Raw genomic sequence first — 115,343 nt, forward strand, 5'->3', positions numbered from 1 at the left:
GTGCTCCTTATCGTCAATACCGCCACGGGCTGTGGGTTCACACCTCAGTATGAGGAGTTGGAAGCTATCTACCATCGGCAGAGGGAGAGGGGCTTGGAGATTCTCGATGTGCCCTGCGACCAGTTCGGCCATCAGGCACCGGGTTCGGATGAGGAAATCCATGAGTTCTGTACGATGAAGTTCGGTACGGATTTCCCACAGTTCAAGAAGAGCAACGTCAACGGTGCCGACGAGCTGCCTCTCTATACTTGGCTAAAGAGTCAGAAGGGCTATGCAGGCGGTGCATACTCCGAAAAGCAGGCAGCCGTCATGGAAGACCTCTACAACAAGGCCAACACGGAGCCACGCAAGAAGGACGATATTCAGTGGAACTTTACCAAGTTCCTTATCAGCCGCGACGGTGAGGTGATTGCCCGCTTTGAGCCGACCACTGACCTCAAGGAAGTGGAGAAGGTTATAGAAGCACAGCTCTAAGAATAGATAACGACACATAAATGGAATGGGACAGCCGTGCGGAACATTTACCGACGGCTGTCCTTTTGCTGTTTTCGCAACAGCACGGCTAACGAAGAAATATACTATACGGATAATGGCATACGAACAACTGAAACTTGACAATCAACTTTGCTTTCGTCTCTACACGGCCTCGCGCCTCATCAATCAGGCCTATGAGCCTTTCCTGCGTCCACTGGGCATCACCTACACGCAGTATCTTGTGATGATGGTGTTGTGGGAACAGGACGAGCAGCCGGTCAACGATATAGGCAAGCGGCTGCTTCTCGGGGTCAACACCATCTCGCCCCTCATCAAGCGCATGGAGAAACTTGGACTTCTCTCGCGTCGGGAGGGCGAGACCGACAAGCGGCAGCAGATAGTTTTTCTCACCCCCAAGGGAAAGGAACTCAGGCGCAAGGCGGCCGATGTGCCCAGATGTATGGCTGACGGATTCCACTCGTGCAATATTGATGTAGGCCGTCTTGTCGCCATAGCTCCAGTTCTCGATGATTTGATAGGGAAGATGTCGGAGAGGGCTTAGTCTGTCAATCGCCGTAGTAGGCGGAGTGCATATTGACGAAAAGACGGCAGCCAAGCTCGGCGAGGGCAACACCGTCAGCATAGAGGCCGGGGGCGAAGGTGCGGAAATCATGCTGATGTCGTCGCGTCCGCTTAATGAGCCGATAGCTTGGTATGGTCCTGTGGTAATGAATACCGAGGGGGAAATCCGCACGGCTATCAGCGATATGAACGATGGTACGTTTATAAAGCAGGCGACCAAGTATTAAGTATGGATATATCCGGGGATTGTTCCGCTCCCTCTCCTGACGTCAGTCGGGAGACGGACAAATTCGGGATGAAACTTTTGTGATACTTTTTCTCCTCGGGTCTTGCATATCCTCTAATAAATTCCTATCTTTGCAATAGATTTTTTACCTAAATAATAATAACAAATGGACAATAACAATCAGAACCAGCAAGGTCAGCAGTTGCAAATCGACCTCAGCCCAGAAGTAGCAAAAGGCGTTTACACTAACTTCCAGATAATTTCCCATTCCAGTTCAGAGTTCGTTGTGGACTTTGCAACTCTTCTTCCGGGTGTTCCCAAGGCATCGGTTACGAGCCGTGTCATCCTCGCCCCGGAGCATGCCAAGCGTCTCCTCGCTGCATTGCAGGAGAACGTTGTGCGCTACGAGCAGGAGTTTGGCAAGATAGAAATGCCAAGCAAGCAGCCACGCACAATCTCTCCCTTCGGAAACGGTAAGGCTGAGGCATAATAGCCCTCATGCGAAAATATTTACGAGAACCATGTCCAACGGGTGTTGGCATGGTTCTTTTTCTTTTCTATAGTCTTTAATAATGGTGAGGTTCTGTGAATGATGATTGCACGGCAGGATGGAAAGTTAAAAAGTAACGGGGATTGTCTGCCGTAGAAAATAATTTTGTATCTTTGTCTTCGACACTTATTATATTTATATGGAAGGTACGGCAAAAGGATAGGCGACGCGTCAGTCAAATGATGAAGAAATGATAAAAGGATGATGTTTTGTTGCCTTCATGTTATGTAAGGACGACGCGTATTAGTTTTTTCTGATTATCTATTAAAATATTGTTGATGGAACAGGTTACGCAAATGATAACAGATGCTCTTCGGGAGCTGTCTTCCGCAGAGAAACGCAGGGTGTTTCCCCGTTTTTTTAAGACAGGGAAGGGAGAATATGGCGAGGGCGACCGCTTCTTGGGGGTTGTCGTCCCCAATGTACGGATAATCGCCAGACAGCATAAAGAACTCTCTCTTGAAAATATACGGGAGCTGATGCAGTCGGAATGGCACGAGGTCAGGCTATGTGCCCTTCTTATGATGGTAGAAAAAGCCAAACGGGCCGACGAGCCGGCTCGGAAAGCTCTCTTCGACCTTTATCTTTCCGTTACTGAACATATCAACAATTGGGACTTGGTAGACCTTTCCTGCCGTTTCGTTGTGGGCGAGTATTTGCTTGACAAGTCGCGTGAGGTACTTTACCGTTTGGCAGCCAGCCCTTTGTTGTGGGACAACCGTATTGCCATAGTCTCCACATACGCCTTCATTCGTAGAGGGCAGTTGGAGGATACCTATGCCCTGAGCGACCTGATGATGCGCCATCCTCATGACCTGATGCACAAGGCCATTGGCTGGATGCTCCGCGAAGCAGGCAAGCGCGATTCGCAGCGTCTTTACGACTACGTCATGGCGCATCGTGGCGAGATGCCCCGTACCATGCTCCGTTATGCCATAGAGAAGTTTAGTCCCGAAGAACGGGCAATGTTGATGATTCGTGTGTGATAATTCATTTTGGCTTGTTAAAGTATCTTTTGATAGTTATATTTTGTTAATCATCTTCCTTGAGAGAGCTTTTGCGTTTTATTATATTAGGTATTTTGGGAGAATGTTTGTACCTTTGCAGGCCGAAACGGCATGATGTGTAGATATGTCTGATAGATAATGCGTTTGTGTCGTAACCGATTGGAAATAAACAAAAATAATATATAATAATAAAAATTTAGAATCATGCCTACTATTTCACAATTAGTAAGAAAAGGCAGAAAGGTTGTCGTAGAGAAGAGCAAGTCTCCGGCTTTGGACAATTGTCCTCAGCGTCGTGGAGTTTGTGTCCGCGTCTATACGACGACCCCAAAGAAGCCTAATTCAGCAATGCGTAAGGTTGCCCGTGTCCGTCTGACAAATCAGAAGGAGGTCAACTCTTACATCCCGGGAGAAGGCCACAACTTGCAGGAGCACAGCATCGTGCTCGTTCGCGGTGGTCGTGTAAAGGATCTTCCCGGTGTGCGCTATCACATCGTTCGTGGTACTCTTGATACTGCAGGTGTTGCCAACCGCACACAGCGTCGTTCCAAGTACGGTGCCAAGCGTCCAAAGGCAAAGAAGTAAAAAACAATCGTTTCTTTCTCTCCCTTGAAAGGGTGGGGAAGAAACCTTGATTTTCTAACCTTGCTGCTAACAGTCGGTGATGGCTGATAGTCTAAGGTTTCCCAAGAAAGACTTAAACAAAATAGTTTTGCTGGAGATTTGTTTATCAACAGGTTGAGTAAAGGCCCAAGAGTGGGCGTTGAAGAACGAAAAGACGACAGCCTCCGCAGAATTAAAAGTTTTAATAAATAAAATGAGAAAAGCAAAACCAAAGAAGCGTGTGATCCTTCCGGATCCGAAGTTCAATGACCAAAAGGTCTCAAAGTTCGTGAATCATCTGATGTATGACGGTAAAAAGAACACGTCGTACGAAATCTTCTATGCAGCCCTTGATATTGTTGGCGGTAAGCTGAAGGATGAGGAGAAGTCTCCACTGGAAGTGTGGAAGCAGGCTCTTGACAACATTACTCCGCAGGTTGAGGTGAAGAGCCGCCGTATCGGTGGTGCTACTTTCCAAGTTCCTACTGAGATTCGTCCCGACCGCAAAGAGAGCGTTTCCATGAAGAATATGATTGCCTTTGCACGCAAGCGTGGCGGCAAGAGTATGGCAGACAAGCTTGCTGCTGAAATCATGGATGCTTTCAATAATCAGGGTGGTGCTTACAAGCGTAAGGAAGACATGCACCGCATGGCAGAGGCTAACCGTGCATTTGCTCATTTCAGATTCTAAGTTGGACATAAACAATAAGGTAAAAGAAAATGGCAAATCGCGATTTACATTTGACTCGTAACATCGGTATCATGCTCATATTGATGCCGGTAAGACAACAACTTCGGAACGTATCCTTTTCTACACGGGAAAAACCCACAAAATCGGTGAGGTGCACGATGGTGCGGCTACCATGGACTGGATGGCACAGGAACAGGAGCGTGGTATCACCATTACTTCTGCTGCAACAACCTGTAACTGGAACTATCTGAACAAGTCTTATAAAATTAACTTGATTGATACTCCGGGACACGTTGACTTTACTGCTGAGGTTGAGCGTTCGCTCCGTGTACTTGATGGTGCAGTTGCAACTTACTCTGCTGCCGATGGCGTTCAGCCACAGTCCGAGACTGTATGGCGTCAGGCAGACAAATATAACGTACCGCGTATAGGTTATGTTAATAAGATGGACCGCTCTGGTGCAGACTTCTACGAGACTGTGCGTCAGATGCGGGATGTTCTTGGGGCTAACCCTGTTCCTGTTCAGATTCCTATTGGTGCAGAGGAAAACTTCAAGGGTGTTGTAGACCTCATCAAGATGAAAGCTATCCTGTGGCATGACGAAACCATGGGTGCTGAGTATGACGTGGAGGATATTCCTGCTGAACTCGCCGATGAGGCTGCTGAATGGCGCGACAAGCTGCTTGAAAGTGCCGCTAACTTCGACGACGAGGTTATGGAACTTTATCTTGATGGTCAGGATATCCCTGAAGAAAAGCTGATAGCAGCTATCCGTAAGGGATGTATCTCTATGGAATGCTGCCCGATGGTTCTTGGCTCTTCCTATAAAAATAAGGGTGTTCAGCCACTGCTTGACTATGTATGTGCATTCTTGCCTTCACCACTTGACACGGTGGCTGTTACGGGTACTAATCCTGAAACGGAGGAGGAAGAAGAGCGTAAGCCTTCTGATACCGAGCCGACTGCCGCCCTTGCGTTCAAGATTGCTACCGACCATTCATGGGCCGTTTGGTATTCTTCCGCGTTTACTCCGGTAAGGTGGTTGCTGGTTCATACGTTTATAACCCACGTTCTCGTAAAAAGGAGCGTATCAGCCGCCTGTTCCAGATGAACTCCAATAAGGAAATCCCAATGGAGTCTATTGATGCAGGCGATATTGGTGCTGGTGTAGGATTCAAGGATATTCGTACAGGTGATACTCTTTGTGATGAGGGTTCACCTATCGTATTGGAATCCATGTCCTTCCCTGATACAGTGATTTCTATTGCAGTTGAGCCGAAGAGCCAGGCTGATATTACCAAGCTTGACAATGGTCTTGCTAAGTTGGCTGAAGAAGACCCGACTTTCACTGTTCGTACCGATGAGCAGAGTGGTCAGACCATCATTTCTGGTATGGGTGAGCTTCACCTTGACATTATTATTGACCGTCTGAAGCGTGAGTTCAAGGTTGAGTGTAATCAGGGTAAGCCTCAGGTTAACTATAAGGAGGCTATTACCAAGGCTGCTCAGAGCCGTGAGACTTACAAGAAGCAGTCTGGTGGCCGCGGTAAGTTCGCTTGTATTGATGTTACCATTGAGCCAAAGGACGAAGACTACACAGAGGGCGATATGCAGTTTGTCAATGTTGTCAAGGGCGGTAACGTGCCTAAGGAATTCATCCCTGCTGTTGAGAAGGGATTCAAGGATTGTATTGGCAATGGTGTTCTTGGCGGCTTCCCGCTGACTGGCATGAAGGTTACGCTTACCGATGGTTCTTTCCACCCGGTAGATTCTGACCAGTTGTCGTTTGAGTTGGTAGCTCATCAGGCTTTCAAGAAGCTCTGCCCACAGGCTGGTCCTGTTCTGATGGAGCCTATCATGCGTGTTGAGGTGGTTACGCCTGAAGAGAACATGGGTGATGTGATTGGAGACTTGAACAAGCGTCGTGGTCTTGTACAGGGAATGGAAGAAGCACGTAGTGGTGCACGTATTGTAAAGGCTATGGTACCGCTGTCAGAGATGTTTGGTTATGTAACAGCTCTCCGTACTATCACTTCTGGTCGTGCAACGTCTTCTATGGAATACGATCATCACTCTCCTGTTTCCAATAGTCTTGCCAAGACCATTCTTGATGAGCTGAACGGACATTCAGAGCTGTTGAAGTAAGAATAAAATACTATATGAGGTAGGGTGGCTCCTTATAGCGAATGACTCTTATAAGGAGCTTCCCTCTGCCTTTTAATTATTCATTTATAAATAAATTCAGACTATGAGTCAGAAAATTCGTATCAAGCTGAAGTCTTACGACCACCAGTTGGTTGACAAGTCAGCTGAGAAAATCGTGAAGGCAGTAAAGGCTACCGGTGCAATCGTCAGTGGCCCTATTCCATTGCCGACACACAAGCGTATTTACACTGTAAACCGCTCTACATTCGTAAACAAGAAGGCTCGTGAGCAGTTCCAGCTCTCCGACTTCAAGCGTCTTATTGACATTTACAGCTCTACTCCAAAGACCGTGGATGCTCTGATGAAGCTTGAATTGCCTTCAGGTGTTGAGGTGGAAATCAAGGTGTAGTTTTATTACGTTATCTAAAAGAATTTTCAATCATTAAAAATTTTAATTGAAATGCCAGGATTATTAGGAAAGAAAATCGGAATGACATCCGTTTTCAGTGCCGACGGTAAGAATGTACCGTGCACTGTTATCGAAGCTGGTCCTTGTGTTGTAACTCAGGTTAAGACCGTAGAGAAAGATGGTTACAAGGCTGTTCAGTTAGGTTTCGGCGAGGCTAAGGAGAAGAATACTACTAAGCCAGAGTTGGGACATTTCAAGAAGGCCGGCACAACGCCAAAGAAGCACTTGGTTGAGTTCAAGTTTGATGAGGAGTACAACCTCGGCGACACTATTACCGTAGAATTGTTCAACGGTGTCAAGTTCGTTGACGTAGTAGGTACATCGAAGGGTAAAGGTTTCCAAGGCGTTGTAAAGCGTCATGGGTTCGGTGGTGTAGGACAGTCCACCCACGGACAGGATGACCGTGCCCGTAAGCCGGGTTCCATCGGTGCTTGTTCTTACCCTGCAAAGGTATTCAAAGGCATGCGCATGGCTGGTCAGATGGGAGGCGACAGAGTTACGACTCAGAACCTTCAGGTGTTAAAGGTAATTCCAGAGCACAATCTCCTTCTCGTTAAGGGTAGTGTTGCCGGATGTAATGGTTCAACCCTCATAATTAACAAGTAATGGATATTAACGTATTAGATATCAAAGGTCAGGAGACCGGCCGTAAGGTAACTCTTAACGAGAATATCTTCGGAATTGAGCCTAACGATCATGTCCTCTACCTTGATGTAAAGCAGTATCTTGCCGACCAGCGTCAGGGAACAGCCAAGTCAAAGGAAAGAAGTGAACATGCAGGTTCTACTCGCAAGTTGGGCCGTCAGAAGGGCGGCGGCGGTGCACGTCGTGGTGATATTAACTCACCGGTTCTTGTAGGCGGTGGCCGTGTTTTCGGCCCCAAGCCTCGTGACTATAGTTTCAAGCTCAATAAAAAAGTAAAGGTTCTTGCTCGTAAGTCTGCTTTGGCTTACAAGGCACAGGAGAGTGCCATCGTTGTGGTTGAGGATTTTAATTTCGATGCACCGAAGACAAAAGATTTTATAAAGATTGCTAAAAATCTGAAAGTTGACGGTAAGAAAGTACTTCTCGTTTTGCCAGAATTGGAGAAAAATGTATATTTGTCAGCTCGCAATTTAGAGAAAGCAGAAGTGATGACCGCTGCACAGCTTAATTCGTATAAGGTTTTGCATGCAGACGTGATGGTTGTTACAGAAAATTCTCTGAAAGTCATTGACGAAATCTTAACCAAGTAATAATTAGGAGACAGTAGAATTATGGGATTTATCATTAAACCAGTGGTCACTGAGAAGATGACCAAGATGACAGACAAGTCTTCTGAGGATAAGGTTGTAAAGCACAAGGGTGAGAAAAGAACCATTCCGGCACAGCCTAAATATGGTTTTATCGTTAAGCCTGAGGCCAATAAACTTGAGATTAAGAAAGAAGTTGAGGCTCTGTACAACGTTACAGTAGTAGACGTGAATACGATTCGTTATGCCGGTAAGCGTCAGGCCCGTTATACAAAGGCAGGCCTTGTAAAGGGGCAAAAGAACGCATTCAAGAAGGCTATCGTCACTTTGAAGAATGGCGATTCAATCGATTTTTACAGCAATATTTAAATAAAAAATGGCAGTACGTAAATTAAACCCGGTTACACCGGGACAAAGACACAAGGTTATTGGCACGTTCGAGGATATTACTGCATCCGTGCCAGAGAAGTCTCTCGTTTACGGTAAGCGTTCTACCGGTGGTCGAAACAACACCGGTAAGATGACCGTCCGCTATATGGGTGGTGGTCATAAGAAGAAGTATCGTTTAATCGACTTCAAGCGAGAGAAAGATGGTGTTCCAGCTGTTGTAAAGACAATTGAGTATGATCCTAACAGGTCTGCTCGTATTGCCCTCTTATACTATGCTGATGGTGAAAAACGTTACATTATTGCTCCTAACGGATTGCAGGTTGGCAGAACTCTGATGTCGGGTGCTGAGGCAGCCCCTGAAGTTGGAAATGCACTTCCATTGGCTAACATTCCTGTCGGTACCGTAATTCATAATATTGAATTGCGTCCGGGGCAGGGTGCTTTGCTCGTTCGTTCGGCTGGTAACTTTGCTCAGCTTACTTCTCGTGAAGGCAGTTATTGTGTTATCAAGCTTCCTTCTGGCGAAACTCGTCAGATTCTTTCTGCTTGTAAAGCAACTATTGGTAGTGTGGGTAACTCCGATCATGCACTTGAGCAGTCTGGTAAGGCTGGTCGCTCTCGTTGGTTGGGCCGTCGTCCTCACAACCGTGGTGTTGTTATGAATCCTGTTGATCACCCGATGGGTGGTGGTGAAGGTCGCCAGTCTGGTGGACACCCACGTTCACGCAAGGGCTTGTATGCTAAGGGTCTTAAGACACGTGCACCTAAGAAGCTTTCAAACAAGTACATTATTGAAAGAGCTAACAAGAAGTAATCAACGTAACTAAGAGTAAATTATGAGTCGTTCATTAAAAAAGGGTCCATATATCAACGTATCACTCGAGAAGAAGATTCTCGCTATGAATGAGAGTGGTAAGAAGACTGTCGTTAAGACATGGGCCAGAGCATCAATGATTTCCCCTGATTTTGTGGGACACACTGTTGCAGTCCATAACGGAAACAAATTTATCCCTGTTTACATTACTGAGAACATGGTAGGCCATAAGCTCGGAGAGTTTAGCCCTACACGCCGTTTCGGTGGTCACTCTGGTAACAACAAGAGGTAAGCAGGTTCATAAATCCTTTAGAAAATAGATAAATATAATGGGAGCAAGAAAACATATAAAGGCAGAGGCTCGTAAGGAAGCCCTTAAAAGCCAATATTTTGCAAAGCTCAAGGGATGCCCTTCTTCTCCACGTAAGATGCGCTATGTTGTAGACATGGTTCGTGGTATGGAAGTGAATCGCGCCCTTGGCGTGCTGAGATTCTCAAAGAAGGCAGCTGCTCAGAATGTTGAGAAACTTCTTCGTTCTGCTATTGCCAACTGGGAGGCTAAGAATGATCGCAAAGCCGAAGACGGTGAGCTTTATATCTCTAAGATATTCGTTGATGAAGGTGTTACGATGAAGCGCATGCGTCCGGCACCACAGGGCCGTGGTTACAGAATCCGCAAACGTTCTAACCACGTTACGCTTTTCGTTGACTCGAAGGCTGATAATAATGATAAATAAGTAGTAGAATGGGACAGAAAGTTAATCCAATAAGCAACCGTTTGGGTATTATCCGCGGTTGGGAGTCTAATTGGTTCGGTGGCAAGAGCTTCGGAGACAACCTCGTTGAGGATCAGAAAATCCGTAAGTATCTGAACAAGCGTTTGGAGAAAGCCAGCGTTTCCCGTATTGTCATTGAGCGTACATTGAAGCTCGTTACTATTACTATCTGCACAGCCCGTCCGGGTATTGTTATCGGTAAGGGTGGTCAGGACGTTGACAAGCTCAAAGAAGAATTGAAGAACCTTTTCAAGAAGGAAATTCAAATCAACATCTTTGAGGTGAAGAAGCCTGAACTCGATGCTAACATTGTTGGTAACAATATTGCTCGCCAAGTAGAGGGTAAAATTGCTTATCGTCGCGCCATTAAGATGGCTGTTGCCAATACAATGCGTGCAGGAGCTGAAGGTATAAAGATTCAGATTACTGGCCGTTTGAACGGTGCCGAGATGGCACGTAAGGAAATGTTCAAGGAAGGCCGTACTCCTTTGCACACTTTCCGTGCAGACATTGATTATTGTCAGACAGAGGCTCTTACTAAGGTTGGTCTTTTGGGTATTAAGGTGTGGATTTGCCGTGGTGAAGTCTACAACAAGGTAGAACTCACTCCTAACTTTACTCAAGAAAAGAGCAATAGCCGTCAGAACAATGGTGGTTCTCGTTCTGGAAGAGGTAATCGCAGAAGAAACAATAACCGTTAAAAGTAGAAGCTATCATGTTACAGCCAAAAAGAGTAAAATATAGAAGACCTCAAGATGGACGCGGTAATAAGGGTAACGCCCATAGAGGTACACAATTGGCTTTTGGTTCGTTCGGTATCAAGACACTTGAGCCGAAGTGGATTGACAGCCGTCAGATTGAGGCCGCACGTGTAGCAGTAAACCGCTACATGAACCGTCAGGGGCAGGTCTGGATTCGTATCTTCCCGGATAAACCCATCACTCGCAAACCTGCTGATGTCCGAATGGGTAAAGGTAAGGGTGATCCTGCTGGTTGGGTTGCACCAGTTACTCCGGGTCGTATTCTCTTTGAAGTAGAAGGGGTTAGTTTTGATATAGCCAAGGAGGCTCTTCGTCTCGCGGCTCAGAAACTTCCTGTAAAGACTAAGTTTGTTGTAAGACGTGATTTCGATAAAAACGCTTAAGAAAGATGAAGATTAAAGAAGTAAAAGAACTCGAAACCAAGGACTTGGTTGAGAAGATAGAGAATGCTGTGGCAGCTTACGACAGAATGAAGCTGAACCATCAGGTTACTCCACTTGAGAATCCATCACAGATTAAGACTGCTCGTCGAGACATCGCGCGAATGAAGACCGAACTTCGTCAGAGAGAACTTAATAAATAACAATGGTCCAGATGGAAACAAGAAATTTAAGAAAAGTAAGACAGGGTGTCGTTATCAGTAACAAAATGGATAAAACCATTGTTATTGCTGCTAAGTTCAAGGAGAAGCACCCTATATATGGTAAGTTTGTTCAGAAGACAAAGAAGTACCATGCTCACGATGAGAAGAACGAGGCTAATGTAGGCGATACGGTTCTCATTATGGAAACTCGTCCTTTGAGCAAGACAAAGAGATGGAGATTAGTTCAAATTGTAGAAAAAGCTAAGTAATTATGATACAATCAGAATCAAGACTTACAGTATGTGATAACAGCGGTGCTCGTGAAGCGAAGTGCATCCGTGTGCTGGGTGGTACGGGCCGTCGTTATGCAAGTGTTGGTGACGTTATCGTAGTTGCTGTACAGAACGTCATCCCGTCAAGTGAATTGAAAAAGGGTGCAGTATCAAAGGCTTTGATCGTCCGCACTAAGAAGGAAATCCGTCGCGCTGATGGTTCTTACATCCGCTTCGACGACAACGCATGTGTATTGCTCAACAATGCTGGTGAAATCCGCGGTAGCCGTATCTTCGGTCCCGTAGCCCGTGAGTTGCGTGCAGTGAACATGAAGGTTGTTTCTTTGGCACCTGAGGTTCTTTAATTATTAATCAGAATAATAAAATGGCAAAATTCCATATAAAGAAAGACGATAAAGTTATCGTTCTTGCCGGTGCTGATAAGGGTAAGAGTGGTAAGGTGCTTAAGGTACTCGTTGACAAGGAGCGTGCTATTGTGGAAGGCATTAATATGGTTTCCAAAAGTACAAAGCCATCTGCAGCAAGTCCTCAGGGCGGCATTATCAAGCAGGAGGCTCCTATTCATATCTCAAATTTAAGTCTGGTCGATCCTAAGAGCGGTAAGGCCACTCGCATCAAGATTGAGCGTGAAGGTAAGACCGTTAAGCGTATCGCTAAAAAGTCTGGGGAGGAAATTAAGTAATGGATACAGCACAGTTAAAGAAACAGTATAAGGAGCAGATAGCTCCTGAACTTCAGAAGCAGTTCAACTATACTTCTGCAATGCAGATTCCTGTCCTGAAGAAGATTGTTATCAATCAGGGGCTCGGAGATGCTACCCAAGACAAGAAGATAATCGAAGTTGCTATTAACGAGATTTCTTCTATTACAGGCCAGAAGGCGGTTGCTACTTATTCTAGAAAGGATATAGCTAACTTCAAGCTTCGTAAGAAGATGCCTATCGGTGTGATGGTAACATTGCGTCGTGAGCGTATGTATGAGTTCCTTGAGAAACTTGTTCGTGTGTCTTTGCCACGTATTCGTGACTTCAAGGGTATTGAGAGCAAGTTTGATGGTCGTGGTAACTACACTTTGGGTATTACTGAGCAAATCATTTTCCCGGAAATAAACATCGATCAGGTTGACCGCATGCAGGGTATGAACATCACTTTTGTAACTTCGGCTCAGACTGATGAGGAAGGGTATGCTCTGCTCAAGGCTTTCGGCCTTCCATTCAAGAACGCTAAAAACGACTAAGAGATATGGCAAAAGAATCAATGAAAGCTCGCGAGGTAAAGCGCGCAAAGCTCGTTGCTCGTTATGCTGAGAAGCGTGCAGCTTTGAAGAAGATTATCGCAACTTCTAATGATTTAGCTGAGGCTTACGAGGCTGCTCGTAAGTTGCAGTCTATTCCAAAGAATGCGAATCCTATCCGTCTTCATAACCGTTGCAAGGTAACTGGTCGTCCAAAGGGATATATCCGTCAATTCGGTCTCTCTCGTATCCAGTTCCGCGAAATGGCTTCACAGGGTCTCATTCCCGGAGTGAGGAAGGCAAGCTGGTAAGTTTATCCTGCGGCATGCTTGGCATGTAAATGCCGAGTATGACGCTTGATTACAAAGCATTTTTTAATATTGTCGGGGTAGTCCCGATTAATTAAACATTTATATTTTATGACAGATCCAATAGCAGATTATCTGACAAGACTCAGAAATGCAATCATGGCTCATCACCGTGTAGTTGAGGTTCCTGCGTCTAACTTGAAGAAGTCTATCACAAAGATTCTCTTTGAGAAGGGTTACATCTTGAACTACAAGTTCGTTGAAGATGGGCCACAGGGTACAATCAAGGTCGCACTGAAGTACGACCCAGTGACCAAGCAGAATGCAATCAAGAAACTGAAGCGCGTTTCTACGCCGGGTCTTCGCCAGTATACTGGCTACAAAGACATGCCGAGAGTAATAAACGGACTTGGAATTGCCATCATTTCCACGTCAAAGGGTGTTATGACTAACAAGGAAGCAGCCGTCGAGAAAATTGGTGGTGAGGTTCTTTGCTACATTTATTAATTGGAGGATTGAATATGTCAAGAATAGGAAAATTGCCAATTAGTGTTCCTGCTGGCGTTACTATTACACAGAAGGATAATGTTGTAACCGTCAAGGGTCCCAAAGGAGAACTCTCACAATATGTTGATCCTTCTATCAAGATGAATGTTGAAGAGGGCCAGATAATTTTTGAGGTTGATGAGAATAGTCCGGTGAACTACAAGCAGAAGCAGGCTTTTCACGGTCTGTATCGTTCGTTGGTAAACAATATGGTTGTAGGTGTCAGCGAAGGTTATACCAAGACTTTGGAGTTGGTCGGTGTAGGTTACCGTGTTTCCAACCAAGGCAACTTGGTAGAGTTCTCTTTAGGTTATACACACCCCATTTTCATTCAGCTTCCGAAAGAAGTTAAGGTTGAAACAAAGAGTGAGCGTAATCAGAACCCTATTATCACTCTCGAATCGGCTGACAAGCAACTGCTTGGTCTCATCTGTGCTAAGATTCGTTCTTTCCGTATGCCTGAACCTTATAAGGGTAAGGGTATCCTGTTTAAGGGTGAGGTTATTCGCAGAAAGTCTGGTAAGACGGCTGCAGCTAAGTAACTTTAATAATTCATTACGATTATGACAACAAAGAAAGAACAAAGAAGACTTAAGATAAAGTTCCGCATTCGTAAGAGTGTGAACGGTACTGCTGAACGCCCACGCCTGAGCGTCTTCCGCAGCAATAAGCAGATTTATGCACAGGTTATTAATGATCTGACAGGAACAACTCTTGCTTCGGCTTCCTCACTTGGCCTTGAAAAGATGGCAAAGATAGAGCAGGCTAAGAAAGTTGGTGCGCTTGTAGCCGAAAAGGCTGTCGCCGTTGGTGTAGAGCAGGTTGTTTTTGACCGTAACGGTTATCTTTATCACGGCCGTGTTCAAGCTTTGGCTGACGGTGCACGTGAGGGAGGACTTAAATTCTAAACGATTATGGCAATGAATAAAGTAAAAGTAAATAGTGACGTTGAACTGAAGGACCGTCTGGTTGCTATTAACCGTGTAACCAAGGTTACTAAGGGTGGTCGTACTTTCACATTCGCAGCTATCGTCGTTGTAGGTGACGGTAAAGGCGTTATCGGTTGGGGACTTGGCAAGGCTGGAGAAGTTACTGCTGCTATACAGAAAGGTACAGATGCAGCCAAGAAGAACCTCGTAAAGGTTTCTGTTCTTAAGGGTACAGTTCCTCATGAGGTTGAAACACGCTTTGGTGGTGCTCAGGTGCTTCTTAAGCCGGCTGCTGCCGGTACTGGTCTGAAGGCGGGTGGTGCTATGCGTGCTGTACTTGAGAGTGCAGGTGTTACTGATGTGATAGCAAAGTCTAAGGGATCTTCCAATCCTCACAACCTTGTAAAGGCTACTATTGCTGCTCTCGCTTTGATGCGCGATGCCTATACGGTAGCCGGTGAGCGTGGTATCGGTATGGATAAAGTATTTAACGGTTAACTATAAGGAGATATAAAACTATGGCAACAATTAAGATAAAGCAGATAAAGAGCCGCATCAATGCTCCGAAGGATCAGAAAGCAACTCTTCTTGCCTTGGGTCTTCACAAGATAGCTCAGGTTGTTGAGGTAGAGGATACTCCAAGCAGCCGTGGTATGATCCGCAAGGTACATCATCTGGTATCAGTAATTGATTAATTAATCTTTATAAAGGAAACAATAATTATGAAATTAAATAATTTGAAACCAGCTGCTGGCTCTACACATTCGCGTCGTCGTATTGGCCGTGGTCCCGGTTCGGGACTTGGTGGTACTTCTACCCGTGGACACAAGGGTGCTAAGGCTCGCTCTGGCTATAAGAGAAAGATAGGTTTCGAAGGTGGTCAGATGCCGCTCCAGCGTCGTATACCGAAGGCTGGCTTCAAGAATATCAACCATAAGGAATACTATGCTGTAAACCTTTCTACTCTTCAGGAACTTGCAGAGAAGAAGAACCTTACCAAGATTGGCATTGCCGAGTTAGTGGCAGCTGGTCTGACTAATGGCAAGGAACTCGTCAAGATTCTTGGTAAGGGTGAACTGAAGGCAAAGGTTGATGTAGAAGCTAATGCTTTCTCAAAGACTGCCGAAGAAGCTATCAAGGCAGTAGGTGGTAACACAACTATAATCTAAGTTAATGAAAAAGTTTATTGAGACACTGAAGAACTGTTGGAAGATTGAGGATTTGCGTCAGCGACTCCTTATCACCATTCTGTTTACGGCTATTTACCGATTTGGCTCGTTCGTTGTACTTCCCGGTATAAATCCGAACCAGCTTGAGAAATTGCAGTCACAGACGGCTGGCGGCCTTATGTCGCTGTTGGACATGTTCTCCGGTGGTGCATTTTCCCATGCGTCTATTTTTGCATTAGGAATTATGCCATACATCTCAGCTTCAATCGTTATGCAGCTTCTCGCCATCGCTGTACCTTATTTCCAAAAGATGCAGCGAGAGGGTGAGAGCGGGCACAAGAAGATTAACTGGTATACGCGTAGCCTGACAGTATTTATTCTGTTCTTTCAGGCGCCGTCCTACTTGTTTAATCTGAAAGCAACGTCGGCTGCTGCCCTTGCTACGGGCATCAGCTGGACGGGCTTCATGATTCCAGCGGCAATTATACTTGCTGCTGGTTCAATGTTTATCTTGTGGCTCGGTGAGCGCATTACCGATAAGGGAGTAGGTAATGGTATATCTCTGATTATCATGATTGGCATTATTGCCCGTCTTCCACAGGCTTTCTTCCAAGAAATCAGCAGTAGATTTACTGCTATCTCTGGTGGTGGTATTGTGATGTTCATCATTGAGATTATCATCCTTTATGCAGTTGTATGTGCCTCTATTCTCCTGACGCAAGGTACTCGCAAGGTTCCTGTTCAGTATGCAAAGAGAGTTGTCGGCAATAAGCAATATGGTGGTGCACGTCAGTACATTCCGTTGAAGCTGTTTGCTGCTAACGTAATGCCTATTATCTTTGCTCAGGCATTGATGTTTATTCCGTTGGCCATCGTACAGTATTCTACCGACAATGCAAGTCCCGTTCTTCAGTCCCTGATGAATACAAAGAGCTTGCTGTATAATTCGGTTTATGTAATCCTTGTGATTGCGTTTACCTATTTCTATACAGCCATCACGCTCAATCCTACTCAGATGGCAGAAGATATGAAGCGTAATAATGGTTTCATTCCGGGTGTTAAGCCGGGTAAGGATACTGCTGAGTACATTGATACGGTTATGTCCCGTATTACTGGCCCGGGTTCTCTTTTTATAGCTTTTATTGCGATAATGCCGGCCTTGGTTGGTTGGCTCAATGTTCAGGATGCGTTTGGTCAGTTCTTCGGTGGAACCTCCTTGCTGATTCTCGTCGGTGTTGTCATTGACACGCTTCAGCAGATAGAGTCTCACATGATGATGCGCCATTACGACGGTCTCTTGAACTCTGGGCATACCCGTGGCGGTAACGGCGTTGCTGCTTATTAATCTTTTTCTTGAGAAATGAATATATTTCTGAAGACTGAAGATGAAATCGATTTAATGCGAAAGGCCAACCATCTTGTAGGCAGAACGCTTGCGGAGGTTGGCCGTCACATAAAACCGGGGGTATCAACTTTAGAGTTGGACAGAATTGCCGAGGAGTTTATTCGCGACAATGGAGCTGTCCCCACTTTCAAGGGATTCCCCAATCCGTATGGCGGTCCGTTTCCCGGTAGTATTTGTACTTCGGTTAACGATATTGTAGTTCATGGTGTCCCAAGCGACAAAGTCATTCTGAAAGAGGGCGATATTATCTCAGTTGACTGCGGCACATTACTGGATGGTTTCAATGGCGACAGCTGCTACACATTTTGTGTAGGCGAAGTTGCCCCAGAAGTAATGAAGTTGCTCCAGACGACGAAAGAGTCTCTCTATAAGGGTATTGAGGCAGCGCAAGCTGGTCATCACGTTGGCGACATCGGGTCGGCTGTCCAAGACTATTGTGAGGCTGAGGGCTATGGTGTTGTACGTGAACTTACAGGGCACGGGATAGGACGCGACATGCACGAGGATCCACAGATTCCCAATTATGGGCGACGTGGCAATGGCACCATGCTTAAAGCAGGTATGTGTATAGCCATAGAGCCTATGATTACGATGGGAGACCGTAAGATTGCGATGTTGCAAGACAGGTGGAGTATCATCACTTGCGACCGAAAGCCTGCAGCTCATTTTGAGCATACCATCGCCATCCGCAAGGGAAAGGCTGAGATTCTCTCTTCGTTTGAGGAAGTAGAACATTTAGAAGGACAAAATTTTTAAGACAATATGGCAAAGCAATCTGCAATAGAGCAGGACGGAATCATCATGGAGCACTTTCCAATGCCATGTTCCGTGTAGAGTTGGAGAATGGTGTGGACATTACCGCCCATATTTCTGGCAAGATGAGAATGCATTACATCAAGATACTTCCGGGAGACAAGGTTAAGGTCGAGATGAGTCCCTATGACTTGACAAAAGGCAGAATCGTTTTCAGATACAAATAAACAACATAGAGATATGAAGACAAGAACATCATTAAAGAAGCGTACAGCAGACTGCAAAATTGTTCGTCGCAAGGGTCGTCTGTTCGTTATCAACAAGAAGAATCCTAAGTTCAAATTACGTCAAGGCTAAAGTTAAAAAAGTGCAAATGGTAAGTGGAACGATAAATTATGCTTACCTTTGTGCGCTTTTAGGCACGAACGTAACATTTTAATCAATTTTTCAATCAATGGCAATAAGAATTGTTGGAGTAGATTTGCCCCAGAATAAGCGTGGCGAAATCGCATTGACCTATATCTATGGTATTGGTCGAAGTAGTTCAGCAAAGATATTGGATAAGGCCGGCATCAGCCGCGACTGAAGGTCAGCGAATGGTCTGACGATCAGGCTGCCAAAATCCGTGAAATTATCGGCGCTGAATTCAAAGTAGAAGGTGATCTCCGTTCAGAGATTCAGATGAACATCAAGCGTCTCATGGACATAGGTTGCTATCGTGGAGTTAGACATCGTAATGGTCTTCCTGTTCGCGGTCAGAGTACTAAGAACAATGCTCGTACCCGCAAGGGAAAGAAGAAGACTGTTGCTAATAAGAAAAAGGCTACTAAGTAAGATTTAGTTGAGAGTTGAGAGTTGGAGAGCGGGCACGAGTCCTTCCTCATTGACTTATAGACTTGATACTGTTAGACTAAAAAAGAATTATGGCAAAGAAAACAGCAACATCTAAGAAGAGAAATGTACGTGTTGACGCACTCGGTCAGCTTCACGTTCACAGTTCATTCAATAACATTATTGTATCTTTGGCTAACAACGAAGGTCAGGTTATTTCTTGGTCTTCAGCTGGTAAGATGGGATTCCGTGGATCAAAGAAGAACACTCCCTATGCTGCACAGATGGCAGCAGAGGATTGTGCTAAGGTAGCTTTCGATCTCGGTCTTCGCAAGGTTAAGGCATACGTAAAAGGTCCGGGTAACGGTCGTGAGAGCGCAATCCGTGCAGTGAACGCATCCGGTATTCAGGTTACTGAAATCGTTGACGTTACTCCGTTGCCACACAACGGCTGCCGTCCTCCTAAGCGTCGTCGTGTATAATCACATCTTATAACAATTAAAAGAATTCATATTAATTATGGCAAGATACATTGGTCCAAAATCACGAATCGCCCGCCGCTTCGGTGAGCCTATCTTCGGTGCAGATAAGGTATTAGCTAAGAGAAACTTCCCTCCGGGGCAGCATGGCAACAACCGTCGCCGCAAGGTGTCTGAGTATGGTGCTCAGCTCGCAGAGAAGCAGAAGGCTAAATATACTTACGGTGTATTGGAGCGTCAGTTCCGCAATATGTTCGACAAGGCTGCCAAGGCTGACGGTATCACTGGTGAGGTGCTCCTTCAGAACCTCGAAAGCCGTCTGGACAACGTTGTGTTCCGTCTTGGTCTCGCTCCTACGCGTGCAGCTGCCCGTCAGCTCGTCAGCCACAAGCACATTGTCGTTAACGGTCAGGTGGTAAATATTGCTTCCTATCATGTTAAGACTGGTGATGTTGTTGGTGTACGCGAGAAGGCTAAGTCTCTCGAAGTTATCGAGGCTGCTCTTGCAGGTTTCAATCACAGCAAGTATCCTTGGATAGAGTGGGACGAGAACAGCAAGAGTGGCAAGTTCCTTCACAAGCCAGACCGTGCTGACATCCCCGAGAACATTAAGGAGCAGTTAATCGTTGAGTTGTACTCTAAACAATAAATCATTAAATTAATGGCGATATTAGCATTTCAAAAACCTGATAAAGTTGTGATGCTGGAGGCTAATGACCAGTTCGGCAAGTTCGAATTCCGTCCTCTTGAGCCTGGCTTCGGCGTTACCATCGGTAATGCGTTGCGCCGCATCCTCCTTTCATCGCTGGAGGGCTATGCTATCAATACCATCCGTATAGCTGGTGTTGAGCATGAATTTTCTTCAGTACCGGGTGTTAAGGAAGATGTTACCAACATCATCTTGAATCTCAAGCAAGTTCGATTCAAGCAAGTAGTAGAAGAATTCGAGAATGAGAAAGTTAGTATCACCGTAGAGAATTCCACCGAATTCAAAGCAGGTGATATCGGTAAGTACCTGACTGGATTTGAAGTGTTAAACCCTGATTTGGTGATTTGTCATTTAGACTCCAAGGCTTCGATGCAGATAGACCTTACAATCAATAAGGGACGTGGTTATGTTCCTGCTGAGGAAAACCGTGAGTTCTGCACCGACGTGAATGTACTCCCAATCGATTCCATCTACACCCCAATACGTAACGTGAAGTATGCGGTTGAGCCGTATCGTGTCGAGCAAAAGACCGACTACGATAAACTCGTTCTTGAGGTTACGACCGATGGTTCCATCCACCCGAAAGATGCGCTGAAGGAAGCAGCAAAAATTCTTATCTATCACTTCATGTTGTTCTCCGACGAGAAGATTACGCTCGAGAATCCTGATCAGGAGGGCAACCAAGAGTTTGACGAGGAAGTGCTGCACATGCGCCAGTTGCTTAAGACTAAGCTCACTGATTCAAGTCTTAACCTTAGTGTCCGCGCTCTCAACTGCCTCAAGGCTGCTGATGTAGAGACACTTGGCGACTTGGTACAGTACAACAAGACTGACCTCCTGAAGTTCCGCAACTTCGGTAAGAAATCGCTCTCTGAGCTTGATGATTTGCTCGAGAGTCTGAATCTGTCGTTTGGAACCGACATTACAAAGTATAAACTGGACAAGGAATAAGAGTTGACAAGTCTGCAAGTCAGACGAGTTGACAGGTTTGTCCACAACAAGTTAAAAACAAAATGAGACATAATAAGAAATTCAACCATTTGGGTCGTACTGCCGATCATCGTGCAGCCATGCTCGCTAACATGGCCATATCGCTGATTCAGCACAAAAGAATCACTACGACCCTCGCAAAGGCCAAGGCTCTGAAGAAGTATGTAGAGCCGCTGATTACCAAGGCAAAGGAAGATACAACCAACTCTCGTCGTGTTGTTTTCCGCTATTTGCAGGATAAGAGAGCGGTTACTGAACTCTTCAAGGAGATTTCTGTCAAGGTAGCTGACCGTCCGGGTGGCTATACTCGCGTTATCAAGCTCGGAACCCGTCAGGGCGACGCTGCCCCTATCGCTTTCATCGAGTTGGTAGACTACGATGAGAACATGGCAAAGACTCCGAAGGCTGAAGCCAAGAAAACTCGCCGTAGCCGTCGTCCGGCTAAGAAGGCAGCAGAGACTGAAGCTCCAGCAGCTGAAGCACCTGTAGCTGAAGAGGCAAAGGCTGAATAATTCGCAAGTAATATCTCTATCAATAAGGAACTCCCGGCACTTTTGTGTCGGGAGTTTTTTAGTGCTCTAACCTTAGATGGTGAATCTTCATCTTATGACTATGAGAACTTGAAAGTGCATCAAGCCCCTTTTCTTATTATTAGTTTTCAAATACAAAGATAATAAAATTGGGGACTTATATACTTTTATAGGACAGAGCCTGAAGTTAGCCATATTCTCGTATGCGCAAATGAGGATAAATAATTATTTTCGCAAAATCTGCTAAGGTTAGGGTAATTATTTGTAATTTTGTAAATTCAAATGTCTTTACTAATTTACAGGCTATATTATCTAATGTGTGGTTATCATACATTGTGAAAATGGCTATAATGTAAGTGAAACTTTCAATAATGCATAATTTACCTCAACATCCCCAACTTAATGTATTCGAAGGCTTTGCTGGTTATGGGGGGGCTTCTTTTGGATTAATCCGGGCAGGAATAAACCATAATGTAGTTGGCTTTTCCGAAGTCGATGCTGATGCGGTTGAATTATATAGGTACAATTTCCCTAATGTGCATAATTTTGGAGATATAACCCAAATTGATGCAGAAAGTCCAGATTTTCCAGATTTTGATTTGTTTACCGGGGGATTTCCATGTCAACCTTTTTCTACTGTCGGCAAAAGACAAGGTCAAGACGATGAACGTGGACGAGGTACGCTATTTGGAGATATTGTAAGAGTCTGTGAAGCGAAACATCCAAGTTATGTCCTTCTTGAAAATGTAAAAGGCTTAAAGACTGGGAAGATGAAAGCCACATTTGAGGTCATATTGGACGAACTTCATAGAATAGGCTATGATACTCGTTATGCAGTTCTAAATTCAAAAGATTATGGTATTCCTCAAACGAGGGAGAGGTTGTGGATATTTGGATTCTTGGGACAACTTCCTGAAGATTTCGAGTTAGAGCCTCCTCATCAACCATTATATGGATATTTGGCAGACTTCCTTGACAGGCATCCTGCTGCTGATTTGTATAAAACGCAGGCACAAATAGATAGGATTCACGAAATACATCATAATGATACTTTTGATGTAGACGAACCCTTGTGCTATGACATTTACAATCGTAAAATCCGAACCGATAGGCTAAGTATGACAATAACTCCGCCTGAACATAATGTTATTAGGATTATTGAGCCTATGATTGATGGTAAAGAGCGGTTTAGAAAATTATCTCTTGATGAACATTTTCGACTGATGGGTTTTCGTTTGGATGACGAGGAACGGGAAATCCTATTCCCTCCAACGCAGAATTACACGAGATTAGGCCGGCGTGCAGGTAATGGATGGGATGTCAATCTTGTTGGAATATTATTAAATCACATCTTTTGGCAGTTGTTATGAGAATAGATATTACATCTTTGTGCTTTGGTTTTAAGATTACCAAAGAAAACGATAGTGGTACTCCTGCTTGGGCTACTTCGATAGGGCAGGCTCCTAAAGGAGTATGTTATATAGAAACATCACGCCCGGGGTTGGATAATCTTGTTTATGGCATGATGTATAATGCCCATTCGGATTTTTCAGAGCTAAAGGTTAGGGGGATTCCCGGTATTGAAAAGAAAGAAGAGCCTCGAGGAGACAGAGAACGTATGATGTTTTCTGTTTTCAAGCGTGTTTTTGTCAATGGCAAATTGGTTGATGGCTGGTACACCCTTACTTATGAACGAGAGAATACCGAAAGCCACAAGAACAGAATACATATTTGCTATGCAAAATATATTACCTATAAAGGACATTCTAATAAAGAAACCTTGCGTAATATGGCACAGGTTTTGGAATGTACAGAGGATGCTTGTTGGTTTGTTACAGATATATCAGTAGTAGACCAGACAGAATTACATTTTACTGCGATTGTCGTAAATCCGTATAAGAACGAAGTTTATAGTAGTTCGCAAGTAAGAAAACAGGTTTGGGAAGCATTAGTTCCTGATTTACATGTACCGAATGTAATCAATCCTACTTACCGCCCCTATATCACTGCAGCCAAGTCCAAGCCTTTCCTGTTGCTTGCCGGCATATCCGGCACGGGCAAGAGCCGTATAGTCAGGGAGTTGGCAAGGGCCTGCTGGGACATGGATTCGGAAGAGTATAGTGCGCAGAATCTGCGGAACTTCGAGATTGTGCAGGTGAAGCCGAACTGGCACGATTCCAGTGAGCTGATAGGATATGTAAGCAGGGTGGGTGTGAAGCCCTCCTTTGTGGCAGGCGACTTCCTGAAATTTGTTGCCAAGGCGTGGGAAAATCCTGATATTCCCCATTTCCTCTGCCTTGACGAGATGAACCTTGCGCCCGTAGAGCAATATTTTGCTGAATATCTCAGCGTAATAGAGTCGCGCCGGAGACATGAGGACGGAACGGTAAAGACCGACCCGATACTGAAGAAAAACAAGGAAGACTGGTACAGGGTGTTGACCGACGAACTGACAACAAGCGGAGAACTCCGTATGCAGTTCCTCAACGAGGGGATAACCCTGCCTGAAAACCTTATCGTTGTGGGAACGGTTAATATGGACGAAACCACTTTCTCGTTCTCGCGGAAAGTGCTCGACCGTGCCATGACCATCGAGATGAACAAGGTTGACCTGACCAGCGGACTTGCTAACCGTTTTGAGCCTATAGGTAAATTGTCATGTGCCGAGCTTGTAGGAACTAAAGTTGAGGGAGTAGATGTCTACGAGGAAAACAGAGAAGTCTGCGACACCGTCATCGCCTACCTGCAAGCCGTAAACGACTGTCTGGACGGTACGCCTTTCAAGATAGGCTACCGCACGCGCAACGAATCCCTGCTCTATGTTGTCAATAATCTGCCCTATCGGAACGATGGTGAGGAAGAGGGCGTGGTGATAGCCCGTGCGCTTGATGAGATAACCAACATGAAAATCCTCCCCCGTATTGAGGGCGACGAGACAAAGGTGAGCCGTGAGTTCCTCGCATCGCTTGGAGATACGATAGCCAACGGGTTGGAGAAGGTGTCGGGCAAGAAGTATGCCGACCATACTGCAAGTGATAATGATACGGTTCTGTCCATCTCGATGGCAAAGCTGACGGAGATGACCATCAGACTTGGCATGGGCTATACAAGCTTTTGGAGTTGACGCTATGGAGCTTCTGACGATACGACATAAAGACTTTACGATGAGCATCGAATGTAGTAAGTTTGATGCCATTTGGGGAAAGGCCGTGCAGAACATTGGTGCTGCGCGGCTGCTTTCTACCTATACGTGGACAGACGGAGTAGAGTCGGTGGTCAGGAGCGACGACAGTGGCGAGGTACAGCTCCAACAGGGGCAGGCGGCTCCTGCGGTCTTTTTCGACAATGCCGACTATCCTGTCTGGGTGGAGTTTGCCAATGGCGTAAGGGAAGCGAGTTTCGGCTCTATGCTGCAAAGTGAGAATGAAAGGTTTGGATTCCGTCGTGGCATACTGGCCGGATTCGTCAACTACGGCAATGAGGTGGGCCGGAGCGAAATAGCCATCTCTTACCGTGTCGGCACAGAGACCAGACGGTTTGTATTCGGTTTCGAGGTGCTGAGCACGAAACTCGACTATCACGACCACTGGCGGAAGATGGTGGAAGACATTGAAGCCGAATACCGCATGCTTTCGCTCGATTTCATGCGACGCACCTTCCACGGCTTTACGCCCGACACAAGGGAGAAACGCCCGAATTGGTTTGGTGGAGCATCTTTCAGGGCGAGCAGCGAAAGTTTCTGCAGGCCTGCCGCAACATTGTGGAACGTCCGCGTCGCCGTCTACATGGACATAAGGTCTATCTGCGTGCCGACCAGCTGAAGCATGTCCCGACAATGATAGAGAACGAACTGGCCGAGCATCGCATGGAGCATGCCCACCGTTATTGCGTGGAAGAACAGCTGCAGAGCAACGATACACAGGAGAACCGTTTCCTGAAATATGCACTCCGTCATATAGCCGGCAGATACGACGAATTGCGGCAGCGCATTGAGGCTGTCAAGAATATATCCGATGTCCTGAAGGCCGATATGCTGTCGACCCTCCACGCCATGCGGTGCCTTTGCCGACATCCTTTCTTCCGCACGGTCGGCAGTTTCAAGGGCCTTTCACAGGAGAGCCTTGTCCTTCAGAAAGCTACCGGGTATAGTCAGGTTTACCGCACGTGGCATTTGCTCCGGCGTGCCTATTCGCTCAACGATGGCATTTATCGCCTGCAATCGAAGGACATTGCCACACTCTACGAGATTTGGTGCTTCATAGAGGTCAGCCACATCGTGCGCCATCTGCTGGGACTGAACGCTGACGAGGTGGAGCACCGCAACCGGACGGAGCTGAGCGGCATGTTTACGTGGACACTCGGAAAAGGTGGGCACTCGCGCATCCTCTTCAGAAAAGACGATGTAGAACTGGCGGAACTTATCTACAACCCGAAGCATGTCGAGCGCGAGAACGACATTGTCAGCATTTCGTATCTGGTATCGCCAACCGTGGCACAAAAGCCCGACATTGTGCTTCAGCTCACCAAGAACGACCTTAGCCGGGGCATGAAGATGACCTATCTTTTCGACGCCAAGTACCGAATAGACGGGAAAGCCGGCAGCGTGGACATACCGCCCGAAGACGCCATCAACCAAATGCACCGCTACCGCGATGCCATCTACTATAGGGAATATGATGCCGCACCGCTGAAGAAAGAGGTGATAGGCGGCTATATCCTCTTCCCCGGCGGTGGAGAGCCTGCCGACGTGGAGGTCTCCAAATTCTACAAGACCATAGGAGAGGTGAATATCGGTGCCTTTCCCCTTCGTCCGAACGACGGGCGCAACCGTCGGTTGCTCGAGGATTTTATCCGAAGCCTGATAGAACGGAAGTCTACTGAGACCATCTCGCAGGTTATTCCACAGAAAGGAACGTTTGTCGAGGTGGGCGACCGCGTACTTGTCGGACTCGTAAAGCCCAACAGCCGCCGCGGCTATCTTGACGGATTCAAAGACGGAAAGGCCGTGCGCTACTATACCGGCTCGCACTTCCCCACTACGATAGCCCTGCAAGACCTTCACTTCTTCGTGCCTTACGTCAAGGGGCTGGGCATCCGCGACGTCTACGAGATAACGCGCATACGGACCATTGCCGCCAGCGAGGTGAAGCAGACAGAGGGCGACGGGGCTGCCGTAAACGACATCCGGCTGACCTTTGAGCTTAAGTTCAGTCGGAGACTGTCTGACGGATGGCAAAGGATAGACACCCACGGAATGATAGACTACACCTTCTTCGATACGACTTTTGAGGGCATAGGGCAGCTTATGGGGCTTTAGCGATGGTCTGTTCTGGCCTTATGTCGGAGGGAGTTTCCACGGCCTGATAGCAGAAGGGACAGAGGGACAAAATCGAAGTGCCGTTTTCGCCATGCGAAAACGGCACTTTCGTTGTATGAAAGCGGCACTTTCGTTCTGCGGGTCGGGCAGGATGGTGAATGGGGAAGTTTACTACGACCGGTTGGGAGCACCGGAATTGTAAATGCAGCAAATAAATATTGGTAGGAGGGTGTTAGTTTGGCATATATTTTGTAATTTTGTAGGATAAAGTGAAGAGTGGATGATGCTTCCCGGGCATTGGCTTCCCCGTGCTGCCCTTGTCTCACGTAAGTTCATGGAGAGGGGAGGATGGTTGGCATGCAGGGTGTCTGCTGCTGTGTGGAGGTTTTGTTTGGACAGGCTCTTCATCATCAGGAAACGAAACATTAAATACGCAATCAATGAATACAAAAGAAACTCCCGTCTTGCTGCTGACCGGCTATCTCGGCAGCGGAAAGACAACACTCGTCAACCGAATCCTCGCCAATGAGAAGGGAATCAGGTTTGCCGTTATCGTCAACGACATCGGCGAAGTGAACATCGACGCCAGTCTCATAGAGTCGGGTGGGGTAGTCGGTCAGAAAGACGACTCCCTCGTTGCCCTTCAGAACGGCTGCATCTGCTGCACTCTGAAGATGGATTTGGTACAGCAAATCAGCGAGATAGTAGGTCAGCAGAAGTTCGACTATATAGTCATTGAGCGAGCGGCATCTGCGAACCTGCACCTATTGCACAGACCATCTGTGCCTATCCGCAGATGTATCCCGACTTTGCCAAGAGCGGCAAGGCTGTGCTCGACTCTATCGTCACGGTGGTGGACGCTCGCCGCATGTGCGATGAGTTCTCGGCAGGCAACGACCTGTTGAAGAACGACCTCGGTGAGGACGATTTGGAGAACCTGCTCATTCAGCAGATAGAGTTCTGCAACATTATCCTCTTAAATAAGGTGGACGACGTAGACAAGGAGGAGTTGGGCATGGTGCGCAGTATCATCCGTTCGCTACAGCCCAAGGCCGAAATCATAGAGTGCAACTATGGCGACGTGGAACTCGACAAGATTCTCAATACCCGCTCGTTCGACTTCGACAAGGTGGCAACTTCGGCCTCGTGGATAGCCGCCATTGAGGGCGAAGCTGACGAAGATGAGGACGACGACCATCATGACGGGCATCATCATCACGCCCACGACGAAGCCGGAGAACACCATCATCACGGTCACCATCACCACCATCACCATGGTTTGGAGAACGAGGAGAGCGGAGAGGCACTGGAGTATAACATCCAGACTTTTGTCTACTACAACCGCCGCCCGTTCGACATTAACTTTTTCGACGACTTCGTGGCACGCAAATGGCCGAAGAGCATCATCCGCTGCAAGGGACTTTGCTATTTCGAGAGCGAGAAGGACATCTGCTATGTCTTTGAGCAGGCAGGCCGTCAGGTCAATCTCCGCAATGTCGGGCAGTGGTATGCGACAATGCCGCAGTTCGAGCTGAAGGAGTTTCTCAAGCAGAATCCGCAGGCGCTCAAGGATTGGGAAGAGCCTTACGGCGACCGCATGCAAAAACTGGTCTTCATTGGTCAGAATCTCGACAAGGAGGCTATTGCGAAAGCTCTCGACCTGTGCTTGGTGAAATAGGGAGGAATACGGCCGTCCCCTCGTGCAGTTTCTCTTCGGGGAAAGACTGCGTTAGGGGGTGGCTCTTGTTTTCCCCGTGCGGCAGTACCTGTGTGCTTTGCGTAGGTTTTGTTCCATTTCCGGAGGATTCGGGTTCTTGTTCGCAAATACTTTGTTTTCGACAAAAAAGCAAGGTATTTACTTCTCGCCCTCCCTTTTGGTTGCAAAAGCGATGTTTCTTAATGATTTTGCAATGTGCAGACTCGGAAAACGGTGCATTGCAGACTCCTCTCCGTTATGGCCGGATGTAAAAAAGACGGCATTTTCTTTGGTAGTTTGAATTTTTTGGGATATATTTGCGGTATCATTAGACAACTGATACTAATCAATAAATAATTAAAAATCAACTTTACTATGGAAGTCGTAAAAATTATGCAGGCTTTGGAGCAGAAGCATCCGGGCGAGTCAGAGTACTTACAGGCAGTTCAGGAAGTTCTCGAGTCTATCGAGGAAGTGTACAATCAGCACCCTGAGTTCGAGAAGGCAAAGATTGTTGAAAGAATGGTTGAGCCGGAGCGTATCTTCACTTTCCGTGTTACATGGATTGACGATAAGGGCGAAGTACAGACAAACCTCGGCTATCGCGTACAGTTCAACAGCGCAATTGGCCCGTATAAGGGTGGTCTCCGTTTCCACAAGGCTGTTACTCCTTCAATGCTGAAGTTCCTCGGCTTCGAGCAGACATTCAAGAATGCTTTGACAACACTCCCAATGGGCGGTGGCAAGGGTGGATCTGATTTCGACCCAGTAGGCAAGTCTGAAGCTGAGATTATGCGTTTCTGTCAGGCCTTCATGCTTGAGTTGAAGCACAATATCGGCCCGGATCAGGATATTCCTGCAGGCGACGTAGGCGTTGGTGGCCGCGAAATCGGTTACATGAACGGTATGTACCAGAAGCTCACACGTCAGTATCACACTGGTGTGCTCACAGGCAAGGGCCTGACATGGGGTGGTTCTTTCTTCCGTCCTGAGGCTACAGGTTACGGTGCACTCTACTTCACAGAGCACCTCCTCAAGAAGGCCGGCAAGGACATCAAGGGCAAGAAGGTTGCTCTCTCCGGCTTCGGTAACGTGGCTTGGGGTGCTGCTCAGAAGACCACCGAGTTGGGTGGTAAGGTTGTAGCTATCTCTGGTCCTGACGGTGTTTGCGAGATTCCTGAAGGCATCACCACAGAGATGATTGACTATATGCTCGAAATGCGTTCTTCTAACCGTAACAAGGTTGAAGACATGGCAACCAAGTTCCCGGGCAAGGCTAAGTTCACCGCAGGCAAGAAGGCTTGGAGCGTTCCTTGCGACATCGCTCTTCCTTGCGCATTCCAGAACGAGCTGAGCGAGGACGACGCCAAGGAGCTGAAGGCTAATGGCTGCTGGTGCTGCTGCGAAGTTTCCAACATGGGTTGCCAGCCGGGTGCTATCCACTTCTTCCAGAAGAACGGCATCCTCTTTGCTCCGGGCAAGGCTGTAAACGCCGGTGGTGTTGCTACCTCTGGTCTTGAAATGACACAGAACGCAGCTCACTTGAACTGGGCTCCTGCTGAGGTTGACGCTAAGCTCCACTGGATTATGGAAAGCATCCACGAGCAGTGCGTGAAGTTCGGCGAGCAGCCAGACGGCTCTGTTGACTACGTGAAGGGTGCTAACATCGCAGGCTTCATGAAGGTTGCACAGGCTATGCTTGAGCAGGGCGTAATCTAAAAAGTTTTCTCCGTTCCCCACTCGCCTCGCGTGAGTGGGAACGATATGCAACAGGGAGGAGACTGAGTTAAACACATAACGAATGAAGAATATCAGAATCCTCTTAACAGCATTAACAATATTCGTAGGCTTTACTATCTCGTCAGCGTGCTATGCGCAGATGGGGGGTAAAGCCTCTTATTATAGTAATGGGCTGCACGGAAGGCGCATGAGTAATGGCGAACGCTACAACCGGGACAGTCTGACCTGTGCGCACCGAACGTTGCCCTTCGGCACCCGGCTGCGCGTAACCAATCCGCAGAACGGGAAGTCGGTCGTTGTCCGCGTTACCGACCGTGGCCCGTTTGTCCGTGGACGTATCATTGACCTCTCATACGCTGCTGCACGGAAGTTGGGAACAATTTCCAAAGGTGTTGCCTATATAAAGATTGAGGTGCTGCCACGCAGTACGGAAGTTCCATACGCTTCGGAACCCGTGCGTGTCGAGATGCCGGAGGTGGAGTATGGTATGGCAGGTGTTTGCTATGAGTTTATCCCGGACTGGGAGAAGAGCACCGAAGAAGACCAGCCCAAGCAGATTGTCCGTAAGGTGGATACCCGCCGCAAAGCTGTCCCGGCAACTACTGGTAGCAAGCCGGCAACAGCTTCGGCCAATGCTCCTGCCGTTGCAGGCAAGTCTTCGCCTGTAGCTTCAAGAAAAGAGAGGGCAAGGGCTACCAAGCCTCAACAGCCTCAGCAGGCTCATTCCAGACCTCAGCAGCCGCACGCGAAGGCGCAGCAGCCGGCAAGGCCGCCGGAAGAGAAGAAGACAAATAGTTGGTCTGACTTTTTCAGACGTGTCAAGGATGGCGTTACCGGCCTTTTTGACTGACGATTTAATGGTATATAAGTGAGGCTTCATCTGGGTTTTCCGGCTCATGCGTTCATGCGTGTGAGCCGTTATTATTCTTTCCTGCTGATGATTTGGTGGCATGGCAAGTTGGATATCGTTGGGCTTGCCGGCCCGTGCCTGATATGTAGGTGCGGTTGTTGTTTCTCCAGCTAATGGTTTGGCAGTGCGGAAAGTTAAGGGCTGTTGCCTTTGGCGGCCAGTGGCTTGGATGATTACGGGCCGGGATTTGGCGTGGAAATACGTCGTGAGCTTGGACGAAAAGCAGGATAATGGTTGTGACGGGCTGTCTTTTCGCAGAAAATAGTTTGTTGTTTGGTCAAGATGCTGTACTTTTGCAGGCGCAAAAACATAGTTCGGAAAATAACAAACAAAAGCAATGAAGAAATTTATGACGATGGCTGCCGCGGCGGCCCTGACATTCACTTCGTGCGGCGGACCCGGGACGGGTCTGGGCAGCACTTCCTCCGGCGGGTCGGCAGTGGGCAATGTACTTGGCGACATACTTGGAGCGGCAACCAGTGGAGAAACCCTTGGCAATATCCTGACCTCGGTCATAGGGTTGGACAGGGTCTCGCAGGAGAATCTGTATGGTACTTGGCGGTACCGTGGGCCGGGTTGTGCGTTCACGTCGGAGAATACTCTGGCAAAGGCTGGTGGCGAAGTGGCGGCAACGGAAGTAAGGCAGAAACTTGCTGCACAGTATGAGAAAATAGGCTTCAGCAGCGGCAACACGTTTATAACCTTCAACGATAACCACAAGTTCTCTGCCAAGATAGACGGCAAGAGCTGGGGCGGAACGTGGAGTTTCGACAAGAGCGACCAGTCAGTCAGCTTTCAGGGGCTGTTGCTCAACCTCAAGGGCTATGTGAAGCGGAACGGAAACGGCAGCATCAGTATTCTTTTTGAATCGAAGAAGATACTTACCCTCTTCCAGACGATGGCGGCTTTGAGCGGCAACAGCACGCTGTCTGCGATTGGCGATATTTCCAAGAACTACGACGGGGTACGCATAGGTTTTGAGATGAAGAAGTAGCGGCTGCCGTGCGATACGGATGTCCCGGCTCCATGAGTATGGAGCCGGGACATTTCGTTTGGGCGGGTCAAAGAAAAAACTGCCTCAGGAACGGTTGTTCCATCGGCAGTCAGTAGTAAGTAAATAGTCTAATTGAATCAGTTATTTTTGTGTCTGTATATCGAATTCCGTTACTTTGCTTATGCTTTTGTTTCCCTGCAATACGGTCAGGGCAAACTTTGACGTTCCGTTCTTCAGCTTCTTGTCTGCCTTTATGACGGCAGTATAGCGTATTCCCTTTCCCGGGGCTATGCTTTCTACGTGGATGGACGGGCTGATGTAGATGTGGCGGTTGCCCGTTGACTCAATCACGGAGGCTGAACGTCGTAGATGGTCTGCTGTCCGCGGTTGTATATCTCGAAGATTACTTTTCCTATCTCATTTGCCGACAGCATGCCGTCCTGATTGTCGTCTACGAAGCGTGCGTTCTCTATTTCTATGTTGGGGGCGAAGCTGTACGGCTCGGCCAGATTCTCCATGCTCGACAGTGTGGGTATGGTCGTGGTAGGCTGTGCGGCACTGTAGTCGCCGGTATAGTCGCTGCTTTGGAAGTCGTAGATGCGGTCGTCGCCCTTTCCGCTGGCGTCGAATCCGCTGTTGTCTGTCCCGTCTACCAGCGTTGTGGTGTCGGTATCGCTGTACGAATTGCCGCGGCCGCGGTCCAGACCGTATGTGTCGTCGTTATAGGGGTTGACGCCCCGTGCCTTGTTTTCCTGCACCTGCTCGTAATGGTCGTGCACCTCCTGCCGCTCCCTTTGGTCGGCCTTTGTTCCTATTGCCGCCCCGACGGCTGCTCCGCCTGCCATTCCTATGATGCTGCCCCAGTCTGAACCGCGTGCTCCTCCCGTAATTCCGCCTATGGCACTTCCGAGGATGCTTCCGAGAGAGCCTCCGGTATATGCTCCGGAGCCGGCGTATGTACCGCAGCTGCCGAGCATGAGAACCGCGCAGAGGGGTAGTATGTTGTATTTCTTCATATTCGCTGCGTTTTGTTATTGCTGTGCAAAGGTAATGACTGTCTCCGGGTGTGGCAAGGATATTTCCCTACGGATGGTGGGGAAATCCCTACCGTGTCTTGTTCCCGTTGTCTTTCGGTGGTCGTGGCAGCCGTATGCGGCATGAGCAGGGAGGTTATACTTGGGTGCCGGCCACCGTTATACTTGGGAAGAGATGCTCGCCATACCTAAGCGGCTTTGGTTTTTCTTGGGCTTCTACGAGCGTCTCACTGCTTTGAGACGAACGTCTCACTATTATGAGACGAGTGTCTCACTATTATGAGACGATTGTCTCACTATTATGAGACATTTATAGAAGCCCAAGAAAAACCAAAGCCGCTTAGGTATGGCGAACATCATCGTGCTGCTCATACGGCGATGGCAGCAGCATGGGTGGTCTGCCCGTGCCGGTTAGGTCGGGCAGACGAGGTTATATAATGTAAAGATACGCTAAATAATGAGGCAAGAGCGGGCCGGGCGCATACTTTATTCGTATATTTGCGGGCATGAACAAGGAACTGAATACAATCTATCAGGCCCGGATAGCCGAGTTGGGGCTGGCTGTCGGCCGGCTCCGTGCGAAGAGCCGGGGATTTGTAGTGGCTGAAATCGCCTTCTTCGTGGCTGCTGTGGGCTTCGTGGTGCTCTATACGCTGTCAGGGAGCGGAGGCTGGCCGCTCTTCGTTGGGGCAGGCATGCTGATGCTCTATTTCCATATCCGCCATCTGGATGCGGCCAACGACAGGCAGATAGCCGGCAGCGAGGCGTTGCGGAAGGTCTATGAGCGCGAGGTCGGGTACCAGAACGGCGACTATGAGGCCTTCGGCGACGGCGAGAAGTACATCAGTCCTGCCCATCCCTACACGTTCGACTTGGATGTCTTCGGGCGCAGTTCGCTCTTTCAGCGGATGAACCGCACCATCTCTACGGGCGGAAGCGACGTGCTTGCGGAGTGGCTTTCGGCGGAGCGGACGACGGCATCTGCACAGGAATATGCAGACGCGGCAGGCAGGAGAAGGGAGGCCGTCGGAGAGCTTTCGGGCAACGAGTCTTTCGTGTCGGCCTTCAAGGCGCTGGGGGTGGAGGAGCAGATAGACACGGCGTCGGTGAGGCGTGCGCTTGCCGGCATACAGCAGCTTCGCCTGCCCGGCTATTTCGGCAGCCGCGCGTTCCGTTATCTTACTGCTGCCAACCTTGTAGGCTTCTATCTGTCGGTCTTCCTCTCCCTCGGCAGTATCGTCCCGGCCTCGCTGCCGACGGTATGGGGCATCTTCAATTTCTTTCTGTCGCTGACCTGCTGCCACAGCTGCATCCGGCAGATTTCGGAGCTGATAGCGCGGATGCAGCGTCAGGTGGAGGGCTATCTGAAGATAATGCAGCTCGTGGAGCGGCAGCCGTTCTCGGCCTCTGCGCTGCAGGGACTGAAACGGGAACTCCAAGGAGCCGTCGCGTCGTTCGGACAGCTCGACCGCATACTGCAAAAGATAGACAACCGCAGCAACGAGGTGGGCATCGTCCTGTTCAATTGTTTTGCCCTGTTGGATATTACCATCGTGCGCCACTTCCTCCGTTGGCAGCGCACCTACGAGCAGCGTGCCGACGAGTGGATATCCGCTGCCAGCCGGATGGATGCACTTGTGTCGATGGCGACGTTCCGGATGAACGAGGACAAGGCGGTCGAGGCCGAGGTGGTGGTGGCGGACAGAGTCGTCTACGAGGCCCGCGGCCTGTACCATCCTTTCCTTGGCGAGAAGGCGGTGTGCAACGATTTCGACATCCGCGACCACGAATACTATATCGTTACCGGCGCAAACATGGCCGGCAAGAGCACTTTCCTCCGTTCGCTCGGCATCAACTACCTGCTGGCCATGAACGGGCTGCCCGTCTTTGCCCGTTCGCTGCGGGTCTCTGTGTTCCATCTCTTTACGAGCATGCGTACCACCGACGACCTCGCACACGGCATTTCCTACTTCAATGCCGAGCTGTTGCGCCTGAAGCAGCTTCTTTCTTCGCTCCGCCCTTCGGTGCCGAGCCTGATTATCCTCGACGAGATACTGAAGGGAACCAATTCGCTCGACAAGCTCAACGGGTCGCGCCTGTTCCTTCAGTACATTGCCGAGCAGAATGTTACGGGCGTCATTGCCACCCACGACCTTGAACTCTCGAAGATGGAAGACGCGCAGCCCGGCCGCTTCCATAACTACTGCTTCGAGATTGAGCTGGGAGAGCGGATTACCTACTCCTACAAGATAACGCGTGGCGTGGCACGCAACCAGAATGCCACGTACCTGCTAAAGGGAATATTGGGGAAAGAGTAAACACCTTTTTCATACGTTTGCTGCCGGATTGTCCGTAGTAAGCATGCAGGCTGTACGCCAACAGTGGTAGGCTGACAGATAAACGAGTGTAACAGAATCTTTTTCTTTGGCCGGATAGTTTCGTTGCAGGCCTATTCCCGGAGGATAAACTTCTCCACCACATGCGCCACGCCGTCCTCCTCGTTGGAGTAGGTGATGTAGTCGGCCGTGTCCTGAATGTCGCGCGGTGCGTTGGCCATTGCCACGCCGAGTCCTGCAAAGCGTATCATGCTTTGGTCGTTGTAGCCGTCGCCGCATGCTATTATCTCCTCGCGGCTGATGCCGAGCGACGTGATGAGGCGGCTGAGCGAGTTGGCCTTGTCGATGCCGGGCGGAACACATTCGAGGAAGAATCCTGCCGAGCGGTAGACGTCCGCCCTGCCCCGTAGCGACACTTTCAGCCGTTCCTCAAGCGTGTGGAGCGGGGCAGGGTCGCCCACGATGAGGCATTTGTTGACGGGGTAGACCACTTGGCCGGGGAAGTCTGCATATTCCGTGACGGGCATCTTGTTGATGAAGGCCTCGTGCAGCACATACTTGTTCTCCTTCTTCGTAGCGGCAATGCCCTCTCCCTGATAGGTGAGAATCTCCATTCCTGCCTTCATGGCGGCATGGTAGAGCGCAGGCACAAGCCGGTCGTCAAGTTTCTGTTCAAATATCACGTTGCCGTTTCCGCAGTCGGTTATCTTTCCGCCGTTGAAGGCAAGGATGTAGCCTCCGTTCTCTGCCAGTTCCAGCTCGTCGGCCAGTGCCGTGATGCCGCAGGTCGGGCGGCCCGAGGCAAGCACCACCCTGACTCCTCTCTGCTGTGCCGCCATCAGGGCCTGCTTGGTCTTGGGTGTTATTTCCTTTCTTTCGTTGGTCAGTGTGCCGTCGAGGTCGAGCACAATCATCCTGTATCTCATGAGTGGGGTAACTTTTCGTTTAATGTATGTATAGGCTATCTGTCTTTCAGGCTGCGCCTTTGGTAACTGGCTGATAGCCAGTAATATTATGAAACGGGCACTTTCGTCTTGCGAAAGTGCCCGTTTCGTTGTGTCAAAGTGCCAGTTTCATGGTGCGAAAGTACCACTTTCATGTCGCGGATGGATGCTGGGAGAAGACGAAGCCGATACATTGGAAGTATTCTCTGCTCTTCCTTTCACTGCGTGGAGCGTCTGTCCGCATTTTGTGAGTGTATGTCCTTTCGCCTGAAAGTGCCGTCAGGCACAGGCTACTTGGCGGCAATGCACTCCATTTCTACGAGTGCGCCCTTGGGCAGCGTCTTTACGGCAAATGCCGAACGGGCCGGGAACGGCTCGCTGAAGAACTCGGCATAAACCTCGTTCATGGCTGCGAAGTTGTCCATGTCGGACAGGAAGACGGTTGTCTTGACTACGTGGCTGAGGTCGATTCCTGCGGCACGGAGCACGTTCTGCGCGTTGGTGATGGACTGGCGGGTCTGTTCCTTGATTCCGCCTACGGCAAACTCGTTGGTTGCCGGGTCGATGGGGAGCTGGCCGGATGCGAATACGAAACCATTGGCCTCAATGGCCTGACTGTAAGGTCCTACTGCCTTGGGGGCGTTGTCTGAATGTACTACTTTCATGTTGTTGAGTATTAAAGATGATTTTATTGTTGTCTGGTGTTTTCTAAGCCAGTGCGGGGGATGGTCGGAAACGCTTTTCAGGCTGTGTTTTCACACTTTTGCGATTCGACCGTAAAATTACTGCTTTTTCGGGAAACAGGCAAGATGTACGTGCAGAATTATTGTAAAAACAGGCGGAGAACCGCCTTATCCGATATTTTTTGCTTATCTTTGCATGCACATTTATACATATACCACGTAAGTTATATGAAAGAATTAGCTCTCAAGTACGGATGTAATCCGAACCAAAAGCCTTCGCGCATTTATATGGAAGAAGGCGAATTGCCTATCGAAGTGCTCAGTGGCCGTCCCGGCTACATCAACTTTCTCGACGCGCTCAACAGCTGGCAGCTCGTCAGGGAACTCAAGGCGGCAACGGGACTGCCTGCCGCTGCGTCGTTCAAGCATGTCAGCCCGGCAGGTGCCGCGGTGGGGCTGCCCTTGTCCGACACGCTGAAGAAGATATACTTTGTAGACGATGTAGACTTTGAACTCACTCCGCTTGCGGCGGCCTACGCCCGTGCACGCGGTGCCGACCGCATGTGCTCGTATGGCGATTTCTGTGCTCTCAGCGATACCTGCGACCGGGAAACGGCCCTGCTCATCAAGCGCGAGGTCAGCGACGGAGTGATTGCTCCCGGCTATACGCCCGAGGCACTCGAGATATTGAGGGATAAGCGCAAGGGCAGCTACAACGTTATCAGGATAGACCCCGACTATGTGCCACGTCCGATAGAGCGCAAGCAGGTGTTCGGTGTAACGTTCGAACAGGGACGAAACGAAGTGCGGTTGGACGACCCGGCTCTTTTCGGTAATATGCCGACACGCAACAAGACCTTCACCGAGGAGGCAAAGCGCGACCTCATAATCTCGCTCATCACGCTGAAGTACACCCAGAGCAATTCCGTCTGCTATGTAAAGGACGGGCAGGCTATCGGTATCGGAGCCGGACAGCAGAGCCGTATTCACTGCACGCGTCTTGCCGGTAGCAAGGCCGACGAATGGTGGCTGCGCCAGTGTCCGAAGGTGATGTTGCTGCCGTTCAGGGAAAACATCCGGCGGGCCGACCGCGACAATACCATCAACATATATATATCCGACGAATACGAGGATGTCCTACAGGAAGGTGTATGGCAGCAGTTCTTCACCGAGCGGCCCGAACCCCTTACGCGTGAGGAGCGCAGGGAGTGGATTGCCCGCAACAAGGGTGTCGCCCTCGGTTCGGATGCCTTCTTCCCCTTCGGCGACAATATAGAGCGTGCCCATAAGAGCGGTGTGGAATATATAGCACAGGCAGGCGGCAGCATCCGCGACGACCATGTCATAGATACCTGCGACAAGTACGGTATCGCCATGGCATTTACAGGGGTGAGACTTTTCCATCACTAATATTGAAAGATAAAAGGGTAAAAGAACAAAAAGGCAAAAGGCGGCAGGCTTCTTTGCGTGGACTGCTTGGTATCCTCTTGTGTTTTACCTTTTTACTCTTAAACTTTCTTACCTTTACACAATGGACGATTTTCAGAACATATTAGAGAACGGCATCAGCTTCAGAGGCTCTTCCGGGACAAAGAAAGACGACGGCAAGGTGAAGACTAAAGCCAAGAAAAAGAAGTACATAACCGGGGCGCATGGCTCTGGCAGTGCTAAGCAGAAGGCGAAATACCGCCAGCAGCGTGCCAACAGGCATAAGTAGGCGTTCCCCGTCCGTGATATGAGAAAAGAGCCGGCATCTGCCGTTTGTAATTCTTGCAAACGGCAGATGTTGGTCCTTTTACTAAAAGTCGAGGCCGAATCCTATTCCGAACGGATGGCAGGCAGGGCCGCTTTTCATCAGTTTTGTCAGGCTGTAGTGTGCGTACAGGCTGAAGTTCCCAAAGCCGATGTATGCTTCCAAGTTCACGCCCACGGTGTTGGCGTCCAGATTTCGGGTAATGGGGTAGCGTTTGTGTCCGATTCTGTACTTGCTTCTTACTTCCTCTCTCCATTCTATCGAGCATCCGAAACCGATAAACGCAGAGCTTCTTGAGAAGGTGTTCTTCCACTCAATCATAAGGGGAACTCTTAAAAAGCCGTATTTCAGGAAACTCGTCTTTACGCCTTCTGCCTCGTTCACTACCATATTCGGTGTTCCGTCTATGTCGGTCAGCATGTAGTGGGCGTCGAAGTGGTTGTGTATAAAACCTGCCTGTAGGCCTGAAACCAATCCTAAAGAGTTGGAATTGTTCAGTCCAAACCCCACTTGCAGGCATGATATGCCCCATTCCAGCGACTTGCTGTCGCGGCTGTGCATCTCCGGGCCTCCGTTTAATATGTTGGTTCCGATGAATATGTCGGGCAAATGACCATAGAAGTTGAGTCTGTTTCTTTTCTTGATGGGAACGAAAGGCGAGGAGACAAAGATGCGTTCCACCTCCTGACCGTCTACATAGCTGGTTTCCTTGGTCTTGACGAGTTCGTCGCCCTCCTTGTCGTAGATAGCCACGTTGGTTGCTACGCTGTCCGTACTCACCACTATCTGCCTGTCGGCATAGTGGATAATTGTGTCTTTCTCTTCGATGGCCATTGCCGGAATTGCCGCGACAAGGGCCAAGGTTAATAATAGCTGCTTCATAATGATGTATTTTTCTTGTTTTGTTGATTCCATAGTCTGTCTGTCTTTTGCAAGCTGTCTCTTGGCCTGTCAACGTTTGGAATAGCAGAGTTTCATGATGTCGTCAGGGCCGAGTGTCCCCTCTATGTAGATGATGGCACCACTCTCGTTAGGCCCATTGCTGAAAAGTATGTATCGGTTCATGCCCGACGGCAGTGGCTGTAGCATGTAATAGCCGCTCTCAACCTTTCCGCTCTCTACTATTTCCCGTATCTTCTTTGCCTTCTTCCTGTCTGCATTGAGGTATGGGGCTATGCTTGCACCTATTTTCTTATAGGTGAGCGACTTGTACACCTTGAGCCTGTAGCCGCGCAAGACAGCGTCGTTCAGCACCACCATCTTGCAGTATCTGGCCCTTCCGAACCGCTCAAAGGCGATGCCTATCTGAAGGTCGCCCTGTGCGTGTGCCGGTAGCAGAAACGCAAGAAAGCATAAAGCTAGAATCGTTCTCATCGTTTTATTTCTCATTGCCTGTTCCTCCTATCAATGAAAGTGCGCTGAAGTCCTCGCTGCCATCCGTCGAAACCATCTCCAAGGCAGCCTCTGCCTCGCGCTGCACGATTTCCCTGTCGGTTGTACGTTCGCCATTCAGCACGGCATAATCGTTGCTTCCGATTGCACCCCGGCGCACGGCGAGTATCAGAATCGTCAGTACGGCTGCTGCCGAAATCACTGCCATCAGCCAGTGGGGCGGTCTTTTTCTCGTCTGCGTAGGCATAGCTGCCGGCTGAACCGTCTTTTCCACGGTTTTTCCACTACATTCCTGCTTCTCCCAACGGAACAGAGCGCACATCGGTTTCAGCTTGTCGGGCAGTAGAAGGTGGTCTTGCGTGAAGAAGAAGCGCAGCTGTTCTTCCTCCGCCACGGTCGTGTTTCCGTCAAGATACTTCTGAACCAGTTTTTCAATTTCGTCTATTTGCATATCTTCATTCCTCCTGTTGTCAGTCTTATAAACTCCTTTTGGATACGTCGTCTTGCCCTTGACAGGTTCTGTCGCAGCGCGTCGGGTGTGCAGCCGCAAATCTTTGCAATCTCTTCGTTTTCGTATCCCTCCACGTCCTTGAGCCGGAAAATCTGCTGTTGCAAGGGAGGCAGATGGCCAACTATCAGTCCTATTAGTTCCATGTCGTCCTTTGCTGCCAGACTTTCCTGTTCTACAACGATTTCCCTCGTATGTTCCCGCTCCGCGCACTCGTGCTGCCGATGCCGCCAATGGTCTATTGCTATGCCCTTGATGGTCTTCACAGCCAGAGCCTCTATGTTCGGATGGGTGTCCAACTGATGGCGCATAGCCCACAGGCGGAGAAATGTTTCCTGCACGAAATCTTCGGCCTCCACATCTCCATCCTCCAGTGAGGCTGCCACCTTGAGCAGCCGTTCACGCAGGCTCACCACGGTCTGGTTGAATACTTCTATTTCCATCGTTGTTCAATGGGTAAACGGATGAGAAGCCGAAATGTGACATCGGTTCGTTATTTTTTTGTTTTTCGTACCGGCTTCTTTCCGTTGGGCTTCTTCCTTTATTGCTCGGATTTAGAGTGTTTGTTCGATGCTTGTTTTCCCTGAAAAATATTTTAGAGATTCTTCTGTCAAGTTTCACATTGGCTGCATCTGTCTTGTTGTCAGTTATATACAGCTTGAAAGACGCTGACGCCTTGACAGCAACTTCTTGTTATGGCGTAATGAAGCTGGCCGTTTAGTGCGAATCGTTATGCGCCTTTGTGTAGTTACGATAAAGGCGGTGATTTCTCAAAAAGAAGAAATCACCGCCTTGTATGTTTTGCAGCGTTAAACTGATTTTGTCTCTGACTTAGTCAAGGTTGATGAGCTTGTTGTCAGAGCCGAGCACGTCGGTAATCTTGTGCTTGTAGAGATTCTCCATGTTCTCGCGGGCCTTACCGCAGTACTGACGCGGGTCGAAGTATTCGGGATGCTCGTCGAATGTCTGGCGAACGCCGGCAGTGAAGGCAAGACGGGAGTCCGAGTCGATGTTAATCTTGCAAACGGCACTCTTGGACGCCTTGCGGAGCTGCTCCTCGGGGATACCTACGGCGTTTGGCATCTTGCCGCCATGCTCGTTGATGATGTCAACGTACTCCTGTGGAACAGAGGATGAGCCGTGGAGAACGATTGGGAAGCCGGGAAGCTGCTTCTCAATGGCCTCAAGCACGTCGAAAGCCAATGGAGGAGGAACAAGCCGGCCGGTCTTCGGGTCGCGCGTGCACTGCTCCGGGGTGAACTTGTAGGCACCGTGGGAAGTACCGATGGAGATAGCGAGGGAGTCGCAGCCTGTACGTGTGGCGAAGTCAACAACCTCCTCAGGCTTTGTATAGTGAGAAGCCTCGGCAACAACGTCGTCTTCAACGCCTGCGAGAACGCCAAGTTCAGCCTCTACGGTTACGTCGAACTGGTGGGCATACTCAACGACTTTCTTGGTCAGGGCGATGTTCTCCTCGTATGGGAGTGAAGAACCGTCTATCATTACAGAAGAGAAACCGAAGTCTACACAGCTCTTGCATGTCTCGAAGCTGTCTCCGTGGTCGAGGTGGAGAACGATTTCGGGATGGTTGCAGCCCAGTTCCTTTGCATATTCAACAGCTCCCTCGGCAAGGTAGCGGAGCAGAGTCTGATTGGCATACTTGCGGGCACCCTTGGATACCTGAAGAATAACCGGGGACTTCAGTTCGGAAGAAGCCTTGATAATAGCCTGAAGCTGCTCGAGGTTGTTGAAGTTGAATGCAGGGATAGCGTAACCGCCGTCAATGGCTCTCTTGAACATATCGCGCGTGTTCACGAGACCTAATTTCTTGTAATCTACTGCCATAATATTTATTATGTATTAAAATGAAAATAATCTAATTACAATTGCAAAAGTAGTGTTTTATTTTCTGAAATCCAAGAGCCAATGGTTATTAATGGCATACAATTGTTAAAAAGCGTGTTTTCTGCTGTTTTACAATTGTCCGGGCTGTCTTTTGCCAAGTGCGGCTGACAAATGGAGCGTCCTTCCTGCCAGTCCTGCTGTTGGCGGTAGGCTGATGACAGGGCGGAAGGGGGATGGCCGGTGGCAGGAACGGCTGCGTGGAGACTCCCCGGGTCAGTCTTCGTAATTGAGTTGGGCATCATTGTCGCCGTGCAGTGCCGCTTTCAGGTCTTTCCAGTTTTGGAATCCTGCAAAGAGTGCGAGCCGGTTGAGCGTCTTTGCAGACGGCTTCTCCTTGGCAGCGAGGTATCCTTTCAGCTTCTTCAGCGACTGGGCATCGAGGTGTATGTGATGTTTGGCCAGTCCGCTGGACAGCTTTTCCAAATCGGCTGCCAGTTCCTTGCGGACATGCGATTTCCGTCCCAAGTCTTCAATGATGGTTCTTAAATTCTTTTTCATCTCATTTCTACAATCTACTAACGTATGTGCAAAAGTACGAAAAGATTGGGTAATGGAGTAAGAAGAGGCTTCTTTTTTTCAGCCCGTTCGGTAAATGGCGGTTTGTGTATATAAGGACAAGTAATAGCGTTCTTGAAACTCCTGCTTTAATTAGTCCTGTTCTTTCCTTCCGTATTGGCTTTTTGATGTAATGCGCATGCTGTTCCGGCAAAACGAAAGTGCCCCTTTCGCAATGCGAAAGGGGCACTTTGACCACGCGAAAGGGGCACTTTCGTTTTGTCGCCGCGGCATGGCCGTATGGGCGGTGTCCGGGGCTTTATCTTTTCTTCTGCTTCAGGTTGAGAATCATCTTGCCGATGTAGATGCCGCTCTTGCCGTTCTGGTCGATGCCTACGGGCTTTCCGTCCAGATTGTTGACATACTCCAGTTGTTGCAGGAAGCTGTGCGAATGACCCCCGAGCACGAGGTCGATGCCGCGGGTGCCTGCCACCAGTTCCTCGTCGCTGATGCCCTCGACGTTCCATCCTAAGTGGGAGAGGCAGATGATGAGGTCGCACCGCTTGGCTTTCAGTTCGTCGACGGTTTTCTGTGCCACGGAGATGGGGTCGTTGTAGACGGTGGGCAGGTAGTTCTTGTGGTCTACGAGGCCGTCCAGCTTGGGCGATATGCCGAAGACGCCTATCCTTACCCCCTTGCGCTCGAGGATGGTGTAGGGCTTCACGATGGAAGCGAGGGGAGTGCCCGTAAAGTCGTAGTTGGCGCAGACGATGGGGAAGTTGAGTGAGCGGAAGATGCGTGCCATGTTGTCGAGACCGAAGTCGAACTCATGGTTGCCGACGGTTCCGGCATCGTAGTGCATCATATTCATCAGCGGTCTCCACCTCGCCTTTGTAGAGAGTGAAGTAGGGCGAGCCCTGACAGAAGTCGCCGCTGTCGAAAAGCAGCAGGTCGGGGTTCTTGGCACGTTCCTCTTTCAGCATCTCAATGCGGCGGAGGAAGCCTGCCCGCCCTGCCCGGAGCGTGTCGGCAAGGTTCTCGCTGAAGGGATATATCTGGCTGTGCGTGTCGTTGGTGTGCAGAATGGTCAGCTGTTTGTCCTGCGCGAAGGACAGGGTTGCCGTCAGCAGCAGTAGTGATAAGCATATATGTTTCTTCATATCGTTTGTTTTGTGCTTGTTGCTTTTTAACGTCTCTCTCTTCGGGATGTCTTTTCCCCGAAATCAGTTCGCCGAATGGCTGTCTCTTATTTTTCTATCTTGATTCTCCCCTCTACCCGGGCGTTTACTTTCTTGCCCTGTGCGGTCTGCTCCCTGAAGTAGTTGATGATGATGTAGCGGAAGTTGTTGCTCTCGTCCTGCGGTGAGTTGACGCGGCTTTTCTCCTTGAACGCCGTCATGCCGTCGTTGCCTTGGGCAACATAGTCGAGCGTGGCGATGCGGTAGTCGCGCTTCGGGTCTATCTCCTTTCCGTTGAGGCTCGCACTCTTCAGCCGTCCGTCGGAGGTGATGACAAGCTGTAGTCCGCGGCTGACGCCCTCGCCGCCGTTGTGTGCTATCTCGCGGAATAGTTTCAGTACCTTGTCGCCCGTCAGGGTGAGGAAGCATATTTTGTTCTCGAAGGGCGATACGTCGAGCACGTTGCCGTAGGTAATCTTTCCGGCAGGCAGGGCGGCCCGGATGCCTCCCATGTTGTAGATGCCGAAGTCGGGCTGCTCGTTGTACGCCTTCCCTTCCCATACCATGATGTCCGCCAACAGGTTAGAAAGCTCGCTCTCGGGCCGCGCAGCGGCCATATAGTGGTCGGTTTCGCCCACAACGGGTCCCATGATGCTGTCTACCTGCTGCTTGTAGGGCAAGATGAATGTCTCTGCCTGACGGTCGGGATGTGCATCGTAGCGTTGGTCGATGAGTATCCGCGAGCGCGAGACGCCTGTCAGTTCGTAGTGGGTGCCTCCCAAGGTCTGGCGGTGGCTGGCGCAGCCTGTTGTCAGAAGGGCAATGGAGAGGCCTCCGAGTAAAGTTAGTTTGTTGCGCATAGTTTTCTTATTGTATGTTTTCTTTTCCGCTTTTCCGGCTTGCCGGGCCTTCCGGCTGGCGGTGCGAGTTCTGCAAAGGTAAGGAAAAGTTGAGAGTTGTACGCGTCCCTGCCTTATAAAAAGGAGTTGTGTGCGTGAAAAGAAGTTAAAAGAAAAGTTCTTCCTTCGCCTTTGAGTGGTCGGTCGGTCAAAAAGTCGTACCTTTGCACGGATTTTCTGTGTAACCGCTGGCAGTGGACGAGTCATGGACTATGTTGCACGGAACAACAAACAATATTTAATTTATCAAGCAAAATGGATTTAATTAAAGTTGCTGAAGAAGCATTTGCAACCGGCAAGCAGTTCCCCGAGTTCAGAGCAGGTGATACCGTTACCGTAGCTTACAGAATTACTGAGGGTAACAAGCAGCGTATTCAGCTCTACCGTGGTGTTGTTATCAAGATTAGCGGTCATGGTGAGAAGAAGCGTTTCACTGTTCGCAAGATGTCCGGCACTGTAGGTGTAGAACGTATCTTCCCAATCGAATCACCGAACATTGACTCTATTGAGGTGAACAAGCGCGGTAAGGTTCGTCGTGCAAAACTCTACTATCTGCGCAAGCTCACTGGTAAGGCTGCACGTATCAAGGAGAAGAGGACTATCGTTAAGAGCGACAAGTAGGCCCTTTGTCCATTCAGAAAAATGAGAAGACTCGGAACATCTTGCGTGTTCCGGGTCTTCTTGTCTTTATGGCATGTCGGCAGGAAGGTGAAACCGTGTTTCCTGCATGGAGCATTGGTAGACACAAGACAGCGGAGACAGCTGATGGAAAATCCGCTTTGCAGGCCATGCTATGCCTTGCCCTGACGGCAAGTTGCTGTCAGCCTGTCAGCGGTTTTAACAATTTGGCGGTTGATACTCAACAGATTGCAAGGACTGACAGCATGACAGAAAAAAAGAAAAACAACAACCGGCGTTGTTTCTATGCCGTTCAAGGAGGGTGTCCGCAGGATGAGGCCCATCCGTCTTGGCAAGAGGGTAACACGGCTATGGTGATATTCTTTTTCGGTTCAAAAGTATGCTTATCTTATATTTTTGTATTAAATTTGCAGAAAATAAAGCTATGATGCCTGCATCTGCGACGACTGAACAGAGAGAAACAGGAGTGGGCGGTGCGGCTATGAGAATATTATCCCGCAACTAACAATCAACAACCAAAGGGCTATGAAATACCTGATTATTCCCGAACAGAAAGAAAACAAGCAGCTGCCCTTCTACTTTGCCGTGGAAGAGTACGTTGCGCGAACCTATACCGACGACGACTATTTCTTTGCATGGCAGGTGGAACCCACCGTGATGCTCGGACGGAATCAGCTGATAGACAACGAAGTGGACATAGACTATTGCCATAAGAACGGCGTACACATCTTCCGGCGCAAGAGCGGTGGCGGCTGTGTCTATGCCGACGCTGGCTGCATACAGTTCTCGTACATCTCCTTTGCCGACAATGTGAACCTTGCTTTCGGTGAGTATATGAATAAGGTGGCGCAGCTCCTGCAGAGCATCGGTATCGATGCACGGCTCTCAGGCCGCAACGACATACTTGTGGAAGAACGGAAAGTGTCGGGCAGTGCCTTTTACCGGCTTCAGGGGCGCAGTGTCCTCCACAATACGGTACTCTTCAACACCCAGCTCGAACATCTTTCGCGAGCACTTACACCCTCACACGACAAGTTGCAGAGCAAGGGGGTGGCGTCGGTCATACAGCGAGTGAACAATATCGGAAACTATACGGAGCTTTCGCTTGATGCCTTTCTCGCATACGTGCAGGACTATATGTGCGGTTCCGAGCAATTGGTGCTGACCGATAAGGACATGGAGAAGATTTCCGAGATAGAGAAGGAACTGGCATCGGATGCCTTTGTCTATGGGAAAAATCCTAAATTTACGGAAGTCAGGAAGAAGAGGTTTGCCAATGTCGGTACGCTGGAAGCCCATGTGGAGCTGAAGAACAACGTTATCAACAGCATCAACCTCGCAGGCGACTATTTCCTCATTGGCGACTTGGACCGCGAACTGCTCGACCTGCTTCGTGGCGTGGACTTTACAAGAGAGGCAGTTGCCGAAAGACTGAACGACGTTGACCTCTCTGCCGTAATCCGCGGACTGGAGCTGAAGCACTTCCTGCGTCTTCTCTTTGGTCGTCCTCCACACGTCCGGAAGCCCGACTGGCTGAAAATCAACCTGAAGTCGACCGCACAGACGAGCGAGACAGCCATATCCTTGCCAAGCACCACCTGAACACCATCTGTACGAGCGGACTCTGTCCGAACCAGACGGAGTGTTGGGCTGCGCGGACGGCTACGATGATGATTGGAGGCAATATCTGCACGCGCAGTTGTAAGTTCTGCAATACGCCGACGGGGCGGCCGGGGATGCTCGACCCGCAGGAACCGCAGAACGTGGCAGAGTCGGTCAAGGCTCTCGGACTCCGATATGCCGTCATCACCTCGGTAGACCGCGACGACCTGAAAGACTACGGAGCCGACCATTGGGCGAAGACCATTGCATGCGTGCGCAAGGAAAACCCGACGACACTGATAGAGGTGCTTATCCCCGACTTCATGGGGAATACCGAACTCATCGCGCAGGTAATGGCAGCACGTCCGAACGTGGCCGGGCACAATATGGAGACGGTTCGCCGTCTGACCCCGGGCGTGCGCAGCGTAGCCCGTTACGAGCGTAGCCTTGAGGTTCTTGCCGCCATTACCAAGTCGGGTGTCATGTCGAAGACGGGCTTTATGGTCGGACTGGGAGAGACGACAGAAGAGGTGGAGGAGCTGATGGACGACATTCTTGCCACGGGATGCCGACGCCTGACCATCGGGCAGTATCTGCAACCCACCTCCAAGCATCTGCCAGTAGCGGAATATATCACCCCCGAACAATTTGCCGCCTATAAGCAAACTGCCCTCCGAAAAGGCTTCAAGTTTGTTGAAAGTGGTCCGCTCGTCCGTTCGTCGTATCATGCCGAGCGCGCCTTTGCAGCAGAATAACAGCCTGAAGGCGAAGCGGCTGTGAGAGACCGCCCGGCCATCGGGAAAAGAAAAACGATAAAAAAATAGGAATTGTCGATTCCTTTGCCTATCTTTGTGGCAGATACATGGAAGGTATCTTGACTTTTGATAGTAGTTCGCAAGATTACGGCAAAGTGCTTCGACATTGTGGGGACGGGCGTCCCGTTTGTCCGACATGTGATAATCGAAGCGGATAGACGGGATGTCTGTCTTTACTTTGAGAGTGGAAAGTTGAGCCATCTTCAGAGGTCAGGATTATTTTGTACTTAAAATAAATAGGAGGAATGACAATGAAGAATTATTTTTCACTAAAAGGACAAGTAGCCCTTGTAACAGGGTGCTCTACCGGGTTGGGCGTACAGATGGCACGTGCTTTGGCCAGTCAGGGATGCAATATTGTTCCCGTAGCACGCCGCGAAGAGAAAATCAAGGAAGTGGCAAAGCAGCTTATCGAAGACTTCGGGGTAGAAACGCTTCCCCTTCGCTGCGACATCACCGATACAGGGCTTGTTGACGAGACGGTGGCAAAGGCGGTGGCACATTTCGGGCGTATCGACATCCTTGTCAATAATGCCGGAACGGGAGCCGTGGCACCGGCAGAGGACATTACCGACGAGCAGTTTTGGAACGAGCTTGACATCGACCTCTTTGGCTCGTTCCGTGTAGCCCGTGCCGTTGCAGGGCAGGCCATGATACCTGCAAGGTATGGCCGCATCATCAATATTGCCTCTATGTACGGACTGGTAGGCAACAAGACTGCTCCTGCCACGCCTTACCATGCCGCCAAGGGCGGTGTCGTCAACATGACGCGTGCCTTGGCTGCCGAGTGGGGAAAGCATGGCATCACTGTCAACGCCGTATGTCCGGGCTATTTCTGGACACCGCTGACCAAGGAAACCCTCGCTACCGAGTCGTTCCGGCAGTACGCCCACAATGCGATACCGTTGGAACGCTATGGTAAAGAAGGTGAGCTTGACACTGCCGCCCTCTTCCTCGCGTCTCCTTCCAGCAGCTATGTAACGGGCGTCGTGTTACCCGTGGATGGTGGCTACACCTGTATCTGACCATCGGCTGTTATGCCTGCTGACTTCATATTTCGGCAGTTGGACGGCCGATGTGCGAAAACAGAAATCCCGTCTATCCGATTCCATAACAAGAATTAGATAGACGGGATTTCTGTTGTTTTATTTTCACTTCCCCAAGAATGGGCTTCGGGTTTGAAAGAAGCAGGAGGCTATCTCCTAATCTTCGTCCACTGCCATGCCTCCCGTACCCAAAGCACGAGCGAGGAGCCGGCAATGATGATGAGCCAGTCGAGCGGACGCAGGCTGACGACGTTGAAGAAATCCTGTAGAATGGGAAGCTCGACCATCAGAATCTGGCCGGCAAAGATAACCGTAACGATGAACGCGAGTCCCTTGCAGCCCTTGAAGTGGAGTGCACTCCGCCCTGTATTGAAGGCACGGGCATTGAAGAGATAGAAGAAATGTGTCATGACGAAAATGGTGAAGAACAGCGTCAGTTCGTAGGGACTGAGTGCGTCGCGTGCCCCCAAGTGCAGATGGAGGAGGTCGGTGAGCTGCCGGATGTCGGCGTGCTCAAAGATATAGAGGAACACCAAGAGCAGGAGGAAGAAGAAACTGCCTACGCCTGTGATATTCCACAGCATCTCCCGGTTGAGGATAAACGCCTTGCGGTCGCGTGGCTTGTCGTTCATCACCCTTGACGAAGGCGGCAGCGAGGCCAGAGCCATGGCTGCGAAGGTGTCCATGATGAGGTTGACCCACAGCATCTGCGTTACCGTCAGGGGAGATTCCGTGCCCATCAGTGCGCCCGAGAGGACGATAAAGCAGGCGGCAACATTCACCGTCAGCTGGAAAAGCAGGAACCGCTGAATGTTCTGATAGAGCGAACGGCCCCATAGAACTGCCTTGCCGATGCTGCTGAAAGAGTTGTCTATAATCGTGATGTCTGACGCTTCCTTGGCCACCGACGTTCCGTCGCCCATCGATAGTCCTACATGGGCGGCATGAAGAGCCGGTGCGTCGTTCGTTCCGTCGCCCGTTACGGCTACGACTTGTCCGTTGCGCTGTAGCGACTCAACCAGCCGTTTCTTGTCCATCGGACGTGCACGTGCAATGATTTTCAGTTCCATCACCCGCCGGTCAAGCTCCTCGTCGCTGAGAGCGGCAAATTCCGGCCCTGTAATGATATTGCGTTCGCTGTCAGCAGCAGTCCAGAGACCTATCTGCCTGCCTATTTCCGTAGCAGTTCCCGGCGTGTCTCCCGTAACGATTTTCACCTCAATGCCTGCTCTCATGCACTCTTCCACCGCTTGTGGAACGTCTTCACGCACGGGATCGCTGATGGCTACGATGCCTTGAAAGGTCAGATTGTCTGCCTGAACGGCTCCATTATTTATAGCTCCTGCCCCGGTATCGAGTATCTGATAGGCAAACCCCAGTGTGCGCATAGCCTGTGCCTGATAGCTCTGCAATTGTTGTTGAATGGCTTCCTGCGTCATTCCTCCTTCTATGTTCCGGCATAGTCCGAGTACAATCTCGGGTGCTCCCTTCACGTAGAGGATGGTCTTCCCCTCCATTGCCGCCGACCTGACGACGGTTGCCATATATTTCCGTTCGGTAGAGAAAGGCAGCTCGTCTATTGTCGCGGCCTCTTCGCGCAGCGTCTGATAGTTTTCGCCTGCCGAGCGGAGCCACAGCAGGAGCGCGCCCTCGGTAGGATTGCCGATGGCGACAGGTGCGTCGGGGTGGGAGAGGTCGAGGGCGGCTGTGCTGTTTACGGCCATTCCTTCCTTCAGCAGGCGGCTCTCTGCATTGTCGGAAAGCTCCTGCCCTTCGCCCAGTCCGTAGAATTGCGTCTTGAAGACACGCATTTGGTTCTGTGTCAGCGTCCCCGTCTTGTCGGTGCAGATAACGGTTGTCGCGCCCATTGTCTCACAAGCGTGCATGCGCCGGACGAGGTTGTTGGTCTTCAGCATCCTCCGCATGCTGTAGGCAAGGCTCAGCGTAACGGCCATCGGGAGTCCTTCAGGTACGGCAACGACGATGAGGGTAACGGCAATCATCAGCGTGCCGAGCGTATATCCGAGCAGGCGCGATATGTCCTCGCCCGGCAGCAGGAAGCTGTGCAGTACGGTGATAGTGCTGATGAGGGTGAGGAAGTAGAGGGTGATAATGGATATACATACTTTCCCCGGCCATTGGTCAAACTTGCGGATGACCATCCAGAAAAAGAGAATGGTAGGCACGACGAGCGACCATGCCGGATAGGCCCAGTCGAAGAAGACGAGCATGCGGCAGATAATGACCCCGGCAGCAAACACATAGCTGATTTTGGTTATCAGCTTGCCCAGTCCGTCGAGTTGTTCGTTGAGCGGTGTGCGTACGCTGTTGTCTATCTGTGCTGCCTCAAACACCTTTCCGTTCTCGGTTTTGTCGCCTACTGCGAGCACGCGGAAGATACCGTGTCCTTCCATTACCTTCGTTCCGCGCATGACGTGATGGGTAGGGAAAGTAGCCTCCGGGTCGGAATCCTCCTCCGTGTGCTCTTCCTGCAAATAGGTTCGCCCGTCAGCGACGATTCGTCGACGCTCAGGCTGATGGCCTCAAGCAGCTCGCCGTCGGCAGGAATCTCTGCCCCTGTGTTGAGGATAACGATGTCCCCGACCACGATGTCGCGCTTCGGCACGGAGGTGGTGTTGCCGTTTCGTATCACCTCTACAGGTTCGTCGTCGTTCACCTGATTGAGGATGGCAAAGGCCTTGTCGGCTTTCAGCTCGAAGAAGAAGGCGATGCCCGTAGCCAGCAGGATGGCGATGAAGATGCCGACCGGCTCGAAGAAAGTGCGCAGCCCCTCGTTCAGCCCGAAGTATTCGTAGCAGGCAATGCCGATGGAGAGTGCTCCGGCAATGAGCAGAATGATGATGAGAGGGTCGGAGAACTTCTCCAAGAAACGTTGGAAGAGCGATTCGCGTTCGGGAGGCGTCAGTATGTTTGTCCCGTTCCGTTGGCGGCTCGCTGCCACCTCTGCATCGGAAAGCCCGGTGTAATGATGTCTCTGTTTCATAATGTCTTCTGTCTGTGATGCGGTTGCGCCTCTGTTGTACCTCTTGTTCTAACTTATGTTATCGGGCCGCAATCCGAATGAAGTTGCAAAGATAATGCTTTTTTTCCGATTAGTTATTCTTCCCCGGATATTGTTTGCCTTAGGCCGCAAAATGAAAGCGGCGTTTTCGCACCATCAAAGTGCCTGTTTCGCAAGGTGAAAACGCCACTTTCGTTTTGTTATTCGGGCTTGTCGGCAAACAGGCTGTGGCAGTATGGCCGGCAAAGCGGTTTACCCGTAAGGTGCGTGGACAGCCTTTGGGAGGCGGAGGCCTGTCGGACTGGCTGCGGGACCTGCCGGGAGGGTTAATATTTTCCAATACATATTAATCGGAAAGTAAATCTTTAAGATATTGTGGCTTTTCTACTTGCGTTCAGAAAAAAAATAGTATATTTGCAGTGCACTCGTCCGGTAGGACAAGGCAACTATGAAAGAAAATCTCAAAATATCAAAGACTATGATAAAGAAATATGTAGAAGAGAATGAGGCAAGAATGCTCGAAGAGTTGTTCAGCCTGATACGTATTCCAAGCGTAAGTGCACAGCCTGCCCATAAGGAAGACATGGTAAAATGCGCCAACCGCTGGAAGGAGTTGCTTTTGGAAGCTGGTGTAGACAAGGCAGAGGTGATGCCCTCAAAGGGCAACCCCATGGTCTATGCGGAAAGGATAGTAGACCCAAATGCCAAGACGGTCTTGGTTTACGGCCACTATGACGTGATGCCGGCTGAGCCGTTCGAGCTTTGGAAGACCGAACCGTTTGAGCCGGTAGTCAAGGACGGACACATCTGGGCACGTGGTGCTGACGACGATAAAGGCCAGTCGTTCATTCAGGCCAAGGCGTTCGAGTATATCAACAAGCACGACCTGTTGAAGCACAATATGAAGTTCATCTTTGAGGGGGAAGAGGAAATCGGCTCCGGCAGCCTTGCTCCGTTCATTGAGGAACACAAGGATTTGTTGAAGTGCGATGTCATTCTCGTTTCCGACACATCGCTTATCGGTGCCGACGTACCTTCTATCACGACTGGTCTGCGTGGCTTGGCTTACTGGCAGATTGAGGTTACAGGCCCTGACCACGACCTCCACTCCGGCACGTTCGGTGGAGCTGTAGCCAACCCTGCCAACGTTCTCTGCAAACTCATCGGCGATGTAACCGGCCCCGATGGCAAAATCCGCTTCCCGGGATTCTACGACGACGTTGAAGAGGCATCGAAGGAAGAACGAGAGCTTGTGGCTTCTATTCCTTTCAGTGAGGAAGAGTACAAGAAGTCGCTCGGCATCAAGAATATCTTCGGCGAAGAGGGTTACAGCACAATTGAGCGCACCGGCTATCGTCCGTCGTTCGATGTCTGCGGACTTTGGAGCGGCTATCAGGGCGAAGGCGCAAAGACCGTAATACCCTCAAAGGCGTACGCCAAGATTTCCTCGCGCCTCGTACCGCATCAGGACTATAAGAAGATAGGCCAGTTGGTCGTAGACTATTTCAATAAAGTTGCTCCCGACACCGTTACCGTGAAGGTAGAGACGCTTCATGGCGGTTACGGCTACGTTTGTCCTATCGACTTCCCTGCTTACAAGGCTGCCGAGCGTGGCTTTGAGAATGTATTTGGCAAGCGTCCGCTGCCAGTCCGCATTGGCGGCAGTATCCCCATCATCTCTACATTCGAGAAACTTCTCGGTACGAAGAGCGTCCTCATGGGATTCGGTCTGGAATCCAACGCAATCCACTCTCCTAACGAGAACATGCCCGTAGACCTTTGGAAGAAAGGCATTGAGGCGGTTGTCAACTTCCACTTGGAATACGACAAGGAAGCGTAAGCGCGGTTTTTCAGTGATAATATATAAAGAGGGTGTGGCTGTTGAGCCACACCCTCTTTGCTTTGTCGTGTTCTTGTCAAAGTCAGAACGGCATTACTGCCGTCTGACTATCTTTATGCTGCGGCTTGATGTCTCGCCGCTGAGCTTCATGATGTAGATTCCCGTATGCAGGGAGGCGATGTCAATATCGTGCCCGCTGCCTTTCTTCACCAATGCGCCCTTGAAGTCGAAGAGCTGCCAAGCCGTCACTGCCTCCGAGGTGCGGAGCCTGTCGCATGCGGCATCGGTATATACGGCGAGCCTGCTGTCTGCGTTGGCCTCGTTGATGCCCGATACCGGCTCGGTCGTGAACGTAATGGCCTTTGTCTTCGACCGTCCCGACTCATATACGGCCGTTACCTCTGCCGTGTGCTCTCCTGCCGCAAGTGCGTTGAGCATTACCTGTCGGCCCGTTTGGTCGATTCCGTCCACGATGCTTCCGTCGAGTTTCACTTCGTAGGTAGCACGGTCGGCAAGTGGCTTCTTCACGCTTCCGTCGGCGTATGGAGCTTCCTCGCCCACAAACATGTTGTCTATCATAAGGAAGTATCCTCTCGGAGTCTCGTTGAGCAGCACCATGCGTCTTGCGTTCTCCGGCACATCGAACGACATTTCCTGCCAGTTCTGGTCCGACACGTTTGTCGTCTCGCTTATCCAGCTGATGTCGCTGAGTGTCTTCGGATATTCCTTATCGGTGTATCCTACCCTTATGGCAGCCTTCCCTACAGAGTTGGTGAAGCTCTTTATGACAAACCTGAACGTGGCCTTGCCCGTGAAATTGACAATGGGCGAGAAGACAAAGTCGTTGTTTGCCTGCGTGCGGTTGCCGAAAGAGGCAAGGTATTGCTTTCCCGAATAGGGCTGGGAGCCTGCATCGAAGAAGGCGAGCGAGGGCGTTGTCTCGTATGGGTTGAAGGCCATATATGACATGGGGAGGCCCATGAACTTGAATGTGATGTTATCGAACTCCACCGTCTCTGCCTTGTCCATGTCCCAGTATATCCAGTTCACTTCCTTCGTTGCCGGCTCGACGGTGAACGGTTCGTAAGACTCGAAGTCGTCGAAGAAATAGTTATCGGTGTTCCACGACAGCATGCGGCTGTCTTCCGCACCGACTTCCTCCGCCTTGAGGTTATATGCCGGAAGAAGCCTTTCGGTAAAGTCAAGCTCGTGGCTGAACTCCGTCTCCTCGCCTTCTACTGCCAGTGTGGCGTCTATGTCGTCGAAGCCGTCAAGTCCGGCACGTACAGCATATTTCTTCTTTGCCAGTCCTTCGACCGTCCATGTAGTCTCGTCTTTCTTCGTTGCGGTGTATATCGTCTCTTTGTCGTCTTCAGCCTGCATCATTATCACGGGCGGAGTAGACGGCATTGCCGCGTTTGCCTTCACTTTGAAGCTGACATTGGCGAGAATGTTCCTTCCTATGCGGTCCGACAAAGCCTTGCCCGACTCGCCGGCAGCTTCGGTTACGCTCGTGACGGCATACCTGTAGTATCCCATCGGCAGCGTTCCGAACTGCGTGTCGCTGTATTCGCGCACGGCTGCATCCGTTGAGGCGAGATACTGCCAGTCCTCGCCCTCTTTCTCGAGTCTGCGATACACGTTGTACTGCTTCTGCCGCTGCAACGTGCCGGCAGCGGCTGTGGAGTCGGCGTTGAGAATGGCATGGTCGATGCCGATGAGCAGGTTCTTCTTCATGTCGTGGATGTCGAGATACTCGAATGGGGCATTTTGGTAGTCGCTGTTTATCACATGGACGTTGGGTTCAAAGTCAAGTCCCCCGTTGACGCCTGCATCTGCGAGCATGCTCAGGAATCCGTTGTAGCGGAACGCGACGAGCGCGCCGCCCCTTACAATCAGCGGCTGAGGCAGTTCGTAGCGGCACCATTGGTTGTCGGTGTTGGCAATGTCCTTCTGCTCGTAGATGATGTTGCTTGTGGGATTGCCCTCGGCGTCGAGTGCGAATACCACCAAGTCCACCTTCTTGTGCGGCCCCCTGAACTCGTCGGTCTGCCACTTCACGGCCGTTATTGCCATGTCCTTGCGGAATACCGTGCCGACGATGCTCCGGTCGGTGAACGAGAAGACGCCTATGTGGGCGACACCCGGACCCTTGCAGTACGACAAGGAGTCTGTGTCGACAGGCTGCCCCCACTTCACTACCTGACGGCTTCCGTCGCCCTTGGCGGTTACCATGCGCGGTGCCACGGCCTTGTCTTTCAGGTTCAGCGTGGGCAGCGATGCCGCATCCTTCGTTATCCGTACTTCCTGCCGTTCGGGGAAGAGGCCGGGATGTATGGCCGAGAGCAGGTATGCCCCTTCATATATATGGTCTACCGTATAATTCCCCTCGCTGTCGGTGTAGGCGACATGCTCGTCGGTGGCAGCGGTGCCGTCTATTGCCGTCATCATCACCCTTGCGCCTGCGAGCGGCGTGCCGCCGAGGTAGGTAACCCTGCCGGTCGCGCTGACCTTCTCTATCTTCCGCAGCTCTATGCCGATGGCCGTGTCCTGCTCCGATGATACCCGGACGGCCTGCGCATGCAGCGCGTAGCCCTCCTTGCGTGCCTCAAGGGTGTAGTCGGCTTCGGGGACGTGGGCCATGCTCCATTCGCCGCGTTCGTCGGTCTTGGCAGCAAAGCCGGTGTCCTTCAGTCTTATCTCCACACCTTCAAGCGGCGTGCCGGCGTGCTCCACGGTACCGTGCAGCGAGCCTTCGGAAGCCTCCTTCACGACGATGCCGAAGACCTCAAGCTGGAACTTGTTCGGGTCGGAGTTCATCTGGATTGCAATATTCTCCCCGCAGTCGGCAGCCGGGGTGTAGTATGCAACGTAGTCGGCGCGGCTGCCCTCTTCGTTCGCCACCTCGAACTTGGCTATCTGCCTGAACTGCGTCAGCTGCTCCTCCTTGTCTCCGAGGCCTGCCCACAGGTTCATCTTCTCGGTCAGTTCGAGGTTGGCAGCGGCAGCCGTTACGGTTATCTTGTATTTCGTGCCGCCCTTCATGGCTATCGGGTGCGAAATCATCCAGTCGTCGCCGGCTTCGGTCTCGTTGTAGCTGCAGTAGACGCCCTCTTTCGACATCCGCTGTTTCCACGTGATGTTGTCGTGATTGCGGTCGATGACGGTCCACAGGGGCATGTCGTCGGCGGTAAAGCTGCACTGATACGGGATGGCGTGCGACGTTCCCAGAATGATTTTCTCCGACAGGGCCTCCTTGCCTCGTCCGCGTCCGATGGGTGTGATGAGGTATTGATAGACGGCGAGGCGTGCCACGGTGTTGTCGGTTATGGCTGTCCCGGCAATGTCTCCGCCTATCAGTATGTCGTCCGGCATCCGTCTGACCTCGTACCTTATGTCCGAGGGGATATATCCGCCGTCGATGCCCCTGACGGGCGCGGTCCACGAAATAGTGCACGACTTGCCGTCGGGCTGCCTCCCGAGGGTTATGCCGGTTACTGCGTCGGGCAGGTCTTCGCCTATGTAGGCCTGCTTCACGGTTTCCTCTCCGTTGCCCTCGCCGTTCGAGGCGTATGCCTTGTACGCATACAGGCCGTTGTCCGTAACCGTCTCGGTGAAGGACAGGTGCTCCCCGGCTGCCGCGTCATTCTTGACGAATATTTCCCTGCCGCCCCTCAGAAGATGAATCTTGAACGTGCCGAGTTCCGCTCCCGACGCCGTCTTCTGCGGAGCGTCGAATGAGATTCTCACTTCTTTTGAACCGGCACTCGCGGGCACAATCTCGAGGTTCTCCACCATTCCGGGCGCGCCGTCCTTGACGGTTGAGAACGGGAATCCGAGTCCTACAATCTGCCTCTCGCCTGCGATTTCGGTATTGCTCTCGTTGAATCCGTCTGCAAGGTTGATGTCGAGCAGCTGCGTTCCCTCCCGGGTCGTGCGCGCGGCCCACCAGAGCTTGCCGCTCCCGTGGTCTATCGCCATCGACTGCAGCTCGCTGCTGATGGTATAGTCGCAGCTGTTCATGGTCTCCTCGTTGCCGTCGGTGTCAATCCTGACGAGTTCGCTGTAGACGTTTTCGGCATAGAGCTGTCCCTGCAGGTCTGCCGCAAGCCCTACGAACTCCTGATTCAGCCCTGCCACCTCGGTGGCTTCGCCGCTGCCGAGGTCTACCCTGAGCAGGGTGTTCTGACGTCCGTTGTTGCCCAAGGCGTACATGATGCCGTTCTTGTAGTCGTAGGCCATGTCGTAGAACGGCTCGGCGCCGCTTCCGCAGTCGGCAATCTTGGTGAACGTGCCGGTGTCGAAGTCGTAGGTGCCGAAGGCCTCCGGCTCGGGGTCGCTGCCCGCCGTGCCGCAGGTCTGTACGTAATACTTCTTGCCGGCAAAGGCTCCGGCGCGGATGCTGAAGTCGTGGGCCCGGAGAATCCGGAATCCCGCCGGGTCCGACACGTCGAAGCTGCAAGGCCCCGTGTCTGAGGGCGTCTGCGAGTTGCCCCGGCACCACCCGAAAGCCTCCTGCGCCCCGGCTCTCAGTCCGATTGTCAGGAGCGACAGGACGAGAATCAATAAAGTAGTTTTCCTCATACTATGAAATGTTTTTAGGTTTTGGTGAATATGAATAACAGTCCTTCCCGGCCGCGCGCGGCCTACGGAAGCTCGTTTTCCTCCCCGTCCCTTCCGGCTTTCTTCCCCCGGCTCTTGGCCTGCGGGTCTACGCGGAAGAACTCCACGTCGTGCAGCTGGCGGAATTTGGCCGTAGGCGTGAAGAGCACGTGCGTCTTCGTAATGTGGGTCGAGGCCCTGAAGTCCTCCTCCTTCGCCACGGCCTTCGACTTGAACGAGGGGCGGAACGTCCCGAGCGGCCCGGCGTCGACGATGCTGCCCTGCGAGCAGAGGCGGTTGAGCACGGTGCGGAACTTGTAGAACACGGCCGCAATCTCGGCCTGTCCCACCGTAGAGTCCTCCGCCATCAGCTCGCAGAGGCTGTCGAAACTCACGTGCTGCCTCTGGCAGACGGGTCTTGCCACGAATAGCGTCTGGCCTTTCTTCGGCCCGACGCCCATCTTTCTTTTGTTTAGGGAGTAGTCCATAAAGTCTGGAATTTATTAGCTGAAAAATACCGGCACCTGCCCGGCCTTCCGCACTCTTCGCGGCCTTCCGTCCCGGTGCCGGCGGCAAAGTTACTGAAAGTTTTCCTTTCTCCAAAGCAAAACGCAGGTATGTTTTCCGAAAAAAGTCCATACTTTTTAGAGAAATCATAATTATGTTTTCTACGAACTATAATTATAAAATAAAAATTTGTAATTATAATCTTTATGGAAAGTACGTACTTATCAGAAAAATCATAATTATATTTTCTTTGAATTATAATCATAAAATAGGAATTTGTAATTATAATCTTTATAGAAAGAACGTACTTATGAGGAAAATCATAATTATGTTTTCTCCGAACTATAATTATAAAATAAAAATTTGTAATTATAATCTTTATAGATAGTGCGTACTTTTCAGGAAAATCATAATTATGTTTTCTCCGAACTATAATTATAAAATAAAAATTTGTAATTATAACCTTTATGGAAAGTACGTACTTATTAGGAAAATCATAATTATGTTTTCTCCGAACTATAATTATAAAATAAAAATTTGTAATTATAATCTTTATGAAAGATACGTAGTTTTCAGGAAAATGATAGAAACGAATCGGGAAACCACAATCGTATTCTTCCCCGGAAGATGGCCGTAGCCCCACAAGGCACAGGTGCGTTTTCCCCAACCGGCGGCATGGATTGTCGGGCTTTGCACCTGCTTTTCCCCTCGCCGGGCCCTGCCTTACGGACGGGTAGGGCGTCCCGTCCTGACGGCGGAGCGGCAAAATCTTCCCCCTTTCGTTGCCCGTCTGCCGATTTATGACTAACTTTGGTGCAGGAATGAAACAGCTCACACCAGAACAACGGCACAGGAACATGGCCGCAATCCGCTCGCGCGACACCAAGCCCGAGCTGATTGTGCGCCGCTTCCTCTGGAGCCGCGGATTCCGCTACCGCCTCTGCTCGGACCGCCTGCCGGGACATCCCGACTTGGTCCTCCGCAAGTACCGCACCTGCATCTTCGTCAACGGATGCTTCTGGCACGGGCACGAGAACTGCAGCCGTTATTCCCTTCCCAAGACCAATACGCGGTTCTGGGAAGAAAAGATAGAGCGCAACCGCCGGCGCGATGCCGACGTGCAGCAGAAGCTCGCGCAGATGGGCTGGCACAGCATCGTCGTCTGGGAGTGCACGCTGAAGGGCAGCCGCCGGGCCGCTACGCTGGAGTCGCTCGCCTTCACGCTCAACCACATCTTCCTCCGCGACCGTTCCTCCGCCTATCCGGCACCGGCAGGCGGCGACGGACTGGACATGGCGGCAGAGGAAGCAGCGGAATAGAAACGTCCCCTCCCCGTAGCCCTGCCCTGAATATTCACGCAGGCCTTGACGGAGGAGGTGGGGGCTGTTACCATTTCAGCTCGTCGTTCAGGATAACGCCGTCAGCGGCATCCTCCTTTTCGAAATTGTCGGCTTTGTACTGTATGCAGAGCATGAGCATTTCGCTGTCGCCCGTGTTCTTTAGAGCGCGCTTGCCTTCGGGAGCTACGCGGATGATGCTGCCTTCGGATACGGGAAAGATGTCGCCGTCTACCTGATATTTGCCCTCGCCTTTGAGTATGAAGTAAATTTCCTCATGGGTCTTGTGGGTATGGAGGAAGCCGCTGTCCTGTCCGGGAACGAGCGATTGGAAGGAGAGCTCGCTGCCCGTGGTCTGAAGAGCCTGGCCTGCGAATACCTTGCCCGGAATGTCGATGTCGCCCATGTGGAGTACATAGTCCTTGACTTCGCTGAACTTGCCTACATTCACTGCCGTGAAGTTTTTGCCTTTCTTCGTTGTCTCAATAGTCTTCATAATGCTTTGTATTTATATGGATTATTATTGTTTTGACGGTGCAAAGATATTGTGTTTCAGTGGTTTCTGCAAGTAGGTACGCGAATGTCAGTCAGTTACCGCAAGGTAAGTAATGTTGGAAATAAGGCGGTTGTGCTTTCAACATTTAGTATTGTTTAACAATAAAGGCATGAAAGGTATGGAGTATAATAGTTACTTTTGTGCAGTAGTATGCTTTTAGATTATGAATAGAACAGAATTCAGAGACGCGTTTTTTCCTGATTGCCCCATCCGCAACGTGCTGTCGAGGGTAGGCGACAAATGGTCAATGTTGGTGCTTTTCACGTTGGAGAGCAATAATTGCCAGCGTTTCAAGGAACTTCAGCGTAACATTCCTGACATCTCGCAGAAAATGCTCGCAGCCACGCTCAAGATACTTGAGGCAGACGGATTGGTACGTCGTGAAGCCTATGCCGAGATTCCGCCGCGCGTAGAGTATTCTTTATCGGATAAAGGTAAAAGTCTGCTGCCTCTTATAGACAATCTTCTTGTTTGGGCAAGTAGCAACATGGACGATATTATAGCATCCAGACGCCGTTATCTGTTGAAGTAATCCGGGTATAACTTGTCTTATCTTTGGCAGCAGGCTATTATGCTTTGGAGAAAAGTTGCTGTCATATTAATACGTTTAATATGGATATACTGAAAGATTTGTTTCTTGATAATATTACTGAAGACGGGGCATATTGCAAAATCGACAAAGTGATGGATGACATAGAGCATGGTTCCTACGACAACTTGATAGATGGAGAGGGACGTATTGATCTGGCTTCGCTGTTAGGTATGGACGAATATGAATACACTGCCTACTGCCAGGCAGCCCCATTAAGCGTCATTGCGGAATGGAGATACAACGGATGGCCTACGCGATGTTGTCTAACTGATAGACCTCTTGATTATAAGGAATACCATTGGTTTGTCACGGAATATGAACACGATAAGTATGGGCTTAGTATTTAAGCCCTCTCAGCCCCCCATCTGTCTAACACGATTTATTACAGATGACGAAATATCTTTTGGAACCTTCATATCCCACACACAAATTATCCGTTCTTTTGGATATTTATTTCCCCAAAGAATGATTTGAAATGCCTCATAAAGCAATCTTATCAACGACTTGTCTTCATTCGTACTGCCTTTTATCGCATAATCATATTTAGATAGAAGATAAAGAATCTCTTCTTTGTCTTGTGTCGTATGAAGATAATCTCCCATACAGTTGATTGCTGCAGCCCTTGTTTCCTCGTACATATCATTGTCCCAATCTATGAAACCATGTAATACATCCTTGTACGATGCAGCCAAATTCCAATATTGGTGAAGGCATAGCACTTTGATTGCAGATGCAACAATAGAATCGTCGAAAGAGTCGGTATTGATAAATTTCTCTATCAGTTCTTTATTATGTTGATTCGGCTCTACACATAGTCCGAAACTCAATATTCCAAGATGCAGTTTTATAGTAGAATTCTGCTTCCAATCGCACGTATTGATTGCGTGTAGTTGCTCACGGAGGAAAGATACTTCGTCATCCGCCAAAGCAGTTCCCCATTTCGCCTTCTCAAATAACTCGGCCATCTTACCATTTTCCAGATTCTTTCTCATATTAATAACTAAAAAGATTATTACCGCAAATATAATCCATTAAGAGGAAACTTCAAAAAATAATCGAATAAAAGATTTCTTTGGTGAAATCTCACAGGCTTTCATACCATAACTTTGTGCTCAGAAAGTTCACCAAAAGTTCACCGCACGGGTTATAAACGGAATAAAGGAACTACAACCATCGTTGTAATTCCTTTATTTTCAAGGCTTTAACCTTTGTAGCGGGGGTGGGACCCGAACCCACGACCTCCGGATTATGAATCCGACGCTCTAACCAGCTGAGCTATCCCGCCATCGTTTTCAGCTTCATCTCTGAAAGCGGTTGCAAAGATAAATCAAATTTTTTGATTAGCCAAGGAATATCTGAAAATTATTTCAAAATTATAATATAAAGTGCCAGTGGGGGAGATAGTGCGTGGAGCGGTGGGTGTGCTACAGCGTGGAGGGGGAAATAAAAAAGCTAAAAAAGCATGTTACTATGATATTTTTGTGTACTTTTGCACGTGAATAGTGCGGCTGTGCAGTTTCCATTATGGTTAAATGTTTCGATTCAAGAAGTTAGACATATTCATCGCCAAGCAGTTTGGCTTACTCTTCGCAGGAACCTTCTTCATCAGTTTGTTTGTACTGATGATGCAGTTCTTGTGGAAATATGTCGACGAACTCATAGGCAAGGGGCTCTCGCTTGATGTCTTGGGGCAGTTCTTCTGGTATATGAGCCTGATGATGGTGCCGCAGGCCCTGCCGCTTGCCATCCTGCTGTCGTCGCTGATAGCCTATGGCAATTTGGGCGAAAGCTCGGAGCTGACGGCCATCAAGTCGGCAGGCATCTCGCTCTTGCAGTCGTTCCGTGGCCTGATAGTGATAACCGTCTGCATCGCCTTGGGCTCTTTCTATTTTCAGAACTATATTGGACCCGACTCGCAGAAGCACATGGCGCAGCTGCTCATATCCATGAAGCAGAAGAGCCCGGAGCTGGAAATCCCCGAAGGAGTGTTTTACAGCGGTATTCCCCAGACCAATCTCTATGTGGAGAGGAAAGACCTGAATACGGGGCACCTGTATAATATAATGGTATATAGGATGACCGACAGCTACGAGGACCAAGCCATCATCCTTGCAGACTCGGGCATGCTTCAGTCTACTGCCGAGAAGAAACACCTCGTGCTGAACCTTTGGAGCGGCGAATGGTTTGAAAACATGCCCTTGCAGACAATGGGCAACAGTGCCAGTGTTCCCTACCGCCGCGAGACCTTTGCCCATAAGCACATCGTGCTCGACTTTGACAATGACTTCAGCCTGACCGACATGGCCGGCATATCAGGCAATGCGCGAACCAAAAGCCTTGCCAAGATAGCTCATGACAAGGATTCTCTTGTAAGAGTTTCGGACAGCATAGGACATGCTTATTACAAGGAGGCGCAGGCAATGATTTACCGTGAGCCTGTGCTGAAGCCCGTCCAGATGAAGAAAGTGGAGAAGCTGGCGGCTCGGGATGCTTTCAGTGTCGATTCGCTTTACGGAAAGCTCCGTCCCGAAGAGCGGAGGAGGGTGATAGACCAAGCGTTGATGACGGCGCAGCAGGCAGTGGGCGACCTTGAGTTCAAGAGCATGATAACCAAGGATACCGACACGCAGATTCGTCAGCACACCTTGGAGATGATAAACAAATTCACCCTTTCGATGATTTGTATCATCTTCTTCTTCATCGGAGCACCGCTTGGTGCCATCATCCGCAAGGGCGGACTGGGTGTCCCTATCATCATCAGCGTTATTGTCTATATCGTTTTCTACCTGTTAGACAATACCGGCTACCGCATGGCACGGCAGGGGGCATGGGCTATTTGGTTCGGAAAGGGGCTTTCGCCTGCCGTTCTCATCCCTACGGCCATCTTCTTCACCTACAAGGCAAACAACGATTCGACGGTCTTCAACGTCGACATGTATCTCAATCTCTTCATGCGCCTGCTGGGACTGCGTGTCAAGCGACACATCAGCGGAAAGGAAGTCATCATCGACGACCCCGATTACGGAAAGGATGCCGATGCGCTTGAGAGGATGAACCTGACCCTGACGGAATACGCCCGGGGCCATAATCTGAAGTCGCCACCCAACCCAGTCAAAGTCTTCTTCAAGTATCAGCCCGATCATGTCGTCGAGCAGATGAGCGAGGAGCTTGAAGCCGTCATCGAAGATTTGGGCAATACGCGCAACAAGCTGATACTCTCCGAAATCAACAAATACCCCGTCCTTGTGGTGAAGGCGCATACAAGGCCCTTTGAGCGTAAGTGGATGAACATCGTCTCGGCCGTTATTGTGCCTGCCGGACTGTTCTTCTATCTCCGCATGTGGCGGTTCCGGCTCCGCCTTTTCAGGGACATGAAGATAATAAAGGAGACCAACGAGGCTGTCATTGCCGAAATAAGGGAGAAGCAACTTTAGGCTTCCTCCGCGTGATGTGTCAACGCTGAAATGATAAGATAGACACCTATTTCTATAAAAAGTAACGATATGGAAAATTACAAACTGAGCAGTGTCGAAGACGCTGTAAAAGATTTCAAAGAAGGAAAGTTCGTTATCGTTGTGGATGACGAAGACCGCGAGAATGAGGGCGACCTCATTATGGCAGCCGAGAAGATTACACCCGAGAAGGTGAACTTCCTGTTAAAGAACGCGCGTGGCGTACTCTGTGTGCCCATAACCATATCAAGGGCTGAAGAATTGGACCTGCCTCATCAGGTTTCCGACAATACATCCATGCTCGGAACCCCGTTTACCGTAACCGTAGACAAGCTCGAGGGTTGTTCGACCGGTGTTTCGGCTCACGACCGTGCCGAAACCATCAAGGCTCTGGCCGACCCGAAGTCTACTCCGCAGACCTTTGGCCGGCCCGGTCATATCAATCCGCTCTATGCTCAGGACAATGGCGTACTTCGCCGTTCGGGGCACACCGAGGCCGCCGTCGACCTCTGCCGCCTTGCCGGATGCTACCCTGCCGGGGTGCTGATGGAGGTGATGAACGAAGACGGTACGATGGCGCGCATGCCGGACTTACAGATTAAGGCCAAGGAATGGGGATTGAAGATTATCAGCATCAAGGACATCATTGCCTACCGGCTGGCAACCGAGTCGAGCATTGAGGTAGGCGAGGAAGTCGACCTGCCTACCGAATATGGTCATTTCCACATGATACCGTTCCGCCAGAGCAGTACGGGACAGGAGCACTTCGCTCTGGTCAAGGGAGAATGGGAGAAAGACGAGCCGATTCTGGTGCGCGTCCACTCCTCCTGTTCCACGGGCGACATTCTTGGCAGCCAGCGTTGCGACTGCGGCGAGCAGCTACATAAGTCGATGCAGCTGATAGAGAAAGAGGGCAAGGGCGTTGTCATCTACATGCAGCAGGAAGGCCGTGGCATCGGGCTGATGAACAAGATGGCCGCCTACAAGCTCCAACAGGAGCAGGGACTTGATACCGTAGATGCGAACATTCACCTCGGCTTCAGGCCCGACGAGCGCGAATATGGCAGTGGAGCGCAGATGCTGCGCCATCTTGGTGTTCACAAGATGCGCCTGATGACCAACAACCCTGCCAAACGCGTCGGACTGGAAGCCTACGGACTCGAAATAACGGAGAACGTGCCCATTGAGGTTACTCCGACCAAGTACGACTACCGCTACTTGAAGACCAAGAAGGAGCGCATGGGACATGACCTGCACCTCTGACCGGAGCTTGACGAGGCGTTGCCGCATAGCGGAACATTAGCAGCACGTGGCATTTTGAGATTCTCAAAATGCCACGTTTCTTTTGCATTGCTCCGTCGGTTATCCGCAACAAGGCATATCCGGGATAGTCGGAATGTCCGTCTCCCGGGTGTCCCCATTCCTTAGGGATACGAAAAAGGGCGAACCTCTGAAAGAAGTCCGCCCAGTTTTAATCAGTAACAGGGTGTCTGCCGTTATGGGAGGCTGATTGCCTCGTTAGGACAAACAGAAGCGCATGTGCCACACTCTGTGCAGGCATCAGCGTCAATTGAGTAGATATCGCCCTCAGAGATAGCTCCTACCGGGCATTCGTCGATACATGTACCACAAGCGATACAATCATTGCTAATAACGTAAGCCATAATGTTTTTGATATTTATAGTGTTAAAGATATTCGTGTACGTTTTGAAGTAGGATACCTACATTTGTACCTTGCAAAGGTATAAATAATATCCGGAATACCTAATAATAATGACGAGAATTTGCGATATTTAGACAATGTAAAAACAAGCTACATATTATTAGGTATTCCGGAAGCCGGGCGTCTCCTGCGGCAACGATGATGGCGCGGTTATGCAATAAGATTTGGGGAACAGCGTTATAACTATATGATAAAGCGAATTACACTCTTCATTATATTCTTGGCAGCCCTTGCATCGGTCAGGGCGCAGGACAGAACCGTGCAGAACCGTCCCTATACCGACTTGCGGACCTTCCATTTCGGTGTGCTGGTGGGTACTCACCTTCAGGACCTTGAGTTTGTCAACCGTGGGCCGCAAATCATAGACATCGAAGACGGGAACGGGCCGACTGAGAAAATTGTATCAATGGATCAGGACCGTTGGGACGGAGGCTTCACGGTAGGAGTGCTCGGAGAACTCCGAATCAACCAGACGCTCCAGCTGCGCGTGGCCCCGGGCATGTATTTCGGCACGCGCCATCTCACGTTTCATAATCTCTCGGAACTGAATTCCAACGGGGAGCCGACCGAGGAGACGCAGGAACTGAAGACGGCCTACATTTCCTGTGCCTTCGACCTCATTGCCGCCGCACCGCGGTTCAACAATCACCGCCCGTACATCATGCTGGGCATCAATCCGATGATTAATCTTTCGGGTAAGGACGACGACTATATCAAGTTGAAGCGGTCGGATGCCTACTTGGAGGTGGGGGTCGGATGCGACTTCTATCTGCCTTACTTCAAGTTGCGCCCCGAACTGAAATTTATGTACGGACTTTCCAATTGTCTGGACTCAAAGCACGTTTCCAACCTGCGCGACAAGCGCATGCTGATGTACTCCAACTCGGTCAGCGAGGCCCATTCCAAGATGATTGCACTGACGTTCTACTTCGAGTAGCCTGTCCGCACTGCATCGGGAGATTGCCCTTCTGCCGTACGGGAAACGGCGTCGGCATAGCCCGGCTTTTCCATGTAGCCACGGCTGCATGGCGAAAGTGCCCGTTTCGTGTGGTCAATGTGCCCGTTTCGCATGACGAAACGGGCACTTTCGTTTTATGACTCTTTTGGGCTTGCTGACGGCTTCTTGCAGATGAGGCTGCCGAAAGGGGGGAAGGTGTTTTCACCGGTATGTTTTCCCGTATGGAGGATGGGGGAGAAAGGGAGTGGAAGCAAGGTTTCAGTCAGTATTTTCTTGCAAGGATACAATAATAATTTACTCCTTTCGTTATTTTAATAGTTTAAGAATTGAAGTCGTGCCGGCTTTGTGAACGAGTTGCAAGGCTAAAGCCGTATAGTTTCCGTGTTATGGGGACAGGCGAACGGGCTGTCCTATGACGGCCGGCGAGGCGGACAGGAGCAGCTTCTGTGCCCACGGTCGGAGATGGAAATCGGATGTTTTTCAGACGGCAGGGCTATTTTAATGTCAAGAAACGAAATAACTTAAAGATAAAAGCATTGTTTATGAAAAAGTATTTAGCAGAGATGATTGGCACGATGGTGCTGGTTTTGATGGGTTGTGGCGCAGCCGTTGCCCTTAGTTGTAATCCTGTCGGCGATCAGGCGACGGTTGTCGGTACGGCAATGGCGTTTGGTCTTTCGGTTGTAGCGATGGCCTACACCATCGGAGGCATCTCCGGCTGCCACATAAATCCTGCTATCACGCTGGGAGTATTTCTTAGCGGTCGTATCAGCTCGAAGGATTGTGCCATGTATATGCTCTTTCAGGTGATTGGCGGACTTATCGGTGCTGCCTTGTTGGCCCTGCTTGTCGTTGCTTCCGGGACGGAGTTTGCCGTTGCCGGTGCTGGGCTGGGTGCCAACGGATTGCAGGAGGGCATCAGTGCTACGGGCGGCCTGATTGCTGAAATCGTCTTCACGGCTGTCTTCGTGCTCGTTGTTCTGGGTGCTACATCCAAGACTAACGGTGCTACCAACAACTTTGCCGGTCTGGCCATCGGTCTGTCGCTCATCCTCGTTCACCTCGCCTGCATCCGCTTTACGGGTACTTCCGTCAATCCGGCACGCAGCATCGGCCCGGCTGTCTTCGCTCAGTTCATCGGTGGTCCGGTTGCAGCACTCAGCAATCTTTGGATTTTCATAGTAGGTCCGTTGGTAGGCGGTGCGGTTGCCAGTGTCGTTTGGCGCGTGATAGAGCCGGACGGAAATGCGGAATAAATGATAATCGCAACATACGGATACAGGCGGCAGATTGCCGCCTGTTCTGTTTTTATGGTCTGCCTGTTCTGTGCCTGAACGCCATTATCGCAGTAGCCGCGCTTTCAGGCAGGCTTCATTGGTTTCTGTTGTACTTTGGAAGGTGTCAGATGCCGTCTTGAATTATTCTCCTGCGCCTTATCTGCGGGAGGGGAAAAGCTCGCGTTTGAGCAGTACATCCATATTGCTGACATGGAAGCTGTCGGGCGGCAGTTTCAGCTGTCGGCGACTGTAAAGACAGAAGTCGCTCGTTTTGTTTTTCTTGTAATATCTTCTGTAGCCTGCCTTCTTGGCTACAGCGGCAAACTCCTTGTCCTCAATGGCGATGAGGGCGAAGTCGGCTTTGCGCTTTCTCACAGCTTCGTACTGGTCTTCTATCATCGCGTCGGTGGCACCATATTGTCGGGCAAAGTATTTGCATCCGGGCAGCGCATCGCTGCAAATGCCGTTGACGGGAGGGACAGCCGGCCCGTACACGATGCGCGGACATGGGACTTCGTTTATCAGATATTCGTAGAAGTAGAACTGGCGGCGGAGGCTGTTGTCCTGCGTAAAGAAGTCGCCGACGTCCGGGTGGCGGTAGTTGTGCAGGTAAAGGGTGGACGATATGCTGGCGACCATGCTGAGGAAGACGAGCGCAAAGTCCGTCCACAGCGGACGGTGGCGGTGCAGGCAGCCGTCTGCAAGCACTATCAGCGTGAAGATAGAGAAGGGGACGACGCACATCAGATAGTTCAGCCACGCATTGGGAAGCGTCATCAGGTAGATGATGGCAAAGGCAACAAGCGGAAAGAACCGCTCGCTGCGATGCCGGTAGGCTATGAGGAAGAGTCCCGGAAGCGTAGTCAGGAGCACGAAGATGTTGGCTGGCGACTTCAGAAGGGTCAGGGCGTTCTCCACGGGATTGCCGTTTCGGGTAGTGATAAGCGTCTTCACGAAGTATTCATCTATGAAGATGCCCAGTGTGCCCTGACTGACAAAATAGGCAAGGAAGGGCAGCAGCAACAGCGATGCGCCCAGCACGAAACTTCCGAAGGGCAGCCAGAGCGGCTTCCGCCGGCGGAGGAGGGCGTAGCAGACAGACAGGGCGAAGACGCCAATCATGGCTGCTCCCGTAAACTTGATGAGCAAGGTGGCTGCCAGTCCCAGTCCAGTCAGGAATCCCGCAACGTTTGCCGAGCCCTTGAAGTAGAACATCCGGCATGTGGTGTAGAGCGAGAGCATGATAAAGCAGAGGGTCAGGTCTTCGGTATGTATGTCATTCCGCATCATCTTGTTGAGGAAAAGAACGAGCATACAGGCCGCGACGAGGAAGGATTTCCGGGAATCGCGCAGGTAGAGGCCGGCCAGTTTGTAGGCGAAGAAGCAGGCAAAGGTATAGGAGAGGCACGTCAGCCAGAAGACGCCTAAGAAAGTGTGGGGACTGAAAAGATAGGAACCGCCGAAGAGCAGCCAAAGGAGCGGCCCTTTGGAGTCGGCGAAGTCCACGTAAGGAATCATTCCGTTCATCCATGCCTTACCGCACATAAAGTACCATGTAGAGTCGTACAGGTTGGAGATGTCGTGGGTATAGGATTGCAGGGAGACGAACAGAAGTGTCAGTACGGAGACTGCGGATAGTCCGAGAAAGGCTTTTAGATTAGTTTTCATTAGTATCTGTTGTTTTCTCTATGTTGTATCTGGGTCTGTCTTTCACCTCGATGTAAATCTTGCCGACATACTCTCCTACGATGCCGAGACCTATCAGAATACATCCACCGACGAACCAGACGGAGAGGATAAGCGATGCCCAGCCCGGTACGTTGGTGCCTTCGAGGAGCGAGTGGACAACGTAAACAAGAATACAAAGGGCGATGAAAAGGAAGAGAAAGCCCATTCCCAGTACCATGCGGACGGGCTTGACGCTGAAGGAGGTGATGCCGTTGACTGCAAACTCCAGCATCTTGCGGAGGGGGTATTTGCTTTCGCCTGCAAATCGGGCGTTGCGGTCGTAGTAGACCATTGCCGTGCGGTAGCCCAGCAGTGGAACGATGCCGCGTAGAAAGAGGTTTCGTTCGCGGTACTGGCAGAGTTCGGTCACTGCCCGAAGGCTCATCAGGCGGTAGTCGGCATGGTTGTAGACCGACTTCACGCCCAGCCACTGCATCAGAGTGTAGAAGAACAACGCCGTATTGCGCTTGAAGGCGGTGTCGGTGGCCCTGCTTTTCCGAACGCCATAAACGATGTCGCATCCTTCCGAGAACCTGTCGACCATCTCGGGAATGGCATTGATGTCGTCCTGTAGGTCGGCATCGACGGATACGATAGCGTCGAAGCGTGTGTTTTTCGCCACATTCAGTCCTGCCATCAGCGCGTTCTGATGTCCTGAATTTCCTGCGAGCCGCACGCCCATGACCATTGCTACCGACTTGCTGTACTGCTCTATGAGGCTCCATGTGGCGTCTGCCGAACCGTCGTCGACAAGAATCATGCGGCTTTTAGGCGCAATCCGCCCGTCGGCCTCCATGGTTTCTAAAAGTATGGTCAGCCGTCTGACGGTTTCGGGCAGTACTTCTTCCTCGTTGTAACAGGGGATGACAATTGCTAATCTTGGTTTCATGCTATATTTTTAAGCGTTGTTTGGATTCTCGCCAAAGTTAGGACAGACGCTCTGTCTGCCGACCTCTACCATCGTGTTCCGGTCAGACAAGTATCTATCCATGTTTTTGCGGCAACATTTTGTTGTAACTTTGTGAGTGGTTTTCAAATTGCTTTATAGTTTTAAAGATTATTCTCTACAAAAATAATTCTTTTGGAGAATAATACCAAATATATGAGAACTTTTTTGAATCAGGCTAAGTTGTGCGGACGGAAAAAGCCATGCCACAAGGGGAAAAGGCTGAAAAATAAAGAACAACTACGCAGTGGGGGTTATCGGTCTGATGAATAAGGATATGCCTGAAAGAGACGTTTGCAGGGCCATTTCTATCTTTTCTCCCTTGGAGAGGAGTCGGAGGTGGGTATGGCTATCCCTGTGTAGATAGTTCCGAAGCCATCTTTGAGGATACGGGCGGAGAAGAAATCATCCGAATGGTCGTAGGTGCAGATGCCGGATTGATGGATATGATAGGCAGGGACGCCTATTTCCTCTAATTGTAGTTGGTTGCAGAGAGGCAGGTCTATATGCCATTTATCGTGCATTCGTGCGATGTCCTCCATTGAGAAGCCTGCATCGGAGAAGGTATCATAGACTTCCTGCCCTACTTCAAAGTTCTTTTCGGAAATGGCAGGGCCGATGACGACTTTCAGGTCTTTTGGCTCCGTATCGTAAAGTTCGGTCATTCGTCTTACGGTGTGTTGTGCAATGCGCTTCACCGTACCTCGCCAACCGGCATGGGCAGCTCCGACAGCGTGGTGGACAGAGTCGTAAAATAGAATGGGAACGCAGTCAGCCGTATGTACTCCGATGCAGACGTTACGGCAATTGGTAACGACAGCATCCTTGCCTTCCGCCTGTTCGGCTTGTATGGTGGTGGGCTGGAGGAAAAAATCTTCCGATATGGGTAGACAACAGGTTTCGTGTATCTGATGCAGACGGACAATGCGGTCTGCATCAACGCCAATCTCCGCAGCAACGGCTTGCAGGTTCTCGGCTACCGCAGCGACATCGTCGCCATGGTGGGAATTGATGTTCAGCGTGGCAAGTTTCCCCTTGCTCACACCACCATGCCGGGTTGTGCTGAAGGCTACGACACCATCAGGCAGCGGGTAATAGTGCAGGATAGGCTTAGTCATCCGTATATTCAAAGTCGTCAAGGTCCTCCACCTCGTCGAGTTCGTCAAGGCCAACCTCTTCTACATCGTCAATGTCGGCCCCTTCGGCATGCAGCTCCTCTACGAAACGGCTCATGTCCTTGTTGCGGTGTACCAATGTGTCTTCGGAAGTAATCTCCTGCAACTTGTTGCTTTCGGCGTTGAGTTCACGCCAAAGCACGTCTTTCAGTTCGTCAATTCCTTGTCCTGTAACCGCAGAGATAAAGACGACAGGAAGGTCGGTGGGCAGTTCGTCGTGCAGCATCTCTATCAGCTCCTCGTCAAGGAGGTCGCTTTTCGTAACGGCAAGTATGCGGTGCTTGTCGAGCATTTCGGGATTGAATTGCCGAAGCTCGTTGAGCAGCACTTCATAATCGTGTTTGATGTTGTCGGTGTCGCCCGGTACCATGAACAGCAGGAGAGAGTTGCGCTCTATGTGTCTCAGGAATCGTAGTCCGAGTCCCTTGCCTTCGCTTGCTCCTTCAATGATGCCGGGAATGTCTGCCATGACGAAGCTCTGGTGGTCGTGGTAGCTTACGATTCCGAGCGAGGGTTCCATGGTCGTGAAGGGGTAATTGGCAATCTTCGGCTTTGCGCTGGAGAGTGCTGAAAGAAGCGTAGACTTGCCTGCATTGGGAAATCCCACGAGTCCGACATCGGCCAAAAGCTTCAGTTCAAGTATTACGGTCATTTCCTGCATAGGCTCACCCGGCTGTGCGTAGCGCGGAGCTTGATTGGTGGAGGTGCGGAACTGGAAGTTTCCCAGTCCGCCCCGGCCGCCTTTCAGCAGCATCACGGTCTGTCCGTCGTAGGCTACATCACAGATATACTTGCCTGTTTCAGCATCGTATACGACCGTTCCGCAGGGCACGTCAATGTAGACGTCCTTGCCGTCCGTACCATGGCACTTGTCGCGGCTACCGTTTCCACCATGCTCGGCATAGACGTGGCGTTGGTATTTCAGGTGGAGCAGCGTCCAATAGTTGTGGTTTCCGCGCAGATACACGCTTCCGCCCCGGCCACCGTCGCCACCGTCAGGGCCGCCGTTGGGGTTGTACTTCACGTGGCGAAGGTGCATTGAACCTCTGCCGCCTTTCCCTGAGCGACAGTATATCTTCACATAGTCTACGAAATTGGACTCCATATATGGTTATGAAAAGCCTCCCTAAGCTGCTTCAAAGAAGGGGGAGTCGAGTACTTTGCCGCTATGGGCGTAATCAGACATCCCTGCCTTTGGAGGGGGCTTGGGGAGGCTTTTATTTTACAGATTATCTATTACCGATTCTATTCTTCCGAAAATCTCATCAATGGTGCCGAGACCTTCTACGTGGTGGTGTATGCCTTCCTGCTCGTACCAGTCTATCAGCGGAGAGGTCTGCGTGTGGTAAACGTTCAGACGCTTCTTGATGGTCTCCTCGTTATCGTCGGAACGGCCGCTCTGCTGACCACGGAGAATCAGACGCTTCATCAGTTCGTCTTCCGGAACAAACAGCTCTATCATCGCTGCCACGTTGTGTCCGCGCTCTGCCAACATCTCCTTGAGAGCTTCGGCTTGGGGGATGGTACGTGGGAAACCGTCGAAAATGACACCCTTGTGCTCCTTGCCGAAGCTGTCGTAGACACTGGCAAGGATGCTGACCATCAGTTCATCGGGGATGAGCTGACCATTGTCGATATATCCCTTGGCGGTCTTGCCGAGTTCTGTACCGTTCTTGATTTCGTTACGGAGCACGTCTCCAGTAGAGATATGTCCGAAACCATACTTCTCAATCATCTTGTCGCTCTGCGTGCCTTTCCCAGCACCCGGAGCACCGAAAATAACTATATTCTTCATTATTCCTTTACTAAAGTGTAAATGTCTCTCAAGTTTCTGCCCTGTTGGTCGTAGTCGAGTCCGTAGCCGACGATAAAGTCGTTCGGAATCTCCATGGCCGTGTATTCAATGTTCAGCGGCACGGTCAGTTTGCCCGGTTTTAGCAACAATGTGCAGACGTGCAGTCCTGCTGGCTCGCGTGTGCCGAGTGTTTCAAGCATGCGCTTCATTGTCGCACCCGTGTCCACAATATCTTCTACAATGATTACTTCCCTTCCCCGGATGTCTTCGTTCAGGCCAATGACTTCCTTTATCTTGCCTGTCGATGTCGTGCCTTGATAGGACGCCAGCTTTACGAATGAAATCTCACAGGGATGGTGATGTTCTTCATTAGGTCGGCAGCATACATGAATGAGCCGTTCAGCACGGCAAGGAAAAGTGGATTTTTGCCTTCAAAATCCTTGTTGATGCGTTCTGCCACGCATTTAACTCTTTCCTGAATCTCGGCTTCGGTGATGGAAGTCTCGAACGTTTTGTCCTTAATTGTAACTCGGCTCATTGTTCAAAAATCTATTATTTTGCGCAAAATTACGAAAAATCTGCCGAACAACCCCATACGATTAGCAATTATTTTGTAAATTTGCGTCTGTTATGAAGATATTTACGAGTGCTCAGATACATGAGCTTGACCGATATACAATAGAACATGAACCTGTCAAGTCGATTGACTTGATGGAGCGGGCTGCCAATGCCCTTACCCGCGCCATTGCCGAAGAGTGGGGCAGCAATACCCCAGTGGTGGTCTTTGCCGGTCCGGGTAATAACGGTGGCGACGCACTTGCCGTGGCGAGGCTGCTGTTGCAGGAAGGCTATGAGGTAAAGGTCTATCTGTTTAATATCTCCAACCATCTGTCCGAAGATTGCATAACGAACCGTCAGCGCCTGATAGACAAACATCTGAAAGATTTTGTAGAAGTAACGTCAAAGTTCGACCCGCCCGAGCTGACTGCTGACATGCTCGTGGTAGATGGTCTTTTCGGGTCGGGTCTCAACAAGCCTTTGGCAGGCGGTTTTGCGTCGTTGGTAAAGTATATCAACCAAAGCCCTGCTCAGGTCGTCAGTATTGACATGCCCTCGGGTCTGATGGCTGAGGACAATTCGTACAATGTCCGCGCAAATATCATTCATGCAGACCTGACGCTGACGCTCCATCAGAAGAAACTCTCTTTCCTTTTCGGTGATATTCAGCAGTTTATCGGACGCCTAAAGGTGATTGACATCCGTCTCAGTCAGGAGTTTATCCAGAATACTGATGCACAGTATTCGGTGCTTGAAGAGATGGATGTTCGCTCCCGTCTGCTCGGTCGTGGCGATTTTGCCATAAGGGCAGCATGGGGAAGGCTCTCATTGTGGCCGGCAGTTACGGTATGGCAGGGGCGGCAGTATTGGCTACCCGTGCCTGTCTGCGGTCGGGAGCTGGGAAGGTTACGGTTCATACTCCGAAGAAGAACTACGAGATTATGCAAATCAGTGTGCCGGAGGCGGTACTGCAGATGGATTATGAGGAGACTTATTTTTCAGAGGCAGTTGATACCGATGGGTTTGACGCATTGGGTATTGGGCCGGGTTTGGGAGGTTTGGAAAATACTGCCATAGCCCTGATTTCGCAAATTCGCCGTGCTCAGTGTCCCGTAGTAGCTGATGCCGATGCCCTCAATCTTCTTGCCAACCATCGTGCATGGATGCAGCAGCTGCCTCGCGATATAATAATGACACCGCATGCTGCCGAACTGGAGCGTTTGGTCGGGATTCCTGCCGGTGGAGATTTCGAGCGGCTGCATCAGGCACAGGAGTTGGCGCAAAACCTTCAGGCATACATTCTGCTGAAGGGACACAATAGTGCGCTCTGTTTTCCCAACGGGCATGTTGTCTTCAATTCGACTGGTAACAGTGGTATGGCAACGGCCGGAAGCGGCGATGTCCTGACAGGTATCATTACAGCCCTGCTTGCCCGTGGCTATAACCAGTCCAATGCCTGTATCGTAGGCATGTATCTGCATGGGCTTGCCGGCGACTTGGCTGTCAGGGAGCTTGGCAAGGAGAGCCTGATGGCAAGCGACATTATTCAGTATCTGCCGCATGCTTTTCAGCGTTTGAACGATTAAGGCTGATATGATACAGGCTATCCCCGCTTGGGATTTTCCAAACGGGGATGACTTTATGATAGAGTGGAAGGTTTTCCAACACGATGGTCGTTTTGATTATAATCGTTTTAGATACTATAATCTGTCTTCCACTCTGTCTTGTGTCTTTTTGCAACAATCCCTTTTTTATTTTCCATTTGCGAAGGAATCATATCGTAGATGCGGCTTATCAGCAAATGCTTGTTACTATCGTCTTCTACTAGAAGATGACGATGGAATGAATCCATCAGGTCTTGGTGAAATTCTTGACTAAATCTTTCCTGTTTTTCTACATTTTCTTTATTTTATCAATTGCCTCTTGCCCAAAGCTGGTTGGCGATGAGAAACTCCTCAAAGTCAAGCTGATTAGATAATTCTTATAGTGGCATAGGTAAAAGGAATTGGAACTATATGTATAATCGTATATTTGTGTAATAAGTCCGATACAAAGTTATAATTCTATTTTCCGGCCAAATGGTAGGTTGTTTCCTTTCTTTTTCTTACTTTTGCAATAAGAGAAGACTATTCCGTCATGAAGCTACGATGCAGACATTTTCTAATATACGAGGCAATGATGGCACTTGTCGCTATATTCGGCTCCTCTGTCTTTTGGTCTCAGGAAAGCGATTGGGAAATCATGTTCTTTTTTCTGCCAGTGTTTCTTGTTGGTGGAATGATAGCGTGGAAGATATATAAGGGAGACCAGTGGTGGAAATTGTTGGGATATTCATACGTAGCCACAACTTCTGTCCTTGTCTGTTTGTTTTTCTTATTAGATTATTTGGATGATGGAGTAACTATTCTTGATATGGAAGCAATACTTGTAGTGTTGTTGCTATGGTCTGTTTTTACAATATTGCCTATGTGTATCGCTTCTTTCGGGATAAAGGTAATTCTTGACAGAAAAAAATAGAATACAATCTATGGAAACAAATACAAAAATGCCAATATTAGACAACTATCAGCTGCCCGTGGTTGAGGCCAGCTACGGATACCACCTTGTACTGGCTCCGCCGGGCTGTGGCAAGACGCACATTCTTGCTGAGCGGATAAGGTACGCACACCAACAGGGCGTGCGGTACGAGGATATGCTGTGTCTGACGTTCACCAACCGTGCAGCAAGGGAGATGCTCAACCGCATCCATGCAACGATTGCCGATACGGAGGTGGAGAATCTGCAAGTGGGCAATGTGCACCATTTCTGTTCCAAGTTCCTGTTCGAGGAAAACAAGGTGGAAGCTGATACATCAATCATCGACGACGAGGAGGCTGTCAGCATCATTGCTGACTACAGGAACGAGAGCGAAGACGGAGTAATGACCGATTTCAACCGATTCAAAGGCTATCAGGAGATTATCTTCTTTTCGCATTTTATGTATCAGATGGAAAGGGCACATCCGTGGGAATACTTCCTCCATCCTGAATGTTTTACGGACGACGACCGCGATGCGGTGAAGCGCATCTGCCAGTCGCAGCGTATGGAATACAACGAGGAGTCGGTAGTACAGATTTACCGAAATGCACAGCAGCATTTGGATGAGGCGGATGTACCGGGAATGGACAGGAAACTTGCAGACAAGCTGCGCCATCTTCTTTGGAAAATGTATTACGCCTCTTGCTACGAACGGTATAAGACCGAGCACCATATACTTGACTTCGAGGACTTGCTGCTTCGCACTTACGACATCTATAGTGAGGACGAGACCTGCAAGCGGTATGCGTGGATTCAGGTGGACGAGGTGCAGGACTTGAACGCCATGCAGCTCGCTATCATCGACCTGCTTACGGCTCCGCAAGCCCCGATGGTGATGTATTTGGGGGACGAACAGCAGGCAATATTCTCTTTCATGGGAGCCAAAGTCGAGACCCTGACACTGCTGAAGCTGCGCTGTAAGGGTAACATCCACCATCTGATGAAGAACCATCGTTCACCGAAATACCTGCTCGACGTGTTCAACGACTATGCCGAGAAGCAGCTGAAGATAGACCGCGAGCTGCTGCCCGTTACCGACAACGCCCGACAGGCACATTCCGGAGACTTGCTGATTATGCCCAGTAATACCATGGAAGAAGAGATGGAGCTTGTTGCTGACATGGCTCTGCAATGCCATGAGGCTGATAAACGTGAAACAACAGCCGTCATCGTCAGTTCAAATGCCGATGCCGATAAGTTGAGCAGGGTAATGAACAGAAAGCAGCTCAGCCATTTCAAGGTGTCGGGGCGCGACCTTTTCGATACCCCTGCCATGAAACTGCTGACGGCTCACCTGAATGTGTTGGGCAATGAGTACAACAGCCTCTCGTGGACACGGATATTGAGAAGTACGAAAGTTTTTGAATCGAACGCACTTGCCCGTCGTTTTGTCCACAAGCTGAAACAGCTTGCCATCTCTCCGACAGACTTGCTGCTTTACGAAGGCAACACTTACGTTTCCGATTTCCTGCAAACATATAATCAGGACGAAATCGTAGTTTTCGACACGGAGACGACAGGTCTGAACGTATTCGAGGATGACATCATAGAGATTGCGGCAGTGAAGATACGCAACGGGGAGGTTGTCGGCGAACCGCTCGACCTTTACATCGAAACCCGACGTCCACTCCTACAGCAGTTGGGCGACAAGGAAAATCCGCTCTACGCCCTTTATCACTCCAAACTTGAGCGTGGCGAACTTCTTTCTCCCAAGCGGCCTTGCAGCGTTTCTTGGATTACGCAGGCGATACCGTACTTTTGGGACATAACGCGAACTACGACTATAATATCCTCGACCATAATCTCCGCCGCTATCTCGGTGTTTCGATGCACAGCCGTCCGAACCGCTGCTTCGATTCCCTGAAGCTGATGCGTCTCATGGAGACCAACCTCTCTTCCTACAGGTTGGAATCTCTGCTTGAGAATTTCAGCCTCGTGGGCGAGAACTCCCATCAGGCCGTTGACGACGTAGGGGCCACGGTGAGCCTTGTCCGTCTTTGTGCCGGGAAAGCCGTGCAGAAAGTTCAGGCACAGCAGGCATTTCTCCATCATCCGAAGGTGTTGCCCTTTGTCGGTAAGTTCCGTTCGGCTTATCGGGAATTATTCCTCTCAGACTATCAAAACCTTTATACATTGGCTGAAGCAGGTGGAAAGGCGTTGACGGCAACCCTCTGCCATGCTTATGAATACTTTAGGGATATGCAGGTCGTCGGAGATATAGAGCGGCTGGACTATGTTCTGCGCTATTTGGATATGGACATGCTGACAGACGACAGCGTTCCGAACGCATTGATTGAACAGCTGTCGCACTATATGATGGACATCAACACGCTAAAGGAAAGCGACTTCTGCAACAGCCGCAGCATCCGTGAACGTGTCTACGTTACCACCGTCCACAAGGCGAAAGGTTTGGAATTTGACAATGTCATTGTCTTTGATGCCGCCAATGGTCGTTATCCCAACGCCTACAACAAGGACAAGCGGCAAGACGAGGAGGATGCCCGTAAGTTCTACGTCGCCATGTCGCGTGCCAAGCGCAGACTTTTCATAGCCTATTCCTTGACGGGCAAAGACCGCTATGGCGGTATTCACAACCGTGAACTGACACCGTTGATGGATGCGATAGAAAAAAGATTCACCAGCCTCTCGCCAAAGAGAGACACACCCTTACCGTGAGTATGGACAAAGGTGCGGCTTTAGGTTTTCATTAATTTCCTGTCATTCTGTCAACCTCTGTAATGTGTTGATTATCAAAGACGGAAATGTTAAAATCGCTGACAGGCTGACAGCTGCTTCCTGTCAAGACGCCCCGGCAGTCAGCATTGCTGACGGTGCAATGGCAACATGAATATATGGACGATGAAGAAGATTCTTTCACTATTTTTTTGCCTGTTTCTTCTCGGATGCAAGATGAGTGAGACAGGCTGCCCAAGGCCGGCAGAAGGTCGGAGAACTTATGCCTTAGATGCTGATTTGTCGGACAGGTTGCCCGACCAAAAGGAGATTCTAAAACGGTTCAAGGATGATATTGTCGTGTTGGAATGTGCAGATTTTGATTTCAACACCGCTCCGATAGCCATTGGTAATCGTCGATACACCTTGTGGAAGGGATGGGTTTACTCCAACGGAATTCTTTCGCACACCATAACAAGCGAGGGACTGACGGAAGGCGTATTGATACAAGATTTTCCCGACAATGAATTTCTGGGAGAAACAGGTGGCTACTATAAGGAGGATATGCCTTACGTAAAGATGAATCTCTACCGCACCAACGATTCTGTATGGTTTATGAATCGCAAATATCCGATAGCGAGGGAAAACGAAGACAGTGTCTTTTCGCAATTGCTGCCAGACAAGGGCGGCAAGCTAAAGTCCTGCTGGGTGTTTGTGGGGAAACTTCCTGCAAGGCGGTAAGATTGTTTAGCTGAAAACAGGAAAGTGGCGATGCGATAAAACGAAAGTGCCGTTTTCGCAGTGCGAAAACGGCACTTTGACCATGCGAAACGGGCACTTTTGTCAGGCGGTTGGGGATGTTGGGCGTTGTAGCTGTGTATATGTCTGGCTATGAGGTTCTTGCGGCATCATTCCTGCATGGGGAAATCGGTGAAGGGGAAGCCTGTTATATAAGGATTTTCCCGACGAGCTTACGCTGCCGGCCTGTTCCGATGAGTGGTGCATGGGCGTCCTCGGGGAAGCAGACGACGAACTGCCCGGGGCAGACGGTGAGGTAGGCGGATGCCGGGCGGCAGTAGAAGCCGCAGTCGTGCAACGGGTCGAAGGCGGTGTCGGGGCTGCCGAGCGAGGACAGGGGCGACCATCCGAACTCTTCTTCCCTGTCGAGGGGAATCTGTACGTCAATGTATCGGCGGTGTACTTCCAGTCGTTGCCGTGCCTTGGGCATGAGGTCCGCCTCGTCGAGATTGATGAAGAGGCGGTCTCCGTCTATCGTGATGCGCCCGGGAGGAAGGGCGGAGAAGTCGTGCTGGGCAACATAGTCGAATAGTTCTTTCATCCGTGGGTGCAGGCCGTGGTAGCGGCTGCTCTCCCTGAGGTCTCCTATAATCATGGTTGTATGTATGAAGTTCAGGGGGCAAATATACGGAAAAAACGTGGCTTACGGGACTGTTTGGCAGGAAATTTCTTCCCTTTTCTCAAGATGATGCTGTGTTGTTGAGGTTGCCTCCGGGACTTGGTCCGGGGACGGGACTGAAAATCTTCCTTGAGAGACAGGGTTGGTAAAATATGGTCGGGGAGGGGCTTGTTGGTCCGGAATATTCCGTAAATGATGGGGAGAAGTTTAATTTACGTATGATTTATTTGTAATATCAAGCCGAATATCGTACTTTTGCATTGGCTTTCAGAATGGAAGCTAAGGGGGTGCTGGCCTGTTTGGGCTTGCTGAGATTATACCCATAGACCTGATACGGGTAATGCCGTCGTAGGGAAAAGTCCCCTTTATCACATTATCTTATACTTGTAGAGTAATATGAAGAAGATATTCCTGTTCTCGCCGCACTTGTTTGTGCTGCCGGAGCAAAGGCACAGGTAGACACCCTCGCCAATCAGCAGCTGGAGGAAGTTGTTGTGGCAGGCGTGCGCGTGCAGAAGACTGCGCCGTACGCTGTGGCTAACATAAAGAAAAACGAACTTGAGACTTTCTCGAAAGGCGGACGCGAACTGCCGTTCCTTTTCTCGCAGACACCGGGTGTGCTGGCGTGGGGCGAGAACGGACTCGGAACGGGCACGGTGGCCATGCGCATCCGCGGTGCTGCCGGAAGCCGTATCAACGTTACTCTCGATGGTGTGGCACTCAATTCGCCCGAAGACCAGACGGTGTTCTGGGCAAACATGAACTCCTACGCCTCGTTGCTCGGCAGTGTGCAGATACAGCGCGGTATCGGTACGTCGACCAACGGTGACGGTGCCTTCGGCGGATCGGTGTCGTTGGCGACGGGTGCGCCCGATACCAAGCCAAGCGTGGAGCTGACCGGCTCCTATGGTTCGTACAGTACATATAATGTAGGTGCCAAGTTCTCTACGGGTCTGCTCTTCGGCCATCTTGTCTTCGACGGAGCCTATCACGAGACAACGACCGACGGATATATCCACGGCACGGGCGGACGCTCGGGTTCTTACTATGGCGGACTGACGTGGCTGGACGACCGTTTCCGCATCAGTTACAAGAACATCGGCAACTTCGAGAAGACGGGGCAGGCGTGGAACGGTGTCGTAACGGGCAATGACGACCTCACGCTGATGGACGGCACATACGGCGCAAAGACGGGTATCAGCACTTATAAAGACTTGTACGAACGCGGACTGGGCAAGTATAATCCACTCTACGAGTATCTTCTGACTGATGAGAAGGGTTTCGTCAAGGATGCCGACGGCAACTACACGACCGCACGCTACACGATGCGTGACGGGTCGTATTGGAATAAGACCACCGACAACTTCTATCAGAACCACAACATCCTCTCATTTGCCTTTCAGCCCTCGGCGCACTGGAGCCACAACATAGCCCTGCACTATACCTACGGCTTCGGTTACTATAGCGAGCTGAAGCAGAACGCTAAGTTTGCCAAGTTCGGTCTGACCTTCTACGACAAGGACGGCAACTTCATAAAGAAGTCCGATTTTGTGCGCAAGAAGGGACTTTCGCAGCACACCTACGGCATCGTCTATAACCTTAATTACAAGGACGAACACTGGAATGTACTCGGTGGTCTCAACCTTCAGCAGTTCCGGGGTGGTCATTTTGGCTACCTCACCTATATAAAGAACGAGGAGGCAGAGGCAAAGTTCCGTCCCGGTGGTGCCGACTACAAATATTACGATTCTGATGCCCGCAAGTTTGACTACAGCGGTTACATAAAGGCCAACTACCGCTTTGCTGCTTACTGGAACATCTTTGCCGACCTGCAATACCGCCACGTAGAGTATAAGACCGACGGACTTAACGACAAGTTCTATAAGGAGGGCGACGGTTACCGCAATCAGCTGCTCGACATCAGCGAGCGTTACGATTTTGTCAACCCGAAAGCCGGTATCAGCTATTACCGTGGGGGACACAAGGCCTACGCCTCCATCGCCTACGCCAACCGCGAACCCGAGCGCAACAACTTTACCGACAACGGCAGCTATCCCGCACCGACGCCGGAGCGCATGATGGACGTCGAACTGGGCTATCAATACAATGGTAGAAACTGGCATGCAGGCGTGAATCTCTACTATATGTACTACAATAACCAGTTTGTACAGACGGGTGCGCAGAGCGACATCGGCGAGAATCTGACCACGAACATTGAGAGCAGCTATCGCATGGGAGCCGAACTGGAGGCCGGGTGGAGTCCTCTCTCGTGGCTGACGCTCGAAGGCAATGCTGCCCTGAGCCGCAATATCATTAAGGATTTCGACGAGATGGCCAGTGAAAACTGGGACGACAGCTACCGCCAAATACACTATTCCCACTCTTCGCTTGCCTTTTCTCCCTCTGCCATTCTTAATGGTTTTCTCAACCTCCACTACAAGGGCATAGAGGCGGTATGGCACACTAATTTTGTCAGCCGGCAGTATCTCGACAACACCGAGAACGCAACGCGCTCGCTGCCCTGCTACTCTCAGAGTAACGCCAGCGTCAGCTACACGCTCCATCCGGGCAAACGGTTCGTCGGTCTGAAAGAAGCCGTCTTCGGAATCAGCCTGAACAATGTATTCAACCGCCGTTATGCAGCCAGCGGGTGGGTCTACAGCACCATCCTTGACAGCGACGGCCATCCCAACGACAACCGCTATACGCAGATTGGTTTCATCCCTATGGCAGGGTTTAACATGATGGGCAACATCACGCTGAAGTTCTAAAGGTTCTCCCCGTCCTCCTCCGAAAGGGGAGGGGGACGGGTTTCCTCTATGGCCTACACCTGTCAGTCGTGCCGTCTTTCTCCTTTAGGGAGAATATGGAGAGAGCTTTTAAGATAAACAGATATAACCCTTTACATACATCCCACCCGTATTCCCCTTCCCCTGAAGGGAGGGTGAGGATGACGCTTTATGGACTATCAAGTACTTGACATCGTCGGTTCCGTTGTCGGACTCGTTTACATTTATCAGGAGTACAAGGCGAGCATTTGGCTTTGGCTGACTGGTATCATCATGCCGCTCATCTATATGTTCGTCTATTACGAGGCTGGGCTGTATGCCGATTTCGGCATGCAGATATACTATGCCCTCGCTGCCGTCTACGGATTCCTTTACTGGAAGTTCGGGAAGAAGAGAGACGCGCAGTCCGAGGAAATCCCCATCACTCATTATCCCCGCCGGTTCGTTCTGCCCTCTCTGCTTGTCTTCCTTGCTCTATGGGGCTTGCTCTATTTTGTGCTCGTCCGTTTTACGAACTCAACCGTCCCTGTTCTTGACAGCTTTGGCAATTCCCTGAGTTTCATCGGGCTGTGGGCACTGGCGCGGAAATACATAGAACAATGGTGGATATGGATAGTTGTAGACATCGAGCTTTCCGTCCTGTATGCTTATAAGGGGATTCCCTTTACCGCAGGACTTTATGCCCTGTATGTGAGCATAGCCGTGGCAGGATATATTAAGTGGAAGAAAAGCCTGCTGCCAAGCCCTTTTGGGAAGGCGAGTGCCTGACGGAGACGCATGGGAACCGATATATGCAAAGGGCAGGAACAGGCAACTGCAATAGCCATTGACGAATCAAGACAGAACAGGAATGATACCCCATAACACCGAAAAAGAAACTATTCATACACAGAAGACTGGCAGCGGGCAGCCTGTCGGGGCTTCCCTCCTCTCGGAAGAGAAGTGGGAGGCTGTCATACTCGCTGCCGGCGACTTTCCGAATCATCCCTTATCCCTCCGCATCCTGCGCGAGACGAAGAACCTTTTCGTCTGCGACGGAGCATTAGCGGGGCTTCTCGAACTCGGCATAGAGCCTGCTGCCGTCGTGGGCGACGGTGATTCGCTCTCTCCCGAACTGAAACGACGCTACGAACCCATCTATCACCAAATCTCGGAACAGGAATACAACGACCTCACCAAGGCCACCCTCTTTGCCCGTTCCCACCTTTCGATGAACGCCCCGGGGCATGGAGTGCCCCGTTTCTGCTACCTTGGGGCAACGGGCAAGCGTGAAGACCATACCCTCGGCAACATTTCGCTGATGCTCTACTATTATCGTCAACTGGGCATTATGCCCACGATGATTACCGACTACGGATGGTTTGTCCCGGCTTCGGGCGATACCCGTTTCAAGACTGTGCCGGGGCAGCAGGTCAGCATCTTCAATGCCTCCTGCCGTCAGCTGTCAAGCGAGGGGCTGAAATGGGAGGCCTATCCTTTCGGCGAGTTCTGGCAGGGTACGCTCAACGAGGCTGTCGGCAATGAGTTTGCTATTCATGGAGACGGCGATTACATGGTATACCGCGTGTTTGCTTCGCCCAACGACTTTCCCAATACGGCAGGGTAACTGCCCCGTCGGATACAGAAAAAGGAGAGGACAAGGACGTACTGCCTTGTCCTGCCGGCAGTGCCATTTCGCCTGCCAATGCAAACAGGGCTGCGAAATCATCGCAGCCCTGTTTCTTTTCTCCCGTTATCTTTTTCTCCCTTTGCTGTCTGAAAGGGCAATCAGGATGTTTTCTACAGAATATATGAGGTCAGTCCCTTCACCGTACCCGTAAGGACGCCCTTCCTTACCACGAAGGTAGTCCCATAGACGGCGTCCTTATACTTGCCGTTAGGCAATGTTGTCGGCATGCTGACGGTCTGCTGTTCGGACGAAATATTGATAATCGCAACCCCCTTCTTGCCTCGCGCCACTTCCACAACCTTGTCGTTGTTTCCATAGACAATCGTTTCGGGCTGTCCGTGCATGTCCTTGCGGAACTTGTTAACGGCTGCAATCTCGGGATGCCTGAAGGCGTCGTTGCCCTTCTTCCCAACAATGTTGTTGCCCCATACGTTGTCGGGCGTGCTGCCGTCGGGACGGCTGTAGAAGAGCGGAGTGCCGAACTGGCGCGCGGTGATGAACACCCAGCCCATGCGAATCTGTGCATCGGTCAGGCCGGCACTCTCGTGCTGGTTGCAGTAGGTGTCGTGCGACTCCACCCACGTTACCAACTGCGTTGGCCGGGCCGGGTGGCAGTAGGTGGCTATCTCGTCTTTCTTCCACTCGTTGCCTTCGAGTGCGTGGCGCAGACACCATCCCAACGAACTTGCCGTTACTCCACCGATGGCATCGGCATATTCCTTTTCCTTCACGTTGGCATCCTGCAACACCTCGCCGTAGATGAAGAGACTGTCTGCCGGAAGAGCCAACCGAAGTCCCTTTACTGCCTTCCGTCCTGTTGCCACATCCCAGAAATCGTTCTCGGGCGACCTCGGGTCCCTCGGGTCGCTCGGTAGTCCGATATGCTTGGCAGTATCGTAGCGGAAGCCACGCACACCGCAGGCCAGAAGGTCGTTGACGTAGATAAGGTAGTAGTGTTGGAAGTCGGGATTCTCCGTATTCACGTCGGGCAGTCCGCCCATCTGTCCCGTAGTGCACTGCAGGCGGTCGTTATAGTTCTTTATCTCCGTAAATCCGTTGGCATGATAGAGCTTGTCGTGTCCCCCCACTGCCGCGTCGAGAGCCTCCTCTACCTGACAATCGTTCAGGGAAGTATGGTTGGGCAGTACGTCGACAATGATTCTCACGCCATATCTCCTTGCCTCCCTACACAGTTCGACAAGGTCGTCGCGCGTCCCCATCTGGTAGTTGCCAATCTTCCAGTCGGTGGGCTGATACTGGTAGTACCACTTGCCGTGGCCGAAGAGCTGGTTGCCTCCTCCCTTGTCGCGGCTTACCTCGGTTACGCAGTGTTGGGCAGGCGAAGTCTGTATGACGGTGTATCCGGCCTTGGCAATGTCTGCCATGTTCTCCCGGATGGTCTTGAACGACCAGCACCAAGCGTGGAGAATGACGTCGTCGTTCGATGTTTGTCCTTGAGCCGTTGCCCCCTGCAGTTGCAATACTGCAAGTGCAACGAATAAAAAGAATTTTTTCATATACCTTAATCGTTAAGATTGAAAATGTTGGTTGTTCGGTCTGCGAAGGTAAGATATATTTTCCGATTTCCTTCCTAAATCTTTTCTTTTTATCGGATATTCTGTTCTCATCTTCGTGTTCTGCCTGTTCTTTTGTCCTGAAATATTGGTATTTCGCTTCAAATTCAGCCGTTATTCCTGAACAATCCTTGTTGCTGACAGAAATATCCGATTCTCGCTGCTGTTCAGTAAGTTGTTGATTATTAATCAGTTATGGCGTGGTGTCGTTCCCGTTGTGTTTGTTTTCTGTTCAGAATGACACCTTTTCGCGGTTTGGGGATATGTTTTCGGCTGTCTTTGAGAGGAAAACCGGCTTGCGAAAGGGGCTTTGTCATGATGCGAAAACGGCACTTTCGCCATACGAAAGTGCCGTTTTGGTTGTCTCTGTCTGCTTTTCCAGCTAATCGGAGGGATTGTTGTCCCGTAATGATTGCCGAACGGAGATTTTCCGTTGTCAATATTTTTCTGATATGCGAACCGCCTTATGCCAAGTCCAGTCCTAAGGCCTCAACCAGTTTGGCAACCGAATGGTTTTCCTTCTTCAGCTTCTCCAGTTCCTCTCGGGGTGTGAGCATAGGCTTGATTTCGCCTTGGTCGGCAAGCCGGAATGTTACCTTGATGTTCCCGTTGTGCAGCCTCTGTGCCATTGTAGCGCGTATTCGCCCCTTGAAGACCTGCATCTCTTCGAGCAGAATCTTGTTCTCGGCCAGCACTTCTATGTGGGGAAACTCGGTGATTTTGGGCACGAGGTTCTTCATCCGTCGCGCCATGCCTGCATCGGTCTTTCCGATGCGCGTGCACATTCCGCGCCATTCCACTATCAGGTCTTGCTCGGTGAATTGTTGTTCCTCGTCCTTGTTGGTTATCTCCGGGTCGTCCTGTACGACTTTCTTCTCCTTGCCCTCATTGAGCAGATTGTTGAAAGACATGCCGAGCGAACCCAGATTGATTTTCGGAGTAGTGGGTAGCGGAGCTGCTGCCGGTATGGCCGTTTTTGCGGTCTGCGCTGCCGGCTGTACCGTGTCGTCGGCTGCGTCGGCCTGTCCGGCCTGCTGCCCATGTTGGTGGTTACGGCTCGCCCCGGCCACCTGCGGAGCCGGTTTAGGCAGAGCCTTCTTAATGATGTTCTTGAACAGGGATTTTAAACGCTTAGGGCTACGCCCCGCCCCGGGCACCTCGTCTTCTTTCTGTGTGATTTGTGCCACCTCGATGAGCGTCAGTTCCACCAAGAGCCGCTTGTTGGAGCTTTGCCTGTACTCCACGTCGCAGCGGTTCATTATCTGCAAGGCGCGGTAGAGAAACTGGGTAGGGCATTTCTGCGCCTGCTCCTGATACTTCTGCCTCTGCTGTTCGCTCACTTCGAGTAGCGGAAGGGTCTGTGCATCCTTTGCCATCAGCACGTTGCGCACGTGGGCGGCCAGTCCGTTGACAAGGTGTCCGCCGTCGAATCCCTTGTTGATGACGTTGTTCAGCAGTACCATAATCTCTGCCGCCTTGTTCTCCATCGACAGGTCTATGATGCGGAAATAGTTCTCGGCATCAAGCACGTTGAGGTCTTCGATGACCTTCTGATAAGTGATGTTTCCCTGAGAGAAGCTCGCTGTCTGATCGAAGATGGAGAGAGCGTCGCGCATCCCCCCGTCGGCCTTCTCGGCAATGACGCTGAGTGCCTGCTCATCGTAGGCTATTCCTTCTTTCTCCGCCACCTGCTTGAGGTGGTTGATGATGTCCGGCACTGTCATCCGCTCGAAGTCGTAGATTTGGCAGCGCGACAGAATCGTGGGCAGAATCTTGTGCTTCTCAGTGGTGGCGAGGATGAAAATGACGTGTGCAGGCGGCTCCTCCAGCGTCTTCAGGAAAGCATTGAAGGCAGCGGTGGAAAGCATGTGCACCTCGTCTATGATGAAGACTTTGTACCGTCCCACCTGCGGTGGGATGCGGGTCTGCTCCATCAGGGTCTTGATATTCTCGACGGAGTTGTTGCTGGCAGCGTCCAGCTCGAAGATATTGTAGCTTCGTCCCTCGCTGAACGACTTGCAGCTCTCGCACCCGTTGCACGCTTCGCCGTCGGGGGTGGGGTGCTCGCAGTTGATGGCCTTGGCGAAGATGCGGGCGCAGGTAGTCTTTCCGACTCCTCGCGGACCGCAGAAGAGATAGGCGTGAGCAAGTTTTCCGCTCTTGACGGCGTTCTTCAGCGTTGTCGTCAGGGCTTGCTGACCGACCACGGAGTCGAAAGTCATCGGGCGATACTTGCGTGCCGATACGATATATTCGTCCATATTCAGTTTATAATCCGATAGTTTCTGCAAATTTAGCTAAAAACTCCGATATACGGCACTATTGTCGTGAAAAAACAAGCCGGTCATGGCGATTTGGACAGAACGGCAGGGGCTTTTGGGAAACGGTACGGAGGCAGGTTCTTATGATGGCGGGCTCTGTTCTTGGGTGGAGGCGGGCAAGGCTGCTTCTGTCGGTGTTTGTGCTGTTTACGCTTATTTGCCGGATATCCGTCCATGGAATACTCCCCGTGAAGCTGTAGGGTTTGAATGGGCGGAAGCAATACGGAGATGCGGTCGGATGGGCTGGTAGGCAGCACCGTGGAGGGGAAAATTGTTAATAAGCCCCAAATAATCAATTCTTCTTCTCCTCAATTCCATTCTTTTGCTTACTTTTGCAGAATATAGACCCGGGCATGGTTCGTGAGACGTACATGCGGTGGTCGTAAATCAAAGACGAATAAGAAAACGTGGCAAAGTTCACAAGGCATATCTTCTTTTTCCTCAATCGCTTCCGCTATCAGATTGTTGCGGTGGCAGGATTGCTGATGGTAGGCGTATTGGATGAGAACAGCTTTATGAAGCGCATTGAATATTCCTATCAGATAAACGACCTGAAGGCGGAAATAGAAAAGTACGACCGGCAGTATCAGCACGATACCAAGCAGCTGAAAGAACTGCGGCGTAATCCAAAGGCTATCGCAAAGATAGCGCGCGAACGCTATTTTATGAAGGCTGACGACGAGGATATTTTCGTACTGAGCGACGACGAGCAGCCGGTCAACAACGAATCTAAGTATGAGACAACTGACTAAGACGGAGAGTTTTCTGTTTCTGTTCGGCGGGCTGCTGATGGTAGCCGGGGCAGGCATGTACGCATTTTTTCTTTATCAATCTGTCGTCTGCTGGATTATGCTGGCAGGGGCTGTGCTCTTCGCTACGATGCAGATGCGGCAACGCTACGACGGAACGAGCCTGACAATACGGCGGCTCCGCCGTATTATGACGGCTGCCGACGTGGCCTTCGTGCTGTCCGGATGCTTCATGGTGGAGGATTCGTGGCACATACTCCAGCCTTTCATCGCACAGTCCTTGGGCGGATATACTGCCTACGTGAACATATTCCACCACAATTGGGTGGTGCTCCTCCTTATAGCAGCCATATTGGAGATGTACACAACCCATCGCATTGGCTACGAACTGAAGAAAGAGGAACGCGCATGAGGCTGAAAAAACGCTAAAAAGGAGGGAAAAGGCTTAATTTGAATGAAAAACTTTCGTAACGTCAGTGATACGCTGTATATTTGTCTGACCGAACAAGAAGTATCTATATGAACAAAGTACTTTACGCAATACTACCCCTCGTAACGCTGGCGTCCTGTGCCGGCTCCTATAATATTCAGGGGACATCCAATGTTTCCAGTCTGGACGGGCAGAAGCTGTACCTGAAAGTCAGCCATGCCGACACACTGAAGAACATTGATTCCTGCGATGTGGTGCACGGACAGTTCTCTTTTCAGGGTACTCTTGACACGGTTCGGATTGCCCAGATTTTCATGGACGACATCAGCTTTCCCTTCCCCATTGTGCTGGAGGAGGGAAATATTATGCTGAAGTTGGACAATACGCAGCAGCAGGTCAGCGGTACGCCGCTGAACGACAAGCTGAATGCTTTCTGGACGAAGTTTACCCAGCTGCGCAATCAGTATGTTGAACTTGACCACGAGGAGAGTGCGGCCATACTGAACGGACAGGATGAGGAGACTGTGAACGCACGCCTCATCAAGAAAGCGTTGCAGGTATATGCCAAGGGCGACAAGCTCTTTACGCAGTTTGTTACCGATAACTTCGACAATGTCCTTGGCCCGTGGGGCTTTATCACCCGATATACTTACGATACAACGCCCAATGCCTATCCTGTATGGATGAACGACTATCTCTATGTGAACGCTGTCAGTCAGCTGCCATCGTGGATAGAGTTCGTGATGACAAAGGCTACGGATGCGTTTAAGAACAATCCGCAGGTGAAGATGCTCTATACGAACTACTTGCAGGCTCAAAAGGAAATGAGCGGTATGGCTGAGCCGGCTGCCCCGATGGCTCCGGTTCCGGGTTCAATGCCCGATGCTCCTGCTGCCCCACCGACCCCGGCAGAGATGGCAGGCGACTCGGTGGCGGACTAAGCGTGCAGGAGGAGACTGGCTGTTGGCAGACAACGGCCTTCCCGTATTCTCATGTTCCGTACCCTGCGGCAGGATTGCAGGCTTCCCATCATCAACTTACCAAATTGTAAAGACTATGAGGCTACTCATCCAAGGTGGAACAATCGTCAATGAAGGACGGAGCTATAAAGGTTCTGTCGTGGTAGAAGACGACTGCATAGCAGAGATTTGGGAAAACGGACAGGCACCCCGTGGCAACTACGACAAGACCGTCGATGCCACGGGTTGCTTCGTTTTGCCGGGCGTCATAGACGAGCACGTACATTTCCGCGAGCCGGGTCTGACCGGGAAAGCTACGATTGAGAGCGAGAGCAGGGCTGCCGCTTTTGGGGGAGTAACGTCGTTTCTTGATATGCCGAACACGAATCCGCAGACTACGACCGCTGGTGCGCTGTCGCAGAAGATGCTGATTGCCCAACGCGACAGCCATGTAAACTACGGTTTCTTCTACGGTGCGACTAATCTGAACATTGATAGTTTCAGGACGCTCGACCCTCGTGCAATCCCCGGCATCAAGCTCTTCATGGGGGCATCTACGGGAAATATGCTTGTTGACAATCGGCAGGCGTTGGAAGATGTGTTTGCTCTGGCTGCTGAGCTCGGCTTGCCGGTGATGGCGCATTGCGAGGATTCTGGTGTCATTAATGCCAATATGGCTGCTGCCAAGGCGAAATACGGCGACGACCCCGACATTTCCCACCATTGGGAAATACGCAGCGAGGAGGCTTGCTGGCGGTCATCGAGTCTGGCGGTGGAACTTTCACTGAAGCATGGCACCCGTCTGCACATCGCACATGTTACCACGGCCCGTGAATTGTCGCTTCTTGACGATGCCGCCGTGCGTCGTCTGGTTACGATGGAGGCTTGTCCGGCTCATCTTTACTTCACGAAGGAGGATTATCTGGCCAAGGGTGCACTCATCAAGTGCAATCCTTCTATCAAGACTGAGGCCGACCGGGCTGCCCTGCGACGCGGACTGACCGACGGGCGCATCTATGCCGTAGGCACAGACCACGCTCCACATCTTCTCAGTCAGAAACAGGGAGGTTGTGCCCGTGCTGTTTCGGGCATGCCGATGATACAGTTTTCGCTCGTTACCATGCTCGAGCTGGTAGACGAGGGTGTCCTCTCCATTGAGCAACTGGTTGAGCTGATGGCTCATCATCCTGCGACGCTGTTCCGAATCAGCCACCGCGGATTCCTGCGGAGAGGCTTCAAGGCCGACATTGTGGTTGTCCGGCCCGGCAATCCTTGGACGGTAACGGAAGAGAACATCCAAAGCAAGTGCGCATGGAGTCCGATGCAGGGACACGAATACCGATGGCAGGTGGTTCATACGTTCTGCAACGGCTGTCAAGTCCTTGATAACGGCATGCTGAACGGTAATTTCCGGGGAGAGGCACTTGCTTTCAGGTAGTTGGTTTCCCGACAAATGAGAATATAGAAAATGATAGCCCGTATTGTCATACCATTGCTTTTGGCGATAGTGCTGTCCGACTGGTATATTGACCTGCACTATTTCCGCAAACGCTACCATATATCTTGGTGGCTGAGGCTATTATGGTGGCTGCCCTGTATAGGCATGGTGGTTTACACGTGCGGCTTGGCCTCCATCCGAAACTTTGCCCCTGCCGACCTGACATGGCTGAATACCTATCTCTTTCTGTTGGGATTGATAGTCTTTCCCAAGGTTATCTTTGCCGTTTCTTCCTTTTTCGGTTGGATAACACGTAAGTTTATCACTCACACCCACACCAACTGGGGGCATTATGCCGGTATTTTCCTCGGCGTGATGGCTTTTTTCATTTACGTGTACGGGCTTGCTCTTGGCTTTTCGTCCGTACAGGTGAAGCATGTAGACCTTACTTTCAAGGATTTGCCACGTTCGTTCGACGGCTTCCGCATCGTCCACGTATCCGACATTCACGTAGGAACGTTTGATGGCTGGCGCAGTTTCATTCTTGCAAGTGAAATGGACAGCATCCGAAATCAGCGTCCCGACCTTGTCGTCTTTACCGGCGACTTGCAGAATATGCGTCCGCGAGAAATAGAGAAATTCCGTTCCACCTTATATAATGGTATGGCAGGTGCGTTATCCGTGCTTGGCAACCACGACTATACGGAGTATGTGAAGGACAATCCCGAAGAGAAGGCTGCCAACGAGCGCAGAATTGTGGAGGAAGAGGAAAAGCATTTGCGATGGAGAGTGCTGCGCAATCAGCATATAGTCGTCAAAGTGCATAATCAAAAATACTATTATAGTCCGGCTAACGGAAAGGGAAATCATGACGACTCAATTGTAGTCTGTGGCACAGAGAACGACGGCCGCCCTCCTTTTCCCAACCGGTCGGACTACGGAAAAGCCACCAAGGGTATCGGGAAGGATGCCTTTGTCGTCATGCTTCAGCACGACCCTTCGGCTTGGAGACGCTCCGTACTGCCCCGAACCAGCGCACAGCTGACCCTCAGCGGCCATACCCACGGTGGGCAGATGCAGTTATTCGGATGGCGGCCCACCCAACTCCGACAACGAGAAGATTACGGTCTCTACCGAGAGGGCGACCGTTACCTCTACGTTACGGCCGGGCTGGGCGGCTTAGTGCCTTTCAGGCTCAACATGCCCAATGAAATCACGGTCATAACCCTTCATTCTGAAAAATAGGATACAATGGAAACCTTACCCAGCGAAACCTCGTCCGTTCTGCCTCCCGTTCCGTCCTCCCGTCCGAGAACGGTCCTTGGAGCGATAGCCACGCTCCTCTATCGGGCTTACACCCTCTTCGTCTTTCTGCCCATCTTCCTCGTTGCTTCCATCTTGACGGCACTGACCACCGTTATCGGCTGCCGTCTGGGCAACGGACACTTCTGGGGCTATTATCCCGGCAAGTGGTGGTCGGTTTTGGCCGTGCGCCTGCTGCTGCTGCCGGTAAAGGTGGAAGGCCGTGAGAACCTGCAGCCCAGCCAGAGCTATGTCTTTGTCAGCAACCATCAGGGAGCCTTTGACATTTTCCTTATTTACGGTTTCTTGGGGCGTAATTTCAAGTGGATGATGAAGAAAGGCATCCGTAAAATCCCGTTGGTAGGCGTTGCCTGCGAGTCGGCCCACCATATTTTCGTCGACAAGAGCGGTGCGAGCAAGATAAAGAAAACCTACGAAACGGCACGCGGTACGCTGCGCAAAGGCATGTCGCTCGTCGTTTTCCCCGAAGGGGCACGCTCGTTCACGGGGCACATGGGGATATTCCGGCGTGGAGCCTTCATGCTGGCCGACGAATTGCAGTTGCCTGTCTGTCCGCTGACCATCAATGGCTCGTTCGACGTAATGCCCCGTACCAAGGACTGCCACTTCCCCGTCTGGCATCCGCTCCGCCTTACCATTCATAAGCCTATCCCTCCCAAGGGAAGGGGCACGGAGATGGAAAGGCAGATGATGTCCGAGGCCTACGATGCCGTGATGTCGGGCATCGTACCCGAATATCAGGGTTTCGTGGAGAATCCCGACCAGTAAGGCCAGTCCGTTGAGCCGGTAAAAGAAGACGGATAACGGGGCATTGTCTTTCAGAAAGAGTGTGTTGATAACTGCAATTAAACACGCCTAAGATTTGCCACATTCGGATAATTGTGCTATTTTTGCAAAAAATAAATGTGTATGACAAGCGACAGTATAGTTATCATCCTACCTACAACGAGAAGGAGAACATGGAGAAAATTGTCCGTGCCGTCTTCGGGCTGGAGAAGTGTTTCCATATATTGGTGATTGACGACGGTAGCCCTGACGGAACGGCGCAGATTGTGCACCGGCTGATGGATACCGAGTTTGCTGACCGCCTGTTCATCATTGAGCGCAAGGGGAAATTAGGTCTCGGTACGGCCTATATCGCGGGCTTCAAGTGGGCTTTGGAACATGGATACGACTACATCTTCGAGATGGATGCCGACTTCAGCCACGACCCCAACGACCTTCCGCGCCTCTATGCCGCCACCCACGATGAGGGCTACGACGTGGCTGTCGGCTCGCGCTACGTCAGCGGCGTGAACGTAGTGAACTGGCCGATAGGCCGCGTACTGATGAGCTATTTCGCAAGCAAGTATGTCCGCATCGTGACGGGCTTTCATGTCCACGACACCACGGCAGGATTCGTCTGCTATCGCCGCAGAGTCTTGGAGACAATTCCCCTTGCCGAAGTTCGTTTCAAGGGATATGCCTTTCAGATAGAGATGAAATACACCGCCCATAAGATAGGGTTCAGGATAAAGGAGGTACCTGTCGTCTTCGTCAACCGGCGCGAGGGAACAAGCAAGATGAGCGGTGGCATCTTTTCCGAAGCCTTCTTTGGCGTGATGCGTCTGCGTCTGGACGGTTGGTTCCGCAAGTACCCGAAGATTTGAAAGATATCGGAAAACTGGTGCTTTCCGGCATTTCCGTGAGGCCTCCCGTATAGGGGAGCGGGGCAAGGCCGGGGCATCGGTCTGGATAAGATAGCATGGCGGCAAAGCGAAAGTGCCGCTTTCGCATGGTCAAAGTGCCGTTTTCATCAAGTGAAAACGGCACTTTCGTTTTGTCGTCCTGCCTTGTTGACTTTGCCGTTCTCTGACGGTCTCTTTACGGATGATGTCAGGGCAACATACGGCAGGAACCTGCCAGACTTTTAGAGTCGTTTTTTCAGTCTCTCAGCTATGGGATGCGTCCTTGTCCGCAGGCTTGCCTTTGTCTTCTTGAAATGTCTTTTCCGTAGTGCGAACAGTGTTCTTGTTTTTGGTAAATATCATCGTTCGCTCTAATAATAATATTAATGTGCTTTTTTACACTACTTGATATGCCACAATTATTGCTTTATTTTTTGTTTTTTTTAAGCTGAAATGATGGCGTAGTCGTTGGGAATTAGTAACTTTGCAATCTAATCTATAAAAATGAAGGTAATGTCTGGTACAAAGCAAATCAAGACCGCGCTGATTTCGGTCTTCCACAAAGATGGTCTCGACGACCTGCTGAAGAAACTCAATGCTGAGGGCGTGAAGTTCCTGAGCACTGGCGGAACGCAGGCTTTCATAGAGTCGCTGGGTTACGAATGTCAGAAGGTTGAAGACGTAACGACCTATCCGTCCATCTTGGGCGGCCGTGTCAAGACCCTGCACCCGAAGGTTTTCGGAGGCATCTTGGCCCGTCGCGACAACGGGGACGACCAGAGTCAGATGAAGGAATATGGTATTCCGGCCATCGATTGGTGATAGTAGACCTCTATCCCTTTGAGCAGACAGTGGCAAGCGGTGCCTCCGACGAAGACATTATCGAGAAGATAGACATTGGCGGCATCTCGCTGATTCGTGCAGGAGCCAAGAATTTCAAGGATGTTGTGATTGTCCCGAGCAAGGCAGAGTACCCCGTGCTGCTCCAGTTGCTCAACACGAAGGGCGCGCAGACCGACCTTGAAGACCGTAGGATGTTTGCCGAGCGTGCCTTTGGTGTCAGCAGCCATTACGACACGGCCATCCACAACTGGTTTGCCGAGTAGCCCGGAGAGCCGGACCTCTCTTCACAGGCGGGGGATGGTGGCTGATTCGAGAACGAATATTCAATTTGTCGATGGGGCGGGTCGCGCTCCTCGGCCTTTATTATCAAAATATTAAGAATGGGATTTTTTTCATTTATCCAAGAGATAGCAATGGACTTGGGTACTGCCAACACGATTATTATCAGTGATGACAAAATCGTTGTAGATGAGCCTTCGGTCGTTGCACTCGACCGCCGTACCGACAAGATGATTGCCGTGGGCGGAAATGCAAAGATGATGTACGAGAAGGAGCATCCTAATATCCGTACCATCCGTCCGCTCCACGATGGTGTGATAGCAGACTTTACGGCCTGCGAGCAGATGATGCGCGGCCTTATCAAGATGGTTCACAGCGGCAACCGCTTCTTCTCCCCGTCGCTGCGTATGGTGATAGGCGTTCCTTCCGGCTCTACGGAAGTGGAGCTGCGTGCCGTACGCGACTCTGCCGAGCATGCGGACGGGCGCGACGTCTATCTGATTTTCGAGCCGATGGCAGCTGCCCTCGGCATGGGGCTTGACGTAGAGGCCCCCGAAGGCAACATGATAGTCGATATTGGCGGTGGCAGTACCGAGATTGCGGTTATCTCCTTGGGAGGTATCGTCTGCAACAACTCCATTCGCACGGCAGGCGACGACCTCACTGCCGACATTCAGGAGTACATGAGCCGGCAGCACAATGTAAAGGTCAGCGAGCGCATGGCAGAGCGAATCAAGCTCCATGTAGGCTCGGCACTGACCGATTTGGGCGATGAGGCTCCCGAAGACTATATCGTCCATGGCCCGAACCGCATTACCGCGCTGCCGATGGAGGTGCCGGTATGCTATCAGGAGATTGCGCACTGCCTTGACAAGACCATTGCGAAGATAGAAAATGCCGTTCTCTCCGCTTTGGAGAATACGCCGCCGGAGCTGTATGCCGACATCGTGAAGAACGGTATCTACCTCAGCGGTGGCGGAGCATTGCTCCGCGGTATCGACAAGCGGCTGACCGACAAGATTAATATCCCATTCCATATAGCCGAAGACCCCTTGCACAGTGTGGCCAAGGGAGCAGGCATAGCACTGAAGAACGTAGACCGCTTCTCGTTCCTGATGAGATAAACGTAACAAATGACCACCGGCAGGCTTGGACAAGTTCCCAAGTCTGTCGTGTGTCCATTATTCCCATCCTGCCGAATGAATAACCTAACGGAGTTCCTTGCCAAGTACAAGCACTGGTTTCTTTTTGTTCTGCTGGAAGTCTGTAGTCTTGTGCTGCTCTTTCGGTTCAACAATTATCAGGGCAGTGTGTGGTTTACGTCTGCCAATTATGTGGCAGGCTGGGCGTATGAAGCCGGTTCCGAGCTGACTTCTTACCTCACCATGGGGAAGGCCAACGAGGAACTGACGCAGCGAAACGTCCTGTTGGAGCAGCAGGTCAGGGAACTTTCGGCCCGGCTTTACGACAAGACACACGACCCACGCTACCTGAAGCGCGGCCAGTATCGATTTCTCGAGCCTTTCAAGCTGATTCCCGCGAAGGTGGTTTCCAGTACTTTGAACAAGGCGAACAACTTTATTACCATTAACAAAGGCTCTTGGGACGGTGTCAGGAAAGACATGGGCGTAGTCTGTGGAAACGGGGTTGTCGGTACGGTTTACTTGGTGGGCATCCACTATTCCGTCATAATCCCGGTCTTGAACTCCAAGTCCAACATCAGCTGTTCCATTCAGGGGCGGGACTATTTCGGCTATCTTCACTGGACAAGCGGGCCGAGCAGCATTGCCTATCTGGACGATGTGCCTCGTCATGCGCGTTTCAGGATTGGCGACAGGGTCGTTACGAGTGGATATTCTGCCATCTTCCCGGCAGGCGTATTGGTGGGAAAGGTGAAGCATGTGTACAATTCGGTAGACGGATTGTCGTTCCGCATAGCCGTGAAACTGTCTACCGACTTTGGCAATCTGCGCGATGTCTGTGTGATAGACAATGCCTCTATCCGTGCGCGCAAGCAGGTTATAGAGGCTGCGCAGGACTCCATCAGGTCATTGGCGGAAGAAAGCGGAGGTGCCGAATAGCCTCCTTTACCATTTTGTTTTGTTTGATTCGGGCGATGGCTGTGCCGGTTTCGCCCATAAATACAGAAGGATGAACTTAGACTTTTTGAAGAGTTTGTTATGGTTTGTAGCTTGGTGCTTGCACAGGTGTTTGTTCTTAACCACATCCACTTGTTCGGTATCGCTACGCCATTGCTCTATGTCTATTTTGTCATTCTGTTCCGTCGCAATTATCCACAGTGGGCAATGATGCTCTGGGCGTTCCTGATGGGGCTTGTCATTGACACGTTCTCCAACACGCCGGGAGTCTCTTCCGGCTCGCTGACACTGATGGCTGCCGTCCAGCCCTTTGTATCGCGGCCCTTCGTTCCACGCGACAGCGCGGACGATTTGCAGCCGGGTGTAGATACGTTCGGAGCAGGCCCGTATCTGCTTTATGCCGCTATTATGACAGTATTGTTCTGTCTTGTCTTCTTCTCTTTGGAGATGTTCAGCTTCTTTAACCTTGTAGAGTGGGCTGAATGTGTAGGCGGCAGTTCGATGCTGACCTTGGTTCTGATACTTGTTATTGACCATGTAAGGGGACGGCAATGAAGAATTTCGATCTGGAAAAACGCCGGTACGTGCTCAGTGGTGTTGCAGTGCTGATAATAGTAACCTATATTGTCAGGCTCTTTGCGTTGCAGATAGCTAGCGACGACTATCGGAAAAGTGCCGATTCCAATGCTTTTCTCAAGAAGATAGAGTTCCCTTCGCGCGGCCTCATTACCGACCGGAAGGGGCAGTTGCTCGTTTACAATCAGCCGGCGTATGATATTATGGTGGTGATGAACGAGGAGAAGGGACACCTCGACACCTTGGAATTTTGCAAGGCACTCAATATCACGAAGGAATTTCTCGTCAAGCGCATGGCCGACATAAAGGACAGGCAGAAGAATCCCGGTTATTCGCGCTTTACACAGCAGCTTTTCATGAGCCAGCTGAGCGACAAGGAGTTTAGCACCTTTCAGGAGAAGCTCTACCGTTTCCCCGGTTTCTATATACAGAAGCGAAGCATCCGGCAATACAAACGTCCGATAGGCGGACACGTGCTGGGCGATGTGGCCGAGGTAAACCAAGGAGACATTGAGGAAGACGACTACTATCAGGCCGGCGACTATATAGGCAAGATGGGCGTGGAACGCCAGTACGAGAAACCGCTGCGCGGACAGAAAGGCGTACAGATACTCCTCCGCGACGCCCACGGACGCATCAAGGGACGCTATAAAAACGGAGAATACGACCAGAAACCGCGGCCGGGACGCGACATACAGCTCGGTCTTGATGCCGAGCTACAGACTCTTGGCGAACGCCTGATGGAGGGAAAACTCGGTGCAGTAGTCGCTATCGAACCCAAGACGGGGCAGATTCTCGCCATGGTATCGTCGCCGACATTCGACCCGCGCGACATGATTGGCAAACTGCGTGGCAAGAATCAGCAGCAGATGACGCTCGATCCGGCCAAGCCGTTGCTCAACCGGGCCATCATGGGGCAGTATCCGCCCGGTTCAACCTTTAAGACCGGACAGGCCGTAACCTACTATACGGAAGGCATCATCAGCGATTCCACGCGATACTCCTGTCCTCATGGATTCAGCTTCAAGGGGCTTCACGTGGGCTGCCACGGCCATGCCTCGCCCCTGTCGCTGGTTCCTGCCATCAGCACCTCGTGCAACGCGTACTTTTGCTGGGGACTTTACTATATGTTGTCGAACCGCAGGAAATACAAGAGTCTGAACGACGCGATGGATGTCTGGCGCGACTACATGGTCTCAATGGGATTCGGCTACAAGCTCGGCATCGACCTTCCGGGCGAAAAGCGCGGCATGATTCCCAACGCACACTTTTACGACAACGCCTTCGGAAAATGGAATCCGCTCTCCGTCATTTCCATCTCCATTGGTCAGGGCGAGGTCAACCTTACCCCGTTGCAGATAGCCAACCTTGGCGCAACGATAGCCAACCGCGGCTATTACATTACTCCGCACGTAGTACGCCGTATTCAGGGGATGAGGATGGACAAGAAATACACCGAGCATCACCGCACGAAAGGAAGCGTAAGGTCTTATCAGGAAGTGATAGCCGGAATGGTTTCGTCTGTCCGGGGAGGTACCTGCGCCCATGCGGTACACCCGGGCTACACCCTTGCAGGAAAGACAGGAACGGCTCAAAACCGCGGAAAAGACCACTCGGTCTTCATGGGCTTTGCCCCAGTAGAGAATCCCAAGATTGCCATTGCGGTATATGTGGAGAATGGAGGCTTCGGTGCCGTCTATGGAGTACCCATCGGCTCGCTGATGATAGAGCAGTATATCAACGGGAAACTGACCGAGGGCGATGCCCGTAAGGCTGCCGAAATACAGCGACGGCACATATCCTACCCGTTCAAGCGTCCGCTTACGCGCACCGACTCTCTCCGGCTAGACTCCATCAAGCGCGTCAATCAAATCAAGGACTCGCTGAAGATGGTCAGGGAAAAGCAGGTAATGGCAGAAGCAGAGAAGGCGAAGGAGGAGCAGGCCAAGAAAGATGCCGAGGAGAAGGACAGGAAGAAAGAACCCCAGAACGACCCTGCCATCCGCGTAGACGAAGAGGTGAAGGTGCAGACTGAGCGGTCGGAACGCGACAGGGACAGGGAGAAGGACAAGACCGACGGCGGAAAGCGAAAAGAGAAAGGTCAGACTCCGTCAAGGGATAAGGAAAAGAGAAAGGCAAAAAATAAAGAGTAAGACAACGTGCGCAGTAATTATCATGCAGACAAACAGCCGGGCGTACTCCGCTCGTTGGACTGGTGGACCATCGGAATCTATCTGGCGTTGCTCGTCTTCGGATGGGTCAGCGTCTGCGGTGCAAGCTATACATACGGCGATACCGACATCTTCTCGCTCTCTACCGTTCGGGCATGCAGATAGTCTGGATAGCACGTCCATCTGTCTCGGCTTTGTCCTCCTGATGATGGACGACCGTCTCTACGACACCTTCTCGTATGTCATCTACGGGCTGCTCGTGTTGCTGCTCTTTGCCACCATCTTCAATCCACATTCCATCAAAGGCTCGCGCTCTTGGCTGGTTCTCGGCCCGTTGCGGTTGCAGCCTGCCGAGTTTGCCAAATTCGCCACAGCACTTGCCATATCCAAGTTTATGTCGGCATACGGGTTCACACTTCAGAACTGGAAACACTTTGCCGGAGCTGCCGGAATCATTATCCTGCCGATGCTGTGCATTGTCGGTCAGCGCGAGACGGGGTCGGCACTGGTCTACCTCTCTTTCTTCCTGATGTTCTACAGGGAGGGGATGCCCGGTTCGTTCCTGTTCACGGGAGTGGCCATGATTGTCTATTTCGTTATCGGAATCAAGTACGAGGATGTCATGCTCTGGGACACCCCGACCTCTGTCGGAAAGTTTGCCGTCCTGCTCTTGGTGCAGATTTTCACTGCAGGTATGGTATGGGTCTATCAGCAGGATGTTGCCAAGACTCGCAAGATACTATTCTATACGGTCGGCTGCACGGTGTTGGCACTTCTTTTTTCCGAGTTTGTCATTCCGTTCGATGTAGTCTGGGTGCAGCTCATTCTTTCGGCCTGTCTTATCGGCTATTTGGTTTACAATGCGATGAGCGGCCGCTTTGTCAACTACCTTTATATCGGATTGTTTGCCATTGGTTCCATCGCCTTCTTCTATTCTGCCGACTATGTGCTCAACGATGTGATGGAGCCGCATCAGCGCGTGCGTATCAACGTGCTTTTGGGTCTTGACGAAGACTTGGCAGGCGCAGGCTATAATGTTCATCAGAGCGAGATAGCCATTGGCTCGGGTGGCTTGCAGGGTAAGGGCTTCCTGAACGGGACGCAGACCAAACTGAAGTTCGTGCCCGAGCAGGATACCGATTTTATATTCTGTACGGTGGGTGAGGAAGAAGGCTTTCTCGGCTCTTCAGCCGTCCTGATGCTGTTTCTTGCCCTCATTCTCCGGCTGATGTATGTGGCCGAGCGGCAGCCTTCAAGTTCGGGCGGGTCTACGGCTATTGTGTCGCGAGCATCTTCCTCTTCCATGTGTTCATCAATGTCGGGATGGTGCTGGGCCTTACCCCCGTTATCGGTATTCCGTTGCCATTCTTCAGCTATGGCGGCTCGTCGCTGTGGGGCTTCACGCTTCTGCTTTTCATCTTCCTTAGAATAGATGCCGGGCGCAACCTGATAAGGCAGTAGGGCAGGGAAGAAAACCAGTCAGCCGGGCGGTGTCCCTTTCGCTCGTCGGCCCTCTTCTCTGTCAATAAAATTCATAGCCGTATGCCGGCAGGGGCGTAGCGACATAGTCAGAGTGGCACTTTCGTAATGCGAAAGTGCCACTTTGACGATGCGAAAGTATCACTTTGGAAACCTCGGGATGCTCGCTCTGTGCTTATCTTGTAATGTGTTGGATATGAGACTTTTGTCATATAAGCCCAAAATGGCGAGGCAACTTCTCGCTGCCTCGCCACCAAAAAGCATTGTATCCTTATTATATTCAATGAACAAACTTCTTGGAGATTCCGTTGCACTTCACGATGTAAACACCGTGTGGCATACCGCTAAGGTCTATCATCGTAGGATTGTTGAGCGAACTGACTTCTGCGCCCTGAGCATCATAAAGCGAAACCCGGCCGCAATTGCCGTTAAATATAATCTTGCCATTGGCAATGACAAACGCTTCTCCGTCACCGTCAGCTGCAATACCCTGCACGGCGTCAACATCATCGACACCGGCATAAGGCAGGCCGGGATACCCCTCTGTGCCACCAATGTAGTCAATGACGTTCCATTGCTTAGCCCTTGCAACTTCCACAGCCGATTTTGTACAGACATTACCCTCTGTACCCTTCGTGTCGACAATGATAATTTCTGCCATATCGCTTTCGTCGCGCTCGGGAAGTCCTGTCATAAGCAACTTGCAAGCATTGGCAGAAAGCTGATTAGAATAACATGCAATAGTCAGAATTATTGGGTTTTTCGATAAATCCAACGCCTCCAACTTGTTATTGTCTATCCAAATATACTCCAGCTGTTCGAGTGGCTTTAGATTAATATCTGTCAGCAAATTGTGGTGAATCGAAAGCGTGTTCAGTTTCTTCAGCTTCGACAAATCAATCTCCGTCATTTCGTTGCCATAAGCACAAAGCAATTCCAATACAGGGAGGTCAAGATTCATTGTCTTCAACTTATTATCGTTAATGTAAAGTTCCTTAAGCGTTGCCGAACTAAGCGAGAACGACGTAAAATTGTTCACTGCCAATTGCAGCTCCTGAATGTTAGTGTTCTTCGTAAGGTCAAGTTCGGAGAGCTTATTATCGTTCGCATACACCTTTTGCAAATATGGATTATTCGTTATATCAAGTGTTTCAAGGCCCGTACTGTTCAATGCAAGTACCTCAAGATACTTCAGTGCACTCAAGTCAATACTGCCGATTTCATTGTTACTTGCAAAAAGTGTATTCAATAAAAGATTCTTACCAACATCAAGTTTTGTAATTTCATTTTCATCACAATCCACAACAGACAGCTTCTCGCAATGAGTAATATCCAATTCTTTTAATCCACAATAGCTGCAATTCAAATCAACAAGTTCCACATTCTTGGTCAAATCCAACTTCTCCGGCTTACAATTCTTACAATTCAGGAGCTTCAGCATAGGACAATGACTAACATCAAGAGCCGTTACGGAAAAGTTGCTAATATTCAGTTCCGTAATATTGCCTTCAATCCTGACCTCCGGCTTCATAACCTCATAAAAATCTATTATTTCACCCAATACGTCTTTTGACTCCAAAAACTTAATCCCGTCAAACGTCATGTCTTCACCAACAATATTACAAGCTATCTGGCTGCCAATCTTCGCTGGAGTTGTAAAGGTTACATAGGCTTTCTCTTCAGCTTCTACTACATTCTTAAATTGACTCCAAGGTTCTGTTGTCTGATAGATACTCAATCTTCCGTGAGGTACAAATAGCTTACATTGGTCGAAATCCAAATTATAAAATGCCATCGTACCGCAATAAGGAGGCTCATCGGCAAGTACGTGAACTTCGGACAACCCCGTACAGTCCATAAACACACCAAAGCCTATCTGAGTGAGATTTTCAGGCAGAGTAATAGAAGTCAGCTTCTTTATATGTGCAAATGCCGAACTTTCAATCTCAGTAACAGATTTAGGCAAAGTAACTTTCATCAGTTCATTAACCTCATAAAACGAATATCTGCCAACTTTCTTTACTGTTTCAGGTACAACATATTCTCCACTTCTGCCCTTCGGATATTTTAAAAGTATTTCCAGATTCTTATCGAAGAGTACGCCATCAATAGATGCGAAAGTCTTATTATCCTTATGAACTTCAAATTCTTTCATGGCATCGCAAATATAGAAAGGCACCGAGCCGCTCTCGCCACCAATACTGTTCAGTGATGCCGGAATGACAACCTTCTCAAGTTTTCCTGCATTAGAAAAAGCCTCGTCTGATAACTTGAGCGTGCCTTCTGGGATAGTATATGTGCCGGTTTTCCCGTCAGGACACTTTAGCAATGTTGTCATTGAGTTGTCGAACAAGACACCGTCTATAGTTTTAAAGTTCTTGTTCTCGGGCTTTACAATAATATCCGTAAGGTTTTCACATTGCAAGAAAGCATTTTTCTCAATAGTTGTTACACTATTGGGCAAGGTTACCTTTCGCAGCTGACCGCATCTGCAAAACATATTGACCGAGATTGTGTTGTCTATTGTGTAATATTCTAACTCCTCGTTGATGTAATAATAGGAGTCGCCGCCTGACAGAATGTTAGCCCCCGAAATATCGAGCACTTGCAATTTTCCGTCAGAAACTTCTCCAATGACGGTGCTTCCGGCCATTGCGCGAATAAAATTGAAGTCTGTGCCGTTTAGTTCTCCTGTCAGTGTAAGCTCTGTAAGAGAAAACATTTCTTCTTCTGACAGCTTGTCTTTGAGCGTGCCTGCTGTTTCTACATGCACTGTTTTTTGTGCAAAAGCTATTGAAGTCAATAACAACATACACAATGTGATGAAACTCTTTAAGTTTCTTTGGGTAAATAAATTTTGTGCCATAATTAATGATGTTTAGTGAGTGGATTGTAAAAAACATAGCTTGTCGCAAATGTAATGTTTATTTTGTTAATATGCAAATGTTTTCTATGATTTATTGTGTAAATGCTTGGTTTTTATGTAAAATAATGATAAAATGAATATGAAACCAATTGGTGATAAAAACTTTTCAGTGAATCCCATGTCAAGTGGCTGAATATTGGCCTTATCTTGTTCTTATGTTCTTTATGTTTTCCAATATGGCGACATCTTAAAATTATTATGAAAATAATTGGGTATTTGGCAGGCTACCCTCTCCTTAACGTTCATTTATCCTAAATTTGCTGTCAAATCTTGTTTTTCTGTCAGCCTCCAATATCCTGTAAATGAGGAAGATATCGTCAGGTTGACAGCATGACGGGAAAAATGGAAAATATAAAAGGACGATAAAAGCCGGATTACATGAAGGGTCAATACGATTTTGGTATGCGTGGTGGGCGTACGTCGAGGATAGTATATCAGGGCTTATACTAAAGAATTTTTTGTTGTATAATTCCTGTTTAGGTGCTTTGCACAGACACTATGGGTTAATAAATACTCTGAAATCTAATTATAAGTTAATATTTATCGAATTACGATAAATAATTACCGATAAACAGAAAATTTTCTTTAGTTTTGCTTGTAGAAACAATATGATAGTGCTATGACGAAAGAATGTACATTAAAGACAATCAAGGCAACCTGCTATATGGCTCTTGCCGTATTGGCCGGTTGGGCGGTACTGATAACTCTGCAACTATTGCGCTGGTCGGAAATCATAAGCTTCGACTTTGGTGGCGGAGCTTTTATTTGTGCGCTTCGTTGGAATATTGAGCAAGGGGTGCGAACCATTCAGTGGATAGAACTGGTGGGTTATCTGCTCTCATCGGTTGCAATGATAATCTTCCTGCTGGTTTTGGTCAGTTCGTGTCTGCGTAATCTCATGGTCGAGCAGATTTTTTCGCGTACCAATGTCTGTTATCTGTGGGGGCTGACTTTTTCCGATTTCTTCTTCAATCTGTTTTCTTCTAATATCGGTATTTTGTTTGGTGTACGGGAAATCAGCTTTGGTAGCGGAATGGTTATCTCGCCGCTTATCTTCCTCGTTATCACCCTGCTTTATCAGGTTGCCGTGTATGTATCGGAAGAAAACAACCTTACTATATAATAAGGTGGCATTATGATAGTAGTAAACTTAGACGTGATGATGTCGAAGCGGAAGATGTCGCTGAACGACCTGTCTCGTGAGGTGGGTATAACGCTTGCCAATCTCTCCGTATTGAAGACGGGCAAGGCGAAGGCCATCCGCTTTTCGACGCTCGAAGCCATCTGCAAGGCTCTTGACTGCACGCCCGGCGATTTGTTGGAATATAAGGAATAAGGCGATGAAAATTTCCAGTTTTTTGATTGTAGCCCTGTTGTGTGCTGGGGCGTTATTACCAGTTGGAGCACAGACGAAGCCAGACTCGCTGCTCGTTGACAGCATGATGCGGCAGCTGCCTGAAGTGATGGTGAAGGGCGAGCGGCCTATTGCTGTCGTTAAAGGAAGCTGTATCTCTTACGATTTGCCCCGGTTGATAAAGAAGAAAAATATTGATAACGTTTACGATGCTATCAGGGAACTGCCCGGCATTGTAGAACAGGGCGGTGCATATAGTCTGGCAGGCCGTGCGGTAATGGTTTCTCTGAACGGGCAGGTGCTGATGCTGTCGGCAGAACAGGTGGCTTCGCTGCTGAAGAGTCTGCCTGCCAGTCGCATAGAACGGGCCGAAGTGATGTACTCGGCACCGGCACAGACACAAGTCAGGGGAGCACTAATCAATATTCGTCTTAGGAAAGAGACCGCCACTGGGGCACCGTTGGAAGGCGAAGTCAACCTTGCCTACAATCAGCAGCATCGTGCCCGATACGGTGAACGGGTCTCTCTGCTCTTTCGTCGGGGACGGATGAGTCTTGACGCAATGTATCTTCATAGTCACGGGAAGACGTATGGTGTTACCGACGAGGCTTCACTGCACACGCTGTATGATGGTAGCAGACACGAGATAGACAACCATCAGACTCTGCTTTCGCAGGGATTCGGACACAATTACCGCTTGGGCGCAGAATATGTCTTGGGCGTTAATCATAGCTTGTCGTTGGTCTATCAGGGTAGTTACAACCATGCTGATAGTCGTAGCAGGTACGTGGGCAGCATCACTGGAAATACGCTGACGACGCATAGGACATGGCTGCACAACTTGCGTTTAGATTATGTGTCCCCGTTCGGGCTGAAGACAGGGCTTGAGACTACTTATTACCACGACCCCGAGAGCCAGAACTTGTCGAGCATCCTGCCTGCCGGGACAATGGAGGTGCTGATGGATAATGACCAAAGGATAAATATGTGGAAGCTCTACCTTTCGCAGGAGTGTAAGCTGGGTAACAACTGGACGGTTAACTATGGCGCATGGGGCAAGCTATCGGTCAACCATAGTCTTCAGCACACTCTTAGCGAGTCGGTGGATCGTATGTCTTTTCTCCGTCAAAAGGAAGAAATTTTCAATCTGTATGCCGGATTGGGCAAGAACTTCGGCAACAAATGGATGGTTGATTTGTCGTTGGCCACTGAGTATGACCATTCTCTCCTGTGGCACAGGTGGCACGTCTATCCGACGCTGAACCTGACTTTCTTGCCCCGGCAAGGACAGACATGGGTGTTCAGTCTGACCACTAATCGCGCCTATCCGGAGTTTTGGGCGATGAATCACTTCACGGTCTATGGCAATGGTGGCTACGACGAGATAACGGGCAATCCCAATCTGCGACCGTCGGACAGCTATCAGGCGCAGTTGGTCTGCCTTCTTAAGAATAAGTATCAGCTGGCAGCGTGGTACAACTATACAGACGACTATTTTGTGCAGACGCTCTATCAGCAGCCTGACCGGCTATCGGTGTTGTTCCGCACCCTCAATTTCAACTATCAGCAGCAGGCTGGCCTACAAGCAGTTCTCCCACATAGGTTCGGTTCTTGGCTTGATTCGCGTCTGACGCTGACAGGGGTATGGATGCGTGAACGGTGCGACGACTTCTACGATATTCCTTTTAGCAGAGCTGTCTGTTATGGAATGGTGCAGCTGAACAATGTCGTTACACTTTCCACCCAGCCCGACCTGTCGCTTACGGCAGACGCTATGGTACGCAGCCGTGCCAAGCAGGCCATTTATGATTTGTCCGGTTCGGGTTATTTGAACCTTGGGTTTTCATGGCGGTTTTGGAGGAATCAGGCTATGCTCCATGCTTTTTATAACGACGTTTTCCGAACGTCGGTCATCAATCCGCGGATAGATTACAAGGGGCAGCGACTTTCCATGAGTTTTAAGGCTTACAGCGAGATAGGCGTATCTCTCACATTCCGTTTGGGAGGATACAAGGAAATAGAGCGTGGGGCTGTAGATACTTCGCGGTTCAGAAAGTAACCTCAATACGGTGGCTGCTGTATTTGCTCTGTTTGTCTCATTCGTGTCAATGCCCTGTCTGATTGTAGATTATAGGGGGCATTGTCTTTATAAGGCAAACAGATGGTATAATTGTGAACAGAAGTTATAAATATCGCTAATACATTTGTTGGATGTTTCAATTTGGTGTCATTTTCTGTTTTGATGGGAAATAATGCCAAGGTTTCTTCGTTATCAATAATAAATTGAGTAAATTTGCACGGAGAATTAAATCAAATGAGCTATATATGGTGGCGCAATTATCAGACCGTCTCAGCAAGCTGACTTCATTAGCAACATGGTCTATATCGCAGAGAGTCTATGAAACCCTGAAGTGTTTGGGGCATTTTAGAAGGAGGGCCGATGTTTTTGGGAAATGTTCTACTAATGTAGTTCTCTGTATTTCTCGGAATGTTCATTCTTCAGCTGTCCGCGATGATGTCTTTGGCACTCCCGGTTGCCTCTGTATGGGTAGTGTTACAAGCAGCAAAGAGCTTAAGGTGGCATTGTTGTGCATCGTAGAAGACCTTGCTGTATAGAAATAATGAACGGGTGATAGGGATAGATGAATGTAGACAACTGGGCGATTTTATATCTGTTAAAACTTATTAATCGTAGTTGTAGTTGTTCATTAATTATTATCTTTGTACGCTAAGCGGAAGTACATCTGTGCCTAAGCAAGTATGAAATATTCCCAATTACTTAAAAATCAATAAGATATTAACAATTAAATTCATTAATAACTAAAAATTAAAAAGTATTTAAATTATGGCAACTACACAACAAAAAGCAGCCCCAAAGAAACAATCAGAGGGCTTCACAGGCGTTAGAGGTGCATTCTGGATTATCGTCGTATGCGCTATCGTTGCGTTCATTCTGTTCTACACATGGTTCGGTAATGACATGCACTTCCAGGATCCGGGTACTAACGAGAATCCTGCTGATGTATGGGGTACTATCTTCAAAGGTGGTGTCGTCGTTCCTGTTATCCACACATTGTTGCTCACCGTGCTCGCTATGTCTATTGAGCGTTGGTTGGCTTTGAAGACCGCTTTCGGTAAGGGTGCGCTTCCTAAGTTTGTTGCAAACATCAAGGCTGCTCTCAATGCAAACGATTTGAACAAGGCTAACACTCTCTGCGACCAGCAGAAGGGTTCTGTAGCAAACGTGGTAAAAGCTTCCCTGAACGCTTACAAGGATATGGAGACAGGAGCAAATGCAAGTCTGAAGAAGGCTCAGAAGGTTGCTAAGATTCAGCAGGCTCACGAAGAGGCTACTCAGCTTGAGATGCCGACTCTGACAATGAACCTCCCAATCATTGCTACAATCGTTACTCTGGGTACTCTTACTGGTCTTCTCGGTACTGTAACGGGTATGATCAAGTCGTTCTCCGCTCTGTCTGCAGGTGGTGGTGCTGACTCTGCTGCATTGTCTGCCGGTATTTCTGAGGCTTTGATCAACACTGCATTCGGTATTGCTACATCTTGGTTTGCTGTAGTTTCTTACAACTACTTCTCAAACAAGGTTGATAAGTTGACTTACGCCCTCGACGAGGTTGGTTATTCTATCGCTCAGACATACGAAGCAAACCACACGGAAGAGGCTTAATTTTTGCTAACCCTTTAAAATTTTATCGCTATGGGTAAAGTAAAAATTAAGAAGAGCGACGTCTGGATCGATATGACGCCTATGTCGGACGTTATGACCCTGTTGCTGACCTTCTTCATGCTGACTTCAACGTTCGTCAAGAACGAGCCAGTGAAGGTGAACACACCGGGTTCTGTGTCCGAAACAAAGGTGCCAGAGAACGGCGTCTTGACGATTCTCGTAAGTCCCGAAAAGGGGGCTAACGGGAAGCCTACTGGCGAAGGCCAGGTATTTATGAGCTACGACAACACGAATGAGTTGGGACAGATTGTTGACATGATGACAACTCTGACTCCTGCGCAGCGTAAGACCTTTACGGCAGAATCTACTTTCGGTACACCTATCGATAAGTTGGCTGCTTATCTGTCCAAGCCTGCAGCTGAACGTAGCAAGGAACTCCCCAAGATGGGTATCCCTCTTGACAGTATCCAAGGACAGGACATGACGGAATTTCAGCAGTGGGTAAATGCTGCCCGCCAAGTGAATCCGAAGGTTAGACTTGCCATCAAGTCTGATGCCGAGACTCCTTATGGAACGGTAAAGAAAGTAATGAGCGAACTTCAGGATATGGATGAGAGCCATTACTACATGATTACACAGTTGGACGCTAAAAAGGCTGCTCAGGCAGCTAATGGAGGGGCTAAATAATGGCAAAAGAAGCAAAAAGTAAGCAGAAGAAGATGACGGTCCGTGTGGACTTCACTCCTATGGTTGATATGCTCATGTTGCTTATCACATTCTTTATGCTGTGTACGTCTCTCAGTAAGCCTTCAACTATGGAGCTGACTATGCCGAGTAACGATAAGAACACTCAGGAACATCAGAAGAATGAGGCTAAGGAATCACACTCTATTACAATCTATATTGCCGATGGGGACAAGATGTTCTACGGCAATGGTAAGCCAGAGTATGATAACGCAAATTGGCTGAAGCCTGCTGATTGGGGAAACACCGCATCGGGTATTCGCTATGTCCTGCAGCACAAGCAGGTAGGCGATCCTACGGCTGGAGAAGCAATTACCCTTCCTTATCAGGATATGGATATTGCTATGAAAGAACTTCGCAAGAAGAAGCAGGCTAATCCGGAGCAGTGGCCCGATAGTGTTTATCAGGCAGAGGTGGCTATGATTAAAACAGGTCAGATTAACGGCAAGAAAGTGCCAACAATGACAGTTATTATCAAGCCTACTGACAGGGCGTCTTATCGTCATCTCGTAGATATTCTCGATGAAATGCAGATTTCATACGTTGGAACTTATGTCATTGACAAGCTGAGCGACCAAGACAAGGCTTTGTTGGCTAAGAAAGGTATCAATGCTTAATCAATGAATTAGTAACAATTAAAGAAAAAGAACAATGGCAAAAATAGATCTATACGATCCGAAATGGGTCGAGATGGTTTTCGCTGACAAGAATAAGGAATATGGAGCCTACACGCTTCGTAAGTCTGTCTCTCAGCGAAACATTAAAGCACTGGCTATTCTGCTTATTGCTGCATTCCTCGGTGGTGGATATTTAGCTTACCAGATTAAGAAGCATAATGATGAGTTGGCTGCTCAGGCTGCTTATCAGGCGAAGATGGAACTTGCAATGCTGGCCGAGCAAAAGAAAGCTCAGGAAGAGCGCAAGAAGCAACAAAAGAAACCGGAACCCAAGAAGATTGAGCCGGAGAAGGTTGTTCCAGAGACACGTGCTACTGTTAAGTTTACAGCACCAGTCATTAAGGACGATAAGGATGTAAAGGAAGAAATGCCGCCAATGGTTAAGATGAATCAGGAAACCAAGGCTGTAGGTACAGAGAATAAGGAAGGTACGGATGATCGTACCGAAACTGCCGCTCGTAGTACCGTTGCAGTTCCTGAGCAGATTGTGCCGAAGATTGAGAAGCCTGTAGAAGAGGCACCAAAAGCAGAGCCTAAGGAAGAGGTTGAAAACAAAATCTTTACCGTGGCCGAGCAGATGCCTACTTTCAAGGGTAACGTCAATGCATGGTTGAGCTCTCACCTTACCTATCCTGCTGTTGCAGCTGAAAATGGTATTCAGGGCCGAGTTATCGTTAAGTTCGTTGTCGGACGCGACGGTGGTGTAAGCCAAGCTCAGGTAGTTCGTGGTGTTGACCCGGCACTTGACCGTGAGGCTATCCGTGTTGTGAACAGCATGCCGAAATGGAATCCGGGTATGAACAACGGTCAGCCGGCTAACGTTTGGTTCACACTTCCTGTTACATTCAAACTGCAGTAAGCAATTAAGTATGAAAAGATCGACGTTCTACATTTTTGTAGGATTGATACTATCACTTGGTGTTTTCTCTTCCTGTGGGAAGAGAAAAGCCAAGGATGGTAGAACAGATACACCGACGTCAGGGACGATTAAGTTCGCCTCTGACGAAAGTTTTAGCCCCATTATAGAGGAAGAGATACAGACCTATCAGTATCGTTTCCCACATACCCATCTTTTGCCAATCTATACAGATGACAACACGGGTATGCAATTGCTCCTCGACCAGAAAGTAAACCTCTTCTTCACGTCTCATGCTCTGAAGAAAGGCGAGGATGCACTCTTAAGAGGTAAAGGTCCGATTCCTGCTGTTTTCCCGATTGCATACGACGGCATTGCTTCATTACCAATCGTGCGAATACCGATACATGTATCACTGTCAATGACATTAAGCGTCTGCTGAGTGGTTCGGTTACACGTTGGAGTCAGATTTATCCGAAGTCCGATAAGGGAGATATTCAGGTTGTTTTCGATAATAAGGCATCGGCAACCCTTCACTTTGTCGTTGACTCTATCTTAAATGGAAAGAACATTAAGAGTAAGAACATAGTTGCAGCCAAAAGTAGTAAGGCTGTTATAGACTATGTTCACAAGACT

General features: G+C 50.1%; 101 protein-coding genes, 1 tRNA gene, 16 pseudogenes and 1 riboswitch (2 of these 119 cut by a window edge). Of the genes and pseudogenes, 89 read left to right on the forward strand and 29 right to left on the reverse strand.

The genetic code is table 11. The features are described 5' to 3' along the window. The 46 genes and pseudogenes from JCM15908_RS01155 to JCM15908_RS01370 all read left to right on the forward strand — a co-directional run. Positions 1-474, forward strand: the 3' portion of a protein-coding gene (locus JCM15908_RS01155) for a glutathione peroxidase (protein WP_025001932.1). Its footprint begins 75 nt before the window's first position; only the last 474 of its 549 coding nucleotides appear in the window; its start codon lies off the left edge, out of view; its stop codon occupies positions 472-474. 115 nt (positions 475-589) lie between these two features. Continuing rightward, positions 590-1,036, forward strand: coding sequence for a MarR family winged helix-turn-helix transcriptional regulator (locus JCM15908_RS01160; RefSeq protein WP_025001933.1), 447 nt, complete (start codon positions 590-592; stop codon positions 1,034-1,036). A gap of 25 nt (positions 1,037-1,061) precedes the next feature. After that, positions 1,062-1,283, forward strand: coding sequence for a pirin-like C-terminal cupin domain-containing protein (locus tag JCM15908_RS01165; RefSeq protein WP_025001934.1), 222 nt, complete (start codon positions 1,062-1,064; stop codon positions 1,281-1,283). Between the two features lie 165 nt (positions 1,284-1,448). After that, positions 1,449-1,772, forward strand: coding sequence for a DUF3467 domain-containing protein (locus tag JCM15908_RS01170; protein ID WP_025001935.1), 324 nt, complete (start codon positions 1,449-1,451; stop codon positions 1,770-1,772). A gap of 338 nt (positions 1,773-2,110) precedes the next feature. Further along, positions 2,111-2,818 (forward strand): DNA alkylation repair protein, encoded by a 708-nt coding sequence (locus JCM15908_RS01175; RefSeq protein WP_025001936.1) that lies wholly within the window; start codon positions 2,111-2,113, stop codon positions 2,816-2,818. Between the two features lie 225 nt (positions 2,819-3,043). Further along, positions 3,044-3,424 (forward strand): 30S ribosomal protein S12, encoded by a 381-nt coding sequence (rpsL, locus tag JCM15908_RS01180; RefSeq protein WP_025001937.1) that lies wholly within the window; start codon positions 3,044-3,046, stop codon positions 3,422-3,424. Between the two features lie 232 nt (positions 3,425-3,656). Next, entirely contained in the window at positions 3,657-4,133 is a 477-nt protein-coding gene (gene rpsG / locus JCM15908_RS01185; RefSeq protein ID WP_025001938.1) for a 30S ribosomal protein S7, read from the forward strand. A gap of 29 nt (positions 4,134-4,162) precedes the next feature. Next, positions 4,163-6,278, forward strand: a pseudogene (fusA, locus tag JCM15908_RS11555) (elongation factor G). A gap of 103 nt (positions 6,279-6,381) precedes the next feature. Continuing rightward, positions 6,382-6,687: a 30S ribosomal protein S10 gene (gene rpsJ / locus JCM15908_RS01195; RefSeq protein WP_025001939.1), complete on the forward strand. Its 306-nt coding sequence runs from the start codon at positions 6,382-6,384 to the stop codon at positions 6,685-6,687. 51 nt (positions 6,688-6,738) lie between these two features. Continuing rightward, positions 6,739-7,353, forward strand: coding sequence for a 50S ribosomal protein L3 (rplC, locus tag JCM15908_RS01200; protein ID WP_025001940.1), 615 nt, complete (start codon positions 6,739-6,741; stop codon positions 7,351-7,353). Then, positions 7,353-7,982: a 50S ribosomal protein L4 gene (gene rplD / locus JCM15908_RS01205; protein WP_025001941.1), complete on the forward strand. Its 630-nt coding sequence runs from the start codon at positions 7,353-7,355 to the stop codon at positions 7,980-7,982. The genes rplC and rplD overlap by 1 nt, the downstream gene beginning before the upstream one ends. 21 nt (positions 7,983-8,003) lie before the next feature. Next, complete coding sequence (gene rplW / locus JCM15908_RS01210) at positions 8,004-8,348, forward strand: 50S ribosomal protein L23 (RefSeq protein WP_025001942.1); 345 nt, start codon at positions 8,004-8,006, stop codon at positions 8,346-8,348. A 7-nt stretch (positions 8,349-8,355) separates the two neighbouring features. Then, the gene (gene rplB, locus JCM15908_RS01215; RefSeq protein ID WP_025001943.1) at positions 8,356-9,183 is read left to right on the forward strand and encodes a 50S ribosomal protein L2; all 828 of its coding nucleotides are present in this window, start codon (positions 8,356-8,358) and stop codon (positions 9,181-9,183) included. 22 nt (positions 9,184-9,205) lie between these two features. Further along, entirely contained in the window at positions 9,206-9,475 is a 270-nt protein-coding gene (gene rpsS / locus JCM15908_RS01220) for a 30S ribosomal protein S19 (RefSeq protein ID WP_004341793.1), read from the forward strand. A gap of 37 nt (positions 9,476-9,512) precedes the next feature. Next, complete coding sequence (gene rplV / locus JCM15908_RS01225) at positions 9,513-9,920, forward strand: 50S ribosomal protein L22 (protein ID WP_025001944.1); 408 nt, start codon at positions 9,513-9,515, stop codon at positions 9,918-9,920. Between the two features lie 8 nt (positions 9,921-9,928). Beyond that, positions 9,929-10,660 (forward strand): 30S ribosomal protein S3, encoded by a 732-nt coding sequence (gene rpsC, locus JCM15908_RS01230; RefSeq protein ID WP_025001945.1) that lies wholly within the window; start codon positions 9,929-9,931, stop codon positions 10,658-10,660. Between the two features lie 14 nt (positions 10,661-10,674). Beyond that, positions 10,675-11,103, forward strand: a complete 429-nt coding sequence (gene rplP, locus JCM15908_RS01235; protein WP_022252008.1) for a 50S ribosomal protein L16 — start codon at positions 10,675-10,677, stop codon at positions 11,101-11,103. Positions 11,104-11,108: 5 nt separating this feature from the next. Next, positions 11,109-11,303, forward strand: a complete 195-nt coding sequence (rpmC, locus tag JCM15908_RS01240) for a 50S ribosomal protein L29 (RefSeq protein WP_025001946.1) — start codon at positions 11,109-11,111, stop codon at positions 11,301-11,303. 2 nt (positions 11,304-11,305) lie between these two features. After that, a complete protein-coding gene (gene rpsQ / locus JCM15908_RS01245; protein ID WP_004361615.1) occupies positions 11,306-11,572 on the forward strand; it encodes a 30S ribosomal protein S17 in 267 nt (88 codons plus the stop codon). 2 nt (positions 11,573-11,574) lie between these two features. Beyond that, complete coding sequence (gene rplN, locus JCM15908_RS01250; RefSeq protein ID WP_025001947.1) at positions 11,575-11,940, forward strand: 50S ribosomal protein L14; 366 nt, start codon at positions 11,575-11,577, stop codon at positions 11,938-11,940. A 20-nt stretch (positions 11,941-11,960) separates the two neighbouring features. Then, a complete protein-coding gene (rplX, locus tag JCM15908_RS01255) occupies positions 11,961-12,278 on the forward strand; it encodes a 50S ribosomal protein L24 (protein WP_025001948.1) in 318 nt (105 codons plus the stop codon). Then, positions 12,278-12,832 carry a 50S ribosomal protein L5 gene (rplE, locus tag JCM15908_RS01260; RefSeq protein WP_025001949.1) on the forward strand — a complete coding sequence of 185 codons (555 nt, stop codon included), beginning with the start codon at positions 12,278-12,280 and terminating at the stop codon, positions 12,830-12,832. Before rplX ends, rplE begins: the two co-directional genes overlap by 1 nt. 5 nt (positions 12,833-12,837) lie before the next feature. Beyond that, positions 12,838-13,140 carry a 30S ribosomal protein S14 gene (gene rpsN, locus JCM15908_RS01265; RefSeq protein ID WP_025001950.1) on the forward strand — a complete coding sequence of 101 codons (303 nt, stop codon included), beginning with the start codon at positions 12,838-12,840 and terminating at the stop codon, positions 13,138-13,140. A 108-nt stretch (positions 13,141-13,248) separates the two neighbouring features. Beyond that, positions 13,249-13,644, forward strand: a complete 396-nt coding sequence (gene rpsH, locus JCM15908_RS01270) for a 30S ribosomal protein S8 (protein ID WP_025001951.1) — start codon at positions 13,249-13,251, stop codon at positions 13,642-13,644. Positions 13,645-13,658: 14 nt separating this feature from the next. After that, the gene (gene rplF, locus JCM15908_RS01275) at positions 13,659-14,225 is read left to right on the forward strand and encodes a 50S ribosomal protein L6 (RefSeq protein ID WP_025001952.1); all 567 of its coding nucleotides are present in this window, start codon (positions 13,659-13,661) and stop codon (positions 14,223-14,225) included. Positions 14,226-14,246: 21 nt separating this feature from the next. After that, entirely contained in the window at positions 14,247-14,591 is a 345-nt protein-coding gene (rplR, locus tag JCM15908_RS01280; protein ID WP_025001953.1) for a 50S ribosomal protein L18, read from the forward strand. 6 nt (positions 14,592-14,597) lie between these two features. Further along, positions 14,598-15,110 (forward strand): 30S ribosomal protein S5, encoded by a 513-nt coding sequence (rpsE, locus tag JCM15908_RS01285; RefSeq protein WP_025001954.1) that lies wholly within the window; start codon positions 14,598-14,600, stop codon positions 15,108-15,110. A 20-nt stretch (positions 15,111-15,130) separates the two neighbouring features. Further along, entirely contained in the window at positions 15,131-15,307 is a 177-nt protein-coding gene (gene rpmD, locus JCM15908_RS01290; protein WP_025001955.1) for a 50S ribosomal protein L30, read from the forward strand. A 27-nt stretch (positions 15,308-15,334) separates the two neighbouring features. Continuing rightward, positions 15,335-15,781 (forward strand): 50S ribosomal protein L15, encoded by a 447-nt coding sequence (gene rplO, locus JCM15908_RS01295; protein WP_025001956.1) that lies wholly within the window; start codon positions 15,335-15,337, stop codon positions 15,779-15,781. A gap of 4 nt (positions 15,782-15,785) precedes the next feature. After that, entirely contained in the window at positions 15,786-17,126 is a 1,341-nt protein-coding gene (gene secY, locus JCM15908_RS01300; protein WP_025001957.1) for a preprotein translocase subunit SecY, read from the forward strand. Between the two features lie 15 nt (positions 17,127-17,141). Next, positions 17,142-17,942 carry a type I methionyl aminopeptidase gene (map, locus tag JCM15908_RS01305; RefSeq protein WP_025001958.1) on the forward strand — a complete coding sequence of 267 codons (801 nt, stop codon included), beginning with the start codon at positions 17,142-17,144 and terminating at the stop codon, positions 17,940-17,942. Between the two features lie 6 nt (positions 17,943-17,948). Next, positions 17,949-18,166: pseudogene (gene infA / locus JCM15908_RS11560) on the forward strand (translation initiation factor IF-1). Positions 18,167-18,179: 13 nt separating this feature from the next. Further along, the gene (gene rpmJ / locus JCM15908_RS14255) at positions 18,180-18,296 is read left to right on the forward strand and encodes a 50S ribosomal protein L36 (protein WP_081475822.1); all 117 of its coding nucleotides are present in this window, start codon (positions 18,180-18,182) and stop codon (positions 18,294-18,296) included. Between the two features lie 97 nt (positions 18,297-18,393). Further along, a pseudogene (gene rpsM, locus JCM15908_RS01315) lies at positions 18,394-18,773 on the forward strand (30S ribosomal protein S13). A gap of 89 nt (positions 18,774-18,862) precedes the next feature. After that, entirely contained in the window at positions 18,863-19,252 is a 390-nt protein-coding gene (gene rpsK / locus JCM15908_RS01320) for a 30S ribosomal protein S11 (RefSeq protein WP_025001960.1), read from the forward strand. 37 nt (positions 19,253-19,289) lie between these two features. Continuing rightward, positions 19,290-19,898 carry a 30S ribosomal protein S4 gene (gene rpsD / locus JCM15908_RS01325; RefSeq protein ID WP_025001961.1) on the forward strand — a complete coding sequence of 203 codons (609 nt, stop codon included), beginning with the start codon at positions 19,290-19,292 and terminating at the stop codon, positions 19,896-19,898. A 12-nt stretch (positions 19,899-19,910) separates the two neighbouring features. Beyond that, positions 19,911-20,909 (forward strand): DNA-directed RNA polymerase subunit alpha, encoded by a 999-nt coding sequence (locus JCM15908_RS01330; protein ID WP_025001962.1) that lies wholly within the window; start codon positions 19,911-19,913, stop codon positions 20,907-20,909. Between the two features lie 62 nt (positions 20,910-20,971). Then, positions 20,972-21,460 carry a 50S ribosomal protein L17 gene (rplQ, locus tag JCM15908_RS01335; protein ID WP_025001963.1) on the forward strand — a complete coding sequence of 163 codons (489 nt, stop codon included), beginning with the start codon at positions 20,972-20,974 and terminating at the stop codon, positions 21,458-21,460. Positions 21,461-21,834: 374 nt separating this feature from the next. Continuing rightward, positions 21,835-22,848, forward strand: a complete 1,014-nt coding sequence (locus tag JCM15908_RS13975) for a DNA cytosine methyltransferase (protein ID WP_148295486.1) — start codon at positions 21,835-21,837, stop codon at positions 22,846-22,848. A gap of 248 nt (positions 22,849-23,096) precedes the next feature. Further along, on the forward strand, positions 23,097-24,602 hold the full coding sequence (locus JCM15908_RS01345; RefSeq protein WP_025001965.1) for an McrB family protein: 1,506 nt from the start codon (positions 23,097-23,099) through the stop codon (positions 24,600-24,602). Positions 24,603-24,885: 283 nt separating this feature from the next. After that, a pseudogene (locus tag JCM15908_RS14960) lies at positions 24,886-25,586 on the forward strand (DUF2357 domain-containing protein); the annotation flags it as partial. A gap of 168 nt (positions 25,587-25,754) precedes the next feature. Continuing rightward, positions 25,755-26,795, forward strand: coding sequence for a nuclease domain-containing protein (locus tag JCM15908_RS14965; protein WP_234396350.1), 1,041 nt, complete (start codon positions 25,755-25,757; stop codon positions 26,793-26,795). A gap of 440 nt (positions 26,796-27,235) precedes the next feature. Next, positions 27,236-28,473 (forward strand): annotated as a pseudogene (locus tag JCM15908_RS11575) (GTP-binding protein). Positions 28,474-28,866: 393 nt separating this feature from the next. Further along, on the forward strand, positions 28,867-30,210 hold the full coding sequence (gene gdhA / locus JCM15908_RS01360; RefSeq protein WP_025001966.1) for an NADP-specific glutamate dehydrogenase: 1,344 nt from the start codon (positions 28,867-28,869) through the stop codon (positions 30,208-30,210). 82 nt (positions 30,211-30,292) lie between these two features. Continuing rightward, positions 30,293-31,081 (forward strand): septal ring lytic transglycosylase RlpA family protein, encoded by a 789-nt coding sequence (locus JCM15908_RS01365; RefSeq protein ID WP_025001967.1) that lies wholly within the window; start codon positions 30,293-30,295, stop codon positions 31,079-31,081. Between the two features lie 397 nt (positions 31,082-31,478). Then, positions 31,479-32,135, forward strand: a complete 657-nt coding sequence (locus JCM15908_RS01370) for a DUF4923 family protein (protein WP_025001968.1) — start codon at positions 31,479-31,481, stop codon at positions 32,133-32,135. Between the two features lie 141 nt (positions 32,136-32,276). Here JCM15908_RS01370 and JCM15908_RS11580 read toward each other — a convergent pair. Beyond that, positions 32,277-33,151: pseudogene (locus JCM15908_RS11580) on the reverse strand (hypothetical protein). Positions 33,152-33,675: 524 nt separating this feature from the next. Between JCM15908_RS11580 and JCM15908_RS01380 the strand changes: the two are divergent. Then, entirely contained in the window at positions 33,676-35,487 is a 1,812-nt protein-coding gene (locus JCM15908_RS01380; RefSeq protein WP_025001969.1) for a MutS-related protein, read from the forward strand. Between the two features lie 131 nt (positions 35,488-35,618). Here JCM15908_RS01380 and JCM15908_RS01385 read toward each other — a convergent pair whose 3' ends face one another. Continuing rightward, positions 35,619-36,431: a Cof-type HAD-IIB family hydrolase gene (locus tag JCM15908_RS01385; RefSeq protein WP_025001970.1), complete on the reverse strand. Its 813-nt coding sequence runs from the start codon at positions 36,429-36,431 to the stop codon at positions 35,619-35,621. 308 nt (positions 36,432-36,739) lie between these two features. Next, complete coding sequence (locus JCM15908_RS01390; protein WP_025001971.1) at positions 36,740-37,114, reverse strand: RidA family protein; 375 nt, start codon at positions 37,112-37,114, stop codon at positions 36,740-36,742. 144 nt (positions 37,115-37,258) lie between these two features. Between JCM15908_RS01390 and JCM15908_RS01395 the strand changes: the two genes are divergently transcribed. Together JCM15908_RS01395 and JCM15908_RS01400 are read left to right on the forward strand one after the other, a co-directional pair. Further along, on the forward strand, positions 37,259-38,542 hold the full coding sequence (locus tag JCM15908_RS01395) for a phosphoribosylaminoimidazolecarboxamide formyltransferase (protein WP_084607797.1): 1,284 nt from the start codon (positions 37,259-37,261) through the stop codon (positions 38,540-38,542). A 121-nt stretch (positions 38,543-38,663) separates the two neighbouring features. After that, positions 38,664-38,849, forward strand: a complete 186-nt coding sequence (locus JCM15908_RS01400; protein WP_025001973.1) for a hypothetical protein — start codon at positions 38,664-38,666, stop codon at positions 38,847-38,849. 81 nt (positions 38,850-38,930) lie between these two features. On the opposite strand, the gene JCM15908_RS01405 is transcribed toward JCM15908_RS01400, so the two are convergent. The 8 genes and pseudogenes from JCM15908_RS01405 to JCM15908_RS01440 form a co-directional block, all read right to left on the reverse strand. Further along, entirely contained in the window at positions 38,931-39,800 is an 870-nt protein-coding gene (locus JCM15908_RS01405; protein ID WP_234396346.1) for a hypothetical protein, read from the reverse strand. 36 nt (positions 39,801-39,836) lie between these two features. Continuing rightward, a complete protein-coding gene (locus tag JCM15908_RS01410) occupies positions 39,837-40,274 on the reverse strand; it encodes a DUF6108 family protein (RefSeq protein ID WP_025001975.1) in 438 nt (145 codons plus the stop codon). Then, positions 40,264-40,728, reverse strand: a complete 465-nt coding sequence (locus JCM15908_RS01415) for a PG0215 family putative anti-sigma factor (protein ID WP_025001976.1) — start codon at positions 40,726-40,728, stop codon at positions 40,264-40,266. The genes JCM15908_RS01410 and JCM15908_RS01415 overlap by 11 nt, the downstream gene beginning before the upstream one ends. Further along, positions 40,719-41,228: a GFO_1088 family ECF-type sigma factor gene (locus tag JCM15908_RS01420; RefSeq protein ID WP_025001977.1), complete on the reverse strand. Its 510-nt coding sequence runs from the start codon at positions 41,226-41,228 to the stop codon at positions 40,719-40,721. The genes JCM15908_RS01415 and JCM15908_RS01420 overlap by 10 nt, the downstream gene beginning before the upstream one ends. A 388-nt stretch (positions 41,229-41,616) precedes the next feature. Beyond that, a complete protein-coding gene (locus JCM15908_RS01425; RefSeq protein ID WP_025001978.1) occupies positions 41,617-42,630 on the reverse strand; it encodes a class II fructose-bisphosphate aldolase in 1,014 nt (337 codons plus the stop codon). A 273-nt stretch (positions 42,631-42,903) separates the two neighbouring features. Beyond that, positions 42,904-43,188, reverse strand: a complete 285-nt coding sequence (locus JCM15908_RS01430; RefSeq protein WP_025001979.1) for a hypothetical protein — start codon at positions 43,186-43,188, stop codon at positions 42,904-42,906. A 316-nt stretch (positions 43,189-43,504) separates the two neighbouring features. Then, positions 43,505-44,345, reverse strand: a pseudogene (locus tag JCM15908_RS11585) (bifunctional metallophosphatase/5'-nucleotidase). Between the two features lie 86 nt (positions 44,346-44,431). After that, positions 44,432-45,223: a 5'-nucleotidase C-terminal domain-containing protein gene (locus JCM15908_RS01440; RefSeq protein WP_025001980.1), complete on the reverse strand. Its 792-nt coding sequence runs from the start codon at positions 45,221-45,223 to the stop codon at positions 44,432-44,434. 294 nt (positions 45,224-45,517) lie between these two features. Between JCM15908_RS01440 and rplS the strand changes: the two genes are divergently transcribed. The 4 genes and pseudogenes from rplS to JCM15908_RS01465 all read left to right on the forward strand — a co-directional run bounded on the left by rplS (position 45,518) and on the right by JCM15908_RS01465 (position 49,343). Then, positions 45,518-45,883: a 50S ribosomal protein L19 gene (gene rplS, locus JCM15908_RS01445; RefSeq protein ID WP_025001981.1), complete on the forward strand. Its 366-nt coding sequence runs from the start codon at positions 45,518-45,520 to the stop codon at positions 45,881-45,883. Positions 45,884-45,888: 5 nt separating this feature from the next. Continuing rightward, complete coding sequence (locus JCM15908_RS01450) at positions 45,889-46,329, forward strand: hypothetical protein (RefSeq protein ID WP_148295487.1); 441 nt, start codon at positions 45,889-45,891, stop codon at positions 46,327-46,329. A gap of 97 nt (positions 46,330-46,426) precedes the next feature. Beyond that, positions 46,427-48,258, forward strand: a pseudogene (gene lplA, locus JCM15908_RS14260) (bifunctional lipoate--protein ligase/lipoyl synthase). 311 nt (positions 48,259-48,569) lie between these two features. Further along, a complete protein-coding gene (locus JCM15908_RS01465; protein ID WP_199897198.1) occupies positions 48,570-49,343 on the forward strand; it encodes an SDR family NAD(P)-dependent oxidoreductase in 774 nt (257 codons plus the stop codon). A 170-nt stretch (positions 49,344-49,513) separates the two neighbouring features. On the opposite strand, the gene JCM15908_RS11600 is transcribed toward JCM15908_RS01465, so the two are convergent. Further along, entirely contained in the window at positions 49,514-51,859 is a 2,346-nt protein-coding gene (locus JCM15908_RS11600) for a cation-translocating P-type ATPase (RefSeq protein WP_234396348.1), read from the reverse strand. Continuing rightward, positions 51,778-52,368, reverse strand: a complete 591-nt coding sequence (locus JCM15908_RS14265) for a P-type ATPase actuator domain-containing protein (protein WP_084607799.1) — start codon at positions 52,366-52,368, stop codon at positions 51,778-51,780. Before JCM15908_RS14265 ends, JCM15908_RS11600 begins: the two co-directional genes overlap by 82 nt. Positions 52,369-52,864: 496 nt before the next feature. On the opposite strand from JCM15908_RS14265, the gene JCM15908_RS01475 reads away from it, so the two are divergent. Continuing rightward, on the forward strand, positions 52,865-54,226 hold the full coding sequence (locus tag JCM15908_RS01475) for a dipeptidase (protein ID WP_025001984.1): 1,362 nt from the start codon (positions 52,865-52,867) through the stop codon (positions 54,224-54,226). A gap of 93 nt (positions 54,227-54,319) precedes the next feature. Here JCM15908_RS01475 and JCM15908_RS01480 read toward each other — a convergent pair whose 3' ends face one another. After that, the gene (locus tag JCM15908_RS01480) at positions 54,320-58,810 is read right to left on the reverse strand and encodes a carboxypeptidase regulatory-like domain-containing protein (RefSeq protein WP_025001985.1); all 4,491 of its coding nucleotides are present in this window, start codon (positions 58,808-58,810) and stop codon (positions 54,320-54,322) included. A gap of 62 nt (positions 58,811-58,872) precedes the next feature. Further along, positions 58,873-59,316, reverse strand: coding sequence for an HU family DNA-binding protein (locus JCM15908_RS01485; RefSeq protein ID WP_025001986.1), 444 nt, complete (start codon positions 59,314-59,316; stop codon positions 58,873-58,875). A gap of 840 nt (positions 59,317-60,156) precedes the next feature. Between JCM15908_RS01485 and JCM15908_RS01495 the strand changes: the two genes are divergently transcribed. Further along, complete coding sequence (locus JCM15908_RS01495) at positions 60,157-60,654, forward strand: very short patch repair endonuclease (RefSeq protein WP_025001988.1); 498 nt, start codon at positions 60,157-60,159, stop codon at positions 60,652-60,654. A gap of 67 nt (positions 60,655-60,721) precedes the next feature. On the opposite strand, the gene JCM15908_RS01500 is transcribed toward JCM15908_RS01495, so the two are convergent. Further along, positions 60,722-61,168, reverse strand: a complete 447-nt coding sequence (locus JCM15908_RS01500) for a cupin domain-containing protein (RefSeq protein WP_025001989.1) — start codon at positions 61,166-61,168, stop codon at positions 60,722-60,724. Between the two features lie 223 nt (positions 61,169-61,391). Here JCM15908_RS01500 and JCM15908_RS01505 point away from each other — a divergent pair, with 223 nt between their 5' ends. Continuing rightward, complete coding sequence (locus JCM15908_RS01505) at positions 61,392-61,760, forward strand: winged helix-turn-helix transcriptional regulator (protein WP_025001990.1); 369 nt, start codon at positions 61,392-61,394, stop codon at positions 61,758-61,760. Positions 61,761-61,840: 80 nt separating this feature from the next. Further along, complete coding sequence (locus tag JCM15908_RS01510) at positions 61,841-62,167, forward strand: hypothetical protein (protein ID WP_025001991.1); 327 nt, start codon at positions 61,841-61,843, stop codon at positions 62,165-62,167. A gap of 6 nt (positions 62,168-62,173) precedes the next feature. On the opposite strand, the gene JCM15908_RS01515 is transcribed toward JCM15908_RS01510, so the two are convergent. Together JCM15908_RS01515 and JCM15908_RS01520 are read right to left on the reverse strand one after the other, a co-directional pair. Continuing rightward, positions 62,174-62,812, reverse strand: a complete 639-nt coding sequence (locus JCM15908_RS01515; RefSeq protein WP_025001992.1) for a hypothetical protein — start codon at positions 62,810-62,812, stop codon at positions 62,174-62,176. 219 nt (positions 62,813-63,031) lie between these two features. Then, positions 63,032-63,105: transfer RNA gene (locus JCM15908_RS01520), tRNA-Met, on the reverse strand. A 247-nt stretch (positions 63,106-63,352) separates the two neighbouring features. Here JCM15908_RS01520 and JCM15908_RS01525 point away from each other — a divergent pair. Beyond that, positions 63,353-65,254, forward strand: coding sequence for an LptF/LptG family permease (locus tag JCM15908_RS01525; RefSeq protein ID WP_025001993.1), 1,902 nt, complete (start codon positions 63,353-63,355; stop codon positions 65,252-65,254). A 69-nt stretch (positions 65,255-65,323) separates the two neighbouring features. Then, positions 65,324-66,535 (forward strand): bifunctional 3,4-dihydroxy-2-butanone-4-phosphate synthase/GTP cyclohydrolase II, encoded by a 1,212-nt coding sequence (locus JCM15908_RS01530; protein WP_025001994.1) that lies wholly within the window; start codon positions 65,324-65,326, stop codon positions 66,533-66,535. Positions 66,536-66,768: 233 nt separating this feature from the next. On the opposite strand, the gene fdxA is transcribed toward JCM15908_RS01530, so the two are convergent. Beyond that, positions 66,769-66,936, reverse strand: coding sequence for a 4Fe-4S ferredoxin (gene fdxA / locus JCM15908_RS14270; protein ID WP_084607800.1), 168 nt, complete (start codon positions 66,934-66,936; stop codon positions 66,769-66,771). A gap of 246 nt (positions 66,937-67,182) precedes the next feature. On the opposite strand from fdxA, the gene porT reads away from it, so the two are divergent. Continuing rightward, complete coding sequence (gene porT, locus JCM15908_RS01535; RefSeq protein ID WP_444543839.1) at positions 67,183-67,932, forward strand: type IX secretion/gliding motility protein PorT/SprT; 750 nt, start codon at positions 67,183-67,185, stop codon at positions 67,930-67,932. Positions 67,933-68,495: 563 nt separating this feature from the next. After that, a complete protein-coding gene (locus JCM15908_RS01545) occupies positions 68,496-69,209 on the forward strand; it encodes an MIP/aquaporin family protein (RefSeq protein WP_025001996.1) in 714 nt (237 codons plus the stop codon). Positions 69,210-69,386: 177 nt separating this feature from the next. Here JCM15908_RS01545 and JCM15908_RS01550 read toward each other — a convergent pair whose 3' ends face one another. The 6 genes and pseudogenes from JCM15908_RS01550 to hpt all read right to left on the reverse strand — a co-directional run bounded on the left by JCM15908_RS01550 (position 69,387) and on the right by hpt (position 75,412). Beyond that, entirely contained in the window at positions 69,387-70,898 is a 1,512-nt protein-coding gene (locus JCM15908_RS01550; protein WP_148295488.1) for a phospholipid carrier-dependent glycosyltransferase, read from the reverse strand. After that, positions 70,888-71,847, reverse strand: a complete 960-nt coding sequence (locus JCM15908_RS01555) for a glycosyltransferase family 2 protein (protein WP_025001998.1) — start codon at positions 71,845-71,847, stop codon at positions 70,888-70,890. The genes JCM15908_RS01550 and JCM15908_RS01555 overlap by 11 nt, the downstream gene beginning before the upstream one ends. A gap of 365 nt (positions 71,848-72,212) precedes the next feature. Continuing rightward, positions 72,213-73,022, reverse strand: coding sequence for a peptidoglycan editing factor PgeF (pgeF, locus tag JCM15908_RS01560; protein ID WP_025001999.1), 810 nt, complete (start codon positions 73,020-73,022; stop codon positions 72,213-72,215). Continuing rightward, positions 73,015-74,184 carry a GTPase ObgE gene (gene obgE / locus JCM15908_RS01565; RefSeq protein ID WP_025002000.1) on the reverse strand — a complete coding sequence of 390 codons (1,170 nt, stop codon included), beginning with the start codon at positions 74,182-74,184 and terminating at the stop codon, positions 73,015-73,017. Before obgE ends, pgeF begins: the two co-directional genes overlap by 8 nt. A 117-nt stretch (positions 74,185-74,301) precedes the next feature. After that, positions 74,302-74,874: an adenylate kinase gene (locus tag JCM15908_RS01570; protein WP_025002001.1), complete on the reverse strand. Its 573-nt coding sequence runs from the start codon at positions 74,872-74,874 to the stop codon at positions 74,302-74,304. After that, a pseudogene (hpt, locus tag JCM15908_RS11605) lies at positions 74,874-75,412 on the reverse strand (hypoxanthine phosphoribosyltransferase). The gene JCM15908_RS01570 and the pseudogene hpt overlap by 1 nt, the downstream one beginning before the upstream one ends. 92 nt (positions 75,413-75,504) lie before the next feature. Between hpt and JCM15908_RS11610 the strand changes: the two are divergent. The 4 genes and pseudogenes from JCM15908_RS11610 to JCM15908_RS01605 all read left to right on the forward strand — a co-directional run bounded on the left by JCM15908_RS11610 (position 75,505) and on the right by JCM15908_RS01605 (position 81,423). Then, a pseudogene (locus JCM15908_RS11610) lies at positions 75,505-77,018 on the forward strand (NAD(P)H-hydrate dehydratase). A gap of 589 nt (positions 77,019-77,607) precedes the next feature. After that, positions 77,608-77,949 (forward strand): hypothetical protein, encoded by a 342-nt coding sequence (locus tag JCM15908_RS01590; protein ID WP_159101292.1) that lies wholly within the window; start codon positions 77,608-77,610, stop codon positions 77,947-77,949. A gap of 10 nt (positions 77,950-77,959) precedes the next feature. Next, positions 77,960-80,685: pseudogene (locus JCM15908_RS11615) on the forward strand (3'-5' exonuclease). Between the two features lie 183 nt (positions 80,686-80,868). Continuing rightward, positions 80,869-81,423: a hypothetical protein gene (locus JCM15908_RS01605; RefSeq protein WP_234396349.1), complete on the forward strand. Its 555-nt coding sequence runs from the start codon at positions 80,869-80,871 to the stop codon at positions 81,421-81,423. Positions 81,424-81,628: 205 nt separating this feature from the next. Here JCM15908_RS01605 and JCM15908_RS01610 read toward each other — a convergent pair whose 3' ends face one another. After that, on the reverse strand, positions 81,629-82,075 hold the full coding sequence (locus tag JCM15908_RS01610) for a NanQ anomerase/TabA/YiaL family protein (RefSeq protein ID WP_025002005.1): 447 nt from the start codon (positions 82,073-82,075) through the stop codon (positions 81,629-81,631). 297 nt (positions 82,076-82,372) lie between these two features. Further along, positions 82,373-82,471: riboswitch (TPP riboswitch) on the forward strand. 35 nt (positions 82,472-82,506) lie between these two features. On the opposite strand from JCM15908_RS01610, the gene JCM15908_RS01615 reads away from it, so the two are divergent. From JCM15908_RS01615 to JCM15908_RS01625, 3 genes are all read left to right on the forward strand, one after another. Next, positions 82,507-84,870, forward strand: coding sequence for a TonB-dependent receptor (locus JCM15908_RS01615; RefSeq protein ID WP_036892528.1), 2,364 nt, complete (start codon positions 82,507-82,509; stop codon positions 84,868-84,870). Positions 84,871-85,059: 189 nt separating this feature from the next. Further along, the gene (gene pnuC, locus JCM15908_RS01620) at positions 85,060-85,656 is read left to right on the forward strand and encodes a nicotinamide riboside transporter PnuC (protein WP_025002007.1); all 597 of its coding nucleotides are present in this window, start codon (positions 85,060-85,062) and stop codon (positions 85,654-85,656) included. Positions 85,657-85,738: 82 nt separating this feature from the next. Beyond that, on the forward strand, positions 85,739-86,494 hold the full coding sequence (locus JCM15908_RS01625; protein WP_025002008.1) for a thiamine diphosphokinase: 756 nt from the start codon (positions 85,739-85,741) through the stop codon (positions 86,492-86,494). A 173-nt stretch (positions 86,495-86,667) separates the two neighbouring features. Here JCM15908_RS01625 and JCM15908_RS01630 read toward each other — a convergent pair whose 3' ends face one another. Together JCM15908_RS01630 and JCM15908_RS01635 are read right to left on the reverse strand one after the other, a co-directional pair. Beyond that, positions 86,668-88,074 (reverse strand): alpha-amylase family glycosyl hydrolase, encoded by a 1,407-nt coding sequence (locus tag JCM15908_RS01630; RefSeq protein WP_025002009.1) that lies wholly within the window; start codon positions 88,072-88,074, stop codon positions 86,668-86,670. 521 nt (positions 88,075-88,595) lie between these two features. After that, the gene (locus JCM15908_RS01635) at positions 88,596-90,392 is read right to left on the reverse strand and encodes a DNA polymerase III subunit gamma/tau (RefSeq protein ID WP_025002010.1); all 1,797 of its coding nucleotides are present in this window, start codon (positions 90,390-90,392) and stop codon (positions 88,596-88,598) included. Positions 90,393-90,859: 467 nt separating this feature from the next. On the opposite strand from JCM15908_RS01635, the gene JCM15908_RS01640 reads away from it, so the two are divergent. The 13 genes and pseudogenes from JCM15908_RS01640 to rodA all read left to right on the forward strand — a co-directional run bounded on the left by JCM15908_RS01640 (position 90,860) and on the right by rodA (position 104,447). Then, the gene (locus tag JCM15908_RS01640; RefSeq protein ID WP_025002011.1) at positions 90,860-91,204 is read left to right on the forward strand and encodes an FtsB family cell division protein; all 345 of its coding nucleotides are present in this window, start codon (positions 90,860-90,862) and stop codon (positions 91,202-91,204) included. Beyond that, complete coding sequence (locus JCM15908_RS01645) at positions 91,188-91,613, forward strand: hypothetical protein (RefSeq protein ID WP_025002012.1); 426 nt, start codon at positions 91,188-91,190, stop codon at positions 91,611-91,613. The genes JCM15908_RS01640 and JCM15908_RS01645 overlap by 17 nt, the downstream gene beginning before the upstream one ends. A 107-nt stretch (positions 91,614-91,720) precedes the next feature. Next, a complete protein-coding gene (locus tag JCM15908_RS01650; protein WP_025002013.1) occupies positions 91,721-92,572 on the forward strand; it encodes a DUF4369 domain-containing protein in 852 nt (283 codons plus the stop codon). A gap of 115 nt (positions 92,573-92,687) precedes the next feature. Further along, positions 92,688-94,028 carry a dihydroorotase gene (locus JCM15908_RS11620; protein ID WP_036892531.1) on the forward strand — a complete coding sequence of 447 codons (1,341 nt, stop codon included), beginning with the start codon at positions 92,688-92,690 and terminating at the stop codon, positions 94,026-94,028. A gap of 30 nt (positions 94,029-94,058) precedes the next feature. Next, complete coding sequence (locus JCM15908_RS01660; protein WP_025002014.1) at positions 94,059-95,273, forward strand: metallophosphoesterase; 1,215 nt, start codon at positions 94,059-94,061, stop codon at positions 95,271-95,273. A 6-nt stretch (positions 95,274-95,279) separates the two neighbouring features. Next, positions 95,280-96,119: a lysophospholipid acyltransferase family protein gene (locus JCM15908_RS01665; RefSeq protein ID WP_051530736.1), complete on the forward strand. Its 840-nt coding sequence runs from the start codon at positions 95,280-95,282 to the stop codon at positions 96,117-96,119. A 141-nt stretch (positions 96,120-96,260) separates the two neighbouring features. Further along, positions 96,261-97,000, forward strand: a pseudogene (locus JCM15908_RS11625) (polyprenol monophosphomannose synthase). A 531-nt stretch (positions 97,001-97,531) separates the two neighbouring features. Beyond that, positions 97,532-98,124 (forward strand): annotated as a pseudogene (locus tag JCM15908_RS11630) (IMP cyclohydrolase). Between the two features lie 117 nt (positions 98,125-98,241). Continuing rightward, positions 98,242-99,264, forward strand: coding sequence for a rod shape-determining protein (locus JCM15908_RS01680; protein WP_025002016.1), 1,023 nt, complete (start codon positions 98,242-98,244; stop codon positions 99,262-99,264). A 75-nt stretch (positions 99,265-99,339) separates the two neighbouring features. Further along, positions 99,340-100,221 (forward strand): rod shape-determining protein MreC, encoded by an 882-nt coding sequence (gene mreC, locus JCM15908_RS01685; protein ID WP_025002017.1) that lies wholly within the window; start codon positions 99,340-99,342, stop codon positions 100,219-100,221. A gap of 70 nt (positions 100,222-100,291) precedes the next feature. Further along, positions 100,292-100,794, forward strand: a pseudogene (mreD, locus tag JCM15908_RS11635) (rod shape-determining protein MreD). Next, complete coding sequence (gene mrdA, locus JCM15908_RS01695) at positions 100,791-102,968, forward strand: penicillin-binding protein 2 (RefSeq protein WP_025002018.1); 2,178 nt, start codon at positions 100,791-100,793, stop codon at positions 102,966-102,968. The pseudogene mreD and the gene mrdA overlap by 4 nt, the downstream one beginning before the upstream one ends. Positions 102,969-102,974: 6 nt before the next feature. Then, positions 102,975-104,447 (forward strand): annotated as a pseudogene (rodA, locus tag JCM15908_RS11640) (rod shape-determining protein RodA). A gap of 298 nt (positions 104,448-104,745) precedes the next feature. Here the strand turns inward: rodA and JCM15908_RS01705 are convergent. Continuing rightward, positions 104,746-107,331, reverse strand: coding sequence for a leucine-rich repeat protein (locus JCM15908_RS01705; RefSeq protein ID WP_025002019.1), 2,586 nt, complete (start codon positions 107,329-107,331; stop codon positions 104,746-104,748). Between the two features lie 679 nt (positions 107,332-108,010). Here JCM15908_RS01705 and JCM15908_RS01710 point away from each other — a divergent pair. From JCM15908_RS01710 to JCM15908_RS11645, 8 genes and pseudogenes are all read left to right on the forward strand, one after another. Continuing rightward, the gene (locus tag JCM15908_RS01710) at positions 108,011-108,514 is read left to right on the forward strand and encodes a hypothetical protein (RefSeq protein WP_025002020.1); all 504 of its coding nucleotides are present in this window, start codon (positions 108,011-108,013) and stop codon (positions 108,512-108,514) included. 12 nt (positions 108,515-108,526) lie between these two features. Continuing rightward, positions 108,527-108,727: a helix-turn-helix domain-containing protein gene (locus JCM15908_RS01715; protein WP_199897199.1), complete on the forward strand. Its 201-nt coding sequence runs from the start codon at positions 108,527-108,529 to the stop codon at positions 108,725-108,727. Between the two features lie 4 nt (positions 108,728-108,731). After that, on the forward strand, positions 108,732-110,804 hold the full coding sequence (locus tag JCM15908_RS01720; protein ID WP_025002022.1) for a TonB-dependent receptor: 2,073 nt from the start codon (positions 108,732-108,734) through the stop codon (positions 110,802-110,804). A gap of 786 nt (positions 110,805-111,590) precedes the next feature. Then, positions 111,591-112,430 (forward strand): MotA/TolQ/ExbB proton channel family protein, encoded by an 840-nt coding sequence (locus tag JCM15908_RS01725; protein WP_025002023.1) that lies wholly within the window; start codon positions 111,591-111,593, stop codon positions 112,428-112,430. 30 nt (positions 112,431-112,460) lie between these two features. After that, positions 112,461-113,117 (forward strand): ExbD/TolR family protein, encoded by a 657-nt coding sequence (locus JCM15908_RS01730; RefSeq protein ID WP_025002024.1) that lies wholly within the window; start codon positions 112,461-112,463, stop codon positions 113,115-113,117. Next, on the forward strand, positions 113,117-113,791 hold the full coding sequence (locus tag JCM15908_RS01735; RefSeq protein WP_025002025.1) for an ExbD/TolR family protein: 675 nt from the start codon (positions 113,117-113,119) through the stop codon (positions 113,789-113,791). The genes JCM15908_RS01730 and JCM15908_RS01735 overlap by 1 nt, the downstream gene beginning before the upstream one ends. 34 nt (positions 113,792-113,825) lie before the next feature. Beyond that, positions 113,826-114,710, forward strand: a complete 885-nt coding sequence (locus tag JCM15908_RS01740) for an energy transducer TonB (protein WP_025002026.1) — start codon at positions 113,826-113,828, stop codon at positions 114,708-114,710. A gap of 10 nt (positions 114,711-114,720) precedes the next feature. Then, positions 114,721-115,343, forward strand: a pseudogene (locus JCM15908_RS11645) (PstS family phosphate ABC transporter substrate-binding protein) (it continues 336 nt past the right edge of the window).

Source organism: Prevotella dentasini JCM 15908, from assembly GCF_000614065.1.
Classification (GTDB): domain Bacteria; phylum Bacteroidota; class Bacteroidia; order Bacteroidales; family Bacteroidaceae; genus Prevotella; species Prevotella dentasini.

What these genes read in the sequence shown, in the direction of transcription:
- JCM15908_RS01160 (WP_025001933.1), top strand. Translation starts at nt 590, where the DNA reads ATGGCATACGAACAACTGAAACTTGACAATCAACTTTGCTTTCGTCTC.
- JCM15908_RS01170 (WP_025001935.1), top strand. Translation starts at nt 1,449, where the DNA reads ATGGACAATAACAATCAGAACCAGCAAGGTCAGCAGTTGCAAATCGAC.
- JCM15908_RS01175 (WP_025001936.1), top strand. Translation starts at nt 2,111, where the DNA reads ATGGAACAGGTTACGCAAATGATAACAGATGCTCTTCGGGAGCTGTCT.
- rpsL (WP_025001937.1), top strand. Translation starts at nt 3,044, where the DNA reads ATGCCTACTATTTCACAATTAGTAAGAAAAGGCAGAAAGGTTGTCGTA.
- rpsG (WP_025001938.1), top strand. Translation starts at nt 3,657, where the DNA reads ATGAGAAAAGCAAAACCAAAGAAGCGTGTGATCCTTCCGGATCCGAAG.
- rpsJ (WP_025001939.1), top strand. Translation starts at nt 6,382, where the DNA reads ATGAGTCAGAAAATTCGTATCAAGCTGAAGTCTTACGACCACCAGTTG.
- rplC (WP_025001940.1), top strand. Translation starts at nt 6,739, where the DNA reads ATGCCAGGATTATTAGGAAAGAAAATCGGAATGACATCCGTTTTCAGT.
- rplD (WP_025001941.1), top strand. Translation starts at nt 7,353, where the DNA reads ATGGATATTAACGTATTAGATATCAAAGGTCAGGAGACCGGCCGTAAG.
- rplW (WP_025001942.1), top strand. Translation starts at nt 8,004, where the DNA reads ATGGGATTTATCATTAAACCAGTGGTCACTGAGAAGATGACCAAGATG.
- rplB (WP_025001943.1), top strand. Translation starts at nt 8,356, where the DNA reads ATGGCAGTACGTAAATTAAACCCGGTTACACCGGGACAAAGACACAAG.
- rpsS (WP_004341793.1), top strand. Translation starts at nt 9,206, where the DNA reads ATGAGTCGTTCATTAAAAAAGGGTCCATATATCAACGTATCACTCGAG.
- rplV (WP_025001944.1), top strand. Translation starts at nt 9,513, where the DNA reads ATGGGAGCAAGAAAACATATAAAGGCAGAGGCTCGTAAGGAAGCCCTT.
- rpsC (WP_025001945.1), top strand. Translation starts at nt 9,929, where the DNA reads ATGGGACAGAAAGTTAATCCAATAAGCAACCGTTTGGGTATTATCCGC.
- rplP (WP_022252008.1), top strand. Translation starts at nt 10,675, where the DNA reads ATGTTACAGCCAAAAAGAGTAAAATATAGAAGACCTCAAGATGGACGC.
- rpmC (WP_025001946.1), top strand. Translation starts at nt 11,109, where the DNA reads ATGAAGATTAAAGAAGTAAAAGAACTCGAAACCAAGGACTTGGTTGAG.
- rpsQ (WP_004361615.1), top strand. Translation starts at nt 11,306, where the DNA reads ATGGTCCAGATGGAAACAAGAAATTTAAGAAAAGTAAGACAGGGTGTC.
- rplN (WP_025001947.1), top strand. Translation starts at nt 11,575, where the DNA reads ATGATACAATCAGAATCAAGACTTACAGTATGTGATAACAGCGGTGCT.
- rplX (WP_025001948.1), top strand. Translation starts at nt 11,961, where the DNA reads ATGGCAAAATTCCATATAAAGAAAGACGATAAAGTTATCGTTCTTGCC.
- rplE (WP_025001949.1), top strand. Translation starts at nt 12,278, where the DNA reads ATGGATACAGCACAGTTAAAGAAACAGTATAAGGAGCAGATAGCTCCT.
- rpsN (WP_025001950.1), top strand. Translation starts at nt 12,838, where the DNA reads ATGGCAAAAGAATCAATGAAAGCTCGCGAGGTAAAGCGCGCAAAGCTC.
- rpsH (WP_025001951.1), top strand. Translation starts at nt 13,249, where the DNA reads ATGACAGATCCAATAGCAGATTATCTGACAAGACTCAGAAATGCAATC.
- rplF (WP_025001952.1), top strand. Translation starts at nt 13,659, where the DNA reads ATGTCAAGAATAGGAAAATTGCCAATTAGTGTTCCTGCTGGCGTTACT.
- rplR (WP_025001953.1), top strand. Translation starts at nt 14,247, where the DNA reads ATGACAACAAAGAAAGAACAAAGAAGACTTAAGATAAAGTTCCGCATT.
- rpsE (WP_025001954.1), top strand. Translation starts at nt 14,598, where the DNA reads ATGGCAATGAATAAAGTAAAAGTAAATAGTGACGTTGAACTGAAGGAC.
- rpmD (WP_025001955.1), top strand. Translation starts at nt 15,131, where the DNA reads ATGGCAACAATTAAGATAAAGCAGATAAAGAGCCGCATCAATGCTCCG.
- rplO (WP_025001956.1), top strand. Translation starts at nt 15,335, where the DNA reads ATGAAATTAAATAATTTGAAACCAGCTGCTGGCTCTACACATTCGCGT.
- secY (WP_025001957.1), top strand. Translation starts at nt 15,786, where the DNA reads ATGAAAAAGTTTATTGAGACACTGAAGAACTGTTGGAAGATTGAGGAT.
- map (WP_025001958.1), top strand. Translation starts at nt 17,142, where the DNA reads ATGAATATATTTCTGAAGACTGAAGATGAAATCGATTTAATGCGAAAG.
- rpmJ (WP_081475822.1), top strand. Translation starts at nt 18,180, where the DNA reads ATGAAGACAAGAACATCATTAAAGAAGCGTACAGCAGACTGCAAAATT.
- rpsK (WP_025001960.1), top strand. Translation starts at nt 18,863, where the DNA reads ATGGCAAAGAAAACAGCAACATCTAAGAAGAGAAATGTACGTGTTGAC.
- rpsD (WP_025001961.1), top strand. Translation starts at nt 19,290, where the DNA reads ATGGCAAGATACATTGGTCCAAAATCACGAATCGCCCGCCGCTTCGGT.
- JCM15908_RS01330 (WP_025001962.1), top strand. Translation starts at nt 19,911, where the DNA reads ATGGCGATATTAGCATTTCAAAAACCTGATAAAGTTGTGATGCTGGAG.
- rplQ (WP_025001963.1), top strand. Translation starts at nt 20,972, where the DNA reads ATGAGACATAATAAGAAATTCAACCATTTGGGTCGTACTGCCGATCAT.
- JCM15908_RS01345 (WP_025001965.1), top strand. Translation starts at nt 23,097, where the DNA reads ATGATGTTTTCTGTTTTCAAGCGTGTTTTTGTCAATGGCAAATTGGTT.
- gdhA (WP_025001966.1), top strand. Translation starts at nt 28,867, where the DNA reads ATGGAAGTCGTAAAAATTATGCAGGCTTTGGAGCAGAAGCATCCGGGC.
- JCM15908_RS01365 (WP_025001967.1), top strand. Translation starts at nt 30,293, where the DNA reads ATGAAGAATATCAGAATCCTCTTAACAGCATTAACAATATTCGTAGGC.
- JCM15908_RS01370 (WP_025001968.1), top strand. Translation starts at nt 31,479, where the DNA reads ATGAAGAAATTTATGACGATGGCTGCCGCGGCGGCCCTGACATTCACT.
- JCM15908_RS01380 (WP_025001969.1), top strand. Translation starts at nt 33,676, where the DNA reads ATGAACAAGGAACTGAATACAATCTATCAGGCCCGGATAGCCGAGTTG.
- JCM15908_RS01385 (WP_025001970.1), bottom strand. Translation starts at nt 36,431, where the DNA reads ATGAGATACAGGATGATTGTGCTCGACCTCGACGGCACACTGACCAAC.
- JCM15908_RS01390 (WP_025001971.1), bottom strand. Translation starts at nt 37,114, where the DNA reads ATGAAAGTAGTACATTCAGACAACGCCCCCAAGGCAGTAGGACCTTAC.
- JCM15908_RS01395 (WP_084607797.1), top strand. Translation starts at nt 37,259, where the DNA reads ATGTACGTGCAGAATTATTGTAAAAACAGGCGGAGAACCGCCTTATCC.
- JCM15908_RS01400 (WP_025001973.1), top strand. Translation starts at nt 38,664, where the DNA reads ATGGACGATTTTCAGAACATATTAGAGAACGGCATCAGCTTCAGAGGC.
- JCM15908_RS01405 (WP_234396346.1), bottom strand. Translation starts at nt 39,800, where the DNA reads ATGGAATCAACAAAACAAGAAAAATACATCATTATGAAGCAGCTATTA.
- JCM15908_RS01410 (WP_025001975.1), bottom strand. Translation starts at nt 40,274, where the DNA reads ATGAGAAATAAAACGATGAGAACGATTCTAGCTTTATGCTTTCTTGCG.
- JCM15908_RS01415 (WP_025001976.1), bottom strand. Translation starts at nt 40,728, where the DNA reads ATGCAAATAGACGAAATTGAAAAACTGGTTCAGAAGTATCTTGACGGA.
- JCM15908_RS01420 (WP_025001977.1), bottom strand. Translation starts at nt 41,228, where the DNA reads ATGGAAATAGAAGTATTCAACCAGACCGTGGTGAGCCTGCGTGAACGG.
- JCM15908_RS01425 (WP_025001978.1), bottom strand. Translation starts at nt 42,630, where the DNA reads ATGGCAGTAGATTACAAGAAATTAGGTCTCGTGAACACGCGCGATATG.
- JCM15908_RS01430 (WP_025001979.1), bottom strand. Translation starts at nt 43,188, where the DNA reads ATGAAAAAGAATTTAAGAACCATCATTGAAGACTTGGGACGGAAATCG.
- JCM15908_RS01440 (WP_025001980.1), bottom strand. Translation starts at nt 45,223, where the DNA reads ATGCGCAACAAACTAACTTTACTCGGAGGCCTCTCCATTGCCCTTCTG.
- rplS (WP_025001981.1), top strand. Translation starts at nt 45,518, where the DNA reads ATGGATTTAATTAAAGTTGCTGAAGAAGCATTTGCAACCGGCAAGCAG.
- JCM15908_RS01465 (WP_199897198.1), top strand. Translation starts at nt 48,570, where the DNA reads ATGAAGAATTATTTTTCACTAAAAGGACAAGTAGCCCTTGTAACAGGG.
- JCM15908_RS14265 (WP_084607799.1), bottom strand. Translation starts at nt 52,368, where the DNA reads ATGAAACAGAGACATCATTACACCGGGCTTTCCGATGCAGAGGTGGCA.
- JCM15908_RS01475 (WP_025001984.1), top strand. Translation starts at nt 52,865, where the DNA reads ATGATAAAGAAATATGTAGAAGAGAATGAGGCAAGAATGCTCGAAGAG.
- JCM15908_RS01480 (WP_025001985.1), bottom strand. Translation starts at nt 58,810, where the DNA reads ATGAGGAAAACTACTTTATTGATTCTCGTCCTGTCGCTCCTGACAATC.
- JCM15908_RS01485 (WP_025001986.1), bottom strand. Translation starts at nt 59,316, where the DNA reads ATGGACTACTCCCTAAACAAAAGAAAGATGGGCGTCGGGCCGAAGAAA.
- JCM15908_RS01495 (WP_025001988.1), top strand. Translation starts at nt 60,157, where the DNA reads ATGAAACAGCTCACACCAGAACAACGGCACAGGAACATGGCCGCAATC.
- JCM15908_RS01500 (WP_025001989.1), bottom strand. Translation starts at nt 61,168, where the DNA reads ATGAAGACTATTGAGACAACGAAGAAAGGCAAAAACTTCACGGCAGTG.
- JCM15908_RS01505 (WP_025001990.1), top strand. Translation starts at nt 61,392, where the DNA reads ATGAATAGAACAGAATTCAGAGACGCGTTTTTTCCTGATTGCCCCATC.
- JCM15908_RS01510 (WP_025001991.1), top strand. Translation starts at nt 61,841, where the DNA reads ATGGATATACTGAAAGATTTGTTTCTTGATAATATTACTGAAGACGGG.
- JCM15908_RS01515 (WP_025001992.1), bottom strand. Translation starts at nt 62,812, where the DNA reads ATGAGAAAGAATCTGGAAAATGGTAAGATGGCCGAGTTATTTGAGAAG.
- JCM15908_RS01525 (WP_025001993.1), top strand. Translation starts at nt 63,353, where the DNA reads ATGTTTCGATTCAAGAAGTTAGACATATTCATCGCCAAGCAGTTTGGC.
- JCM15908_RS01530 (WP_025001994.1), top strand. Translation starts at nt 65,324, where the DNA reads ATGGAAAATTACAAACTGAGCAGTGTCGAAGACGCTGTAAAAGATTTC.
- fdxA (WP_084607800.1), bottom strand. Translation starts at nt 66,936, where the DNA reads ATGGCTTACGTTATTAGCAATGATTGTATCGCTTGTGGTACATGTATC.
- porT (WP_444543839.1), top strand. Translation starts at nt 67,183, where the DNA reads ATGATAAAGCGAATTACACTCTTCATTATATTCTTGGCAGCCCTTGCA.
- JCM15908_RS01545 (WP_025001996.1), top strand. Translation starts at nt 68,496, where the DNA reads ATGAAAAAGTATTTAGCAGAGATGATTGGCACGATGGTGCTGGTTTTG.
- JCM15908_RS01550 (WP_148295488.1), bottom strand. Translation starts at nt 70,898, where the DNA reads ATGAAAACTAATCTAAAAGCCTTTCTCGGACTATCCGCAGTCTCCGTA.
- JCM15908_RS01555 (WP_025001998.1), bottom strand. Translation starts at nt 71,847, where the DNA reads ATGAAACCAAGATTAGCAATTGTCATCCCCTGTTACAACGAGGAAGAA.
- pgeF (WP_025001999.1), bottom strand. Translation starts at nt 73,022, where the DNA reads ATGACTAAGCCTATCCTGCACTATTACCCGCTGCCTGATGGTGTCGTA.
- obgE (WP_025002000.1), bottom strand. Translation starts at nt 74,184, where the DNA reads ATGGAGTCCAATTTCGTAGACTATGTGAAGATATACTGTCGCTCAGGG.
- JCM15908_RS01570 (WP_025002001.1), bottom strand. Translation starts at nt 74,874, where the DNA reads ATGAAGAATATAGTTATTTTCGGTGCTCCGGGTGCTGGGAAAGGCACG.
- JCM15908_RS01590 (WP_159101292.1), top strand. Translation starts at nt 77,608, where the DNA reads ATGATGGCACTTGTCGCTATATTCGGCTCCTCTGTCTTTTGGTCTCAG.
- JCM15908_RS01605 (WP_234396349.1), top strand. Translation starts at nt 80,869, where the DNA reads ATGAAGAAGATTCTTTCACTATTTTTTTGCCTGTTTCTTCTCGGATGC.
- JCM15908_RS01610 (WP_025002005.1), bottom strand. Translation starts at nt 82,075, where the DNA reads ATGATTATAGGAGACCTCAGGGAGAGCAGCCGCTACCACGGCCTGCAC.
- pnuC (WP_025002007.1), top strand. Translation starts at nt 85,060, where the DNA reads ATGGACTATCAAGTACTTGACATCGTCGGTTCCGTTGTCGGACTCGTT.
- JCM15908_RS01625 (WP_025002008.1), top strand. Translation starts at nt 85,739, where the DNA reads ATGATACCCCATAACACCGAAAAAGAAACTATTCATACACAGAAGACT.
- JCM15908_RS01630 (WP_025002009.1), bottom strand. Translation starts at nt 88,074, where the DNA reads ATGAAAAAATTCTTTTTATTCGTTGCACTTGCAGTATTGCAACTGCAG.
- JCM15908_RS01635 (WP_025002010.1), bottom strand. Translation starts at nt 90,392, where the DNA reads ATGGACGAATATATCGTATCGGCACGCAAGTATCGCCCGATGACTTTC.
- JCM15908_RS01645 (WP_025002012.1), top strand. Translation starts at nt 91,188, where the DNA reads ATGAGACAACTGACTAAGACGGAGAGTTTTCTGTTTCTGTTCGGCGGG.
- JCM15908_RS01650 (WP_025002013.1), top strand. Translation starts at nt 91,721, where the DNA reads ATGAACAAAGTACTTTACGCAATACTACCCCTCGTAACGCTGGCGTCC.
- JCM15908_RS11620 (WP_036892531.1), top strand. Translation starts at nt 92,688, where the DNA reads ATGAGGCTACTCATCCAAGGTGGAACAATCGTCAATGAAGGACGGAGC.
- JCM15908_RS01660 (WP_025002014.1), top strand. Translation starts at nt 94,059, where the DNA reads ATGATAGCCCGTATTGTCATACCATTGCTTTTGGCGATAGTGCTGTCC.
- JCM15908_RS01665 (WP_051530736.1), top strand. Translation starts at nt 95,280, where the DNA reads ATGGAAACCTTACCCAGCGAAACCTCGTCCGTTCTGCCTCCCGTTCCG.
- JCM15908_RS01680 (WP_025002016.1), top strand. Translation starts at nt 98,242, where the DNA reads ATGGGATTTTTTTCATTTATCCAAGAGATAGCAATGGACTTGGGTACT.
- mreC (WP_025002017.1), top strand. Translation starts at nt 99,340, where the DNA reads ATGAATAACCTAACGGAGTTCCTTGCCAAGTACAAGCACTGGTTTCTT.
- mrdA (WP_025002018.1), top strand. Translation starts at nt 100,791, where the DNA reads ATGAAGAATTTCGATCTGGAAAAACGCCGGTACGTGCTCAGTGGTGTT.
- JCM15908_RS01705 (WP_025002019.1), bottom strand. Translation starts at nt 107,331, where the DNA reads ATGGCACAAAATTTATTTACCCAAAGAAACTTAAAGAGTTTCATCACA.
- JCM15908_RS01710 (WP_025002020.1), top strand. Translation starts at nt 108,011, where the DNA reads ATGACGAAAGAATGTACATTAAAGACAATCAAGGCAACCTGCTATATG.
- JCM15908_RS01715 (WP_199897199.1), top strand. Translation starts at nt 108,527, where the DNA reads ATGATAGTAGTAAACTTAGACGTGATGATGTCGAAGCGGAAGATGTCG.
- JCM15908_RS01720 (WP_025002022.1), top strand. Translation starts at nt 108,732, where the DNA reads ATGAAAATTTCCAGTTTTTTGATTGTAGCCCTGTTGTGTGCTGGGGCG.
- JCM15908_RS01725 (WP_025002023.1), top strand. Translation starts at nt 111,591, where the DNA reads ATGGCAACTACACAACAAAAAGCAGCCCCAAAGAAACAATCAGAGGGC.
- JCM15908_RS01730 (WP_025002024.1), top strand. Translation starts at nt 112,461, where the DNA reads ATGGGTAAAGTAAAAATTAAGAAGAGCGACGTCTGGATCGATATGACG.
- JCM15908_RS01735 (WP_025002025.1), top strand. Translation starts at nt 113,117, where the DNA reads ATGGCAAAAGAAGCAAAAAGTAAGCAGAAGAAGATGACGGTCCGTGTG.
- JCM15908_RS01740 (WP_025002026.1), top strand. Translation starts at nt 113,826, where the DNA reads ATGGCAAAAATAGATCTATACGATCCGAAATGGGTCGAGATGGTTTTC.